Raw genomic sequence first — 115,343 nt, 5'->3', positions numbered from 1 at the left:
GAAGAATACAAAGCTAACGCCGATAGGGCAATTAAAGCTTACTTTAAAGGCAATCCCGTAATGTTGGGACTCTACAAACTGTTCCCCGATATGTTCTTGGAACAGTGCCGCCAAATGTCCTATTACGCCAACCTGGGTTTATTCTGGGAAGTCATGGCACCGGTATTTTTTGAAATGTCGGATATCTATGATGAAGGCGGCTTTAAAGGCGTTCCTGATGCCATGAACTTTTTGATCAATGGGATATTTGCGATCGCCGGTCGGCCGATTTACCATCATGTGTATATCCGTGGTGAATGTTACGAAATCATCCCCAAATCTAAAGGTTTCACTTGGCTATACGAAGCCGCATTACCCTACGTAGAGGCTGTATTTTACCGCACAGCCCCCTTTAGAGGCACAAAATCCTATAACGCCCAAGCTGGTCAAGTCCCCGATGACCAAAAGGATTTCCACTACGGTATTCTCTACGCTGACGTATTCCCCGTTGGTACAGCCGGAATTCCACCGACATTGTTAATGCAAGATATGTTGCATTTCTTACCCCAATATCTGGTTGATTATTACCAACAACATTGTCGGGGTGAGGAAGATATGCTGATTCAGTTGGGGATTAGTTTCCAGCGTTCCATGTACAATGTTACCTCTGCGGTAATTCAGGCATTGCGGACTGCTTTGTTATATCCCTTAGACGACCCCAACCCCAAGCACTTGCAAGCTAACCGCGAGTTTTTTGAAGCGCAACTCGGCCGCTTTACCCGTCCTGAATATGGTATGCGTGATGCGGCGCGTCTGCGAGACATCCAGCGTCAAGATTATCGTTAATTTACTTAGAGACGCGACGATTCGCGTCTCTACCCAAAAAGCCAAGATTCCACAACCAACGTTTCCACTTGCTGAATTCGCCGAAAATCATTATCTGTAGAAACCACAGTGAGATTATAGTGAATTGCTGTGGCGGCAATCCAGAGGTCATTATCCCCAAAACCGATGGTTTGCAGAGTAAAACTTCGTCGCTGGGCTTTTTCTTTAGGCCCGAAAGCATTCACCAACTTGCCTTTGAGATTGCCATAAACCTGAGAAATTGATAAATTGACGGGATAAATATCGATTGTGTCTAAAAACGCTCTGACCTGCTGAATATTGGTGGCACTGCGCTCAGATTTTGCTGCCATGTACAGGAGTTCTCCACATACCACGACGCTGGTAGCAATCCCTACTTCGCTATGAAGTTGTAGTTGTTGGATAAGATGAGAATCACCAAAGATGATGCGGCTACAGTGATTGGTATCAAGCAAGTACATTAGAACTCTGTTTGAGAACGGGTTTCATAAACAAGCTGAAGGCACTCCTCAAAGTCGTCTCCCTGCCATGTATTGGCAAACTTTAGTAAATCTTTGGCTTTTGAACCACGCAAAATCGGCTCTCCCTCTTTTTGAAGAACTTCTTGAGATAAGCTTTGAGGTTTCTGTTCTCTGGTTTTCAGGTATTCGAGATAATCAAGGGTTTGCTCTAAGATGGAGTCTGGTACTGTTTCGATCGCAGCCAAGAGTTTTGCTTTTATAGAGGTCATAGTTAGCTGGAGTGTCAGATTTCAGGGCTGATATTATCTTATATTTTGCCTTATTCTTAGTTGCCATATTATTAGCAGCTTTATATTTACACACCTCCGGCTTGAAAAATCTGTTCTGCGGTTAAATTCAATTCTTTTAATGTGGGTGAAATAATGCGTTCCCTCCCACGAAACTGATTAATCTGGTATTCACCATCAACCAATGAATAAACTGATATTGTCGGTTGTTTGGGATTGCCAATAAACCGCCTACCACCTAAAGCGGCATAATCAACAACCCAGTATTCAGGGATGCCCACTGTTTCATAAGCAGCTACTTTAGTAAGATAATCATCACGCCAGTTACTACTCACCACTTCAATCACCAATGGTATAGATTTAGCTAGGCTGACAGTAGAATCTTTTTTCCAGAGTGGTTCATTGACTAAATTGGGGCGATTTAATACCAGCACATCTGGCGAGTAAGCTGATTCACTTTCAAGCGGTTTAACTAATGCTGTTTTGGGAATGAAGTAGGGAAATTTTAGTCGCCCAATTTCTATAGATATATTCAGTGCCAAAAAACCAATAACCTCTTCATGTTCACCTGTAGGCTGGGACATCTCTATAACTACTCCATCATGCAGCTCATAGCGTTTTCCAGAGGTGTCTGGGTATTTGGCAACAAATTCATCGAATGTGACTAGTTTGCGTAAAGCTTGAGTCATAAATTTATTTCGGCGATGCCTGCGATCGCATTTGCTATTGTAAAATGTCGTCTGTGGAAATAACGCTAAATCACGACCGAATCTGAAATTATCCCCTTTGCTGAATTGATCTGCTTATCTCAGAAATTTTTGCGATCGCCTAATTTTTCCTGATGTTTACATGAGATAGGCTAAAATAACTTATCTTAACGCCACTTACGTTTAGTAACCTGCCACGCTATCCACCAAAAACAGGCGGTAGCTAGAAAACTCCACAACAAGGATGATACTAAGGGGTGAATTGGGTACTTGAAATTAATTGGTGCGAATGGTTTATCTATGTGTCCGGTAACAACACCAGAAACTATTGCACCGCCACCAAAGGCTATACCTAATACTTGGACTGTGCGTTCTAAAGAGCGATCGCTCTCTGCTTGTTGTGTTTCTACGATACCGCGAATTGTATCAACTAACTGCACAAATAATTCTTGACCTGGAATCAGATAATTAATATCTGTTTGGATTTGTTGTTGCCATTTCTGACAGTCTTTGTTGATGAAATCTTGCCAAAATTGAGGACTATTACTGTTATTAATACTTTGAATTTTTTCTAAACAGATTGTGTAATTATTAATGTTAGTAATGATTGCTGTGTGGTGCGTTTGTAAATCTTGCAAGCATCTGGCGTAATCAAAGCTTTTCTTGGGGATTGTTCCCATGAGGCTTTTTAAGGCAGATAATTGAGTTGGGTTTTTGGATATCAGCTTGTTAAATTCTTGAATGTTCTTTTCTAGTTCACTGTAAATTATTCTCGCTTCTCGGTAGCGTTGACGTGCTAGTTGATAAATGTAAAGGATTTTGTGGTAGCTACAAAGTAAATTGAGTAACCAATTATAGGCTGCTTCTGCAAGCGTTGCTGTTGCAGCTTGACTATTATTAATAAGTATTAAAATATGACATTGTTTCGCCGGATTCTCTGGTTCATTGGGGTCTGGTGCTTGGTATTCAAATAACAGACTACCAAATAGTTCGCCTTGTTGCGTGCGTACAGGATTTAAATTTGTCCCAGCTAATAAGGCTATGGCTAATTTTTCAGCTAGGACATCGCAGTTTTCATTTGGATCTACTTCTCCATAAATCCATAATGTTTGACCTAATGATGCTTGAATATGAGAGGGGAGTAGAGAACTTGGTTTAAAATGTTGCAGTTGTGGTATATCTATCGGAATGTTTGGTGATTCTGCAACAAGAGTTAAATCAACGGCGTAGGTATCGTTGAGCAAGAAAGGTTGAAGGTTGGCATTAATTTTAAAGCCTTCTGTTGTGGGGAGACTACCTAAATCTAAACTTCCCACATCAGTTAACCATTCTGTTTTTCTTCCTTGTTGCCGCTTGGGGTCGTATATATTATTTTGATAACAAATTAATTTTGAGCGTAAATCTTTCAACCCCACAAAAGTTAGCGAAGTTTCACCGACTTTCACCAGATTTTCCCACAAGAGTTTAGCATCTGCCACAACTTCACCGGGGAGTTCAGTGAAGGTGTGGCAAAGATGAAAAGCATAGAGGCTGAGGCTGAAATTCTTCACGGTTTTTGATTTGATTTTGTGTCGTCAGATAATGGAGAATTCCTTTTTATAGCATTGTCTGTAAGTTCCTTTGATGATTCGCTAGGTTGATTGGCTGGAGTCTGGGATTTACTATTAGCTATGCCGATGTTTATATCTATATCAATCGGAAATGCAGCACTGAGTAATTGCAGGTTTTGCTTATAAGTGGCTAAAAGTTGACTGCGAGATTCTAGTTGCAACCAATTTTCTATAATTTCTGAGATTTCTTCATCGTCTTCTGGTAAATGACTCCGTAGTTGCTCTAATTCCTTCCAGTCTGAAATTGAAATTAAGTTTGATTGCGAATCAAGCACTTGCTCAAAAGCTAAGGCACTATTTTTATAAATAGACATTTTCTAAACTCCTTTACCGATGTTACAAAAAGCTGCCCAATAAAAAGGTGATGCAAAGGGTTTGATTGAGGCATCTTCAAAACTATTCGCAAAGTCATGATTGAGTTTTTCCTGACACACGAAACTGACTGAGGAATTATTTAGCCAATCTTGAAAGCCTTTGACTGTTGTATCCCTTAACCAACGTTGGGCTGTATTTAAAGCTAATACAATATTATTTTGCTGCTGGAGTTCTTCGTAAAATTTAATCATTAATAAAGCTGTAGCTTTAGCACTGACTGTCCACAGGCTGCTGACTACATTAGTGCTACCAGCTAACAAGAAACCACTGGGTAAACCTATGTATTCGTCGCTGGTGCTGGTGAAGTCTGTTAAACCAGTTTCGCAAGCAGAGAGAGTGACTAAGCGACAGTTTTCTAGTTGGAAGTGAGTAATGATATCTGCTAAAGTTAGGCACTTGGTCAAGTCTACTGCTTTATCTTCAGAGACAAGTATATAACGTTTAGGGTTTTCTTTAGCTAACTCTGAAGGAACAAAGCAATCAGCTAATAATAATCCAGAATCTTTGGGAGAAGCAAAGTTAAAGTATCCGTGACAGAAGAAGAAAGCACAGTTAGCTTTCAGTAATTTTTCATGCAGTGTGACATGATGCGGATTGTCATTAACACTGAGAATTGCTGATTTTTTGGCTTGGTCTTGCTTCAAAATATGAGGATCACTAAACTGTTTCTTAATAACTGCAACTGCACCTAAATCTTTTTGGTAGCCTTGATATAAATCTTCTGTGGGGTTTTGGATGGCAAAGAAAGATTGAAAATCAGGACGTTGACGCAGTTGGACTTGTTGGAGAATTTGACAACTGGGTGCATAGCTTACGCCGTTGGGAAATAAGTCAATGACGTATGATTCATTGACAGGTAAAGCATGGAGAGGAAACAGATGTAAAAAGCGATGAGGAATCAAGATTAATCTGTGGCATTGTTGCGGTACTAAATCTAAGATTTCCGCAAGATGCAGAATGTCTGATAACTTGTTTAGGCGTTGTTCTAGCTGATTTTGCCATTGAATTTTATCTGGATCTTCCTGACTATTGTAGTAGTCTTTTAAATATTCCTTAGTCCAATCAATTAAAGCATCTAAATCTTGTTCGCTAGAATGCCAAATGGCTGGCTTGTGGTTTTCATCAGTGATGATGAAGGCGCGAAAACAATCACTGAAGATGTACCATTGAATGATTACAGTTTCGTGGTTTAGAAAGTTTTGAATTTCGCCAAACTGGATGCTGTGATTAACTAAAGGCAAATTTTCGGGACTTGTTGATGTTGCTTTAGTTAGCAATTCTACTAAATTGCGGGTTTTGCTACGTTCAATATATTCTATTGCCTGAGTGTCTCTTGCCAATGCTAGGCAAACTTCTACCATTCTTCTATAAAGTTGATTCCATTGTTCTGCTTGTTTGCGCTTGGCTTCTTCCCCAGAAACAATTTCACCCCGCAAGGCTTCCACAGTTTCTATTGCCGCAACAAAGGTATTGTAAGCTGACTCAAACTGTTTTTCGTCTTGGTGTAATCTGCCGAGATTTAACAACGTTTCTGCATGGTTTTGGGGAAAGGCACTCTTGGTTCTGACTTCCAGTGCGGCTGTATATGCAGCGATCGCTTTTTCCAGATTCTCGGCTTTGTCTCCTAATATTCTGTTACGGTAAGCATTCCCCAGATTATTTTGCGTCGTTGCCCATTGTACAGGCAAGGCACTCTTGGTTAATACTTCCAGTGCGGCTGTATATGCAGCGATCGCTTTTTCCAGATTCTCCGCTTTGTCTCCTAATATTCTGTTATTGTAAGCAGTCCCCAGATTATTTTGCGTCATTGCCCAATCTACAGGCAAGGCACTCTTGGTTAATACTTCCAGTGCGGCTGTATATGCAGCGATCGCTTTTTCCAGATTCTCCGCTTTGTCTCCTAATATTCTGTTATTGTAAGCAGTCCCCAGATTATTTTGCGTCATTGCCCAATCTACAGGCAAGGCACTCTTGGTTCTGACTTCCAGTGCGGCTGTATATGCAGTGATCGCTTTTTCCAGATTCTCCGCTTTGTCTCCTAATATTCTGTCAGAGTAAGCAGCCCCCAGATTATTTTGCGTCGTTGCCCATTGTACAGGCAAGGCACTCTTGGTTAATACTTCCAGTGCGGCTGTATATGCAGCGATCGCATTTTCCAGATTCTCCGCTTTGTCTCCTAATATTCTGTTACTGTAAGCATTCCCCAGATTATTTTGCGTCGTTGCCCATTGTACAGGCAAGGCACTCTTGGTTAATACTTCCAGTGCGGCTGTATATGCAGCGATCGCATTTTCCAGATTCTCCGCTTTGTCTCCTAATATTCTGTTATTGTAAGCAGTCCCCAGATTATTTTGCGTCATTGCCCATTGTACAGGCAAGGCACTCTTGGTATAAACTTCCAGTGCGGCTGTATATGCAGCGATCGCATTTTCCAGATTCTCCGCTTTGTCTCCTAATATTCTGTCAGAGTAAGCATTCCCCAGATTATTTTGCGTCGTTGCCCATTGTACAGGCAAGGCACTCTTGGTTAATACTTCCAGTGCGGCTGTATATGCAGCGATCGCATTTTCCAGATTCTCCGCTTTGTCTCCTAATATTCTGTTACTGTAAGCATTCCCCAGATTATTTTGCGTCGTTGCCCATTGTACAGGCAAGGCACTCTTGGTTCTGACTTCCAGTGCGGCTGTATATGCAGCGATCGCATTTTCCAGATTCTCCGCTTTGTCTCCTAATATTCTGTCAGAGTAAGCAGTCCCCAGATTATTTTGTAATGTTGCCCATTGTTGAGGAAAAACGCTGCGGGCGTAAACAGTAAGGATGATTTCGTACCCAGTGATAGCAATTTCCATGTTGTTGGCTTTGCTACCCAAGGGAAACTGCTGAATTAGATTGCTAAACTCACCAATTATTGCGGCGATGAATGTTGCTGCATCTGGTTTTACTTCTGCTAGGGTATTTGTTGCCCAATGGCGTAATAATTGAGCAAAAATATCATTGAGCTTATCAGTATTTGCTGCCAGCAATGGGTAAATTACTTCTGCATTGCTGTTGCTTTCTTCTGTTGCTTGCAGTATTTCTAATAAAAATTGCCCGTAAGCTTTTATATCTTCTTCGGTGATGGGGTTAGTTTTCTGTGTGAAATATGTTGCAAGGTTTCTCAACCAGTTTGCAGTATTTTCTTCTCCCTGCTGTGCATAATGTTCTGCTTCTGCTGCCAACACCTGCAAAAAACCAGCATCAAGCAATTCTGTATTTGCTGCTAATATCTCCGCTTCTTCTCCACTAGGACAACTAAGCAGGGTTTGAATTAAATTGAGATAGGCTTGCTGACGCTGTTCGTTCATAGGTAAGGGCGTGAGGCGCAACATAATTAAGAGAATGATTCAACGCCAACGCCCTCAATTCCAGAAAAGTGTAGAATTTCATCACAGGTGATGTGTTTCTGACGATGCAAGAATCTCATGAAAGAAAAAGTCTATGTAGAAACTTCAGTAATAAGTTATCTAACTTCTCGTCCTAGCCGGGATATTGTGATTGCAGGGCATCAACAAATTACTCAAGAATGGTGGCAAAATTATCGAGACAAATTTCTTCTAGTGGCTTCACAGCTAGTTATTCAAGAAGCCAGTGCTGGAGATCCTATCGCCTCTGAACAAAGACTAAAAATCTTAGAAACAATAGAATTATTAGAAATTAGAGAAGACGCACTAAGTTTAGCCCAAGCTTTTCTTGATTTTAAAATTATGCCACAAAAAGCGGCTGAAGATGCTTTACATATTGCTATTGCTGTAACTAATGGGATCAATTATTTACTAACATGGAATTGTAAACATATTGCTAATGCTATAATTCGGAGAGAAATTGAACGCATTTGTCGCTCTCAAGGCTATGAACCAGTAATAATTTGTACCCCAGAAGAACTGATAGAAAGGTAAAATTATGTGGGAAGATCCAATTATCGAAGAAGTTTATCAAGCTAGACAAGCTCATTCAAATCAATTTAATAATGACTTACAAGCAATTTATCAAGATTTAAAAGCACAAGAAAGAAAGAGCAAGAGAAAATTTGTTTCTTATCTTCCAAAGTTGTTGAAAGATGTTTCTTTGTTGCATAAAACTTAACAGACATAGGAGTGAAAATCAATGTAGAGACGTAGCAATGCTACGTCTCTACAAAGGTTTCGGGTAACGCAGAATTAATTTCTACCAGATGTCTAACGACTAACTCACAGCCTCAACTAACTTTTTACGACTAGGACGCTTACGCTCTGATTTCTTCTTGAATCCTACAGCTTGAGCCTGATTACTATCTGAGCCATACTGTCCCCGTACAACTTCCTTCATCGCTAACACCGCATTGTGAAATTCCCACTCCGCTAATCGAGCCGCATCAGACGCAGCACGGTATAAAGTTTGTTTCTCCACCTCGGCTTTTTGAGCATTTAACATTGCTTCGTAAGCTGCCGCTAATTTGCTTGTGGAAGCATCATCTCGACTGGTTTGATAATCAGTAATAGTTTGCAAACCGTGAAATGAATTAATATCTTGATCAATGTTAGAAGGCGTAAGACGGCGGTTTGTGTTTTGCATGGCTGTTAATATATCCGTAGTGGACTATATATTTAGCGTGTCAATTTAAACCTAAAATCGCTTGAGAAAATACACGGAATTAACGCAATGAGCAACTTAATTTTTGCCGCACCTTTCCCAAGACGCAAAACAGTCACTCTCCGAGTACCTCTTATACCATTGCACTAAAAATCTGATGCAGACGTAAATTGAGTTGATGCAAGGAAACCCAACACCAATATCTATGTTAAGTTAACGAGATTTTTGTAAGGCAATACATTGTCAATGCAAGACAATACATCGTGAATGTAAAGCAATACATTGTGAATGTGAGATAATATATTGTTAATGCAAGACGATACATTATTAATGTAGCCAATTACATTTTAGATAGAGCTATCGCAATTAAAAATCGCAACTGTAACAAAGCAATACCTACGGCTGGCTACACTTACACATTTGTTATTTTAGCGATCGCCAAATCGATCATTGAATTTTGGATGATTACACTGCTGTCTGTTCGTCGCAGTTTTCAATGTAACGACGTAAAACAGAGTTGATTAAGGCTTTATATTCTCCGCTTTGAGCTTGAAACCACTTTAGTATATCTGGTTCAATCTGTACCAATTGCAGTGCTTGAGGTGCGGGAATTCTGAGGGTAGCCTGCTCAAAAAATTCTTCTGTCAATGGTGGAATGTCAGAGTAGTCAATTTCTTCATCGTTCATTGACTCTAGTGCTGTCCAGTTAGTACGAGAGGTATTGCTCAAGTTTTTGTCGCTCATACCGATTTGCCCTTCGTGCTGAAATGATCCGAATCACATTATTTTTGCGTTCTGTCCAAACTACAACCGCTACACCGTTACCAAGGAAACCTATACCAAACCAACGGTCTTCACCATAATCAAGACGATCATCTAACTCAATCAGCATTGGACTTTCAAACATCTCAGGAACATCGGCGAAATCAATTTCATGTTTGCGAATATTCTCTAAATTTTTCGCCTCATCCCACTCAAACTGCATGAAAATTTAGACACGCTAATTGAACTGTCCCTACTATTTTACATTAAACCTGATTTGTGGTTGAGCGATCGCATTTGCTATTTCGGCGATCACTATATCTCCCAATCCTCAATCAACAAGCGATCGCTCTCATGTTATTGTGAATTTCGCTGCCAAAATTAGCCTAAAATTAAAAAAGCCGCTACTAAAGCGGCTTTGGGTGTATGGGCAGTACCAGACTCGAACTGATGACATCCTGCTTGTAAGGCAGGCGCTCTACCAACTGAGCTAACCGCCCGTTCGCGCTTTTCGTTTTGCGCTCACAATTAAATAATATAGCAAAATATTTTTGATTGCGCTAGTATTTTGAAGAAATTTTTTAAAATATTTTTTGAGAACCTGTAAATGCCTTCTGGTGGAACGCACGATCGCATTACTTTATGGGCGTTGCCAGTGGTGGCGGGTGTGACTTTCTGGCAGACTCGTAGTGGCAATGTCACTTTGTTGGTGGCTGGTGGGTTTATGTTTGGCGGTTTGATGTTCGGCCCCGACTTAGATATTTACTCTCGTCAATACCAACGCTGGGGTTTTCTGCGTTGGATTTGGCTACCTTACCAAAAGAGTCTCCGCCACCGTTCTTTTTTATCCCACGGGCCAATTATCGGCACTACTCTCAGGGTAGTTTATCTCAGCAGCATCATGGCAATCTTGGCAATGGTGATGGTGGCTATAGCTGAGAAATTATGGAATATCACAGTTTCTTGGCAAGATATAGAAGGGACTGTGGGGCGATCGCTATCTAGTTACGCGACAGAGTGTCTGGCTTTATTTTTGGGCTTAGAATTGGGTGCAATGAGCCATTCTCTCAGCGATTGGGGCGGTTCAGCTTACAAACGGTTTCGCAAGCAAGGACTCCAGGGAATACTTCCTAGTGGCAAAATTAAGAAACGTAAAGTTACGCGTCGCAGAGTCAGCAAGGGAGTAAAGGTCAATGACAAAGGACAAAGAACAAAATAATGTAGAAACTTTGGCGGCGTTGCAAGAGTTAATTGATGTGGTAGCGAAATTGCGATCGCCTGATGGGGGTTGTCCTTGGGATTTGGCGCAAACTCCTGAAACTCTCACACCCTACGTAATTGAAGAAGCCTACGAGGTTGTAGATGCTATTAAAAATGGTACAAAAGCAGAAATCACCGAAGAATTAGGGGATTTACTCTTACAGGTAGTCTTACAGGCGCAAATTGCTAGCGAATCTAGCCAATTTTCCCTACAAGATGTTGCTCAAAGTATTGCCCAAAAGTTGATTCGTCGTCATCCTCATGTATTCGGTGATGTGTCGGTGCAGAATGCAGAGGAAGTGCGACAAAATTGGGAACAAATCAAGGCAGAGGAGAAAGGAGAAGCCTCACCAGACAGCCAAAAGCTGAGTACCAAACTCAGTCGTTACAACCGGACTCTTCCTCCACTCAACGCCGCCATGAAGATTTCCCAAAAAGCGGCGGACGTTGGTTTTGAGTGGGAAAATATTGATGGAGTGTGGGCAAAGTTCCATGAAGAGTTACAGGAGTTTCAACAAGCCTTAGCCACAGAAACACCAGAACGCCAACAAGCCGAATTAGGTGATTTACTCTTTGCAGTCATTCAGTTAGCCCGTTGGTATAATCTCGATCCCAGTGCAGCCTTACAAGGCACAAATCAAAGATTTGTCCAACGTTTGCAAAAAATGGAAGCAGTAGTTAGCCGTCCCTTATCTGATTACAGTTTGGATGAGTTAGAAGCTTTATGGCAACAAGCTAAAGCCCAAATAGCCAAAGAGAGTCAGTAGGTCGGCGTAAATAATTATTGTTGGCATAAGGCATAAGGCAGGGGGCAGGCTTGCCCTGAACGCAGTCGAAGGGAGCAGGGAGCAGGCTTGCCCTGAGCGCAGTCGAGGGGGGAGAAAGAGTTTCGGACTTATTTACCTTTCTTCAGATAGTTGGTTTTTACTGTATTGACTTACTTAATCGGGAGTAGAGAATTTCTGTATTAACTGCAATTTAGCTCATAGCTGTGGTATTATCTAGCCACAAGCAACTCGGTTCTGGTGGGGAACAGCCATCAGAGGTAACGGGGAAAGCCCGGTGTAAATCCGGCACTGTCCCGCAGCTGTAATGAGGCGAACGCTTCAAAGTCAGAATGCCCGCCGAAATAATCACCAACTCCCATCTGCGAGGTACAGATGAATAACTCCACTCATTTTCTCTTCATTAAGAAGTGTAAATCACTCATAGTTGCACACCCAAGCCAGGCGATCGCAATAGCTATGAGATTATAGATTTTTTCCTACAAACATTAATACTGACACAAGGTTATAGATACAAGCCTGAAAACTCATTTGTATCCTCACCTTAGCCTTTGCATATTTACATTATCTACAGCCAGGTTTGCGCCTGTAATTCCCGCAAGCCTGGAGACTCTAGCGTGTTTCAAAATTAATGAACAACAAACAACATACTTTATTCGTCTGCACAACCTGCGCCAGTGTGTGGCAAGATGGCAAGCGGGTTGGTGAAAGTGGCGGACAGCAGCTATTGCAACAGCTGCAACAACTTGCACAAACTTGGGAACTGCACAATCAATTTTCCATTCAAGGCGTTGAATGTATGAGTGCTTGTAGTCATGCTTGCGTTGTGGCCTTCCAAGCAGAAGCGAAACTCATCTATCTTTTTGGTAATTTAGCAGTTGATGATAGTGCATCTGCTATTCTACAATGTGCCACTCTATACCACACAAACCCCAATGGTTTACTACCTTGGTCAGAACGTCCAGAAGGTTTAAAGAGAGGCATCTTAGCCAAAATCCCACCCCTTAGTAAATGGGCTAAATTACATCGTAATTGTTGTTAATCCAACATCAGTAATTAGTTAAGTTCGTAGTAAGGACTTTAGTCCTTAAAATTCTCAGCACTTTAGTGCTTACTACAAACTGAATCCTATTATTTTTACATTGCTCAATATAGTTGTTTTTTTCCAGTCTTTCTATCCCGCTTTTGTCACTCTCCGAAAACTTTTGCCATTTCTGAATTCTATAGCTTTTGTATAACAGGCGTTTGCGCGATTATTTTCTGACAATAAATACAAGACCAACTTTTTTCTAATAGTATAGCTTGTATTGATGCCCTCATAAGGTTTCTAGCGATTGCCCTCCCGGAAAGTGACAAAAGCGGGATATCTAAATTATGTATTAGATAATAATTTTTCCTTGGCTACTAACTCATCTTTGAAACCTACCAGCACAGCTTTACTATCTTTGACAAAAAGCGGACGCTTGAGTAACATTGCATCTTGAGTAAATGCTGTAATCCATTGTTCGTCAGTCCAGATTTTCTTTTCTTCACCTAAAGCGCGGTAAGATTGACCAGAGGTATTACGCATGGGTGCTGCACCTAGAGACTTTACCCAATTTGTAATCTGATCAGCAGTTGGTGGATGTTCTTTGGTATTAATAAACTCGTAGGTAATATTGTGGTTTTGTAGCCAAGTGAGAGCTTTTTTACAAGTACCACAGTTAGGAATTCCGTAAACTTGCAGTGACATAATAATTTTAAATATTGAGCTTACCTGAACTCATCATTTTACTATTTTCTGGTAACAACTGGACTGTAAAAACAGAACCCTCATCAACTTTGCTTTTCACACTAATTGAACCCCCACAATTCCATAACAATCGCTGCACAATTGTTAGTCCTAAACCTGCACCGTTGATTTCGTCGCTGACTCCTGAACGTACACGATAAAAGCAGTCAAAGATTTTGGGAATTTCACTTTCAGCAATTCCCACACCTGTATCACGCACTTCTAACTGCACATATTCACCTTGAACTCTGGCTTTCACCCAAACTTGACCACCATTATTAGTAAAATTAATGCTGTTGTTGAGTAAATGAATGACTATTTGCTTGAGTCCACCACTGACACACCAAACAGAGGGTAAATCGGTGGGTACGGTGTAGGCGAGCATGATACCTTTTTCTTGGGCTACGGGTTGATAGGTGCTAACTACTCCAGGAACAATATCTGCAAGTTTGACTAATTCTAAAGTGGTATTTTCTAATGTATGTTCTAGTTCGACAAGATCCAGTAGACTGGTGATTAAAATACTCTGGCGATCGCACTGGTTATTGAGCATCTGTAAATAACGTTGTCGTTGGTTGGGTTTAATATTTGGTGAATTCAACAACGACAAGGCTGTTTTGATTTGAGTTAATGGTGTCCGCAACTCTTGACAAACATTACTTAAATATTCATCTTTTAGTCGCTCTTTTTTATGTAAGGTCTGATTTTTCTCCTTTAATTTAGCAATCCGTTCCGTTCTAATTTGCCGGTTAATTTCATCTTGTCGCTGAATTTGCTTGGCTAACAGTTTACTAACTAATGTTGGTTCTAATACAGATGGCACAACAAAATCTGTGTGTGGAATTGTCTCTGCTTCTGATAAAATCTCTTGTTTTAATCCATCCAGCACTTTTTGAATAACTTGAGTATCAACACTAACTATAGTTGATAAAGGTTGACTTTTAGTTGTATTTGCGTGACTAATAATGTTACTTGTATCTCTTTTTGTCGGCTGATATGCTGCAATTAAACTAGCAAAATTTTGAGCTATAACTATAATAAAATATTCGCAACTAATATGACTATTTGGTATTGCTGACAAATTTATTGGGCGACAAAACAAAGAAGATGAAGAAGTTAAATCTGCTTCATCCTCTGATGCGGTTTTCTTCTCCTTAATTTGACAATCGTAAATAGCATTAGCCGTTTTCACTGATGACTGATACCTGATCAATTCGGCATACCAAATTTTCCCAGGGGGAAGTTTAAACCATATCGTTGCATTAATCTGCCCTTCAATCAGTAAATCAATTGTTGCTCTCACCAGTGATAGCAACGTCGCAGGATTAAGAGCAAATGCCTGGGAAGGGGATTCCACTCCTAAAGCCAGCTGATAAACTGAAAAATCCTTGTGCAGAGAGTCATTCATGGGCTAAACACGACAAATAAAAAGTCAAAGGGATAGAGGAATTCATCATCTCATTGATTTTCACTTATTTATATACTTTTTGACACCTAAAATACTTAAAAAGTATTAATTGGGGATTGGGGATTGGGGATTGGGGATTGGGGACTGGGTGACAAGGTAGACAAGGTAGATTTTTATTGCCATGCCCCATGCCCTATGCCCCATGCCCTATGCCCCATGCCCTATGCCCCATGCCCTATGCCCTATGCCCCAACTTTACTGACCTCTAGCTAGCAAAGCTTCACGGGCGTGTTCTCGGTCGTCAAAGTGGATTTTTTCTGTACCGAGGATTTGGTAATCTTCGTGACCTTTGCCTGCGAGTAATACGCCGTCTCCTGGTTGGGCTTGGAGGATGGCGGTACGGATGGCGGTAGCCCGATCGCAAATTACTATCGGCTGTACAGTGTCGGGTATGCCTGCCAAAATATCTTCTAAAATCTTTTCGGGGTCTTCGGTGCGGGGATTATCAGAGGTGACTACCGCCACATCTGCTAACTCGGCGGCGATTTTACCCATTTTGGGGCGTTTGGTGCGATCGCGATCGCCTCCACAGCCAAAGACACAAATCATTTTCCCTGGAATAAATGGTCTGGCGGCTTTGAGTAAGTTTTCTAAGCTGTCTGGGGTGTGGGCATAATCGACGATAACGCTAATTTCTTGGTGAGGACTAATCTGCACCCTTTCCATCCGTCCAGGAACACCAGGGAATTCGGGAATGGCGGCGGCGACTAGTTGCAAATCTAAGCCCAAATGTAAAACCGCACCTAAAGCTGCTAAAAGATTTTCTAAATTATATTGACCGACTAAAGGAGATTGAAAACTGACTTCGCCTACTGGTGTGTGTAAAGTGCCACTTACCCCATTGGGTTCATAGTTTAAATCACTCATCCACAAATCAGCACTAGCATCATTAACGCTGTAACTCCATACCTTCTCAGGGTTTAAAGCGGTAATTAAACGTTTACCGTAGGGGTCATCAGCATTAATGATTGCTCGTCCTTTGAGATATTCGGGGCTGAATAACAAAGCTTTCGCCCCGAAATAATCTTCCATATCGTGGTGATAGTCTAAATGGTCTTGGGTGAGGTTACTAAACACCCCCACCTCAAAGGGACAACCCAAAACACGCCCTTGGGCTAAAGCGTGGGAACTGACTTCCATCACCCCAAATTCACAGCCAGCTTTGACAGCTTGGGCTAGTTGTTGTTGTAGTTCCACCGCAAAGGGTGTGGTGTGGGCGGCAGTTTGCTCAAAACCAGCCCAACGGGTGTAGAGAGTCCCCATCAAAGCTGTCGGTAATTGGGCTTTGTTTAACAAAAATTCAATTAGGTGGGTGGTAGTAGTTTTACCATTAGTACCCGTCACACCCACTAGCTTGAGTTTCTGTCCTGGGTATCCGTAAAACGCCGCCGCAATTTGGGCGCAAGCTTTGGTCATGTCGTTAGCACTAATGACAACAGCCTCATCTGTCGGAGGATTTTTTTGTGCAGCTTGGGAAGAAACGATCGCCGCTACTGCACCAGATGCGATCGCACTTGGCCAAAACTCCCCACCATCTACTCTTGTTCCAGGCATCCCAATAAACAAATCCCCTGCACCGCAAGCATGGGAGTTTGTCTTTAATCCTTGGACTTCAGCATCCACAAAAGCAGGAGGTAGTTTTTCCACACCGTCAACTGTCGCTAGTAATTCCCGCAATTTCATTTTGTGAACCTCGGCACTCACTATTCTTGCGCTTATTCTGCATTATTTTTTTCCGTCTTGGCTAAATACTTACACAACATTTGCTCTAATTGCTGCACGCTAGCACGGGGAGAAGGGCGGGGTAAAGCTTGTGCTTTCTCTTCGTCAGACTGGATTAAATGCAAAACGGGAATCTCATACTGATAGGCATGAAACCAATCTTCACGGGTAGTAATGTCACGAATCTCTAACTCAAATGTCAAGTTTTGGATCTGTTCTAGCTTCTCTTGCAAGCCTTCACACAAATGACAACCAGGTTTACTGTACAAAATTAATCGCATTGACTTTAACTAATCGCGCCTGTGGCATCTTTTATGATATATGCAAAATAGAGTTATGAATTGAGAGTAGATGTATGACTCAACTTAAAGCTCAACTCACACTTGCCGAATTCCTCGCCTTACCAGAAGGCGATATCACCTACGAATTAGTTAATGGCGAATTAAAACCTAAAATGGCACCAAAAAGATTTCATTCCAGAGTAACAGGCACAATATATGCACTTTTAACACCTTGGGCGCAAAATCGAGGAGAGGTTGGTATTGAGTGGGCGATTACTCTCAAACGTCAGGGACGAGACTGGGTTCCTGTACCAGACTTATTATTTGTTTCCTTCTCACGGCTGCCGAATGATGTCGTTGAAGATGCACCTTGTCCCATACCCCCAGACTTAGTAATTGAAATTATCTCCCCTGGCCAAAGTTTCGGTGAGATGGCAGCTAAAGCCACAGATTATCTAGATGCGGGTGTGATGAGAGTTTGGGTGATAGATACCAAAGCTAAAACTGTAACTGTTTTTTATCCTGATACCAGACCCCAAACTAAAAGCGGTGAAGCTAGTTTAGCTGATGAATTACTGACAGATTTACAAATTACACCGCAGCAAATCTTTCAACTAGCAGGAATTCCTTAATATTTTCGTGCTAGTTGGAACTAAAGTATATTATGACCACAGTAGCCACATATTTTTGTTTCTTTTTCTATGTATTTGCCACAATTAGGACATTTTCTTAAAGCTGAAAGAAAGGGAATAATGAATAAACCGACTACAAAAAATCCACAGAGAAACCAAACTAGTGCGCGTCTGTTTTTGCCCTGTGCAATCAGAGCTGTGATCACACCAGTAAAGAGAAGTACGATGATATATTCCATATAGTTAATCTACTTAAACTCAAGACTTAAAGACCTATTTTCAGGCTCCATACTCTCACAGATTTATCTTGTCCACCGCTCACCAAAGTATACCCATCCAAGCTGCTGCGAACGGATAAAATTCGTCCAATATGTCCCTCTAAGCTGTTTTCTAATTGCCCTGTTACTAAACTCCATACTTTGAGTGTTTTATCATCACCACCACTAATTAATCTATTGCCATCAGCAGTAATTGCAACAGATGCAACATTCCCTATATGTTCTGTCAGATTTACTTTTAATTCTCCAGTCAGCGCATCCCAGATTTTGATATGTCCTTCTTCACCTGCACTAGCAATAGTTTTCCCATCAGGACTAATAGCAACAGAACGCACAAAACCTGTGTGTCCTTCAAGGGTTTTCAGCAATTGACGAGTGGCTAAGTTCCAGATTTTTACTGTTCTATCATTACTGCCGCTAGCTAGTAATTGACTATCATTACTAATCGCAATGGCACGAACAAAACCAGTGTGACCTTTCAAAGTATGAAATAAGTTGCCATTAGACGAATACAAAAGTCTGATAGTTTGATCCGCACTACCACTAGCAATAATCTTTCCATCTTTGCTAATCACGACTGTAGTCACCCAGTCTGAATGTCCGTTGAAAGTACGAATTAGCTTACCTGTGCTTAAATGCCAAAGTTTAAAAGTCCTATCAGCACTACCACTCACTAATAGTTGATTATCTGCACTTAAATCAATGGTGGTAACTATATCTGTATGTCCAGTTAAAGTTCTGAGTAATTCTCCAGATATTACTTCCCAAATATTAATTTTTTGCCCATCACTGTTGATTACAATTGTCCCTATAGAATTAGTAACTACAGCTTTAATATCACCTAAGTTTGCTGTTATAGCAATTTGAGATTGCCAATTTAGAGGTTTGTCGGTAGACAAATTTATTTGGTAATTTTTATATTTGGGTAAAGTAATCTGCTGCTTAATTAGCTCTACGTCTTGATCTGCAAGTCCTAAAGATTTTTGTGTTTTTTTCAAATTACTATTAGTCAATGCGCTGGGAGGATAATCAATCCTGAAAACAATCGCTAATTCCTGCTGATAACGTTGTAATTTTTCTTGATAAGATTTCTCTAAGGCTTCTTTGATTTGAGATATTCCTTTTTGGGCTATGTCAGTAACAATATTTTTATCTGAGGAAATACCCCATTGATCAGATACATTATTGGCAACTTTTATAACATTTTTGAGCAGATTTTTACTTTCAATATTGAGTTTATTGGCTAAATTCAAATTATTTGCTTCTGACTCTAATTCACTAGTTCCCTCGACTGTAGATTTTACGGGATTTGATTCTTTTACTTGATGATAATTTTGTGGTTTATTAATTGTGTTATGGGATAAAGGTTCAGCCGCACTAGCTTCTAATGGTTCTGGTACGTTAACTTGTAATTTTGTTTGATAATATTTAGATTCTGCCTGAGAACGAATAGGCAGTTCAATTCTTTTGGCATCTTCAGGTTTGATACCTAAATCTCTTTGCCTTAGTTCTAAATCCCTCTCAATTCTGCTATTGAGAGGGTATTCCGACTCAATTACCTTCTTAAAGGTTTCTTCGTATTTTCGCAGTTTCTGTTGATAAATTACATATGGCTCAAAAGCTCTTTGTTCAATATCTTTCGCTTGTTCATTGGTTAATCCTAGTTCTTCCCTTAGTTCATTGAGTGTATCTCTGGAAGGCAAAGAAATCGTGCCATCTACAGATAAAATTTCTTCAACCTTGGCTTTATAACGATTTATATTTCTGGCAATTTGCTGTTGCGCTAACTGCTGCTGACGTTGAATTATCAAGGTTTCCGCTACTCTACGAATACCCTGAGCGATGTTGTCGAAAGCTTCATCTCGAATTTGCCAACTAGTTACAGGTTGAGCATTTTTAGGGAGAAATTGCAGTTTGCCAAATGGTGCGCCTGTCCAATCGACTTTTCGCAAGATAACCGGTATAACACAGGCTTTGCCTTCATTATGACGTTTCATCGCTGTTTTAACTTCAACATCCCAGCAGTAGTCAGAAGCTATGAAATCTGCACTAATCAGCAACAAGATAATATCAGCTGCGAGTAAGTTTTCATGAATTTGACTATCCCATTCTGCTCCCGGCAGGACTTTTCTATCATGCCAACTTGAGATTACACCCTGCTGTTTTAAAATGCTCAGGTGATTTGCTAATTCGTCTCGTAGCTCTTCATCTTTATGCGAGTAGGAGAAAAAAAGCTTAACTGAGTTTTCTGCCATACCACTTTAAGAAATGCTTTTTATTAAAGACTAAGAAATAAAAGTAATTATTTATTTACGTAATTTAACGCTTTTTTAAATAATCTAGAGTATTTTATACCATAAATCTTTATTTTGCAATATATTTGGATATTGTCGATAAATTAGCAAGATGGTGTGACAACTATTTAATTAAAATGGATATACCGTAAATTTTGATTTGCGTTATTACCGATTATTTATCATTCGCGAAAGAAAAAACCTGATTTTTTAACCAAACTAAAAATATAGTCATCTAATTTGATTAACGCAGTTCTTTTAGATGTGGTAATTAGGGAACGGAGAACAAACAGGTAAAAGAAAATCATGAATAAATCACTCCTGATTTTTTTACAATCAAATATAAATCTTTCTCTAAGATTACTATAGCGATCGCTTAATTCATGATTGATGATATTTGTCTAAATGACGTAGAGATTTTTTCTCTTTTTTATTGCGTCATAACCCAATACAGTTCAGTTAAAAAAAAATAGTTTGTAGTGTACCCCTCCGGGGAAGCAAGCTACGCGCAGCGTCTTGTAGAGAGGACTTTAGTCCTCATCTAAGGACTGAAGTCCTTACTACGAACTTTTCATTACTTCACGAACCCCAGATTTTAGCCTTAACTGAACCCTATTGCGCCATAACTAAGATAGAGCAGCCTTTCTATATAAAAATTCTATCCTCGCTATAGATAATAGTTTTTAACAATATCCTAAAAAATATTACTAAAACTTTAACTTCCCTTGCGTGTATTAGTTTTTGGCAGACAATAGATGTATATACACAGCTAAAAAATATATACCTCACCCAACTATTGCATCGAGAGCCTAAGCTTGGAGGTCACTATGACACACGATTTTCCTTTATTTGACCCCACAACTTACCTAGTCGTCAAAATCAGCTTATTAATTATCTTATTGCTGGTATTTTTAGCCATTTATGCGGCACCAGTAGTATAGTTACTAGTTGATTAATCATCTCAGTTGTACAACTCTCCTCAATATTTGGAGATGTAATCATGCTGAGTTTAATTATTCCTGCACAAATATTTGTGCTATCCGCCGCTTTGTTAATAAATGGCTTTAATTGGCATCAATCTCATCAAAAACAAGATACCAAACCCCAAATTAACATTGCCAATTTAGCAAACGGTAACTATCAATTCTGCTCTCAACCCGATCCCCAAGACTGGCGAGTCGGTGCGGGAGTTTGCGCCAATTTTCAAAAAACTGCAAATCGATTTGAGGGATATTACGGCTATCCCCATTCAGACAACTTTATCTGTATCAGAGGTAATGTCAAAGGCAATCTCATTACAGGTGAAGCGTTCGCTATATTGTGGAGTGGTAATCAACAAAATCATCTACCCCAATCTAGATTTATCTGGGATGCTGAAGGGCGATTGACACTAAGTCAAAGTTATTTGATGGGTACTGCTAATCATCATGAGGATGCTATGCAGAGGATTTTTTATCGTCAAGCTTTGCTAAATCTTGAGGGATTCTATCAATACAACCGCCCTCGTATGACACCGCCATTGCAACTGTGCAAATGGAATTAGTAACAAGCAATTAACTAGCGTGTTCCCAATCACTTAATAATTCGGGTGCTTGGGTGATTTTTTTAGGTTTGCGTAAGGGTACTTGAGGCGAACCGATATCCACACTCGGAAAAGATTGCTGTCGTTTCTTAGGAGATTTTTTGTCAGGTTTAGTTGTCAGAGTCTGTGTTGTCATCATAATTAAAAAAACCTTAATAGAAAACTGCGCCTACAGTTTATAACATCAATTTCCCAATGGCAAATTTCTGATGAAGGATATGAAAAAGTTCCGCGATCGCACTGGTATATAATTCACATATCTTTCATCCCTATAAAAGTAGGTTTTTTCTATTATTCTCGGCTTTTTAGCGATTACCCGGTCAATGCAAATATTTGCTCTTGTCGATATTTACACTCTAAAATCTCACCATTGATAGAATTTGTCTAGTCATAATTACTAATGCCACAATAATCATGATTATCAATGTCATCCTTCCCCCTGGAACTAGCAATTGATGCACATGATCTTGCTTTTGGCGTTGCTTCCAAGTCATCAACGCAGGGATGATTCCTCCCAAAATGGAAATACTGAAAGTACCAGAAATATCTAAGGCTGTAATAAAAATATGGGGATTAACTGCCCCTAAACTCATCGGTGGTAACAAAATTAGAGAATAAAGTGGTAAACGCTGATCAAGTCCCCTTTGACGAATTAACGCTACATCTTGAAAGAAATCCACTAACCCATAAACAAAGCCAATAAAAGACGTAACAATTGCAAACTCAGAAAATATAGATACCAGCACACCCAACCATTCACCAGCACCCCCAGCGCGGAGAATTTGCAAAGGGTCAAAATGATGATATTTCTGCACTATTTCTGGATTTACACTGCCTAAAATTACCGCATTCCATGCCAAAAACATCACTAAAGGAATGGCAGAACCAATAACAATTGATTGGCGAACCTTGCGACTATCTCCTTCTAATTGAGTTACCACCACCGGCACAATATTGTGATAAAAAAGTGCTACTAACATCACAGACACAGCACTTCCCACTGCACCCCAATCTTGAAAGAGAAACTGCACACTTTTAACTTGTCCCGTTCCTAAAAGTAAGAGTCCCAAGAAGGAAGCAATGACGATAGCAACGAACGCACTATTAAGTTTTGCAATGAATCTTTCTCTTCCCCAATACATAATTCCACCAAACAGCATGGTGAAAGTCGTTGTTCCTAGCCACCCAGGTAAATGATTGGGGATACCCCCAACTTTAGTCAATGCAGAGATTAAAATTTCCCCACCTTGCGCCATATAAGCCACTAACAAAGCATAGTGCATGAATAAATATGCACCGCCTGCGATTTTCGCCGCCAATTTACCCAAAGTATTTTCCACCATTGCCAAAAAACCAACACTCAAGCGTCCTTCTAAACGCATTGAGTTTAAGTTCACTTCTGCAATCAATAATCCAGATACTAAGGTGTATAGCCAAACTAAAATTAGTAAAACTGTGGAAGGGAGAATACCAGAAGGTAGTGTCACCGCAGGTAAAGCCAAAATCCCTGCACCGACCGTTGTACCAGCAATTAATGCGGTACTGCTTAACACGCTACCTGGCTGATGAGTCAATTGACTTCCATTTAGTTCTAATCGGGAAAATAAACGCGTAGCTGGGTTTATAGATGTCATCTTTATTAAATGTTTCCACTGGAAAAACCCTAATTTTTCAGGAGATTAGGGTTTTATATTGCAAGCCTGAGCAAAAGTATTAAGTTATATAAACATTGTAGCAATATTTAGAATCTTGTGTAAATTCAAACATAAGTAATTACTGAGTCAGTAGTGCTGTTAGCGATAGCGAGGCGTTCAGCCGGTGCAATTATCTTAATTTCCTACTCAGCACTCAGCACTCTTTTGGTCAAAAGAAACAGCGATCGCTTTAAAAGGTTGTTTTAAAATCACTCAGCAACGCCGTAATTTTTAATCTTGTGGTGGTAACTTAATACTGCTTGTCCCATCGGGGTTAATTACTACCTGTCCACCTAACTTTTCAATAGCATCGATGGCTCTCTTACGCGTTTTCTCATCAACAGGATTAGTTAATATCATTCCCCAAGTCGCAATTTGTGCATATGTGCTATCGGGATTGCGGCTGAGGAATTCGGCCGTTTTTTGAGAAGTAAAAGCGACAAATTTACTTTCTTCATCTTCATATTGACTAGCCCAATTAGCTGCCATCAAAAAAGAGGATTGAGCCGCTTTAGCATCACCTAAAAACAGTAATTCATCAATCCCTTTATAACGCCAAATATAATAAGATTTATCAGGAACATGGGGAGATAAAGATTTTAAACTTTCTGCCATTAAGGCTATTGAACGTTCTGGCACACCAGCATAAAGAGATGCACTAGTAGAAAGAGCGATGTAAGCTTCTATAAATCTAGGGTCATGTTTTAAAATTATGTCAAAATATTCTGGACTTAAACTATATCCTGTACGTTCGCGAATTTCATCGTCACCAAAGTATTGTAAAAAATTGAGATATACCCAATTTGCCATTAAATTATCATAGCCAAAACTAGGTGTTTGCTTGAGTAAATCTAGTCTGACTTTTTCTTGCTGGAGTTCTTTTTCTAAAGTTGCTAAAGGGATATACTGCCGACTATTGAGTAATTCTTGCAGTCTAGGGAATTGCATCCGAGCAATGCCTAACATACACAAAACTACTACTAAAGGGGTGACGATACTTTGACGCGACATTAACATAGGTTTCTAATTTTCTGACGCATTTTGGCTCATTGTATATAGTATTATTCCCAGTGCCATACCTGAGTATTCACAGGATATGGAAAAACCTGCTCTACAGTTTGCTTCCTGTATGATACTTATTCACTACAACTTAAGCAGTTGGAACTCTTGCACCTAACCTAACTAGGGAACCTAAGTTAAGGGTGAGTTTTAATGTTTACAAACCAGTAATTACTCTGCTTAAATAAGTTTTTATTATACGTGTGGCAGCAATAAACATAAGGGATACACTGCTATGGATGGTGAGTTTGATTACTTTTATTAAGTAACCCTAGTCAAATTTACCACAGCTATTAAAATTGTATCTTGTCTACATTGAAACCTTTTACTGTTAATTAACTCATGGAAATTACTGGCACAGAAGAATCTATTAAAAATGGTCAACTGATCAAGGCGGAAAGCGGAAATTTTCAATCAATAATTCAGCAGATCAATGCTAATAACCTGGATAATAAGAGTATTATCGATGTCATGAAGGCAGCGATCGCAGAAGTTGTGCAGTTAGAAATTACTACTTGGGTTGAAGAACCGTCTACGCAACTGGATGGAGAATTACAACCTCTACCGACAACCGCTAAACCTGGTAACAGAATTTATACCAAGATTAATTTAATTGATGGCGACATTGAAAATGAAGTTGGTAGTCAATTTCTCAGTAGTGGCCCTTATGCAGAACTCCTCAGCTTTCATTTAGACCAAGTGAAGGAGAGTCGAGAAATTATGCAAAAGAATATAGAAAGTGTCCATAAGGTCTATAAAATCCTCAAGGAAATGGCTAGTTCTCGCACAAGTTTCTAAGTAATTACGAAAATATTAAGTAGTTTAATTAGTTAATTATCTCGTTTTACACCTACAGTAACTTAGCTGTAGGTTAGTTTACTTGTAATGATCAAAGTAAACAATTACAAGAGAAGATTTTGCCAAGATTAAAGAGGTAGTCACTGTGGTTGATAGGACTCAAACTCAAGCTAAAGACAGTTTAACTAATCAAAATAGAGATAATCTGACCTCAGCAAATAAAACTTCTAGTACCGATGGTATTCAATCTCAAGCTAGAGGCCTACTAAATAAATTCGTATCTTCCGTACAGGTTTTAATTGAGGATATTACTGCTTTAGAAGTCAACACAATGGTGGTGAATAGAATCAATGGTACGAAATTTAGTGCATGGGAAGCCTATCAAAGTATCTACTCTATAAGTGATAAAGATTACTTTGAAGAAATGGAAATTCCTGCGGATGCAGAATTGCGCGATCGCTATAGAAGTTTATTCTCACAATTAGAAAGAGAATACTTTCATATTCTAGTAGAAGAAGGGAACTATAAATCCAATAATTTGCAAAATGAAAAAGTCAAAACATATCATCAAAGACTAAATTTATTAAAGGAAATTAGAAGAGGTAATATCATTGAATCTGATCCTAGATATGTGGAGTTAGCTAGACCTATATTACCTGCGCCTGCACCGGTAATAGAAGATATTAATCAGGAAAATCAAACAGCTTGGCAAGAAGAATGGCAAAGAAATTGTGATGAAATCCAATCTCTTTTTCAGAATGATAAATTTATGCGAACTCTGCGTAAAGTGATTGAACTGAAGGCGGCTTTAGATGGTGGTGATGTTACAAGCACGAAAATTGATACAATTTATGCTCAAACAGTCATGCAGTTAGATGGCGATATTATTACTAGATATCACAGAGACTTATTCGACTTACCTGAAGATGCCAAAAATATCATCCTGCAAATTCATAATGAGGGAGTAGTTGCTGGGGAAAAACAGTGGCGGGGAATCTTAGATTTTATGATTAACTTGGTAAAAAGTTTGGCAAACATATCTTCCAATGGTCAACGATAAGACACAAAACAAAGTGCTTACTGATGTTAACCTGAATTTCTCCTTGCAAATACCTCAAGGACATGATGTAGAAATTAAATTCAATCAGTCTCAATGTAATTTCTATCTGAACCAGAAAGTTGTAGAGGAAATTCAAGCAGCTAAAAAACAAGGCATATCTTTAGAAGTACCTCCTACATTAATTATGTATCTTTGGTACTGTATTTGTTTACGCAGTAATTATGTTCCAGATATAAGACTGAAAAACAATAGTAGGAAAATTACTAAGACTTACTTTGGTTTTTTACTCAATATTCTCAAAATATTGCGGAGTAAATATTTACAAAAAAAGCTAAATTTACAGATTAGCTCTACATTTAATTCTTATTATAAAGAAGATAAATTAACTGTTGATGATGCTCATGAAAATGACTGTATTTTACAGAGTATTGTTCTGTTTAATGGGGATGTAGTACAGAAAGTTAAAGAGGATTTTCTTCTATATAATCCTCAATGTTCAATGGTGATTTCTGCCCATTATTGGTTAGTAGGACAATTACTCAATTCTTTAAGAAATCAGGTTAAATTACTACTATGGGAGTTATCTTCACTATTTCCTGCTGGTTTAGTAGTAAGTAAAATATCTTTGATTTATGGCATGAATTTAGTACAGAGAACGGTGTTATTTATTATTATTTGGTTAGCTGTAGCTGTATTAATTTTTGCTTGTCGCTATTTTCTATTTCGGATACTAAAAAGAAATATTGCCATCAAATATCAATATCTGAACTGGATAGCATGGGTTATGAGTTGTTTAATTCCAGCGATCGCCATAATTTACACTAAAAATTTTCAGGCAATTATTGATACAATCTTCTTAGTGATTTCAGTCTGTATACCTCTATTCCTCCAGCCGATTTTAAGTTTTATTTGGCCGAGACTAGGCAAAATAATTGTACGTCGTTTTTTGTGAATCAGCGACTCTTGACTAACTCCCAACATTGTTGAGCGATCGCCCAATCTTCTTGAGTATGAATCACTAACACCCGCACGGTAGAATCAGGAGTGGCGATATCTGCATCTACAGGTTGATTTTGGTTTTTCTCAGAGTCGATTTTTAAACCCAAAAACCCAAAACCTTCACAAACCGCTTGACGAATTGCAGCAGAGTTTTCCCCGATGCCAGCAGTAAAAATTAAAACATCTAAACCCGCCAAACTCGCTAACATAGCACCTATTTCCGCCTTGAGGCGATGTACGTAAATATCCCATGCTAGTTGAGCGCGTTTATTACCTTGATTTATCGCTGCTATGACTGCGGGTAAATCGCTGGAAACACCGGATATTCCCCTTAATCCTGAAGCTTTGTTTAAAACATAATCTAGGCTTTCAGCAGAATTATCATGTCGTAGTAAGTAAATTAAAATACCTGGGTCTATAGAACCGCAACGGCTACCCATCATTAAACCATCTAGAGGCGTGAATCCCATAGTGGTGTCGATACTATGTCCATTAGCTACAGCCGCTAAAGAAGCACCATTACCGAGATGACAACTAATCATTCGTAAAGAGGCTAAATCTTGACCAAGGATTTGTGCTGCACGGTGAGAACAGTATTGATGACTGATTCCGTGGAAACCGTAGCGGCGGATACCTTGCTCTACCCATTCATAGGGGCCGGGATAAATAGCGGCTGCATCTGGTAGGGTGGCGTGGAAACTAGTATCAAATACTGCCACCTGGGTAACATTTCCTAAGTTTTTCTCGATGGCATCAATCCCTGCTAAAGCTGCTGGGTTGTGTGCTGGAGCTAGATTGCAGAGGTCAGCGATCGCCTTTTTTACTTCCTCCGTAATAATCACACTATGGCGGTAACTTTGACCGCCATGTACTACTCGATGTCCCACCACATCAATTTCTGATAAATCACCAATGACTTGAGTTTTACCACTAGTGAGAGTCTGGAGTAGATAAGCAAATTGTGTCTGTCGAGAATCTCCAGCAATAGTTTCACGCAGTTTTTCACCCGTGGACTTCTCCACAACAATTTCTGCTCCACCTTGGTCTTGAGTCCAGTTAATTTTCCCCTCCCAAAGTGGTTGGGGTGCTTCCTGGAGAGACGCATCATCAGGAATTTTATACAAACAACTTTTTTGGCTACTAGAACCAGCATTCAAAACTAGAACTTTCATTACTTTTTCAGATTTGAGGTTTGTGAAGTACGAACTATATGCTTTCCCAATTTCAAGTATTTATTAAACTTATTACCGACAGTCAGGGAGAAGCAAAGACGTGAACCGTTTCCAGAAGCTATCTTCAATTGCGTTACTAGTATTAGCTTTTATCTATCCACCTGCAATAGTTGAAGCCAAAGAAAATACTCAAAATCATGTTTTCACAGAACAGAGTGTTGATGCAGAACCAAATTTAGTTGAAGGTAAAAGCGAAGAACTTTTGCTAGCTCACCGACCAAGATATAGAAGACATTATTATCGCCGTCGCTACAGACATCACCATTATTATCGAAGATCCCGTCATAGAAGACATTACTATCGCCGTCGCTACCGTCACGGACACTATTACGGCTACTATCGACATGGACAATGGCATCGTGTCCGCGATCATCATGGTAGATACCTGTATGACTGGTCAAGGTATTAGAAAATACGAAAAATCAGGCAAAATTGATCATTAAGCAGTTAGTGTTTGATGATTTTTCGTAGAAGTTCACACAAGTTTGCCTGTAGGGGTAGTAGTTTGTGGCTGCTACCTCTTTGTATTGGTACTCACAAAATCAAAATTTAAAATTAAAATATTTAAAATTCTTCTAACTGCTTGCCTCCAGAATGTTTTGGTACAACGGTAGTTTAATTGACTCTCCCACTCTGCAATTAGATATTAATGATCCAGGGTTATTATATGGGGCAACGGTTTTTACAACTTTACGGGTGTACGAGAATTCACTCGCTAGTAGTTTAACGAACTGGCAAGCACATTGCGATCGCCTACTTTTCTCCCTGCAAGCTTTCAATTGGGAACAACCAGACTGGAAACGCCTGCGCCAAGGTGCAGAGGCGATGTTAACTCATTTTCCTGTTCTCCGAATGACTATTTTCCCTGATGGTCGAGAATGGATAATTGGGAGATATTTACCGGAAAATCTTTCAGCAAAACAACAGCATGGGGTAACTTGTGCTGTGGCTACTTCCCAGTGGTCTCGCAGTCTTCCTACCCATAAAACAGGTAATTACTTGGGTGCGTGGTTAGCTAAAACTACTGTCTCAACCCATGCCCAAGAAGCTATTCTGGTAGATAATACTGGCAATTGGCTAGAAACCAGCACAGGGAATCTTTGGGGATGGGGTAACGGGAATTGGTGGACACCGCCCTTAGAAGTGGGTATATTACCAGGAATTAGTCGCCAGCAATTGATGAAATGGTTAACCCAGCAGCAACAGGTAGTGAGAGAAGTAACCTGGACACCAGAATTCGTTCAAAGCTTAGAAGCGATCGCCTACACTAATAGTGTGGTGGAAATTCTCCCCATTCATACCGTTCATCAGCCCACGGGGTCGCTACAATATGATCCCTACCATCTATGCTTTCAGCAACTCAGGAGGCTATTCTTAGCATGACAGAACTATGATTTTGTTATACCTTAAGATAAGTTAACATAATTCTAATAATGCCCTACGCCCAAAAATACGGGAGGATCAACCTCAGTGAATAAAAGATGGAGAAATGCGGGGCTGTACGCGCTGCTATTTATTGTTGTAATTGCACTTGGCACAGCTTTCTTTGATAAAAGACCCGAAAGTCGGGAAACATGGCGATATAGCCAGTTTATTCAAGAAGTAGAAAAAGGCAGAGTAGAAAGAGTTAGCCTCAGTGCAGACCGTTCCACAGCCTTAGTTACACCCAAATACGACCCTAATAAAAAACTTGTTACTTTAGTCAACGACCCAGAGTTAATCAATACCCTCAGTTCCAAAGGCGTTGATATATCCGTTTTACCTCCCACCGACGAAGGTTTTTGGCTCAAGGCTTTAAGTAGCTTATTCCTTCCAGTATTACTGCTGGTTGGCTTATTCTTCTTACTGCGTCGCGCCCAAAATGGCCCCGGTAGCCAAGCCATGAACTTTGGTAAGTCCAAAGCGCGGGTACAAATGGAGCCACAAACGCAAGTCACCTTTGGTGATGTTGCTGGTATTGACCAAGCCAAATTAGAACTAAACGAAGTTGTAGACTTTTTGAAAAATGCCGATCGCTTTACCGCCGTCGGTGCCAAAATTCCTAAAGGTGTACTATTAGTTGGGCCTCCAGGTACAGGTAAAACCCTCCTCGCGCGCGCCGTCGCTGGGGAAGCTGGTGTACCTTTCTTCTCCATCTCCGGTTCTGAGTTTGTAGAAATGTTTGTGGGTGTGGGTGCTTCCCGTGTCCGCGACTTATTTGAACAAGCTAAAACCAATGCTCCCTGTATCGTCTTCATCGATGAAATTGACGCGGTAGGTCGTCAACGGGGTGCAGGTTTAGGTGGTGGTAACGATGAACGGGAACAAACCCTCAACCAGTTACTCACCGAAATGGATGGTTTTGAAGGTAACACCGGTATCATCATTATCGCTGCTACCAACCGTCCCGACGTATTAGACGCAGCTTTATTACGTCCTGGTCGTTTTGACCGTCAAGTTGTCGTAGACCGTCCCGACTACTCTGGACGTAGCGAAATCCTCAAAGTCCATGCCCGTGGCAAGACCTTAGCCAAAGACGTAGACTTAGATAAAATCGCCCGTCGTACCCCTGGCTTTACCGGTGCAGATTTATCCAACCTGCTCAACGAAGCCGCCATTCTAGCAGCAAGACGCAACTTAACCGAAATTTCGATGGATGAAATCAATGATGCCATCGATCGCGTCCTCGCAGGGCCAGAGAAGAAAGACCGCGTTATGAGCGAAAAGCGCAAAACCTTAGTAGCTTATCACGAAGCTGGTCACGCCTTAGTTGGTGCTTTAATGCCCGACTATGACCCAGTACAAAAAATCAGCATCATTCCCCGTGGTCGCGCCGGTGGTTTAACTTGGTTCACCCCCAGCGAAGACCGTATGGAAACTGGCTTATACAGCCGTGCTTATCTGGAAAATCAGATGGCTGTGGCTTTAGGTGGTCGGTTAGCAGAAGAAATTATCTTCGGTGAAGAAGAAGTCACCACAGGTGCTTCCAACGACTTACAACAAGTAGCGCGTGTAGCACGCCAAATGATTACCCGCTTCGGGATGAGTGATAAACTCGGCCCCGTCGCTCTTGGTCGTCAGCAAGGTAATATGTTCCTCGGTCGCGATATCATGTCTGAGCGTGATTTCTCCGAAGAAACTGCGGCTGCTATTGACGAAGAAGTGCGGAAATTAGTAGATACAGCCTACAGCCGCGCTAAAGAGGTGTTGGTAAGTAACCGCCACATCTTAGACCAAATCGCGCAAATGCTGATTGATAAAGAAACAGTAGATGCGGATGAACTGCAAGAAATTTTGGCGAATAATGATGTGAGAACTGCTGCATTCGCTTAATTTCTCTTACTTGTAAATATTAAAATAGGGTAACTCTAAATTTTTCAGAGTTACCCTATTTTTATGATGATTTCGGTGTTAAGGGACTTACAAAAATTAAATTATCCCGAATTGACTGTTAGTAGGGTGCGTCAGTGTGAGAAACCTTCGCTATACCTAGATATTCTTTGTACTGACGCACCCTACAAATGGAATATTTTTTGAGTTATAAGTCAATACGGTTCAGTTAAGGCTAAAATCTGGGGTTTGTGAAGTAAGGAAAAGTTTGTAGTAAGGACTTCAGTCCTTAGATGAGGACTAAAGTCCTCACTACAAACTATTTTCTTAACTGAACTGTATTGAGTTAGAAGTCCCTAACGTGTCATCCTGATCAATTTTCTTCTTGTATTTGTAAGAAAAATGCTTTTACTTCTTGGATATTGATATCCGCCCACAAACCTGAAATCACTTTTTTGTCATTCACATAGATGCTATTATTGGCAACAACAATTTGGTCGGGAGTGTAAGAATATACTTTTACTGTCATTCCCAATAGATTCCGCATCTGAATCTCATTTTGAGTAATCACAGCTACAGTGCGAGTTAACATTAATAAACTGACCAGTAAAAGTATTAAACCTGTAATTGTATTTAGCGAAAATCCCACTAATAATGATGTATACAGCATCAAAATACTACAAACTCCTATAAAAATAGGATATATTTTCTTATATTTGACCTCTAACTCCGATGGCTGATTCATATATTTTAAGAGACATTTAAAATCTGGGGACTGGCGGCTAGATAGGAATTAATTAAATTCACTTATTTAATTAACGCTTTTTGATCACTACAGTACCGGCTATTAAATCATGTAAGGCTTGCTTTTTCTGATGTAGACCGATAATAATAAACCCGATAAATAACCCTATGGTGGAGATAGTTTTCAACCAATAACGGAGGTTGGCCTTAAAAAACGAAATATCATTACCATTGAGGTCAGTAACAGTAATACCTAACAGCATTTTGCCTATAGTTGCTTGTTGTTTAGAAAATGTTTCTAGAACTGTGAAGTAAAGCCAGCAGAGGATCACTGCTAACAATGTAGGAATGATATCTGGCCCACCTTCAGGTGAATAAGTAGTTAAAATTGCTGTTAATAAAAATAAAACTCCTAACCCACCAAATGTGCCACCAATACTGGTAAAAAGACCACTAATACCAGCGTTGGTAGCAGCAGCATTGGTGCTGTAGGTATAGGCTGAATGTGAGAAATTGGGAAATGTAAATCCAAAAATGTAGCCTATGGAAGCTCCTAAAATAGACAGTATTAATAAATCAATGCAATAAGCGACAAAACGCCGCCAAAATCCGACATAGTTTAGAGAAACTGGTGTTTGAGAAATCGGTGTTTGATAAACTGGTGTTTGTTGATAATTATTCTGAGAGTTAACAGGAACTTGAGCTGGTTTCTGGGAAAATTTAGGGTTAGAAGTACGATAGGTATTTTCTAATTGCGTAACAATGTTTAAAAGTTCTGCTGTGTCTTTTGGTCGATTCCCAGGAAATGGGGATACCAAATAATCAATTAAATCTGCTAAACTTGGGGAGATTTCTGTGGTAACATCTCGCCAAAGTAACTGCCCGGTGCGAGAATCTTCATGGAAACAATCAGGACTTTTACCTGTTAATAAATAAACAAAAGTCCGTCCCAAAGCAAAAAAATCTGACTGGGGAACGGCTTTCCCGTTCATTTGTTCTTGTGGTGTATATCCTGTAGAAATAATTCCTGTAACTTGCTGTCCTGATACTTTGTGAATGAAGGTTTGTGTTACCTCTCTTGCTGTCCCGAAGTCAATTAATACTAACTGACCATCGGGTCTTAGCATGATATTAGCTGGTTTAATATCACGATGAAAATATTGTTGTTGATGAACTTGATGGAGAATTTCTGCTAGTTGTTTCAACCAACGAATAGCCGCCCGTTCGCCAATGGGTTGAAAGTTCCTCCGTGTGAGATATTCTTCTAAATTCATCCCCTCAATTTTTTCCATCACCAAGCAATGGAGGGGGTGTTGACTATTTCTGGGAAAATAAATGAAGTAGCCGTCTGATTCAACTTGGGGAATACCTGGATGCTGTAACTGTTTTAAAACGTTGGCTTCCTGCTGAAATAGCTCCACCGCTTTTGGATGGTTGTTATGTAGCACCTTCAAAATTTTTTGCTGGCCATGATCTTCTACTTCGTAGATAGTACCGAAGCCACTGGGTTTATTGGGGTCACTGAGTAGACGAACTGCACGATAACACCCTTCCAAGAGTAGTTCTGAACCACAACTCTGGCAAAATAGGGCATCGTGCTTGTTTTCTGGTTTGAGGCAATTGGGGTTAATACAGTAGCTCATTGATAGCTACGGAAATGGGTATTTTATACCAATATACAATTCCTGTGGGCGATCGCTGCTACCTACCAGATAAATTTTTACGAGTATTAGGGGTATAGGGGTGTAAGGGTGTAGGGGTTTAACAATACTCAAACCCCTGAAAACCTGCTGTCCTGCTTGAATTTTGATTAAACTCTAGATGTTGGTTTTAAAAATAACCAAGCCACAAAGAAAGTAGCGGCTGTAAATAATTGTGTCAAATCCAATGCAGATAGATAGCCATCGGCAAAGGAAGCGATACTGCGGTCAGTTATACCAAACACCCAAGAGGAAAGGCCAAACAGCCAAATACCATTCTTGAGATTACCTAGAAATTCCTGAGAGTCTGACCGTGGCTGGTCTTTCATGCGCCTTTGCTCCTTTGTTAGAAAAATCACTGATTTCTGAACAATGTTTGCTACCTTGAATTGCTGGAAACTCCTGACACTCGATTTATACCTATATTAATAAATATTTCACTGACTTGACAGCACTGCCAAAAGGTACATATCTAAATCTTGACATTCTGTCTCTAGTTCTGTTTACTTCACAGTGGTGAATTCCCCAACAAAAAGAAGTCGCAATTTCACATCTACGCTCATGGTGGCTTATGGGACAATAGTTTCAACCTTAAACACTCTCTGCGCCTTTGCGCCTTTGCGTGAGAAAATCATAAGACTATGGCGATCGCAATCGATTTTGGTACAAGTAACACAGTCATTGCCCGTTGGAATCCAGTCACCCAACAGCCCGAAACCCTGACGCTACCGGGTTTATCCATCCAACAAAGCCTCAACCCCCCACTAATTCCCAGCCTAGTATATGTAGAAGATGCCAAGCAAGGTAAAGTCATAGTAGGGCAACAAGTGCGCGATCGCGGTCTTGACCTCAAAAGCGACACCAGATTTTTCCGCAGCTTCAAACGCGGAATTGGTTCAGATATTCAAGGTTTCCTCCCAGAACTCGACGGACAAACCATCACCTTTGAACAGGTAGGACAATGGTTTCTCACCCAAGTTATTGAACAACTCGCACCCCAAGAAGGCGGGTTAGATTCCCTCGTTTTAACTGTTCCCGTAGATAGCTTTGAAGCCTATCGCTATTGGCTAGGTAAAGTATGCCTTGCCTTACCCGTCGAACAGGTGCGGATGCTAGACGAACCGACAGCCGCCGCTTTAGGCTATGGTTTAGGGGAAGCAGAAAATTTGTTAGTGATTGATTTTGGTGGCGGGACTTTAGATTTATCCTTAGTGCAGTTGAATAAAAGTAGCCAAACCAACACTAAGCCCGTAGGTTTTCTCCTCAAGTGGGGGAATAAATCCTTAGCAGAAGACTCCAAACAAAAAGTCAAAACCGCCCGTGTGTTAGCCAAAGCCGGGCAGAATTTAGGCGGTACAGATATTGATAATTGGATAGTAGATTATTTTGCCAAAAACCAAGGTTTAGCTGTTAGTCCCTTAACCATCAGACTAGCAGAGAAAGTCAAAATTCAACTATCTAGCCAGAACCAAGCCAGCGAAGTTTATTTTGATGATGAAAACTTTGAAAGTTACGAACTAGAATTAAACCGCGACACCTTAGAAAATATTCTCAAGGAACAAGCCTTTTTTGAGCAATTAGATGAGTCAATGACCAATCTATTACAGCAAGCGCGCCGCCAAGGCATTGAATTAGCGGATATTAACGCCGTGTTGTTAGTAGGTGGTACTGTACAATTACCAGCAGTGCAGACATGGGTAAGGCAATATTTCCCGTCCGAAAAGATTCGTTGTGAACGTCCCTTTGAAGCGATCGCCCAAGGTGCATTGCAACTATCCCAAGGGGTAGAAATCAAAGACTTTCTCTATCATAGTTATGGTGTGCGGTATTGGGATCGCCGTAACCAACGCCATAATTGGCATCCGATTATTAAAGCCGGACAAGCCTACCCCATGACTCAGCCAGTGGAATTATATTTGGGTGCTTCCTTGGAAAATCAGCCCAGTATTGAGTTAATTATTGGTGAACTCGGTGCGGAAACAGGCGGGACAGAAGTATATTTTGATGGCGATCGCTTAATTACCCGTCGCTTAGATAGCGGTGTTACCAGTGTTAAACCCTTAAATGATCAAGAAGGTGCCAGAAGCATCGCCCAACTTACACCCCCAGGTTTTCCGGGGAGCGATCGTATTAAAATTTTATTTCAGGTTGATCAGCAAAGGTTTTTACGCATCACCGTTGAGGATTTATTAACCAGTGAAAGCCTCTTAGAAAATCAACTCGTCGCCCAGTTGAGTTAAAAAACACCACAGTACATCTCCAGACATTAGTTTTTCACCCAGTTAGCCTACACTGGAGGCAGATTCCTTTGCAGGGATGTTTTTTCAATTCCTGCATAATTTATACCAAACTGGAGCAGGCAGTATTGTTACAAGATTCTGAAATCTGTTCTGAATCTAGACTTTTAATCCAAAATCTAAAATCCAAAATTAATATTAGCTCCTGATATTGATGCCATCATTTCTCAGAAAAATTCTCTTAAGACTACTTGACACAACCAAGGGATAACCTGCTATATTAATAAAGTCGAAACGTTGGGGCGTCGCCAAGTGGTAAGGCAGCGGGTTTTGGTCCCGCCATCCCTAGGTTCGAATCCTAGCGCCCCAGTTTAATTTAACTTCCTTAAGTTGGCTATCGTACCTGTTCTTCATCTAGATATAGGTTTGGAACTGAATAGAGTACAGACCAAGTTTAAATTAAACTAATGTAGATGTCTCCGATCAGATTAACTCAAAAACAATAGCTCCAGACCTACATATTTAGATATAAAAAATTAGCTAACTACCTACTTTTATAACTTTAATGCGTGTTCAGGTATTTTGCGCCAGACCAAAAAAATTAAGTTTGAAATAAACGCAAAGACAAAAAATAGCCTTGGTAGCTGTAGCTATATTCTACATAGCAAACCAAGACTCTAAGTAATGCTAAAGTATGGATACCAAATTGGGAGAGGTAGTATTTTTTGAACTTCTGGGATAATCTATCAATCTCGTCTTTCAATCCAACATCCACAATCCAAAATTGGTATGATTTACTTTAATTTAGCCATCTTTCTTTAGGTTCAATTAATGTTGATAAACTTATAGCTATGGAACTTGATCATTAACTATATTGGAGTTTCCGTATAAAGGAATACTTTGTTCTATTACTTTATTACGTATTTGCTGGAGACGTTTTTCCAATCCAGGTTTACTGTTAATATCTTGCCAATAAAGAAAATCCATAAAGTCTAACACTTGTTTTTGTTTATCTTGTGTAAGAGATACCCACTTTTTTAATAGTTCCTGTTCTGAAATCATCAGCCGCATCCACATTATTCTTGAATTATTGCACCTTGATAAAAATTCTGTCACAATTTTCACTCTATTATTCAGAGCTTACTTGTAACAGATTTTTGGGAACTAGAGTCATTATCAGGTATTTTACCTGAAATTGGGGATCATATTAACACTATTTATAGCCAGCTAAAATTACGTCAATTTTAGTGGCACTATAGAAATATAAATCAATTTTCTTGGTAATTTTTACTTGGACGATATTAGCAATTTTATGATTGCATAAAACTGCATAAAATTTATTTGACTATTATATTAATGTGAATTATAAAATTATAACTTTTGTATCTCAACGTATATAAAAATGTGCCGATTATCTGTTACTTAAAAAGCATTACCATCGCATTCTAATGGAATGATCATGAATAGGATTTTATGATAAACACCCAACAGTCTAGCAATTAAAATATTTTCTAAAAGCGACTTTTATCGTACTTATCTTTAGCAATTACTTTAGTCAAACTCTCAACTTTAGCTCTATGACATAGTGCAAGCCGTTTGCGACAATAGCCAGATTGAGATATGCGTAATTTTCTGGCGGTTGTTAATTTAGGTTTCACAAATCTTGAAGCATCTGTAACTGTATGATGGTTATCACTAGTAGGACTGTGATTTGTGGAAACCGCATACATATTTTTAGTTGTTTCTTCTGATACTTGCAGTTCAACTTGATGCTTAGTTACATCGAAGCTTTTTGGTAAAGATTTTTGGTGTGGTGATTGCTGAGTTCTATGAACTGCTGCACCTAAGCCAAACATTCCTGCGCCGATCGCAAGCATAGTGTATCTGCCAAGGTATTGAACTGCCAAGTATCCACAACTTACCGCAGCGACTGTTAAAATAATACCTGCACAGGTATTTTTCCATATATATTTTTTCATGCGGCCTCCCCAAAACTTTGCGGATACATTGTTGGCTAACTCTGTTCAGAAATATTTTCTGCATTAATGGACATATAGATAACTTTCAACTCAATCATCTAAACTTTTATCAAGTATTGTGAAAATTGGTTGAGATTACTTTAGTTTATTACATACCACGAACAAAATTTCGCCAGCCTCTTTTATCCTACGATCTAATTCAGCCTCTGCACTAAAACCATTATCTACTTCCCCCCCGTTTTAGTGTTGAAAAGTAACTTTTCTCAATGAATCAACTCTCAAATAAAATGCTATTATTGCATGATTAATTTCCCTCACTGATTTAGTTAATTGTTAAGGTCTAATTTAGAGATTGAGGTAGTAGTAATAAAGCTTATTTTGCCACCTTTAATAGTCAAAAAATTGATTCATAACTATCTACCTCACTAACTTGCAAACTCTTCTAATTGCTTAGAAAATTATGCTATAATTGTCTCTAATGTTTCTTCTGTGTTTGTCTCATCTCTCACCTTGAAATAATAGTAAAGATTGGCAACAGTTAGATGAGATGCTTGTTGCAAATTTTTAGGAACTAATATTTTGTGACCTGTAACATGGGCTTGTTGGTTAATATAAACCTCATATTCTTGGCGTAAAACAGGCTTGAACATAAATATCAGTTGATCAAGCAAAGAATAAAAATGAGACTTTTCTGCTAAATCTTCATAGGCTATTTGTTCGGGGGGCAATGATTTATCAGTTGCAGATTGATTACTATTCCAGCATTCTGTAAACTCTGAACTGTTACTATTATTGCTAGCTAAAAGTTCCAATTCTTTAGCTGTCAATGAACGTATCCAATCAATTCGCGCCTGCCATATCTCCAAAATTGCTAAATCGTGTTTACAAATGCGACTTATTTCGGGAAAGAGAAAATTAAGCTCGTCGTATGATTCACAATTACTAATTACTGTACAGGTATGTTCTTTGATTTGATCCCGTAGATGAGACAGGCGATCGCTCACAGCTACCATCTCATTTTGCAATTGATATGTGATGACAATTGCTTGTTCAACTGCCCAAGCACATTCAAGTCTGCGGAGTTGACCTGGTGCAGAAGTTTGCTCTAATAGCTGAGGACTCATATAATAAGCTAAGACCTCAAGCAAAATTTCTCTAGCACTATCGATTTCAGCGTTTCTCTGATGACTATCTCGTAATTTTAATGCTGAGTGTAAAAGATTAAGTGCCTTGAGTAATAGTGTATATGCCTTTACTAGAACTAGACGATGCTTGTCAAATTCAATATTTTCGGCTACTTCTTTGACAATTTGCCGAACTTCTATTCCTTGATATTTGAAAGCTTGTTGCAAATCAATCAATCCGTCTTTAACTTCTAGTCGCACTTGCTCAACTTCTTGCTTGAGTTTAAGTATATGTTGCAAATTGACTGCTTCTAATGCCACATTTGATGTCTTACTCAACTCAATCATCGCTGTAGTTGTTTGCAAAACTTCTACATTTATTCGCAGTGACTGTAAACCAGTTTGTAAAAGAATATTCTGCTGATTTCTTGCATAGAAAGCTTGATGCTTTTGTACGATGTTTGCCCCTAAAATTGCTCCTGTCATGAGTAATTGAATTGGTACCGTCAATGGAGATAAGGGACAACTATCCACTAAAGCACCAATAGCAGGGGCAAACAAGCCTTCATCTGCGGTGTCACGTACTATGCCAATGGAAATTCCATTACTAAGTATTTCTACGTATTTACCAGCTTCAAGACTAGCTTTAATAGATGGTGTAAATTCAAACAGCATACTTTACTCTGTAAAAAGGTAGATATTGCACCTAAACGGACGAACCCTGAAGAAGCAAGCAGTATAAAACTACGACAATAGATTCATAAAATAGTCATTCAGCCAAATAAATACCTCCGTATTACTACTAGATTAACGTCATTTCTACTTAATATATAGAGGCTTCTGCCAATTTAATTTGAAATTATGTTTAATCTCAATTCACAATGAACTAACATTAGCTACATTGCTACAACCTTCCGAGAAGAGCGCAATTCGTAATTTTCTCTGCTTAAAGTCCAAAAAACTATTATTAAACGTAGATTTAGCTTGCTTTCCGTAGAATAATCAGATAAATTTGCACCTCAACAGACGAGAAACCGCTATATGTTTCAAGATTTTAGTAAATTGGTATTCAATGAGATGAAATGTGTTTTAAGAAATAGCGATAAGAATACTTATTCGTACTTAAAAATTAGCCGTTGTTTTGTATGTTTGTACAATTATTAAAATTCACTAAAATATGTAACAATAAGTATATGACTAGAAAACATGACAATTCTATGCACATAAAGTTGTCAGACTAGACAGTGCCATACTGAGGACATACTGAGGACTCAGTACATATTTTATTTCTGATTTCTTGTTACCTGTCTTTCTGTAACACTCCAGGGAAGCAACGCCAGTTAATCGTATTCTCTCTTAATAATTACTTTATTAATTACTTCTGAATTCCAAGTCGCAATATCTGTGCTGATTTTGTTGCTGATCTCCTCAAGTTCTTGACACTTGTTCATAATCCAAGATTTAGTGGCATAATGTTGTTCTAGCATTTCTTGATGCGATCGCTCTTGCTGTTCCAAAATTTTTTCATACACAGATATAGCTCCTTCAATCACTCGACTTACTGCTTCGACTTTAGTATCAAAAAATCTTTCAATATTTTCCTGTAGTTTTTCATATATCTTATCAATTGACTCATCAAACTTTTGAAATCCTATTTCTAAAACAGATGTTTTAATTTGACTATGCAATCTATCGCTGTCTAACATCCTAGAGCCAAAAGAACTGGCAATTACCGAAGTGATATTAGCTAAAGCAAATGGGATAAATCCAATTCCTGTAAATACTAGTACCTCTTCTTTTAATGCAGCACTGAAATCAATACTATCTAACTCAATTAATTGATCAGTAATATCATTAATAGAAAGTTTTAATTCTTCACTGAATGTGGTGTTACTTCTAATGTCTAATAAATTAAATTCTGATTGAATGGCTTCTAACTCATACTTGATGTTGATATTGAGGTTTTGTAAGTTCTCTTTGAGAACTACATTTTTCAGATGAGTATTCACCCATTCATCAACTTCATTCGATAAATCTCTGACAAAACACTGAATATAGTCACGAATTAACTTATCTTGATTCCAGAGCAGTCTATGTTCAGAATGCCAATGCTCACTTCTAAATACCATGCGTTCATCTAAACCCTCATACCACTCATTCCAAGAAACACTAGCTTTTTCCAGTGCTTGTTCTATGAGTTGAATTGTTAACAAACATATTTTGACATCCCGTCCACTAAACTCTCCAATTCTTTCTAGAATTTTATGTTTTTCATCTTCTACAATATTAATTTCCGACTCTAGATCATCTTTAAAGTGCAGGAGATGATCAGTGATTTCTTGAATGATTTTATTGAGTTTATCAGACAATTGATAAAGTTTTAGCCCTCCCCTCTCCAGCATTAAGAATCTTTCAATGGATTTAATAAAAATGTCAAAATTTTCTTGATATTCGTCTTCAGTGTTATTCAAAATTGCATTGAGTGCGGTTTGGGCTGAAAGGAAGTGAACACGGTTTTTTCCTGTAATTATGGGGTTATCACCTTCAACTAAATTCAAAATCCTCTTTTGAATCTGCTCACGACCTTTTTCTGTACGCACTAAATCCATAAAATTACCTACAATGAATAAGTTACTTGCAGGTTCTTTATCTTTACCCCCGTTGAGTTTGATTCGCAATTGATTCAACAACTCACGCTCACCTTGCGTTAGCGATCGCGAAGCATTAGTCACAAAAATAGCAGCATCAATATCGTGAAGTAACTTCTGAGTAATGGCTGTAAGTTCAGGATTTTCGTTCAAACCTGGTGAATCAATGATTTCTACACCACTATTACATAATGTCAAATTGGGATGTTCAACAATGATATCCTCAATAGTAGATTGTATTAATTCTTCGTTGAGCGAACCAATTGCAGCCTCTTCAGAAATACTGGCTTGCTGTCTATACTCCTCAAATGGTATTTCTTCTTCTCTTCCGTCTTTATAACGACAGACTACCCGTTTTCTCTCCCCGTACTTTAAGACAACTACTGTACCACTACAGGGAATCTCTCGCATCGGTTGAATTTCCTCACCCAATAAAGCATTGAGTAAAGTTGATTTTCCTTGGCTAAATTCACCAACAACTGCTAGTCTAAATTTGTGTGATCTAACTCTTTCTAAGACTTCCCTAGCTTTATCAACTAATTTATCTGAGTCATTAGATAAAAACCCCCGTTGATTACAAGTTTGAATTATCTGCAAAACTTGATGACAATAATTCTCTAAATGTTTACTAAATTCTTGGAAATTCTTCAAACCCTCATAATAGACATAAACACGAGGGTTACTTATTTGTGTGTGAGCATCGGCAGATAAATTGATTAAATCTTCAGAGGGTAATTGCAGAGATACTATAGGATTTAATGCTTGAAAATGTGATGGATTAAGTAAATCATCTACTTCATTTAAAACCTCTATATCAAAATTATCTGGTGGTTTAAATGCTGATGCTAACACTGCCAAATGTTGTGGTTTAACATCTAAATATTGAGCTACAATTTCCAAGTATCTCTGCTCACGCAACCCCATTCTGCCATTAATTGTAGACATTTCATAGCCAAAGCCAATTAACAATAATCTTTCTGCTTTTGATAGGGGATGAGTGATAGCTAATAATTCGTTAAACTTACGATAAAGCTGATATTTTCTAATTCCTTTAATCATTAAATGGGTTAATTTACGGATGTCACTTTCTGGTGTGCTAAAGCGATATAATAGCTCAACTAATCTTTGTTTTTCTTTCTCGGTAACAGAACCATCAATCAGGATTACTCCTAACAAGACAACAATCAAATTAGCTAAAAATAAAACTGGAGGAGTAACATCTTTTTGTGTCATTTTTTGTCCAGTAATATTTGACAAAAAATTAACCACCTGATTCCCAATCAATGATGTATCCATAAATAATTGTCAGCCACTACATTTATTGAATATTGTTTTCAATTTTAAGCTTAATAGCAGAAGAATTATCGCATAAAATGGGAGTTATTCTTCATAGCTATCTACTCATCATCGATTATTCTTTTTTGATGTGTTTTCTATGTTTAATTAAGTATGGTTTCATGTTTATAAAGTCAGTTTTATTTTTCGCAAGTATGACAACATCTAAATTTATAATACAGAAAATGACGGCTTAATACTTTTTTAAGGTCAAGTAATAGCACCATATAATAGTTAAATATAGATTTTTCTTATGTTAATTATCAACAAAACTTACTGTATTTCAGATGCAGACCAACGAAAAATCTCTTACTAATTTCGTTCGTTGCACATACTAGGTTAATATTTATTTTTCACTAACAAGAATATTAAGTAAGAATTCTTACCTAAAAAACTTGTGTGATCACAATATAGGAATACTAAAGAAGAGTATATCTACGTAGTGCTGAGAATGTAGCGATTTTCTGTAGAATTGGCAAGAGGGGTATGACCCCTCATTGAATTTCTGCACCCTCAAATGTTCTCTTCTTAAAACTTGCGTCCATAATGATATAGGTTTATGCACCTTGATTGTTGCGACAAAATCATATTTCAGATTATCTTGGCACTAGTCACAGACTGGAAAGTAGTGTAGTTAAAGTTTGACGTTTGAGTATAGTTAGTCAGCAGAGGTAATTTTCCCATGTAGTATATTGGCTCATTGGCTGTACATGGACAGATATTGCCAAGTTTTAGACCCTACTATGCCATCAACCTTTAAATTATGTTTTGCTTGAAAAGCTTTAACAGCACTCTCTGTTAATGCACCAAAATTGCCATCTACTCCCACATAATAGCCGTTAGCCATTAATAGGCGTTGTAATACTTTCACAGCTACACCCGAATGTCTAAAACGTAAATTAGGTAATGGGTAACGGCTGAAGCTTGCAGAATTGACAAAAGCCAGGTCATCTCCTCTGTTTTGCTGATTTGTTAACTTTCGTCTATTGAGTAAACTGGCTTTCGGCAATTTGTTGGGAATAAGTTTATCTCTGCGCTGTTGAACTATTAAGCTTTTGTTAGCAGGAACATTATCTTTGAGAGATTTAACGGCAGAGGATTTGGTGATTTGATTCAAGTTTTTGGGAAGTCTTTGCTTAACTCTGGTTAAGCGACTTTTTTGAGGTTTAGGCTTATGTGCTAATGAATTCCTTGGGACATGGCTACTGGGTGACACATATCTAGGCGCAATAGCTTGCGCTTGTGCAGTTAGTTGAAACGGTGGATTTGGTATCACTTCCTGCATATTTTGTTCCGACTGAATTATAGGCGGATTGATTACTTGAGCAGCCGATGGTTGCTTAGTCATTAATACGCCTGTCATCAGCATTGCAATATCACTCATTTTACTGATTACCTAAAGGTTGGCTATGAAGAAAAACACGAATTATACAAAATTACAAAAGCAATATATCTAGACATTCGATGCTAAATAGCTAATGCTTAAGTAATAGAGACATTATATGCGTAATTTTATGAGTGTAAATTAATTCACGATTTTATGGGTTGCAATTAAATATTTAAGTAAATCGGTGACAATAAATGCAACTATATTAACTAATGTAAAGTTAATTAAATCTATTTCGTAATTGCTTTATTGCCTTTCTTACCCTAGTGAAGTGCAAACCACAATAGCTAATACCAATTCGCAATGGACTTCTCTTCTTTACGAGAGGCTGCGCCAACGAGACGCTAACTGGTATAAATACAGATGTAGCTTGCTTCACAGTAGGAGTACCCGCAGGGTAAACAGATAAACGCGGATAAATCTGCACCTCAACAGACTAGGAAAAGCCATAAAGCTGACTAATACTTACTATTGATTAGCTAACATTCGTAGGCTCAACTTCTGGCTTTGGTGTTTCTACTTCAAAGAGAGTTAAATCAAACCAAAAAGTAGTACCCACACCAACTTCACTGACTAAATTTACTTTACTGCGGTGTCTTTCGATGATATTTCTCACAATGGAAAGACCCAAGCCGGTACCTTCTAAGGTGTGAACGCGGTTTTCCACACGGAAGAAACGGTCAAAAATAGCCTGTTGGTCTTCTGGGGCGATACCAATACCTGTATCAGATACTTCTACACGCACTTGGGGGGGTTGATTGGGTAGCAAAGCATAGGTATCTAATTGATAGGCATGAATAGTAACTTTACCGCCGGCAGGGGTAAACTTGAGTGCGTTGCCCACCAAATTAGCTAAAACTTGTAGTAATAAATCATAATTGCCCGTAACTAGGGGCAATTGGGGAGTCACTTCTTGTGATATTTCAATTCCTTTGTCTTTGGCGTTGAGTTGGTATGTCCGCAGAGTTTGTTCGATCGCTTGGGCTAAGTCTACACCATAGAAGTTATAAGTCTTACCAGATTCTAGCTTTGATAAATCCAAAACATCATTAACTAAGCGAGTTAAGCGATCGGTTTCATGGTTAACTGTTTGCAGGAATTCCCGTTTTTCTTCTGCACTTAAATCTTCACCGTAATCATGTAGAGTTTCAATAAAAGATTTGATATTAAATAAGGGCGTTCGCAGTTCGTGGGAAACGTTGCTAATAAATTGGCTTTTAGCTTCATTGAGTTCTACTTCACGGGTGATATCCTGCACAGTAATTGCAATACCTTTAATACTCTCCCGTTGCAAATTGAGAACCGTAGTTAGGAGAATGCGGATAGTGCGCTTAATGGGTTGATTTAAAGCCAAACGAAACTCCGCACTTTCACATTCACCTGTGGCCATTTGGTATAAAGGCTTAGTGATTTCCATTTGCACTGTTGGGGGCAAATGATGTAAGACATTATTGCCTACAACATCCTCGCTACCTTCCCAACCAAAGATACGACGTGCTGTGGGGTTGACTAAAATCACCTGCATATTATTGTCAATTAAGACAGCACCATCGGCGATAGTAGAGACGAGGGTTTCCAGTTTGGCTTTTTCGGCTGTTAGTTCCTCAATATTTTGTTCTTCGTAGCGTTCTAGCCGTTCCGCCATTTCATTAAAGTTAAAAATTAGCTCCCCTAATTCACCACCCAAAGGTAAATCAATGCGTTGTTTAAAGTTACCGGCGGCAATTTGTTTTACCCCCACCAATAGTTCTTTAATGGGTTTAGTGATAGTTAAAGCGTTGATCACTCCAGCTAAAATTACCATTACCCAAATCGTGATAAACACGGCAATGGTCACATCGCGGGTGAAATTAGTAGAGATAACGGCTATTTGATTGGGGTTGATACCAATTGCTAATACACCGTAATATTTTTTATTAACAATTAGCGGGATAAAGACATCGGTCACAACTCCGTCAGGAGTCATGTGTTGCCGCACCATTGGCTTATCGCTTTCCTCTGGGTAATCTTCTGGTAGTTCAATACGCCTTTCAATAGTTAGCGAATTTTCTACTTCAGGTTCCCAAAAGGGAATCCCAAAGTAAATCTTGCCAGTTTCATCCGCGTAGAGCATATAGCGGATGCTAGAGGTACTGCTATAGAAGCGTTGAGAAAATTTAGCCACCTCTGTGAGATTATGGTCAGCTACTAAAGGAGTGATGTTAGCAGCTAGTAGCAGTCCCAAATCCCGTCCAAAGCGGGTATCATTCATGCGAGCATCTTGCTGAATGGTATTTACCGCCCAGAAAGTGAGACCACTCATGACCAAAGAGACTACCAAAGTAGCCACAGCCAAAAGTTTAGTTTGAAGTGTGAACTCTGACCACCAATTGGCGATCGCTTCTCGGATTGTTTTTAACAGCGACAGCATTGCAAATAAAGTTGTTAGTAGTTTCGGTTATCAACCCCAACAACTAAAAAATTAACAGTTTATTCGACAAATATGCTAATTCGGGGATTGGGGACTGGGGATTGGGGACTGGGGATTGGGCATTGGGCATTGGGCATTGGGCATTGGGCATTGGGCATTGGGCATTGGGGACAAGGTAGACAAGGTAGAATTGATTTCCTAACTCTCAGCATTGGCTAAACACCGCGCTACCACTAAAAAAACTCATTACTCATTACTCAGCACTCATTACTCATTACTCATTACTCATTACTCATTACTCAGCACTCATTACTCATTACTCACCACTCACCACTCTATGACCAATATCTCTACGGTAATACATTCCGTCAAATTTAATTGATTCTAGACCTTCGTAGGCTTTGGCTAGGGCTTGCTGGAAGTTTTCGCCTGTAGCTGTCACGTTTAAGACTCGGCCGCCATCTGTGACGATTTGTTGTTGTTCGTTTAATTTTGTGCCGGCGTGAAAGACTGTGGCTGCTTTGGTTTCGGCTTCTGCAATTCCGGTTATGACTTTGCCTTTTTCATAGTCCCCTGGATAACCGCCGGAAGCGGCTACTACTGTGGCAGATGTGCCTTCATACCATGCTAAGGGGGGTAATTCGCTCAAACGTTGCTCGACGCAAGCTAAAATCAACTCTTCTAAGGGTGTGGCTAAGAGTGGCAGGATGACTTGGGTTTCAGGATCACCAAAGCGACAGTTAAATTCTAGAACCTTAAAGTTGCCATCGGGTGAAATCATCAAGCCGGCGTAGAGAATACCACGATAATCGATACCTTGGGATTTTAAAGCCGCGATCGCTTTTTCTAAAACTTCCGTTTGCACCCTAGCCATAATTTCTGGCGTAGCAATGGGTGCTGGGGCATACGCGCCCATGCCACCTGTATTTTCGCCTGTATCCCCCTCACCGATGCGTTTGTGGTCTTGGGCGGGCAATAAGGGGCGAATGGTGATGCCATCTGTCACGGCTAACACTGAAACTTCCTGCCCAATTAAACATTCTTCAATAACGATAAATTCCCCAGCACTGCCAAACTGCCCTTGAAAGATAGTGTCAATGGCGTTTTCTGCTTCTTCTACTGTAGTAGCAACAATTACACCCTTCCCGGCTGCCAAACCATCGGCTTTGACGACTATTGGCGCACCCTGGGCTTGGACGTAAGATTTAGCGGCTGTTGCCTCAGTAAATACCGCAGCCTTAGCAGTAGGAATGCCTGCTGCTTGCATCAGAGCTTTTGCCCAAGCTTTACTTGCTTCAATTTTGGCACCAGTTCTGGTAGGGCCAAATACCTTTAATCCTTTTGCTTGTAAGTAGTCAGTAATACCTTTAGCTAAGGGTACTTCCGGCCCTACCACCACCAGCGAAATCCCATTATCTAGGGCGTATTTACTGATACCCTCAAAATCATCCACTGCCAAGGGGATATTTTGACAACGTGCCATAGTGGCTGTACCACCATTACCTGGTACACATACTACCTGATCAACTTGGGGCGATCGCAACAATTTCCAAGCCAGCGCGTGTTCGCGTCCGCCATTCCCTACAACTAAAACTTTCACTGATTTCCTCTTGCGTCCCTTGAGAGTAAGAATGCCTGATGGCTGCGGATCAATTTTTCACCAATTCTTACTTTGATGCAAGTACCTTGTTAGGGGTGTAGGGGTATGAGGGTATGAGGGTGTAGGGGTATGAGGGTATGGGGGTGTGGGGGTATGAGAGAAAAACGAATAGAAATTATTATATTTTTTAAACCCCTACACCCTTAAACCCCTACACCCCTAAAAATAAAATTCCTATTCCTAAATAATGGCTATTCCAGGATTATCGAGATTAACCTATAAGTATTCTGAGTAAAAAATAACAATACAACATAGAGAACATGACTAAAGTTATTGTAACTGGAGCAGCAGGATTTATTGGCTCTCATCTAGCTGAAACTCTTCTAGAACAAGGAAAACAAGTAATTGGTATTGATGAACTTAACAATTATTACGACCCCATATTCAAACGTAAAAACCTTGCTCACTTACAAAGTTCGCCTAACTTTACTTTAATTGAGAACGATATTCAAAGCTTAGATTGGTCAAAATTGCTGCAAGATGTAGATGTAGTTTATCATCAAGCTGCCCAAGCAGGAGTTAGAGCCAGTTGGGGTCAAGGTTTTCGTGCGTACACAGAACGCAATATTAACGCTACACAAGTCATACTAGAAGCAGCTAAAGACGCTAAACAATTAACTAGATTTGTGTTTGCATCTACATCTAGCGTCTATGGGGATGCGGAAACCTTACCAACTCATGAAGGTATTCCTCCACAGCCAGTTTCGCCCTATGGAATTACTAAACTAGCTGCCGAGCGTTTGTGTGGACTATATCACAAAAATTTTGGTGTGCCTTTTGTGGCTCTGCGTTATTTCACTGTTTACGGCCCCAGACAACGCCCTGATATGGCATTTCACAAATTTTTCAAAGCTGTTTTACAAGATGAAGCAATTCCCATCTATGGTGATGGACAGCAAACACGAGACTTTACTTTTGTCAAGGATGCTGTAGCGGCAAATTTAGCAGCAGCTACCGTACCTGAAGCTGTGGGAGAGATTTTTAATATCGGTGGTGGTAGCAGAGTGGTTTTAACAGAAGTCCTCAACACAATGGAAAAAATCGTCAATAAACCCATCAAAAGAAACCACATCGAAAAAGCAATGGGGGATGCTAGACATACGGCGGCTGATGTTTCTAAGGCACGACAAATTTTAGGCTATCAGCCGCAAGTGTCTTTGCAAGAAGGTTTATTCCAGGAATGGCATTGGGTGAAGGCTTTGTATAGTTAAGTTATTCCCATGGGGTTTGTTGACTGTTAACCGTTCACAGTCAAGTAATTTTAAGATTTTGTATTTGTGGTGGCGGGTTTTATCATGTTGGAAAAACAGATATTTTTCAAATCCGCCCTTACTTTATATTCAATCCAAAATCCAAAATCCAAAATTCTTTACGGTTGCTTGACTTGGGGCTTAATCTTGGGACTGGGGGTAGCTGCATTAGCTGCGTTGGGTTGATTAGCTATAGTTAATTCTTCTTGGAGCATTTTTTGATAAATCTTGGGCAAAGATTTACTAATAGAATTGGTTTCGATGCCATAACCCAGACTTGTCCATGTGGGGGAGAGTCGCCGTAAAACGTCGTTGATTTTTCCTTGACGCAACTGTTGGGAAATATCAACTCCCCAGACACTAGAATCATTTAACCAGCGATAAACTACTATGTCTTGATATTCTGGCTCAAAACTATAGTTAGACCAAAACATCATGTTGGCTGGTTTGGGGTGATAGCGGGGAGCAATATGAAACCAAGTGGTATTAATAATTTGATATCTACCAGCAGCAGTAGAACAATTTCCTGTATTTGGCCCTACAGGGATAGTTACGCATATCTCAGGATGCTTACTTAAGTCAGTGATTTGCTGTCCACCATATAAGAGAGAATAGGGACGCTTGCTATTGGCTTCACTGGCTGAGATAGTACGCATTAAAGCGCGAACGTAAGGATCACCCCCTTGCATCACCAAAGGTGGTAAATTATTCCCGAAGATCGGATCAGAAGGCGATCGCAAATCCCCAAACACATACCATTGAAATAAGTACACAAAGGCAAGTAGTGCGGCTATGGGGCCGATAAACTTTTCCACCCCTTTGAGTTCAACGCTTTTCAGAGTTTTACTCCTTGCAAATTCACTCTCTTAAGTAACAACAGCAACAGACGTATATATTTCGGCAAAGTTCGGAAATAGTCATTAGTCATTAGTCATTAGTCATTAGTCATTAGTCAGTAGGGGCGGGTTCTGTGAGAGATTCGCATTTTGAAACAGATATTTTGGTTAAACCCGCCCGTACATTAGTCAGGGCTTTAAGTATTCTCTGGGTTTATAACAAGAAATCAGTATAAAGTCTTGAAAAAAAGAATGCTTTATCGTTTTTAGCTATGGACTGTTGACTATGGACTATGGACTATTGACCATTAACTAACATTGCTGAAACAATTCTCCAAAGCTTTTAGCACTGGCTTGTGGTTTGGCTACTATCTCGACGATTTTATTGTGTGCAGATGGCTCAAATAATGTTTCTACACAAACTTGGGCGACTTTTTGTCGAGGAATGCTACCGTCAAATAATGTATCAGCCCCCTGCATGACGATCGCATCCGTATTATCTTCATTTTTTAATCCGCCAGGACGGACTATTGTATAAATCAGACCGCTTTTTTGTAGGTACTCTTCTGCTTGTTTTTTCCATACCAAAATTAACCAAAATAAATTCAACGGATGGAAAAACTGGGAGACGCACAAGGAGGTTACTAAGATAAAATTCTCAATGCCCTTGGCTTTGGCTACATCCACTAAATTTTTAGTGCCTTCAAAATCTACCTTGTAAGGGCCAGTAAAATCAAAACTTGGTTTGGCACCAGTGGCACACAAAACAACTGTACTATCACCCAAGGCAGTAGTTAAGCTTTGTGGGTTTAATACATCACCCACCACTAATTCAGCATCAGCTGGCAAAATAGCTCTAGCTACCTCTATATCCCTGACTAAAGCACGCACAGGGATGTTACGTGCTAATAACTCTTGTACAATGCGGCGACCTGTTTCACCTGTTGCGCCGGCTACAAATGCTTTCATCGAAAACGCTACCCTGGGAAACTAGTGTGTGCTTGATCCGTTTTATATTTTAGTGATTTTATGAAGTTTATGACAAAATTATAAGCTTTCAGTCAAAATGGAAGTTTAGTGCTAACCGACCCATTCAACCTGGGAATCATAAACATAGACAAACGCCATGCTAGAGGGGAATGCTTCATGCTTTCGACAAACGGCGAATACCAATCTTTAGAAATTACAGAAAAAATTGTCCCCGTTGCTGCTAACATCCCAGATACAGAAGCCACGGGTACAGAAATCACTACAAATACTCAAACTAAATTTTATGGTCATTATGCCGACTGCATGGAAATGTACGCTCCAGCCAGCACAGTTGGTGAATATCTGAACACCCATGCTAGCTGGTTTTGTCGCTGTGCTGAACCTATGAAGGTACAGCCTCTCGGTGAAAATGGTTACGCTTTGACTATTGGTAAGTTTGGTGCGTTTGGTTATGAAGTCGAGCCGAAAATTGGCTTAGAGTTGTTACCCCCAGAAAACGGAGTTTATCGCATTCGCACTATTCCTATCCCTGACTATCAAGCACCCGGCTACGATGTAGACTATCAAGCGGCTTTACAGTTCAAAGAAGATGAAGGTGAAGTCACACGGGTAGAATGGGAATTAGATTTGGTCGTTTGCATACATTTCCCGCGATTTATCCAGCGTTTGCCCCAGTCTTTAATTCAGGCTACAGGCGATCGCCTACTTAACCAAATAGTCCGCCAAGTTTCTCGCCGACTCACCCGCAAAGTCCAAGAAGATTTTCACAATACTTTTGGTTTACCTTTTCCAAAACATTTGCTGAAAAAGTGGTGAGGTAGTCAATAGTCAATAGTCAATAGTTAAAGAATGGAGAGTTTTGCTTTTTGGTTTGTGTGTTTAACCAGCAACAAAAATAAAAAGAATAAAATCTCTAGACTACATAATATATTGCAATGTGCAACTTATTTTTAAAACCCCTCTCAAAACCTCTCACCTACAAGGAGAGAGGCTTTTATTTTTGCTCCCCTTCCCTACAAGGGAAGGGGTTGGGGTTAGGTTTCAGAGAAAGTTGCACACGGCGTTAATATAACTGTTGACTATTGACTAATGACTATTGACTACGCCTTAGAAAGTATTCTTTGGACGATTTCTACACCACTGATGGCTTGCCAGGTAAACAGTCCTAAAATCACGAAATTTAAGATAATGTGACTCACGCGCGCCCAATTAGCACCTTTTTGCATAAAAGGAGATAGGGCGGCTGAAAATGCTATTAAAGCCGTCATTCCTAACCCAGCTAATAGGTGCGGCCCCACAAACAATTTACCGTTGTTAATGTACGTGACAGCCATCCCGCCAATTGCACCAGCTACCATCAAAGCCAAAATTAATGAGCCTATTTGGTAGTGTTTAATGTTATATCTACCTTTAATTAATTCTTTCTTTTCTTCTCCTTGGGCGTTACGAGTACGCTGTACTTGCAAGCCTAAATAAGCAGCATAGAGTGAAAGTGCTAGTAACACCCACATAATTAACGGGTGAAAGAAATTTAGCCAATATTTAACCGAGGCAGACAGTTCCAAACTCATCGTGTTCTCACCCAATTCTTAAATCTTAATAAAAATTAGCACAATTTCATGGGTGATTGTTGAGTCAATGGTCAATAGTCATTAGTCAATAGTTATTAGGGAAAAGGGAACAGGGAACAGGGAACAGGGAACAGGAAACGGTTTTTCTCATCCTCTACCTTGTCTACCTTGTCTACCTTGTCTACCTTGTCCCCCCAATCCCCAATCCCCAGTCCCCAATCCCCAGTCCCCAGCGAAGCACTGAGCTTGTCGAAGTGTCCCCAGTCCCCAGTCCCCAACCTCCCACTTGCCAAAGTAGCAAAAGCATCTGAGACTAAATTCTGAGACTGAATAAATCAAATTTCCCAGTCGGAACTGATTCATGATTGACAACAATGATGCTTTGTTGCTGAAGGCTGCTAAAAGTGGTGATTTAAAGCGGTTGGATGCGCTGTTGGCTGCGGGTGCAAATGTAGATGTGTGCGATCGCGACGGAACTACAGCGTTAATGTTTGCTGCTAATCTAGGTTATACGGAAATTGTGCGATCGCTTTTAGATGCAGGGGCAAATATTAATTTAACTAGAAAACGCTACGGTTTAACGGCGTTAATGCTGGCTGCTAGTGCTAATCAATTAGATATTGTGCAGATGTTAATCTTTAGAGGGGCTGAGATTAACGCGACTAATGAAGATGGCAGTACGGCTTTAATGGTAGCGGCACTGAAAGGTCATAGCAATGTAGTACATACTTTGCTCAAGACTGGGGCTGATATCAATTTGTCAGATAAAGATGGTGATACGGCTTTGAAGCTAGCTGTCAAACATGGAAAAGCAGCTGTAGTACAGTTGATTTTACAACATGGCGCGGATGTTAACAGTCAAGACGAAGATGGGGAAACCTTGCTCATGATGACGGCTGACTTGGGAAATTTAGAGGTAGCCCAAGCATTGCTAGCGGGTGGAGCTGATGTCAATTTCAAAAATCAAGACGGTGGAACTGCACTTTTTGCAGCTGCGGCGGCTGGGCAGGGAGCGATCGCCACTATACTACTAGAGCAAGGGGCTTTAGTTAATCATCAAGATCAAGATGGCGAAACAGCTTTAAACCTTGCTGTCATCGAAGGATATCTAGATGTAGTGCAGATTCTACTCAATCGGGGTGCTGATCCTCAACTGAAAAATCATCTGGGTGATACACCCTTAATAGTAGCCGCATTACAAGGACACAGTGAGATAGTGCAAGCATTACTCAACTATGGCGCAAATGTACATGGGGATAATCAGGGTGAAACTCCTTTAATCTTAGCTGTCTCCCAAGGACATACACAGACAGTCAAGGTATTGTTAGATTATGGGGCGAATCCTCATGCTACAGCTAACGATGGCAAAACTGCGCTAATTAAGGCAGCAGAACGCAACTATCACCAGATAATTCAGTTACTGTTAGGCAATGGTGCAAATATTAATGCTCAAGATGCAGCTGGGGCTACAGCTTTGATGTGGGCTGCATCTGGAGGTTATGGTACAGCAGTCCAGACGTTAATAGCATCTGGGGCTGATATGAATTTAAAAAACCGTGGTGGTTATAGTGCTTTGATGCTAGCAGAATTTAATGGTTATAGAAGTATTGTGCAGATTTTGCAGCAAGCAGGAGCGCAAAATTAGATACAAAACACTCTACTAATTCGCAGTAGAGTTGTGTAGCAAAGGCTGGCAACTCAAAAATTTGTGGTTCTCTTGTACATCTTTATACAACTATTGGAAGTTATAAATTTTGAACAGTAATCAAGCAAGAATGATCAAAAATATCTGTTGTTTTGGCAACAAATTTTATCTAGAATCTTTTGATAAAAGCAGTTGTCTTAGACAACTTGACAACTAGTAAAAAACACGGTATTAAATTAAATACTGAATCAAAAAACTGTTACAGAAATGAGAAACAAAAATTCTCAGATTTAAGTCGTAGTTATATAAAGTGACTGCGGCTGATATGGGAAGAAATTGAAACACCGAAAGTAGACCAGGTAAAAAATCTTTTGCTTCACGGATGCCAAAGAAGCGAAATTAGAACAGTATATTTACTTTCTAGTTTTTACCTTGTCATCCCTCCGGCGTTTCCTACTGTGCTAGATATGCTTAATATAGAGTTTTTCATTTCTGATAACAGTATTCTAACTATCAGTTTTTCTGTATTTTAGTAAACGCCAAAAAGCTAGCATCTACTCATGTAATGGAAAACCGAGGTACGGAAAGTTATCGACTCTACCGACTAGAAATCTAAGATTGGATTTAAGATTGGAAAGTATTCCTCAAAAAAATCCATTAATTAAAAACTTGTGGCTGGGAATAGGCTGTAAATCAGGGATTTCTACTGAGTTATTATTAACAGCCGTTGATCAAGTTTGCCGTAATTATGAACTCAGGTTAGCAGCGATCGCTGGCATTGCTACTATTGATATTAAAGCTAGAGAAATCGGCTTAGTAGAGTTTTGTCGTAGTCGTGGCTTACCTTTAACGACTTTTCCCGCCGAGATGTTATCTCAAGTTGTGGTGCCGCATGGTGACATGGCGATCGCTAAAATAGTAGGAACACCAAGTGTAGCCGAAGCGGCAGCAATTTTAGCCGCCTCGCAGACAAATTTAGCAGTCAAGCTGATAGTTCCCAAACAAATTATCCGCCTACCAGAGCAACCAGGAGCAGTAACAATTGCCGTAGCTCAAACCCTGCTGACTAATGACCCTCCGAATTTTAGATTTTAAATTTTGGATTTTGGATTAATTTGAGTCAAAGCCCCAGCGTGGGTAGAACAAATCTAAAATAATCGTTGCGCTGCATCCCTGTATAGATGCAATAAATCTAAAATCTAAAATCCAAAATCTAAAATTGGTTGACTACTCCTCTACACCTCTTAAAATGTAGTTAATTACACTAGAAACTATAGATAATACAATTGACCCTAAAAAAGCAGCTAACGGGCCATCAATTACAAAATAGTCACGAGGCGTGAGAATGCTTGCTAACCAAAGTAAAAAAGCATTCAGCACTAATGTAAATAAACCAAAAGTTAATAGAGTAATAGGAAATGCCAAAAAACCTAAAATTGGTTTGACAAAAGCATTAACTAACCCAATAACGGCCACAGCAAGTAGCGCAGCCACAAAACTCTTTACTTCAAATCCTGGTACGATATGGGCGGTAATTAACAAAGCCACCGCAGTACCCAGCCAAGTCAACAGGAAGTTTTTCATATTTTGTCAAGAAAAATGAGCCTCACCAGAAAACATCCGAAAAAAAGCAATTGGTAATTGCTAATTGATTTTGTGAGTTAACAATTACCAACTATCACACAGCAGAGATAAGTGACTTTTTCTACCACAAATAATTTAACGCCGTTGAGAGGAACGTTGTAATAAAGCCTCCCAAGTAGCACCACCAACTACACCATCAGGATTAATCCCATAGCGTTTTTGTGCTGCTTTCACTGCCGTTTCAGTCATTACGCCGAAGTAACCATCTACACTACCCTTGAGAAAACCTAATTGACTCAATCTTGTTTGTAACTTACTAACCTCTGGGTTACTCATCCCCACGCGCAAAATTGGCCAGCCTTCGGTAGTGTACTGCACACCAGCAATGCGGTTAGCTGGCGGAGTCGGACTTAAACGAGTGGTATTACTTGGGTTTTGTCTGGAATTCGTAGTCCTAGAAACTGGCGTAGTTCTAACCACCTGATTATTTGGGGGTTTAGTCGGTGTCCGGTTGGGGGTAGGCTTAGTCCCAACAACTTGATTAGGAACAGCGCGGGGATTAGCTGGCCTGGGTTCAGGTCTATTGTTAATGACAGTAGCAGGTTGAGTAGGAACGGGAAAATTAGATGGGGAATTATTTGTTGCCGTTGATGCTGTCAAAGGTTGGTTGGGGAAGAGTTTTTGCCAAGTAGCTGCATCCACAATACCATCTGGACTCAAGCCCACCGTTTGTTTAAATTGAGAAACTGCATTGGCTGTTGCTTCATTATAGTTACCATCCACTGCACCGGAGTAAAAACCCAACAGTTTCAGAGCCGCCTGAAGTTCCGAGACACGTTCACCTTGACTACCAACCTTGAGAGTAGGACGACTGATCCCAACTTGTTGGGCTATTTGTTGGGGTGTAGTAACTGCGACTACAGCCGATAGGCCAAGGAACACAGACGAACAAGAAAACAACAGTAACCAATAAAACCGACTTGTGCTGCAACAGCGAAATGTCTTGAGTAAATTTAAGTAACTCACAATACTTGCTGTCAGGCTACCTTTCATGGAAATTGCTCCCAGAACTTCTGTTGCTAATATTACAACCGCGTGGGGTTATTTAGTAGTGGGGACTGGGGATTGGGGACTGGGGATTGGGGATTGGGAAAGCAGGGGAAGAAAAACTTCACTCAGCACTCAGCACTCACAACTCACAGATCAGCACTCAAAATCGCGCGGTTAATCGCTTCTTCTTGACCTACCAAGGAAATATAAGGTTTCTGGAAGTGGTGACGGGCTGTGATTAAAGCGTCTTGGGAAGTGACAGCAGCCATTAGTTCTTGAAATTTTTGGTCGTAGTCGATTCCTAAGCCTAAAATTTCGTACCAACCGTAGATTTGGGCAATTTGTCCGTTTGTTTGTTTACCTAAAGCATACTGTCCTAAAATTTTGTTTTTGGCAGTTTGCAGGCTAGTTTCAGACAATTCTGTGTTACAAAGTAACTCTACTTCTGTATGTAATCCTTCTAAGGCAATGGTGGTATTTTCTGGGGCTGTACCCATATAAACTAGAAATGAGCCTGGATATAGCTTAGTTGGGTAAAAAGCTGAAACTTCGTAAGCTAGACCTCGTTTTTCTCGTAATTCCACAAATAGGCGGCTAGATAAGCCATTACCTAAATAGGTAGAGAGCAATTTTAATGGCGCGTAATCAGGAGAATTGACGGCTGCACCTAAATAACCCAGCATGACGATAGATTGCTGTGTCTGTACAGGTTTGAGTTGGGATTGTGGTTCTACTGGAATTTCCGGTAAATTACTGGTTGGCGTTGCTTGTTCTGGAATTTGCCAATCTCCAAAGACTGACTCAACTAAAGTTATGGCTTCATGACTGGTGATGTGTCCAGCAATGCTAATAACTATATTGTCTGGGCGAAAATAAGTTTGGTGATACTCTACTAAGTCGGTTTGGGTGATATTGTTGACGCTGTTTTCATCGCCCATGACTGACATTGCATAAGGATGATTTTGGTAAATTACCCGCCGCATTTGTTCCATCGCCAAAGTGAAGGGCTGTTCTTTTTGGGAACGAATACTATTGATGGTTAAACGCCGTTCTAGTTCTACTTGGGTAGTGGGGAAAGTAGGCGATCGCAAAATCCGTCCCGCCAGTGATAATATCTGAGAAAAATCCTCTGTCACTGTCTTTAAGGACATTAAAAAATAATCAGTCGATGTGTCTGCACTCAAACTAGCTCCCACAGATTCGACTTCTTCCGCAATTTCCATACTAGAAAGGCCATCACATCCTTTAGTGATGACTGCTGCTAGTAAATGCGCTAAACCTGCTTTTTCTCGCGGTTCGCAGCAACTACCCGCACGGATAAAAATTCTCCCCGCAATAATATCCGCAGCCGGATTTTCTGCTACTAGCACGACAATACCGTTGTTTAATACAGTGCGATGAACAGGGGAATTGTTAGACAAAGAAGGATTCACAGTTTGAGTCATTGGTTATTAGTCATTAGTCATTAGTCATTAGTCAATAGTCATTAGTCATTAGTCATTCGTTTTTCTCCCTCTGCTTCCCCTGGCTCCCCCTGCTTCCCCTGCTCCCCCTGCTCCCCCTGCTCCCCCTGCTCCCTCTAAACTCTCTGTCAGAACCTAGCATGGTTTCATCACGGTTACAGCGTAATCTTGCACTGAAAGATACTGTTGGGCTAATGTTTGCAGTTCTTGGGATGTGAATGATTTAATTTGCTGGGGGTAGATAACGGATAATTCCGCTTGGGCGATGGTGTTGTAATATCCATACATTCCACTGATCTGATTTGGTGTTTCGGTGGAAAAGGCGTATTCATTACATAACAGCCTACGTGTACGAGCTAATTCTTGTTCGGTAACACCTTGGTTATGGATATCATGCAAATGCTCAAGAATTAATGTTTCTACTGTTTCTAAGTGTTCTGGTTCTACCCAAGCTGTGATTGTAAATAAGCTCGCCTCACGTTGTAGAGAGAAATTGCTGCAAATTCCTTGGACTAGTTGTAGTTCTTCTCGTAAATCACGCACTAAACGAGAAGTCCGGCCTTCTGCCAATAATACTGATAATAAATCTAAGCCATAGGCAGCACGCAGTTGTTCTACCCCTGGTACTAGCCACGCCATCAATAGCCGTGCTTGTTCGATGTTTGGTAGATACAATTCTTGACGGCTTACCCCATTAATCATGGGTTTAGTGACTGGTGTAACTGGGGGACATTCTCCACGTTTACCAAATTTACTAAATGATCTGTTAACTAAATCCCAAGCTAGCTGTTGACTAATTCCCCCCGTTACCACTACTGTCATATTTTCGGGTTGGTAGTGTGTACGGTGAAAACAGCGCATCGCCTCTGGTGAGTGCTGCATTAATTCTGCTTCGTTCCCCAAAATTGAACGTCCATAAGGATGATCTTGGTAAACACTTTGCAGCAAAGATTGAAAACCTACCCAATCAGGATCATCATAGCAAGCGCGGATTTCTTCTAAGACTACATCTCGTTCACGCTCAAATTCACTGTCTGGAATGGCGGCGTTAACTAGTAGTTCTCCTAAATGCGGCAGAGTATCTTCTATATAATTAGCCGCAGTCGTCAAGGAATAATTAGCATAATCATAACTTGTGGCAGCATTACTGACTCCACCTGTATTTTCGATATTGTGGTCGAACATTCCCGGATCTAGGGTGGCTGTACCTTTAAAAATCATGTGTTCCAAGAAGTGAGCCATTCCAAACCAAGGTTCTGGCTCATGTATAGTTCCAGCCTTTACCCATATATCAGCCACCACTACGGGTGTAGAGGGAATTTCTTGATGAATTAACGTTAGACCATTATCTAGCCGGGAAACCGAAGCTGGAAATACAGGATTTGTCAATGAGGATTTTAACAATTTTTCTATTCTTAACTAAAAATTAAGTTAGGTTTTAGTTATCGTAACTCTGATTTGTATCTCATTAAGCATCATATGATACAAATGGCGTTAAGCTTTTTGAAGTTGGGATTGGGGATTGGGCATTGGGGACTGGGGATTGGGCATTGGGCATTGGGCATTGAATTGGAAAAGTTTACCCCTACACCCTTACACCCTTACACCCTTACACCCCTAAAAAATTAAAGCTCCCAATTTCAATGAAAAATGGGAGCTAGAAATTTTGAGTTCACCGCAACGCCGTTTTACCTAAGTTTATGACCTGGTTAAACCAGGTGGGTACCGATTTTGCCCGTTTAAAGTTTCCGAGTACAAGCCCGGTCTACTGCCACGGGGAATATTTGGTTCCCTTTTTCTTAAAGACATAGATCAAAAAACTTGATGGCAGTCACCAACGTCGCAGTGCAACTCACTCATTATAGCTTCTCAAAGTGGATTGTGTGCAAGTTGGGCATGGGGAATTGGGAATTGGGAATTGGGAATTGGGAATGGGGAATTGGGAATGGGGAATAGAATCTACCTTGTCTACCTTGTCCCCCTTGTCTCCCTTCCCCACACGCTCAATTCTTCAACTTGAGTACCAGATAGATTCCACAGTCTGGGCAATTTCTGCGGCTATGGTTGGGTGATGATTTTCTAATAAGACGGTGACGTGTCCTAGTTTGCGGCCTGGGCGGGATTCGGTTTTGCCGTACCAGTGGACGTGGGCTTGGGGAATGTTGGCTAATTGTTGGCGTTTGTTTTGATAGTCGCTTTGAGAGGTTTCGTAACCTAATAAGTTGACCATGATGGCGGTTGCATATTGTAAGCTGGGATCGCCTAAAGGTATACCACACACAGCTCTGAGTTGTTGCTCAAATTGGGAGGTGGCGCACGCGTCTAGGGAAAAATGCCCGGAGTTGTGGGTGCGGGGGGCGATTTCGTTAACTAGGACTTTACCGTCGGTTGTGAGAAATAATTCGATGGCAAATACACCGACGAATTGGAGGCTGTCTAATAGTTTATGGGCGATCGCTTCTGCTGTGGCAACTTGTTCTGATGTAATATTCGCTGGGGCGATGACTCGCCGACATACTTGTTGTTCTTGCTGGGTTTCTACCACAGGATAGATGACAATTTCTCCATCAACCCCACGGGCTGCAATTACGGCTAATTCTCGTTCAAAGGGGATAAATTCTTCGATTAAAAATAGAGTTGGGTTGTTTTTGCTGAACTCTAATTTCTCTTGTAAGCTGGCTGCATCACGAATGATAAAGGTTCCTTGTCCGTCGTAACCGTGACGACGAGATTTTAAAACGACGGGAAAACCAAAGTCTGCAATTTTGGTTGTAATCTCTTCCTGTTGTTCAATAGCAAAAAATTGGGGAACGGGTAGCCCTAAGTCACGTAAATAACAACGTTGATGATATTTATCTAACAAGGGTGCTAGGGCTTCTAATCTAGGACGAAAGCAGACACCCTGATTTGCTAACTGTGATAATGCTGCTAAATCGACAAATTCGTTTTCAAAGGTGATGACATCGCATTTTGCTGCTAACTTTTTTGTGGCTTCAGCATCATCTATTGCTGCCAATATGGTATCGTGAGCGATCGCCACTGCTGGATCTTGGCTGCTAGGTGTCTGCACTATCAACTCTACCCCTAGCTTTTGCGCTGCACTTCCCATCATCCAGGCTAGCTGTCCGCCACCAATTACACCTACACGCTTCATGAACATCCTAAAGAATCACGAGTTTCTACACCTGTTTGCGAATTTACTCCGCTAGCTTTTGTACAAAGTTCTTTGATTTGTGCCTTGTCTAAAATTGCATCTGTAAAGTCTGCGCCTTCTATGTTCACATTATTAAAGATGGCACGGAGTAAAAGAGCTTCTTTAAAAACGGCATCGCTTAAATTAGCCCCTGTTAAGTTTACCTGATCTACCATTGCATTCGTTAAATCTGCTCTGTGGAGGTTGGCTTGTGTCATCACAGATGCACTTAATACTGCTCCCCTTAAGTCAGCACCAGTAAAGTTTGTCATTTCTAAGTTAGCGTTAGAGAATTCCGCCGCTTGTAAACTCTCACCGGAAAAATCATGGCGGGATAATTCTGCGTTGCTAAATGATAGGGGATGTGTCCAGTCTACTGCCCAAACGGGGAAAGGCAAGCAAAAAACCATGATCCCCAAGGCTAAGATCAATGCTTTGCACCAAAACATCTTTAGGTAATTAATTTGCTGCTTCATTTTGTACGTTCCTGATGATTAAGTGTTTTGGATTATTAACAGCTTAACATTTTGTTATAAATGCTTGGCAATGCCTACACCTTGAGGATTTGTATGACTTTTGGAGAGATAGATACAACTCTAGGTAGTAGAAAAATTATTTAATGATCAGATATATTTAGATTCAGTCAAATAAATTAAGTGTTTACTCTAGCAATAATTTACAATTCTTGACTTTAAATTGTGATTTTTAGGGTATAAATATTTTTAATTGAGATTATGCGATCGCGATGTAATTTACAATTCTTCAAGTTGATATTTCCAAGTAAAGTTTATTGTCAATTATGTTTTATAGCCGAGATTGACTGTTAGTCTTTTAATCATAAAGAGCATTAAGCTTATAAAGCATAATCTTCTGATGCTTAAAGAGCTTCTGCATGGGGAGTATTGACCAAGATTCATATTGACTGCTAAAACTCTGAATCAGTCTGCTGGACTGGGATTTATTGTTCCTCATTAGACAAATTCAACAAGCCTAATAAGTAACTGCAATTATGACACACTACTCTATTGAATGGATCGAAGCTTGGTGCGAAGAAAATGGCTGGACAGAACTATTTGTAGAGCGACGGAATCATTACTGGGCGTTTCCTCCAGGTTGTGTCATGCCTGAACCAATTCCTAGCCATGTCCTCAGAAGTATTAAATCTGAAAAAGGGCTGACATTTGAAGAAAAGATTTGGTCAACTTCAGCAGTTGTTAGTACGGTTTTAGCAGTTATTTCCACCTTCGTTTTGAGATGTCCTATGCCATTAGTTTTTGCTTTTGCTGTCAATGCAGTTACAGTGGCGCAACTTGAACCAGAGGATGTCTAAGTTATTTAATTTGAAATTTGGTTTTTACTCCTCTATACTGCCCTTGGTATCACTTCCGTCTAAGGGCAGTTTTTGATTTAATGTTTGCAGTTTCTTAACCATTCATCTGTCATTTGGGGAGATTTGAATTGTATGACTGATAGATGGGAATATTTTGGTTGTTGAAATAGCAGAAGATATTTTTTTCGGTTTTGGTGATGTGTTCTTAACATCCACAAAATAATAGAATCTTGACTGAAAAACGATAGTTTAAAATCTTCACGATTACCATTCCAAAGTTCTTCTTTCTGCCAAGAACGCCGCCATGTCCGCCGCAGCAGTCGCCCCATAACTAACCAAAAGTTATAATCGAGAAATAGAATTGTGTCGGCTTGACTCCAAATGATATCACGAACTTGACTATAGTTACCATCTACAACCCAGCGATCGCCACTCAAAGCCTGTGTAACTCGTTCTCGAAACACTTCATCCGCCGCCGGAGTCCAATTCTGTTCCCAATGCAGTGCGTCTAATTCGATGTGAAGAATTTGCAAGTGTTGAGCGACTTTTCGGGCTAAAGTTGTTTTTCCTGATCCTGTAGTCCCGACAATCGCAATTTTTTGACCACAATGCTGACAGCTTTCTTGCATAGATGATTTACTATATAGCTTTATAGAGGAATCCGCTTTGATTACTGAAATCATTTGCGTAGTAAGGGAATAGGGAACAGGTAAGAAAAAATAAGAAATAAAAGTGTACCTAGCTTCGCAGAAATCAAATATAGGAATCCGCTTTGATTCCTGAAATTATTTGCGTAAGGAGGGAACAGGGAACAGGGAACAGGAAAGAATCAAAGTGTACTGAGTTCTTTCCAAAAATCAAATAGGAATCCTATATGAGTCCTATGTATGGTAATCCGACTTGATTATTGAAATTACTTACGTAGGTAAGAAATAGGAAACAGAGATTTATTTTTTATCTTTACCTCCAATTAAATTAGACTTAAACTCATGACCTCAAGATTATCTCGTTTGTAGTGAGGGAAACTGAGATGAAATGGGGTTCAAGTTTATTGCTAACTGTCGCTAGTTTAACTTTAGGATTAGCCAGTATAGATGTAAAACCAACTACGGCGGCGATTGTTAATTATGCTTTTACAGTTGATAGTCCCACGAAAAAAGGTAATGGACTGTTTAGCTTTGATGATGCAACTTTTATTGATGGTGCAGCAAAAGTGCAGTCTCTAACTTTTAAGTTTGATGATGAATCTAATATTTACACTGAGCAAGATGATTTCGACTACCCAGACTATCCTATTGTTTTTCTCAACAATTTTTCTACGGGTAAAAATGTTTTTGCGCTAGACTATGCTTTTGGTGTTCAAAATAATCCTGCAAGTTCTATCGCTTATGAAATCGCTGGTGAAGATTTTACAATTTACTCCAGAGACCCTGCTAATACTGAGTTTATATCTGGTACTGTTACCTATGCAAAAGTCCCTGAACCTACTATATTAGGAGGGATTTTATTGGTGGGTACTGTTGCGTTGATGAAGCAAAAGAAAAACAAGGTTAACTAAAATAGCGAAACGAGATTTGTTGAGCTATTCCTAGTAACTAGCATTTATAAGCCAATACGGTTCAGTTAAGACTAAAGTCTGGGGTTTTTGAAGTAAGGAAAAGTTAGTAGTAAGGACTTCAGTCCTTAGATGAGGACTAAAGTCCTTATTACAAACTATTTTCTTAACTGTTTACCTGAATTTCCGTGAAATTCAGTAGTTGTTGTTTGTTGTCTGTTGTCGGGTTCAATCCAAAATCTAAAATCTAAAATCTAAAATCTAAAATTGCTCTCAACCCAAACCTAATTGCTTTTTCAAAGCTTGACGCATGACATCTACGGGTATGTCGTCTCGCTGTAACCAGATTTTTAATGCAGCCACTCCTTGTTGGACTAGCATTTCTAAGCCATCAATGATAATTGCACCTTGTTGGTGTGCATATTGCAGAAATTTTGTCGGCTGAGGAATATAAATCAAATCATAGGCGATCGCATCTGTTGGTAAATTCGCCATTTCGTCTATACTCACAGGAGAATCATCAACTTTGGGATACATCCCCATCGGGGTAGTGTTTACCAATAAGCCAGCTTGAGGAATCAGTTGTGTAAGCTTATCCCAACTATGCACTTGTAAATTCTCTGCGATGGGTGAATTTGCCCAACTTTGTTGAAATTCGCGCAATTTATCGAAATTACGCCCTACCACATGAATTTTAGCAAAACCTAGCTGATGACAACCTGCAACTACTGCCCTAGCTGCACCACCATTTCCTAAAATCACTGCAACTTTCTGCTTCCAATCCTGTTGATAGGTGGTTTGCAAAGGGTCAATAAATCCAATAATATCAGTATTTGTTCCTACCCATTTGTTATCTTTGCGGCTAACTGTATTAACTGCACCTATAGCTTGAGCTAGGGGTGTAATTTCCGCCATTAACGGCATAATTGCCTGCTTATGGGGAATAGTCACACTAAAACCCACAGTCCCCACCGCCGCCAAACCAGCGATCGCTACCTCTAAATCATGCGGATCAATAGGTAGCGGTAGATACGCATAGTCTAAACCCAAATGAGCGATCGCTGCATTGTGCATCACCGGTGAAAGAGAATGTCCCACCGGATACCCAATTACTCCTAGTAACTTAGTTTTGCCTGTAATCATGGTTGTTAGTCAATGGTCAATAGTCAATAGTCATTAGTCAATAGTCATTAGTCAATAGTCATTAGTCAACAGTCATTACTTCTACCTTGTCTCCCAGTCCCCAGTCCCCAGTCCCCAGTCCCCAATCCCCAATCCCCAATCCCCAATCCCCAAAATATCACACGTGTGCAAAGATAACTCCGCCCTTCTCCCCTACTTACCTTTATTTGCTGTAATACTATATTCGGCGCGTTTACTGTTAGGGAGTCTCTTATGGCGAAACATTTGGGTAAGAAAATTGCACCTATACCGATGTCAGCAGATATCAGTGTAGTAGATTTGATTGATAATTACTTCACTGCGTACAACTCGGCGCGGTTGCGGGAAGCTTGTCAGTTATTGGCGCGGGATATTTTAAAAGATGGTGTTACTGTGGGCGTTAGTCTTTCTGGTGCTATGACACCAGCCGGTTTTGGTGTGTCTGCATTAGCACCCCTGATTCGTAATGGTTTTATTGATTGGATGATTAGCACTGGTGCAAATCTTTACCATGATATGCACTATGGTTTGGGGTTTGAGTTGTTCGCAGGTAGCCCATTTTTAGATGATGTGAAACTGCGGGATGAAGGAACAATCAGAATTTATGACATCATCTTTGGGTATGATGTACTACTAGAAACAGACGCATTTATCCGTAAAATACTGCAAGCTGAACCTTTTCAAAAGCGCATGGGAACGGCTGAGTTTCATTACTTGCTGGGTAAGTATGTGCGAGAAGTCGAAAAGCAATTAGGTGTGCAGCATTCTTGTTTGTTAGCTACAGCTTATGAATGCGGTGTGCCTATCTATACCTCTTCACCTGGGGATAGTTCCATTGGGATGAACGTGGCGGCTTTAGCGTTGGAGGGTTCCCAGTTGGTATTAGACCCAGCTATTGACGTAAACGAAACGGCTGCGATCGCCTACAATGCCAGAGAAGGAGAAGGTAGCAGCGCAGCCGTCATTCTCGGTGGTGGTAGTCCGAAAAACTTCTTACTGCAAACCCAACCGCAGATTCACGAAGTCTTAGGTTTAGAAGAGAGGGGACATGATTTCTTTGTTCAGTTCACCGATGCTCGTCCTGATACCGGTGGCTTATCTGGTGCGACACCTTCCGAGGCTGTGAGTTGGGGTAAGATTGACCCAGAAGAATTACCCAGCACCATAGTTTGTTACACCGATAGCACCATCGCCATCCCCCTAGTGACATCCTATATTCTCAACCAATGCCCACCCCGTCCCCTCAAGCGGTTGTATGATCAACGTCCGGCCTTACTAGACAAACTCCGCACCGATTATTTAGCCGCCAAAGACCAACCAAAAGAAAAAGTCGCCACTGACACGGAAGTAGCCACTTATCCCTGTGGGACACCGATTCGGAAGTAGTTAGGGGAGGCAGGGGGGCAGGGGGCAGGGGGCAGGGGGGCAGGGGGCAGGGGGCAGGGGAGACAAGGAGTTTTAGATTTACTCCAATCCCCAGTCCCCAATCCCCAGTCCCCAATACTTCGACAAGCTCAGTACAAGTCCCCAGTCCCCAATCCCCAGTCCCCAATCCCCAGTCCCTAATTCCGAATATGCGCCGCCCAGTAGACTGTCTGACCGCCTGTAGGTACGCTGTAGCCGCGAATGCGGAGTTTCCATGTGCCTGGGGTGAGATTGCCTGCTACTTTGGCGCGCTCAAATACACTTAATGCGGAAAAACCTCTGGCTTTTTCTACGCCGGATGGGTCAATTAAGTGGACATCAATGTCATTATGTGCTTGTGCTGCTGATTCTGGCCACCATAAAGCCGCATCAAAATCTCGCTTATTAGAACTAACATTGATAGGAATATCGATAGTTGTACCATTGTTGACTACGACTTTACCCCAATGCGCCCAGCCGTTGGTCGCCATTTTTAACAACCCTGCACCAACAGTATTATTGTAGGGATAGGATTTCTGCCCATAGAGAATCATGAAGGCGTAGGTTTGACCATTATCGTATGTGCCGAATTGTCGCAACCAGTTATGGGCTAACATAGCAGCCGCAGAAGCGTAGGGAGTTGCACCACTAGTTCCGCTAAATACTTGCAATGCGGAGGTGGAAGCATTGCTGGCGGTTTCGCTATAGGTGGGTGCTTGGATATCTGGTTTGAAACGTCCATCGGTTGCGGGGCCGCGGCCTTGTCCGTTGTATTGGCTTTGGTCAGTGGTCATCACGCCACCAACACCGATAACTTTGTGGGCGATCGCAGGTGAACGAACTGTTCTATCATTAGGGCCATAGTTACCGTTCGCTGAGACGAAAATCACACCTGCATTGTAAGCGTTATCTGCGGCTGTGGCGATCGCGCCGGTTTCTGTCTCGTCGGCTTGTAATTCCCCTACCAATACCTTATCAAAGGCTGCTATTGCTGCTTGAATCGCCCGAATCGCCGCCGCCGAATCTAGACCGCCGCTAGGATAAATCTTCCAACTGTCTAATCTGACTCCCGTCACGCCGCGATAATCATTGCCTAGACGACCATTACCGCTAATAATGGCGGCGGAACTTGTGCCATGATTCCAGTCATTATCATCGGTGTTGTAACCAGGGTTAGCACTATTGTTACAATTTGCCCCACCGTTAACGCAATCTCTCAACCATGCCAAGTTACTGGGAGAATTAAATAAAACGTGTGTATTTCTCACCCCAGTATCTAAAAGACCAATCCAAGGTTGAGTTAATCCTAAATTAAAATAGGGGTCAGAAACAATAATTGCTCTGCCATCATCAACGTCATTATTAGTAATAGCATCTGGTGGTTTTTCTCCCCCTTGGACTGGTTGAATATAAGCCACAGCATCAAGTTGGGCTATTTCTTTAATTGCTCTGAATTGTGTTTTACCAGCAACAGCATTGACAATCCAAAAATGTTCTGTTGGTTTAAAGTAACTGGATATTTTGTATCTTTCTAGTAATGCTAATTGTGATTTGACTCTTTGAGCTTGTAATTGAGCGATCGCTTCTTGTCGGCGTTGAGATTTTTCCCGTTCTACTCCTGTTTCTAGTTCCGGTAATAGGGGAATTTGGGTGTCTTCTTGAAAGGTAATAATCACCTCAACACTATCGCTGGGGTTGCTATTAATGAGTAATTTTTCTAAAGTAGGGCTAATTTTTGACTTGGGAATATCGGGAATTGGTTCTGATTGTTTATCGAGAGGAAACTTAACTTGGTAAATATTTTCCCTCGAAAGATTGCCACGTTTAAAATCTGTAGATAAGCCAGTTTTGGGAATAAAAACTGAATTGATAGTATTAGTTTGGTCTACAGGTACTTGATAGGGATTATAAGGTTCACCACTCACTTGAGCATAAACCATCAATGGTGACATTAACACCAAAGATAAGCTGAATGAAAATAAAAGAAGCTTAGTTCTTGTTCGCATATTCACCCTTTAAAAACGTGCATGATTTACAGTCCAATTCATCAGAAAATCTGTAGAATGACTGAATTTCTCGGTATACGTTTTTATATATAGGGTTGGGTGAGAACAATTATGCAAGTGATGCAGGTTGCTTGATATTTCTTTACATATGGGAGCTACCTATCATCGCCGGCGATCGCGTTCTAAATCAAAAATCACTTTCTCCAAATACCAGTTATCTGACTTTCCTGGATTTTTGCGACGCTGTTGAGCTAACAAGCGTTTAGCGGCTGCGGTATCCCCTTTGAGTAAAATTAGCAAATCTCTTTGAAGATATCGATTTTTTGGGTCGCTACGATATGTGTGAGAAACTCTACCCCGTGGCTTGTTGATTTGCAAGTTGCGCCATTGAGATCGGAATTGTTCAGAATTCTGCACAATGGCGATAATTGCCACAATTATCAGGATGGTAATTAATATATTCATCACAATACGCTGGTAGATGCCTCTTTCCACCATGCGGTAGTGTTTCGCTTTCAAGCATCGCTAATCACCACACGCTATTTTGAAGATTTTGTAAAGCCCGTTTTTCCCCTTACGGAGAAGAGGTAGTTTTTAATACTAGAAAAAAAGCTAGCCGTTTTAGTCCCCTTGCGGGGAAGAGGTGGTGTTTAACGCACTTTTTCCAGTACAACTTACTGGCAAGATGTTGTAGGTGTTTCCGTCCCCTTGCGGGGAAGAGGTGGTGTTTAAAAATGCCGGAAAGTTCAATGGAATGACCCGGCGCGAGGCAGCCGCCGCGTTTCCGTCCCCTTGCGGGGAAGAGGTGGTGTTTAAGTTTGGTCGTGGAAAGATGCGTATGAAACTGTGGAAGTTGCGACAATGTTTCCGTCCCCTTGCGGGGAAGAGGTGGTGTTTAACCCTACCTTGTGGAAACTATTGATATATTTAGTTTTCAAGGTTCAGTTGCGCTGAGGTACGGAAATAGGTGTGTAACCTACAGACTCAGTACAAATTATCAAAAGCTTTTCCCGTTAAAAATTAGCTTTAAAGATAATTTAAACGAAAAACCTCCATGATTCAAGGCGAAAAAACAAATTTTTCTTTTATTAACACAACTTTACTCACCCTTACTTCCTATAAGTTTGCGCGACAAACTCGCGGCTAACCTTAAATTCCATTACAAATCGCCAAATATTAACAAAATCATCAACTCCAGTCAATAAACCCCCACCAAAAACCACACAGCAAACTTTACAAAATTAAATAATCTGGTGGTTCATAAGGCGGCTGACTGCCATAAACTCGTGTTTGTTGTTTTGCAGTTGCATCCAGAGGATAAACCCTCACACTATCCTCATTCAACTTCAAAATCGGTAGCCAACGTTTTTCTAATACACAAATTTTTGAGAGGTAAAGAGGCGATCTAGGGTGCGATCGCTTTTTTTCTTTCAGAAAATTCTCAACATAAGTGATTCTAATTACAGTCATTCACTATTTTTTGTCAAGCTCTATTGACGTTTTGTAACAATATTGTTAAATTAGTTTACATAAAGTAACAAATACAGGAAAACATTATGTATACCACCATTAACGAAGACGGAGTTCTCAACAACTATCCAACTGAACCCCAGATGTACTATGCTGAGTACCCCGCAATTTGGGAACAACGCAAATACGTTACACAGAGTGTGTTCGCTACCTTAATTGTCACTACTCTCGTTTTGGTTGCTTTTAGCGTTAGCTAATATTTTTAGACTTCGGTATCGCTGTATCTCATCGTCATTCGGACTTCTCCTATCAACCTCGGTACTTAAAGCCGGGGTTTTTTGCTGTTAATGGATGAGGTAGATGTGTAGGGACTTATCTTTAAACATTGCTCGTTACCAGCAGCAGACTACTTCCCCTGTGTGCAGTAGACAAACATATACTACAACTGTATTATTGAAAATAATCATAATTACAAATACTACAAACATTCAATGATCACCAGATTCTCTTCAAGCATGAGTAGCGCAGGGCATTGCCGAACCAACAAGGGTTTAGGCAGAGCGGATTCGTTCCGAGAAGCCGCAAGCGTCTACGCGCTATTTGCGTTTGAGGGAATTTATCTGTTCATTGGCAATAAATCTATAAACATTGGCATTTTTGGAGCGTTAGCCTATTGGCTGAATCCAGAGCAACTGAAGGAAAGCGGGAGGTGCAAATGTCTCATAGCACCCACATAGGGCAAAAAGTCTCAACTACCCAACCCCCGCTTCTTTTCACCCAGAGGCGGGGGTTATTTTTTGAGAGCGATGTCTGACGACAAGCCCCTACGCATCTACGCCTGCCCTCTCACCTCTAAAAAAAGTTTGTAGTACACCCTTGACACTTGTGTAGCATTTATGTAGCATAAATGTAGTGAAGCAATCAAGCCTCCCAAAAAGGCACAGAGCAAACACTATCAGAACCATGAAAACTAAATAATTGCCACCTAACGTGGGGGTGTAACTCAGTGGTTAAGAGTGCCTGTCTGTCGAACAGGAAGCCGTGGGTACTGCTTCGCAGAAGCAAGCTACAAATCCCATCATCCCCGTGTAGCCTTGTGGACGACTAGATAAGTCGCTTTGATTCTCAGTCAAAGAGAAGCGGGTGCAACTCCCGTCAAGGCTTCCAAACATTGCAGTGTAACTTAACGGCAAAGCCCCAAGCTCATAACTTGGTAAATGTGGGTACCCTTCGGGATGCCTACGGCTACAACTCCCACCACTGCGACCAAATGCAGGGATGGTGTAATGGCAACACCACAGTCTCCAAAACTGTTGTTCTGGGTTCAAGTCCTAGTCCTTGCGTTGATGGTGCAGAAGCGAAGTGGTCGAGCGGCAAGTCTTTCAAGCTTGTAATTAGCGGGTACCCTTCGGGAAGCAAGCTACGATTCCCCTTCACTCCATCCCTTGTAGATGTATTTCTATCAAGTGGACATTGATTTGGGTCGGTATCCAAGTCCGGTTGAAGGAAGCCGTCTGTAAAACGGATGCCTATGTGCTTCGTAGGTTCAAATCCTACCCGGCCCATCATGGAGAGATTGCTATTGGCAGGGCAAGCTGTTTGCTAAACAGTCGTGGATGTAAGTCCACTGTGGGTTCAACTCCCTCTCTCTCCGCCTTATGAGGACGTGGTGTAACTGGATAACATCTCAGATTACGAACCTGAAGAGTGAGGATTCAAGTCCCTCCGTTCTCGCCTTATCTCCTGGTAGCTCAGTTGGTAGTAGCGTCTGTTTGAAAAACAGAAGGTCGTCAGTTCGATTCTGACCTGGGGGACTGGCACATTGCCCCATAGCTTAATGGCAGAGCAAGCGGCTGTTAACCGCGAGGTTGTAGGTACCCTTCGGGAACGCTTACGCGAACGAGTCCTACTGGGGCAGCCATTTATTGCAGGATAGACGATTGGCAAGTCACCTTGACTCTGAATCAAGGAGAGGTTGGTTCGACCCCAACTCCTGCATCCAAATCTCAACGGGAAGTAGGCAAACAAGCAAAGCCGGCGCACTTTGAACGCGAAGTTTGAAGGTACCGCGTCGCCGAAGCAAGTTACGATTCCTTCCCTGCTTATACTCCCGTAGCCCAACTGGAAGAGGCGGCTGTCTCAAAAACAGTCTGTGTGTGGGTTCGACTCCCACCGGGAGTACCAACGGGATGTGGCGCAACTTGGTAGCGCGGCAGCTTTGGGAGTTGAAGGTTGCAGGTACTGCTCCGCAGAAGCAAGCTACAAATCCTACCATTCCGATCATTTGCCCTTGTGACGAAACTGGCAAACGTGCTGGTCTTAGAAACCAGATTTTGTGGGTTCAAATCCCACCAAGGGTACTGATGCTCCTGTGGCGAAATTGGTGAACGCTTCCGTTTGAGGGACGGAATTGTTACAGGTACCGCTTCGCGGAAGCAAGCTACGATTCCTGTCGGGAGTACCAAACTGGGTCGTTAGCTCAATGGCTAGAGTTCCCGCCTTTTAAGCGGAGTGATCAGAGTACCCTTCGGGAAGCAAGCTACGAGTCTCTGGCGACCCACCTTGGGCTGTTAGCTCAGTTGGCAGAGCAACTGCCTCTTAAGCAGAAGTGCGTAGGTTCAAGCCCTACACAGCCCACCTTGCCCCTGTGATGCAATTGGCAGACATGACCTGCTTAAAACGGGTTTTCTACAGGTTCAAATCCTGTCAGGGGTATCAACTTATGGGAGTGTCGCTTAATGGATGGGCATCGATCTTCTAAATCGACCGATGTAGGTTCAAGTCCTACCACTCCTGCCAAATATGGGTCTGTAGCTTAATTGGGAAAGCGTCTGCCTTGCAAGCAGAAAGATGTCGGTTCAAGTCCGACCAGTATCCACTGATAGTGTCTGTTGACGTAGCCGCTCCTATGGAGCTAGCCAAAGCGGTTGCGGCATTGGTTTGTGAAACCAGTCATAACGGGTACAACTTCGCCCAAGCAAGCTACAAGTCCCGTCAAACACCCCTTTAAGGAAGATGCTGCTAAATGGTCGGCAATCGGTCTTGAAAACCGGGGTACAGGCAACTGTAGGGGTACCGCTTCGCCCAAGCAAGCTACGATTCCTCCATCTTCCGCTTACCACCAGAGGCTAAAAAGTGAAGCACCGTGCTGATAACGCGGCAACAGGAGGGGCAGTACCTCTAAGAGTGGATTTAAGTTAAGTCACAAAGCAAGTGTTATTCTCTAAAATCAGGCAACAGATAGAGCCTCAAGAATGTGCTTTCGTCCGGCAAAGTCGCAAACACCCGCACCAATACCCCAAATCAGCAACGTATTCACAGTTTCAAGTGATTGACGACGATTCCGTCCGTTAAAATTCCACTGAGTAGGAAATCATGATTGGGGATTGGGTATTGGGGACAAGGGAGAAAAACTAATGAGTATTGACTATTGACTCCATTTTGCACGGAGTTGGAAGACCCCTCTTCCAAGGGGGTGTATAATCAGTTCATCCTTAATTAACGAGACGGGGTAAAGATTGTGTCTACTTCTGCCGCAAAAAAACTGATCCGAGATCGTAGTTGGATTTTGGCGGTAGTCAATGCAGCAATTACTTGGGTGATTTTGATTATCGCGCCTTTGGGCTTATTTGCCGTGATTAGTTGTACTGTGACGGTATTTTTAGCTATTTTACTCGTCGGGGAGATTCTTAACAGGCTCAGACTTCATTTTTGCGTCAATTCCAACGCGATTTTATGGAAGCCAGACGCGACACCGATAACCTAGATGTCGGACTTTCCCCCTATCTCGACTTACCCGCACAGCAAAATCAAGCCGAAAATAAATAAACCCATAAAATATGTGTTTAAGCAAAGATGAGATTCATCAAATTTTGTAATAACAGATGTCATTCATAGAATTAACTGCTAATAATATCTATGATCAGGTTAATAACTGCGACACTGATTCTCAGGTATTTTTACGGCGATGAAATCAGTTCATCAGAGTCGGCGTGATTGTGAAATGCTTCGTATTGCTTGGATAAATATTTCCGTAAGTGCTGTTTGTAAATTTGATTTCAGCAATTAATTGTGTTGCTTCGTGTAAATATTGCTTCAGTTAACTACATATTCAAATTGCAAATTATATGACAGATTCTCAACAAAACATCGCCATAGCAATTAGCTGGTGTTTAGCCTGGGGTAATGAACGGGAACCAGCATTTGATTTATATCCTCAGCAAATACGTGATGCTGTAATTAACAAACAAGCATTACCAGAAAATCTACAACATCTAGTGAGACAAGTAGAGACACTCCAAAGTATAGACAAAAACGATTTTCCACCCACTCTTGAGGAATTACAAGCCAAATACCCTGATTTGTGGAATCAAAATACTCGCATTGGTTTAGTTTATGGTGGTGCAACGAAGATTAAGCAATATGTATTTGAGTCAGCCAAAATTCAAGAAATTCGCGGTGCATCTGGTTTATTAGATAGAATAAACATCATTGATTTACCTGCTTTTTTTAATCAGAAAAATCCTCAAGAGATTGCAGAAGAAGATAGAAACCGCTACAATATACAATTTAATAAAATTAGAACTTGGTTAAACGATAACTTTCCAGCAAAATCCGAATCAGAAAAGTACAAATTATCTGATGCGCTAATTCCAGAGTTAATTATTTATTCTACAGGTGGTAATATCCTGGCTTTTTGTCCTGCTGCTTATGTCGATGAGTTAGCTAATGCAATTGAAAAACGCTACACCGAAGAAACTTTAACAGCTAATTCTTGCGCGGTAGGTGATAAATTTAGATTGTTGGAACTGCGGTTTGGTTTGTTGCGTGAGCCAATTGAAAACACACTATGGTTAGATTGGTATCATCGGGAATTTAACAAGCAATTAGTTCAAGCTTATTTCGGGTATCCTAGTAATGAATCAGAGAGAATAGAAGCATTTAAAAGACGCAAAAGTTTTAATGAATTAACCACGAAATTAAATATTTTGTTTAATCAGCGTCGTAGTGGGAATGATACAGCTAATCGTCCTAGTCGCCGCTATCCGCCGATGTTTGAAACCCATCCTTACCTGATGCGTGATGGTAGCGATCGCCGTTCTGCTATCATGCGAGTAGATCAACTACCGAGGGAAACCAATTTTTCAGAAGCATCGGTACGTAAGTATTTAGTAGGCGACAGAGCAAAAGATGGTCGTCTAGAAGAGCCAAAATGGTATCTTGATACGAAACTACAATGGCGTAGAAATAGAGTTGAAAGTTGGGTAGATAGATTTAAATTGTTTTTAAACCAAAATCAGAGCTTAAAAGCGAAATACTACGGCCAGTATTCCAGAGGATTCACTAGAAATTCCTGAAACTTTAACTCAAGTATCTAACGCGAGTAAAGGTTATATCGCTTATATTTACGCCGATGGTAATAATATGGGTGGTTATGTCCAAAAAATTCAGACACCAAAAGAATATCAAGAATTTAGTCAAGATGTAGCTTTAGCCACCGAATATGCAGTTTACCAAGCCTTAGCTGAAAACTTACATCCTCATAAACTACGTAACTTAAATGATGACGAATCAAAATTAGAGAATGGTGATTTTATTCATCCTTTTGAAATACTTACCATTGGTGGTGATGATATTTTATTGATTGTTCCTGCAAATAAAGCTTTAGAAATATCTCAGATGATAGGCGAGAGATTTGAAAAAATTCTACTGCAAGAAATTCAAATTAATGAGATTAAAGCTGACGATGGAGAAACTAAAAAAATTACTGGTAATTATCGCCTGCATCACACTAAACCATTTGAACCGAACAAATATCAACGTTATAAACCCTTAACAGCAAAACATTCTGACTGTGAACTAAGTACGTCAATTGGTGTATTAATTACGGCTGTAAACACACCTATATACTACGCCAGAAATTTAGTAGAGCAATTATTGAAATCAGCAAAAGAACGCGCTAAGAAATTACAAAAAGCTGGATATCGTGGGGGAACAGTTGATTTCTTAACTCTCAAATCAGTTACGATGATTTCATCGAATGTTAAAGATTTTCGTCAAGAAGCATTAACTAAAAATCTTCCCCCAAAGTTAAAATTCTACGCTGCACCATACACTTTACATGAGTTAGGAGGATTAATCACCTCTATTTCAGCTTTGAAAAAGGCTAAATTTCCCAAGTCACAACTTTATCAAGTCCGCAGTTTATTAGAACGGGGCAAACATACAGCTATTCTTAACTATCGCTATTTTCGAGTGAGACTAAAACAAGGTAAAGAAGCATTACTCAGAGATTTTGAAAATGCTTGGTGTTTACCTAAAGATCAAGAAAATAACGGTAATTTAGCCCCTTGGATGTATGATAACGGCAGACTTGATCCTGAACATCCTGAAGATCCATTTTATGAAACAATTTGGCGAGACATGGTAGATGTCTACGATTTTGTAGAAGTTCCAGAAAATGAAATATCAGAAGTTGTATCTTTGGGGGTTGAGTCATGATTAAACTACAAGAATTATCCAACTCATTGCAAACTTATCCCATTACAGCAGTCATTGATACGGCTTTATGTATTGGTGCTGGTGGTTCTTCCAGTTCTCTTGCAGATAAACCAATTGTTCGCAACGCTGAAGATAATTTACTAATTCCAGGTTCTCAAATTAAAGGACGCTTGCGCCATGAGTGCGAAAAAATTGCTAGGGGTTTAAAGTGGCCTATTTGCTATTCTCCCAATCCTCAAACTATGTGTCCCCAAAGAGCAGGTTTAACAGAAGATTTTACTAGAACAGAATATAAAATATCAGAATCAGAAGAAGATAAACATCATCATTGTTTGATTTGTCAAATTTTTGGCAATCCCGTTTTACCTTCCCGTATCATTTTAGATGACCTCATTTGTGAAGAAGAACCAGATACTTTACCAGAAGTTATACGTCCTGGTGTAACTATCAACCGCCGTCGCCGGACTGCTGAAGAAGACAAACTTTATTTTTTAGAAACATCACCAGCAAATATTCAACTAAAGTTTACAGGAAACATTTATTTATCTAATGCGCCAATTTATGCAGCACCATTAATTTTAGCAGGATTGCTCCATATTAATGCTTTAGGTGGTAGTAAATCAGCAGGTTTAGGCTGGCTACATTGGGAATTACCTACTTTACCCGTAGAACAAGCCGCATGGGATTTTCTGGCTAAAGGATTTGAAAACAATGAAGAAAATTAATCTGGAAATTAAAGCACTGTCTCCTTTAGTAATTGGTAGACAAAAACCAGGTGGAAATGTGAGTGAAGTTGAACAATATATTCCTGGTTCTGTAATTCGCGGTGCAGTTGCTAGTCAAATACTAAAGCGAACTAATCAATCAATTAGTGATGATGATGATTTTCATCAATTATTTCTAGGAGATAATCCAGCAATTTTTCAAAATGCCTACCCAGGAATTATTACTATTGATAGTGATTGTGTTTTTAAACCTAATGTGCAAGTATTACCAGCGACTGTACTAAGTTCTAAGAGTAAATCTGGATTTCAAACAGGCGAGTCCGAAAAAAATGGTGTTTTTGATACTTTAATAGACCGTTTTTGCGCTGAAAAGTATGCTCAAATATATGATCCAAATTGCCCAACAGAACATTCAACTTATGGAGAAAGAGTTGATCATTTTAGTGGTTTTTATAGTGAACATGATGATGATTACTACACCCCTGCTGCAAATGATCGTCTATTAACTAGAGTAGGTATTAATCGCCGCCGTGCAACTTCTGAAGAAAGGGTACTATATAGTATTGCAGTTTTAAATGAATCTCAAGAAAATAAAAAAAGACCTGTCACATATACAGGTGTAGTTTTAATAAATGATGATTTAGCTGTGCCTTTACAACAGTTTATTCAAAATCATCAAGATGATTTACGTTTAGGTGGTGCAGGTTCACGAGGCTTAGGCAAGGTAAAAATTACAGCTAAAGCACCTACTGATATTAAATCAACAGTTATTCACCGAATAGACGAATTTAATCAGAAATTACGTCAACGCTGGAGTGAATGGGGCAAAATATTTGGCAATCCTTTAGAGATATTGCCAGAAAATCGTACTTATTTCACTGTGGATTTACAAGCAGATGCAATATTAACTGAACAATGGCAGCGTACAACGGTAATTTCTCCAGCAATGCTACAGCAGTATACTGGTGTCAGTGATTTATCTTTACATATTCACGCTGCTTATAGTAGTTATGATTATCGCTCAGGCTGGAATACAGCTTGGGGTTTGATGAAAGACGTTGAGTTAGTTACAAATAAAGGAAGTGTCTATTTATTCAGCACAGAAAATAAAAATCTCTGGCTACAAGCTTGGGAAGATTTAGAGGTTTATGGAATAGGCGATCGCACCTGCGAAGGCTTCGGACAAGTCCAAATTTGCAATGAATTTCATTTGATCTTCAGAGAGGAGGCTGTTTAGTCATGGCGGAAGTGGATAATTTATTAAAAGAACAACTGGCTTTAAGAGTTGAGAAATGTATCAGTAATCAAATGGATGAAGTTATCGAGAAAATTAAAGATTTATCAGATAAATTCGCCATAGCAAATAAAGATAAAAAATCTCCTTTCAGAAATGTCTTGGCTGTTGCTGTGGATTCGAGTTCTTCAATTGAAATTATTAAAAATTACATTCGGTACCAAGTAGGAAGGAGTGGTTCAAGCCCCATTTGGACAACATCACATGGTAAAGATATATTTGCTAAATCTCTAGTAAATGCACTAGATGATCTAGAAAAAAATGCACAATCTATCTTAATAGAATTGAGGAGAAATATTCCTAAAGGTCATGGTTTGGAAGCACATTTAAATGACATTGATAATCAAACTCAACTACGCAAAAATGTTCATATTAAACTTGTGCAACTGTTTTTAGGATATTTAGCTAGAGAACATACAGCCTCAGTCGGTGAAATGAATTTACCAAAATAAAACATTTATCAAATTTTTAGGAGTGTTTAAAGATGTACCGCTTTGTTGTATCAACGGTTGGCACAAGTTTACTCTCTAACCAAATTCGCCCTAAAGATCCAAAAAGTTGGAAGGGACTACTTGATAAAACGGCTAACTGGACAGAGGAGAGAATTAAACAACATGAGCCGGAAGTTATTAATATTATTCTAGACCTAAAAAACAGGGCTGAAGAAAAGTTAAAGAGCGGTAATATTTTAGAAATTAAAGACGCTAGTGCTGAACTAAATGGTATCTATAGCTTATATAAAGATAACGTTGATAATGGTAAGCTAGATACTCACTGGTTGATTACAACTGAAACATATCAAGGACAAACAACAGCAAAAATAATTAAAGATTTTTTACACAAGCAAGTCAATCTTATTGAAATATATACCCCTGATCAGCTTTCTACAGAAAATACAGCAAACTTTAAACAAGGAATAGACGACTTAATTGATTGGCTTTCTAAAAGATATGAAGAGTCTCAGAAAGATGGTTATTCTATCTACTTTAATTTAGTTGGCGGGTTTAAGGCAATTCAAGGATATATGAATACTATTGGTATGTTCTATGCCGATAAAATTATATATGTGTTTGAAGGTGAATCATCTAAGTTAATTACTATTCCACGTTTACCGATTACTCTAGATTATGAGCGAGTTAAAAAGCATAAAGTTACCTTAGCATTATTAAATGCTGGAGCTAGTTTTTCCCCTAAACAAATTGAAGATGAGAATATTGAAGAATCATTATTCACTGAAATTGATGGAAAAGTAACTATTTCTAATTGGGGGCTATTGATTTGGAATCAGTGCAAAATCAATTTACTCTCAGAAGATTTATTGATTTTTCCAAAACTTCATTATGAAGACAGTTTTAAAAGTGATTATAAGCGAATAAGAGATAAAAAAGAAAAATTACAACTCCAAGAAGACCTTGCGAAAGTGTCAAATTTACTCAGCCAATCAAATGGTAATACCAGTGTATTAAAAGAACATCCAGGTTTTAGATATGATAAATATACAAATAGGAATGATGATGTTGCACATTTCCGAGTTACTCAAGGCTTACGAATAAGTTGTATTTCGATTAATGGAATACTAAAACTTCGCCGTTACGGAAAAGAACCCGAAGTAAATAAAAATCCCTAAAAATACAAATCCTAAAGTAATCAGCTATGTTTGACACATTCAAAAATCGCCTAGAAATTACAGGCGTACTGACAACAAAAACAGCCTTAAGAATTAGCGCAGGTCGTTCTAGTGAACCCATAGGCTCAGATTTACCTGTAATTAAAGATAGCTTGGGTAATCCATTAATACCAGGTTCTAGCTTTAAAGGTGCAATGCGATCGCGCCTAGAAAGTTTCCTCCGAGGTATTGTAGGTAATAATCGCAAATTAGTAGCCAACCCCGCTATTGAAGAAGAATGGTCGATTACTTCTCAGGAAATAAAGCAGTTAAAAGATAGTTGCGAAGATGATGAGACTTTAACTAAGGAACTCATCAAGCAAACAGATATAACCTCTCGGCTATTTGGTTCACCTTGGATAGCTAGCAAATTCCAAGTCAGGGATTTAACCGTAGTCCCTGATACTTGGTTTGGACAATATCAAGAAAGAGACGGTGTAGCTATCGACAGAGACACCGAAACCGCCGCAGACGGGAAACTCTACGACTTTCAAGTAGTTCCAGCAGGGACGCAGTTTCAATTTAAAGCGGTGGTAGAAAACGCCAAGGAATATGAACTGGGACTGTTGATGATTGGGTTACACCAGTTTGAGACGGAACAAATACCACTCGGAGGGGGGCGATCGCGTGGCTTGGGTGTCGTTAAACTAGATATTGAGAAAATGTATTGGCTTGATGTTGAAAATGACCCAGAGAAATTATTAACTTACTTACAAGAATTAGTAAATAGTAATCTAGGTGAGAAACTACCAATCTATCAAAATGTGAACGAGTCGAAAAAGCAAGAGTGGACGCAATCACTAATCAATCATTTACGAGAAAATAAAGCTAATACTCTCACTACCGAAGTAACCCAAAATTCTTGAAGAGGTAAATATGGCTTTTAGTAATTTCAAAACCATTGGTGAAGTTCTCAAAGCATTTCAAGTCACTTACACCGAAGCAAATTTTATTAGTGAACTGGCTTTTACGATTTCTGACTATTTCCGCGAAGATTTAGAACTGATGATGCGGGATGCTGTTGTTGATAACTCAGAATTTGCTATTTGTGAGAATCTCATTTATCCAGTTATCAAAGAAGTTTGGAAAACCTACCGCCATCATTTTGTTCTCTGGAGTCATCAATCACTAAATTATGATGAAAAGCTATCAGGATTTCCTGAATATATTTTAGCTAAACGTTCTCCATTAGGAAAAGTTGTCTTTGATAAACCATATTTTATCTTAGTTGAAGCTAAACAAGACAACTTTGAGACAGGTTGGGCGCAATGTCTAGCAGAAATGATTGCGGCTCAACGATTAAACGGAGAATATCAAGTAGTAATTTATGGCATTGTTTCTAATGGCGATCGCTGGCAGTTTGGCAAATTAGAAGGAGAAATTTTTACTAGAAACATTACCTATTATACCATTCAAGAACTAGGAAAATTATTTGCTGCTGTTAATTTCATATTCCAACAGTGTGAAGTACAGCTAAATAATTTATTAGCAGCTTAATTTTTATCATCAAATAAATCCAGTCATGCACAAAAGATTTGTTAATCACTGCACAATTGATTTAAGCATCATACCTGATGGGCCGATTTTAATTAAGTCAGGAAAAGAAGGAGCAGACCCCACAAAACCTGATATGGAATTTGTCGAAACCTATCACGCTGGGGGACGTTCAATTTATTTACCAGGAAGCAGCTTAAAAGGAGCAATTCGCGCTCATGCAGAACGCATAGTGAGGACTGTAGGGAGAGATAAACGTGATACTAATTCTAGCTTACCTTGGGCGAATGACCCTTTAAATGATAAATATGACTATCTCAAGAATGTGACTTCAACCAGCGATATTTACAAGCTTTCTTGTTTTACTGATCAAATATTTGGTAATACTTCCATTGCTAGTCGTGTCAGAATTGAAGATGCTCACCCAGATAGTTCACAGCCTCTGAGAATTGAGGAACGTAATGGAGTAGCAATTGATAGAGTATTTGGTTCTGTTGCAGTCGGGCCGTTTAATTATCAAGTCTGCACGGCTGGGGAATTTAAAACTAAAATCCACCTCAAGAATTTTACATTAGCGCAACTAGGTTTAATTGGTTTAGTCTTGCGCGATTTAAATGATGGTTGGTTTGGTTTAGGTTTTGCCAAATCTCGCGGTTTAGGTACTGTGGAAGTGAAATTAAATCAAGCAGTTTTACAGTATCCTGGTTGCCAAGTGAGAGACGGAAGCATATACGGATTGGGTATTAATAAAGAAGCTTGGAGTATAAATTCTTTATTAGGTGTAGGAGAATTTTTAGAACCTACAGAAGCAGAAAAATATGGCTTTCCATCAAAAGATATTCAATACAGCGAATCTGTTACAGCAGAGGCTATGGATTTTAATTTTGGTGTGAAATTAACATGGTTAGGTAACAGTAAGGATGGTGTACCTGAATTGTTTACACAAGCAGTTAACTCTTGGAAGGATTTACTATAGGATTCACAATGCAACCATTTGTTGGTGTTACAGAAAAAGCTTTAGAAGTTTCTGAATTACTAGATTTAATCAAAAAACTAAAATATGAAGAGAGTTACTACTTTTTGCGTTGGACTCACAAAGTTAGCGGAATTCAAGACCACCCACCAACTAAAGACGATTTTGAGTCTCCTATGACTGAAGGTCAAATGTTTAATCATCAGTTTGAATTACGGTGGAAGCGAAAAACTAAAGGTAGGTATGAAGTTTTGCTGTTAACCATAGCAGGTAAACATAAAGATTTTATTCCACTAAAAGAAAGAGATAAAGAAAAACAAGCATCATGGCGAATAGAACCGAATAATCCAGAAAAATTCCCATCTTACGCCTATCCTGCTTATGGCTATCGTCCTGATGAAACTCGTTTTCCTAAAGGGTTCGATTATCCCAAAACTTTAGATATTCGACTGCATGAAGACAACAAAAAACAACCAAAATTAGCGCAACGTTACTTTATTGACGCTGAAACATCCGCCGTACAATTTGTAGCTTTAACTCTAGAGGTAGACTAACATGACAAGAACTCCTCCCCCACCACCCAGAAGACCGACTCCCAGAGATTCATCTAACCCAGAGTTACCACCAAAGCCTTATGATTTCGTTTCTTTCCCCTCAGAACGTCCTAACTTACAGCGTCCGATGGGACATCATAAATATTTGAGCGATCGCCTACATGGTACACTCTACCTTACCCTGAAAGTCCAAACATCTCTGCACATATCAACAGGGATAGTTGCGATGGGTAGCGACATCGGAAACAACCGCATCCCCCTAATTAAAACAATGGTGCAGGGTGTTGACCAAAAACTATCAATTCAAGGTAGTTCCCTCAAAGGCTGCATTCGGTCTGTATATGAAGCGATTACCAATAGTACATTAGCTGTTATTACTTCCAGATATAGAGATAAAATTCCTACAGAACGCTTACCTTGTCGTAACAAAGAACAACTGTGTCCAGCTAGTCGGGTATTTGGTGCATTAGATTGGCAAGGTCTGCTAGATTTTAATGATGCCAAGTGTGAAAGCATCGGCTTTACTACTGGATTTATGCCATCCTTATATCGTCCCAGACCAGACCAACGCAGTGCATACTTTATTAAAGGTAAAGCCGCAGGACGTAAGTTTTATTACCATACCATCAAAGCCATTGATAAAGGACAGAATTCCGGTATTCCCGTCCAACAAGCGGGGAGAGAATATACTTTTAAAACGCAATTACATTTCAAGAACTTACTCCCAGAAGAATTAGGGACTTTATTAATTGTATTAGGACAAGATTCTAAATATCCCTTAGCTTTAAAAGTCGGTGGTGGTAAGCCTATTGGCATGGGTACAATGACAGTAACTATCGATAAAATCAAACAGCCGCAAAGTTTAAAACAGCGTTATTCATCCTATGAAATTAGCGAAGGTGATGAACTCACGGGAGAGAAATTAGCACAATTTAAACAGAAACATATACAAACTGCACACTCGCGTTTAGTTCAAAAACAACAACTAGAAGAACTAACAACCGTGCTACGTTACCCCACTGACCGCGAACCACCATCAGGGATGTATTAATCATGACTATATCAGATGCACAGTGGGAAATTGCCCATGCGATCGCTCTTACTTTAGTAAAAGATAATACTGATGTCAACGAAGTAGGAAAAGCCGTTGCTTATCTGCGTGGTTACATTCATCAACCAGATGCAACTTCCAGGTTTTTCAAGTATCTCAAAACCTTGGTAAGCAATGGTAGACAAATAGGACACAGTGGAAAAACTACAGATTACTATCGTAGTATTGATAAAGCCTGTAGTGATTATCTCAAAAGTATTAGCGATGCTCACACCATCCTGCAAATTTTAGGATGGGTATCTCGCCTCATGCGTTATTACAAAGATGCTGGCGTTCCCATTGGTGAAATGTCAGCTTCAAAACTACCACCTGTAAACTCCACACATCCAGCACTAAATTCTCAAAACAGCAATAATTATAATTTTACAGTTGGTCAGATTGTGGATGCTAAAGTAGTCAATTTTGACAAACAAGAACTACAGGATGGAAAAAAAACAAAACAGAGAATCATAATCACTTACGAAATTCAAGGTTCTGATTGTCCATCAAAAGAGGAAGTCAATAAGCAAGACATTAATCTTTCTTTAGGGGATATAGTCAAAGTCAAAATTGAAAAGGTTCAAGGTGCAAATATTAGAAAAGTCAAGAGAGTTGTATAGATAATAGCTAACTTACCTGACTAAGAAATTAGTCTAGCATATTTGTAGGGTGCGTCAGATATCAAAAATCAGGCTATTAACAGTATTTAAAGTTCGATTAATTGACAATTATATAGAATAGGGGAATGTAGCTGCTAAGTTTACATTTGACGTGAACTTTGCGATCGCCTCTATATTATTCTATCCTCACGATGATGTTCAAATACAATCCATTAGACTGCTTACCTTCATCGGCAGAATTACCAGATTCAGACGATACACCAGTGGATAACGAACTGCAAATATTAATTCCCAATTTGTTGTTAGCCATCTTAGCGGCAATCTGGCAAAACCGTGATGATTGGTTTTTCGGTATCAATATGGGTATATATCATACGCCAAATGAAGGCGTGATCGTTCCAGATGGATTTTTGAGTCTGGGTGTAGAACGTTTCGTGGGTGAAAATGGTCGTTATAGCTATGTTTTGTGGGAAGAAGAGGGTATTTCGCCAATTTTAGCTTTAGAAGTAGTTTCGCAAACTTACAACGGTGAATATGAACAGAAAAAAATCGATTATGCCGAATTAGGTATTTTGTATTATGTGATTTACGCACCGACGCGCCTACGGCGTAAGCGTCAACGTTTAGAAGTTTATCGCTTAGTGGAAGGTAAGTATATTTTAATGTCAGGTGATAAAATCTGGATGCCTGAAATTGGCTTAGGTATTGGACGCGAACGGGGAACTTATCAAGGTATGACACGGGAATGGCTGTTTTGGTATGATGAAGCAGGCTAGAGATATCTAACACCAGAAGAAGCAAACTTTCAACAACACCAACAATTAGAACAAACTCAGCAACAACTCCAAGAACTTTTAACTAAATTACAACAAAGAGGAATTGACCCCAACACACTTTAACAGTAATCAGTCAAATAGTTGGGTGTTCACAAAAGCCATCATTTTAGCGTCCTTCTTCGCGCCTTTGCGCCTCTGCGCGCAACACATCACTCAACCTTCAAAGCACGGCGCGCCAACTTCGCGTAAGTCTTCACCGTTTCATAAGGCATTTGTAAATCATTCGCCACCACTTGCAAAGACTCGCCCATTTCCCGGCGTGCTAAGATAGTAGCCCACTTTGATGCTACCTCAGAAGCGCGATCGCCCCCTGTCCTTTTGCGTTGAGATGTGAATATCTCCGTTAACTCTGCAATTCTACTCGCTAGCAAACTTTCCACCTCTGGGACATCTGTAACCACTTGTGATGACCAACCCAAGCGGGTTTGACCCAAGCCAAATGTTGTTTTATGACCAGTTCCGCAATAGGGTGCTAACTTACCCAAAGCATAAAACAAGCGATAAAATTCTGTGTTCTGTGCAGCTTGTTTCACTAAACTAAATTCTACTGACCCTGTAAAACCTGTTACCGCACCTTTTTTTCCTGCCAGTATTTTCATCGAAGCGATTTGGTGACGAGTAATCAAAGTAGACTCATCTATCCAATCTAAAAAAGTTTCTTGGTCTACTGGAATACCAGAAAAATCATTCCATCGCCGTAGGTAGCTGTGGAAAACATTCATTGGTAAGGGTAAGGGTAAATGATGACCTTTGCGACGAAAGCTAGTAGGACTGATAAATCTTAAACTCAGATTTTCTCCATGTTCAGCATCTAGCAATTGCGCGTAAGTTGTAGGTGGATGAAGCACATTACACCCTAGAATTTGTAAAGGCGCGTTCCGCAAACTCACCTCAGCAGGGAGATTTTTCAACCACTCTGCCAACCACTGCACTACTCTACCTGATAACGCCGTCACATACCAACGATAGGTTTGATTCGCCAAAATTTTCAACTGCTTACCACTACTGACCAATTCCCCATCCAACGCAGAGATAGTAAAAGGCTTTTCTGACTCGCCATCATGGAGATAAGCCGAAAGTTCTGGGTTAGTGGAACGTACTTGGTCAAGAAACCAAGCGTGTAGTCCAATGGTGTACTGCGGATATAAAGAAACATCTACTTTTGTAGCTAACTCAAATTCCAATCCCACTATTTCCGTCTCTAGAGGCCAGTCAGAGTCAGAACTTGGGGGATTGATTTTGTTCTTGGGACGACGCACCATTATGCAGTAAGTTAATAGATTGACACTCCCCCGTTTTTTAAACGGGGGATTCTTGCTTCATCGGGAGCTCCAAGATACCCAAAGGACGAATCCATACAGCAACATCCCAGATTACTTTACCCTCCGCAAGCATACACCGGCAGCCCGACGGCGAAACAATATTTTGCCACCCATTACGAGACAGGTTCCTCCCTTGCGGCGAGACTCTGCCTGTGTTGTGGACAATTTCGATTGTATCATTTTTCGCGAACAAATAAATGTGTCCCATTCGCGGCAGTTGAGTGTAGTCGAAACTTATATCCCCCACTTAAAAGACGCACAAGACACAAAACTTTTTTGGTTTTGTACCTTGTGCTTGGGGGCTTTACGCATCACGACTCGTAAGTGGAAAGTTGAAAGTTACATCAGTTATCAGCTATCAGTTATCAGGCGGGTGATTTAGACCCCACGATTTCACTGTTCACTGTTCAAGCTAGCTTTATCAAGCAATTAGCCCAGCCCAATTATACAAAATTAATCCATCTCCGTAATTTTTCTGTTGTGTAGAAGAAAATGGTCATAATTATTCATCAAATATAAAGTACATTTACTAATTTACAATGAAAAAATAATGTAGCTTTGAATAAACTGATTGATAGCCCTGTGCGTAAAGGTTAAGCTAAGAACAATAAAATTCACAATCTCAAGGGTCTTGAGTAATTGCATGACCGCTAACACTTTACTCAGTAATCTACTGGATCAAAAGATTATTAGATTAAGTTCTCAAGAAATAAATCTACCGATTTTACAGGATAAGATTTACAGTTTCTTTATGGAAGCAGTAAATCTCTATCCTCCAGAAAATGTTTTACATGAATTTAAAAGGCTATTTGTTGGTTGTTTGCTAGTAGATAATTTAAATCACATTCCCATCATCAAAAAACTCTTATTGCTGACTGATGAGCAAGAATTTCACAATACAATTAAACGCTGTTGTTACATTTTAATTAATAATTGGGCAACTAAAAGAAAATACCAATATATTCGCGAATTAATTGATTTATTTTCGCAATTACCTGAGAGTAGTGACAATATTTCTAAAAATACTCTGTTATATAGACAAAGATTGAATAATTTTGTTGAAAGTCAAGATTATCAAGAACTAAAAATATTTAACTATAAAAATGAGTATAACAACCAAGGTCATTGGAGCGATCGCTATGCTGCTTACTTATTAGTTGCTCAATCTTTAGACACTAGTAAACCCAAAGAACAACAAGAAGCAGCAATCAAAATTTACAGACAGATGAAAGACAAATACAAGTTTGATTTAGCTATGTATATTGCTCGTTCACAGTCTGAAGCATCTACTAACACACGCTATAATAATCCTAGTATTTTGGGTGATAATGTTTTACACCTCATCAAAAAAATTGTTGCTAAAAGGGGTAAATTTAGTCACGAGAATTTAGCTAATATATTCCTGAAACAAACTGACAATCAAACCCTGTATAACTTTAAAGTCAGTTTACAGAAATATCTATTTCTATCAGTTGGTAGCCAAGAATTAGTGGTAGTTTTAAGGAAATCATTAAGGGAAAAACTAGATGTTTGGAAAACCGAGATAGATACAGAAAGAATCAACAAAAACTTATTACTGCGAATATGCAACAAATTAATTGATTATTTGACTATAGAAAATAGGCATGAACCATCAGAATTATTTAATTTATTAGTCTCTCAAGGTCATCCGCTAACTTTAGTCATTATTCTGTTGAAGGTCATTTTAATTTCTCCATATTCTCGGAGTCATTTAGAAACTCGAATCGCGGCTTTAATCAATTATTATCAGCATCAATCCGAAGAGGAATGTAAATGGATTATTTATTTTATTGAAGTGTTTAATATCACCTTTGCCATTTATGCAGAAAATGTGGATTATAATCTGCTAAAAATGACAGCCGAGGAGTTGGATAATCAGGGTGGAAATAATATAAATAGCTATCGTGTCTTTTCGCAAATCAAGCAATAGAAGCTGACTGAGATGACCTTATGAAATTAACGTGATTCTAATTGAGAAACTCGCGTCTCTAATTTAGTCACTTGTTGCTTTAATTCAACTACTAAAGTCGCTAAATTATCAAACATTTTCTCGCGTTCTGACTGTGATAAATTTCTTCTAGAACCAGGAGGTACGGTAATTGTCGTCCTCGGAGATGCAGCAGGACGACCTTGATTTAATCTTGACTCGATTTGACTTAACCTTGACTCCACACGATTTAAATCTGCTTGTAAATTATTTATCCGAGATTCAACTTGCTGTGATCTGGCTGGGTTTGATAGTAATCCCAGCCAGATAATTACCACCAATAATACAGCGAGTAACAATCTGCGAAACATCTTATTAACTCCTGAAAATAATTATTAAATAGGGCATCATGTTATTAGCATAACGCATAAATTAATCATGAATAATTCATGTAAAATCTGTCCAAATTATCGATTTCTTGAGGAATAAAGTTGCAAATAAGGACTAAAGTCCTGACTACAAACTGAATCTTCCTGTTACCTTTTAAATTAAATATTGTAAAGATATCGGTATAATTATAATTCACGCACATCTACTGAGGTACAGATGGATAATACTACTGCTCATAGTTTATTTGTTTGCACAACTTGTGCTAGCGTTTGGCAAGATGGGAAACGCATAGGTGAAAGCGGTGGTCAAAAACTTCTGCATCAATTACAGGAATTAGCACAAGATTGGGAATTACAAGAAGAATTCCCTATCCAAGCAGTGGAATGTATGAGTGCTTGTAACCGTTCCTGCGTCGTCGCTTTTGCGGCTGAAGGTAAAATGACCTATTTATTCGGAGACTTAGCAGTTGATGACAGTATATCTGCTGTCTTGGAATGTGCTACTAAATACTATAAAAAACCAGATGGGTTGTTACCTTGGTCGGAACGTCCAGAACCATTAAAAAAAGGAATATTAGCCAAAATTCCGTCTTTATCCTTGAAACAGTAGGTAGAGAGAAGACTTGAAACGGGTTTTAATTCTAGGTGGAACTGGAGATGCGACAGAGTTAACTGCTAAAATTGCTACTATCCCAGGAATAGAAGCGATCGCATCTTTAGCCGGTCGCACTCGTGAACCATCACTACCCGATGGAAACGTGCGGATTGGCGGCTTTGGCGGTGCGGCGGGATTAGCCGATTATTTACGTCAGATGCAAATTGATCTACTCATTGATGCTACCCATCCCTTCGCCAATCAGATTTCCTGGAATGCAGCAACAGCAGCAAATCAAATCAATATACCCAGATTAATGTTAACTCGCCCGGCTTGGGAAAAAGTAGCAGGCGATCGCTGGCTAGAAGTAGATAATCATCAAGCTGCGGCTCAAATTTTGGCAAAACAAGCCAAAAGAGTCTTTCTAACAGTCGGGAGACAAGAATTAGCCGCCTTTGCTCATTTACAGCATATTTGGTTTTTGATGCGAATGATTGACCCCCCCAGCGATGGGACTTTCATACCACCAGGGGAAATATTATGCGATCGCGGCCCCTTTACGCTAGAAGACGAGCGAAAAATTCTCACTCAATACAAAATTGACACCATAGTCAGCAAAAATAGTGGAGGTAAAGCCACCTACCCCAAAATCATCGCCGCCAGAGAACAAGGAATACCAGTTGTCATAGTCAACCGTCCCCCCATCCCACCAGGAGAACAAGTAGCCAAAGTTGAAGACGCAATCACATGGCTACTACAGAAAATCGAGACTAAGTGCTGAGTGCTGAGTGCTGAGTAATGAGTAATGACTAATGACTAATGACTAATGACTAATGACTAAATAAAAAAAAGTGGGAGAAAGCATATCAATCGCTTTCATCTCCCACTCTGCCATTTGCTGCTGTAGCGTTCAGGTATCCTGACAGATATTGCCATTAATTTAGGGGGCTGATGTATGATTCAATGGCAAAACCTGTACAAATTAGATGTTCCCGTCGCAGCAAATGCCAAGCCTAATTATTTATATTTTTTGTTTAAGCCAGTACAACTGGATACACCCTGATAACCACATCTGAAAAGTCGTTTATCTTCTATGTAATTTAACTTCCTTAAATTCGATTAGGTTGCCATTTTGGCAGGTTTTCTCATTCTCCTCAGCAATATATCCCCATCCCTTTACCCACGCTGAAGAATGGAGATATATTGCAGAATTCAACTAAACTACTTGGCGTATTCCAGGAATACCGTTATCAACTACAAAGGAAGCTCGATTGCTAATTGTCCCGAAAGGAGTTGTGACACCAGACACCACAAGATAATCCGATCGCCAACTAGTAGGAGTCACAGTACAACGCACATATCCCCGTTGCCCATTGTAGAACTTAATGTGGGGATTATCTGGTAAATAAGCTTGTACTGCGGGAGTAATATCAGCACCATCACCACCAGAACTAATGGAACTACAAACAAACTCACTACCCAATGTAGCTGAAGCAGGGTCATCAAAACTCGCTTTGAGATCCATCGCCCAATGAGAATGCACATCACCCGCTAAGGAAACAGGGTTGGATGGTTGACGCTGGGAGATAAAATTCATTAAGCGATTACGGGAAGCTACATACCCATCCCATTTATCCATACTGAAAGATTGACCCTCGCCGGGGGTGAAATCTCTCTGAGCAATGGGAACTTGCTGCGCTAAGATATTCCACCTCGCTGAAGATTTATCCAGTCCATCAAATAGCCATTCTTCTTGTGCTTGGCCTGTAATTGTAGCTTGGGGACTGAGTGCATCTAGACAACCTGTTCTCGTACCGTCGCCACAAGGTTGGTCTGTGCGATACTGGCGAGTATCTAAGACATGGAATGTAGCCAAATTGCCAAAGTTTAACCGCCGGTAAAGCTGCATGTCCGGGCCGACTGGTCGGGAGAAGGGACGCAGGGGCATATGTTCATAGTAAGCTTGATAAGCGATCGCCCGCCGTTGAGCAAAGATGACTGGATCTTGGTCTGGTTCTGTATCGATTTCTGAAATCAAATTAGCGTAGTTGTTTTCTACTTCGTGGTCATCCCAAGTGACAATCCAAGGAAAAGCAGCGTGAGTGGCTTGCAGATTGGCATCTGTTTTATAGAGGGCGTGACGGTTGCGATAATCTTCTAAGGTGAAAATTTCTGTACTATTGTGCTGTCTGGGTCGGGTCAGATTGATCCCACCTTCATAGATATAATCACCAACGTGGACTACTAAGTCTAAATCATCCTCTGCCATGTATTTATAAGCAGTGTAATAGCCTTGCTCATAGTGTTGACAGGAGGCTAAAGCAAACTTCAGTTGGTTAGAGAAACTACCAGCCGCAGGTGCAGTGCGAGTCCGACCGATGGGACTAGCTTCACTATTCACATGAAAGCGATACCAATACCAAGTATGGGGTAAAAGTCCTTCCACTATTACCCGAACAGAGTGAGCCAGTTCTGGAGTTGCAAGTACAGTTCCTCTAGAAACAATGCGTCTCATGCTGGGGTCAGTAGCGACTTCCCAGCGAATCGGTACATTGACATTTGGCATTCCACCGCCATTTAACGGTTCGGGAGCTAAACGAGTCCAAATAACAACACTAGTGTCATAGGGTTCGCCTGATGCTACACCCAATTTGAAAGGATAATCGGAAAATCTGCCTTTGGCGATCGCTCTTTGTTGGGGAAATTGGCTAGCAATAGCTAAACCAGTAAATGCGCCTGCGCCGATAATTAAATTGCGTCGCTTCACCCGACTTTGCAGGAACTGTTGAACATTACGGTAATCTACCATTCTCTACTCCTGATTCACAAACTAATTTGCCGCATTGACGCAACTAACACAAATCAGACAGGTGAATTTGCATACCAATTACACATTTAATCATCCAGCAATTTAGATATAAAAATTGCCATTATCTACTTACTTTTGGGTGATTATTGGTATTTATTACTTGCCTAAATTAAGTTTCGTTTTCCTGTTGTTATGACTGGATTTAACGTGTTAGCTGTTGGATTTGCACGTCAAAAGTTAGCCGGTGAAGATTAATTCCTGACCAAGCGATGGTTAATATCAACTTAATCTTTTTATTGAAGATTTTATGTTTAATTTTATATTAACCTGAAGTTACTAACTGAATTACACCCCATTGCCCATTAGTTTGCCAATTCGGGTCAGATTGGGCAATTTCCTCGACGACTTCAGCTTTTAACCCGACAGCCACTTCCGATTTTAGGGTACGCAAGGCAACCATTGGTGCTGGTAAATAGCAGACTATATCTGCAATTGCTGTGGTCATATGCCAATGGCGATCGCCTAATAATCGTCGATAATTCGCATCCCCTTTAACTACAATTAAATTAGTCTTAGCTAATTCACTTCTAAGAGAGTTAGGTATTTCCCAAAATGCTAGAGGTGATGTCCAGAAAAAATCTTCAGATAAGACTAAGTTTCCTGATGCAATATGTTTTTGTAACCTATTAGCTACAGATTTTACTTGGGGATGATTAGTGGCGGCTAAAAAATTTGTCGTCTCATGCACATCCTTAATCATGGCATCAGAAACAAAAGTAGGATGAGGTTTTAAATGGAGGTAAACTTGATTAGCTAAATTACTACTTAATAAAAAATCTACTAAACACAAATCACAAATTAACTCAAACCCCGCATTATCTAAAATAATATCAATACGACCACCTGGATGATTAGTTACTAATTCACTAACTTGAGACGCATCATTAACTAGAATATGTGCCAGTTGATTTTGAATATCAAATCGGCTTCTATCTTCAGCAAAGGCTGACCATAAACTTAAATCAACTCGATTTCCCCATAAAGCAAAATATAGTAGTGCCGTCAGGGCAGTTTGTTCTGATTTCTCCCCATTATTGGCATCATCTAACCATTGATTCACCTGATGACATAAAAGAATTGTTGACTCAAGTGAAGTTTCTAAACCTTGATTTTTTTGTAATTGAAATGGGTCAATATTTTGCCAAATACTAGGGCGAAAGTAATGAGTAATCTCTAAAATTAACCGATAAAAATAAGTTTCTGCTAAGAACCAGGGAACGTCTAACCAACGTTGACCCTCGTAGGGATTGAGATATTCCTTCCAAGCCGCAAAATCTTTACCAGTATCATCAACAAGAGGTGGTAAATGTCCTATTGATAGTTCTGTCGCCAGACTTTCTAATCTGGTATTAATTGTAGATGAGAAATTATTTTCTGCAATCACTCGGCGAGCGATCGCAGGCATTCTTTGAGTAATTGTCAACTCAGTAAAAGAACCAACTTCTGCACCTATCAGTGATGGCGGTAGAGGTAATTTTGGCATGGACGTTATTTTGATTTACGACGTGATTTAGGTGGTGTGCGATGTGCGCCAAAATACTTTTCACTGCGATAACGTAACCACACCCGCAAAACTTCTGGGATTTGCTGTTTTTGTTCTTTAGTGAGTGTATTGTACAAAGCCAAAGCGCGATCGCGCTCACCCCTACAAGCAGCGTTGTTATGTGCATCCCAATAACTACGGGCGACTCGAATGCGCCGACAAACTTCTTTAATCAGTGCATCCCCCGTGAGGGGAGTGTCTTGGTTAGTCATAGTTTTAAAGGTAATGTCTAGAAGTCTACCAAGGATTTATCCCAATTTTGGATTATAAGCCTAGATTCATAAGTTCGTAGTCATCAAAAATCAACACCGCATCTCTAAATATTTTATCTTTATTTTTTATACATAATCCTTCAGTATATTTGATGTTAAACTGCCATTGGTTTTGAGTTGGGCTGTAGCTGAACTCAATCGGAAATATATGTGCGCCATCATACTATGAAAAATCTAGCTCTACTATCTGTCACAACCCTAGCTGCAACATCAGGATTAACTTTTGGAACTATCAATGCTGCCTCTGCTTTAACTTGGAAATGGAATTATTCTGGTGCTGGAATTACGGCGAGTGGTAATTTCATCACTAATGAAACTGCTGACAATTTGGGTTTTTACCAAATTTTGGGAATCACAGGTACACGCAACGGCGAAACCATCACGGGTTTACAACCAACAGGGACTCCAATACCAGGAAATGAGCCTTTTGAAGTAGATAATTTAATTAGCCTCAATCTTCAACAGTTAACAGGTGATGGTTTTGGCTATTCCACATCAGGGGGTAATTACTCTAGTCCGTTTTTCGCTAGTTTTCTGCCTATACCTGGCTATTTAGAGGTTTTTTCTGCACCACCTCTAACACCAGGTTCTGAAAATTTGGGGATAGAAGATAGTGAATTACCCATTAGCTTTTCTGCAAGTATCATCACTGTTCCTGAACCTACCTCCATCCTCAGCCTATTTGCCCTCGCTACCCTTGGTGCATCTTCAAAAATCAAAGTTAAGAAAAAACTGCAATTGTCTCAAAAGTAGTTAAAAAAAACTTTCCTAAAATCCTCAATAAAAAATTATCAATGCTCCTTCATTCACTGTTTTGAAGGAGTTAATTTTTCCTGACAAACTAACTAAATATATCTCATTTCGTAAAATATCATATTCAAAATGTATCTAACATCAGTCCCAACATTTGTCATAGCAGCATATGTATAACTATAACCAGTCTCCTTTTTCTTCCCCAGGATCTAACCCTGGTGCATGGGAAATCCGGCGTGGACAATATTTTAATTATGTAGTGCCTAACGGTTGGCGAGTAGTGGAAGATGGTCAATTTGCGGTTGTTCTCTCTTCACCAGACAATACCGCTTTGACAATTATGGTGGGCAATTCTGGATTGCCGATTAATTATCATCCTGGGCAATTTGTCTATGAGAAACTTTTGGCGATGCAGCCCTATGACTTACGGATGAGTCAACCCCGCCCAGCAAAACCGATGGCTGGATGTGCGATCGCTCACGAATGGGATTACACATCCTATTTCAATGGTATCCTTTACCGAGGGGTAGCTAAGTGCAGCATCGTACAAAGCTATAACATTTGTACAATGGTGATGACTTGTGCTGCTGCTTACGAATCACAGTGGTTTAACTATGCTTCATGGTTGCCACAAGTAGCAGAGCAAATTACGGCTACCAATGGGGCTGCTTTTGGTGTTCAGGGGATCATGGCGCAGAACATAGAAATCTCGCAAACAGAAGGGCAAAAATTCAGAGAATATCGTGAATGGTCAGAACGAACTTGGAATGAGGTAAACCATCAACGTCATGAATCGATAAATCGGCAAAATTTCCAATTTCGTGAGAATCTGGGCAATGTCAATACTTGGACAAACCCCTACGGATATCCTGATGTTGAGCTACCGACAAGCTACAACTACTTTTGGATGAATCGGCAAGGACAAATTTATGGTACTAATAACCCCAGTGAAAATCCGAACGTCGGCTCAACTCAAGATTGGACAAGAATGAATCGGTATCAGCCCTAAATGATATGAATTTATTACCTACATCTACCCCAAAAACATTTAGCCTGTTAAGTATTGGTCAACGAGGAGTAGGCAAAACGGTTTTTCTTGCAGGTAGCTACACAGAATTACATCCTGATAGCAACACAGACAATCCCCAACAGTTATGGTTCGATTGTCAAGATAGTGAAGTCCAAACCAATCTCGAAAAAATTAAGAATCTTGTAGCTCGTAGTGGTTCATATCCACCCCCTACAATTAAAATTACTAACTTTAACTTTAGTTTGCAGCGTCAAACCCAGTCAGGACAGGAAACTGTCTGTCATTTTCTCTGGTGGGATATCCCCGGCGAATTATGTAATATTCATAATCCCGAATTTCAGGAAATGATCCTGACTTCTAACGGTTGCTGTGTATTTATTAATGCGTATGCTTTAATACACGACAAAGATTATCCCAAAATCATCGAGGATATTTACAACCAAGTAGCGGCGATCGCCTCCGTAGTTTATAAGTACAATATCCCCTATGCTTTTGCACTGATTTTAACTAAGTGTGACTTGCTAGAACTCAACCCAGCAACTCAGCAACAGATAGAATCAAACCTACAACCCCTGACTATCTACCTCGATACTGTGAAAGCCAGCCACCAAATTTTCTATTCTGCAATACCAATTGTGTCTGTAGACGGTGTTTCGCGCCTCAAACCCCAAGGTGCAGCTAACCCTCTGCTGTGGCTACTATCACAGATAAATCAGTCAGGTAACAGCGCATCACCAGCCAATTTAGCCAGTGAAGTAACCCAGACTCCATCCCCTACGGAGAAAACACCAGCCAACAATCCCAAGTCAATTTTAATTTTGTATGCAGTCAGTGTAATTTTAGTAGGAGCGATCGCTGCACTATTTTTTGCCTTCAATGGATTAAAACCCTCACCCCAACCCAACACCCCCAACCAACAATCACTCAATCAGACTCTCAAGTTTGGGCATGGGGCATAGGGCATGGGGCATGGGGCATTGGGAATTGGGCATTGGGTTACAATCTTTACCTACACCTTTAATGAACCTTTTAATTGCGAATTGCGAATTGCGAATTGCGAATTGAAAATTCCCCCTCCAAATCTCTCTTGCTAACCTAACTCATTTCTCCAAATCAGTATGGTATCTTTGCGGCTAGGTCAACTTATACATACCAGTTTCCCAGTCGTGGGATTTAGAACTGTCGTGAGTGGAGGGATTACACAGGAAATTCAGCAAGCCTTTCTAGAACAGATAGTTTATCAATATTGGGATTCCTATGAACCACCAAGCCCAGGATATAGAGCCGCTTATCTACATCAGCTAAACTCAGAACAAAGTTTGTTTGGGTGGTTATATAACGATGGGTTAGATGACTTTGGGCGCAATGATGTTCCTTTTTTTATTTGTTATTATTTAGCAGGTAAATTACAGCCCATACAACTAGAAAATATTTTTATTTGTCTGTGTACAGGGCCTGTCAGGCTCATCAACAGAAATAATTTTCCAGAATGTATAGATAGCTTAGTCATACCTGATTTATGGAGTTACCAACCCGCTAGAATTGGGGTGAAGATTCCGCAAGCAATGACTGACAAAAGTCGGGTGTCTTTAGAAGATGGTGAATTAATTAAGTTATTTGTCTTTACTGTTGAGGAAAAAATCCAAGACAGTGCCATTTCTGATGAGCATTTATTGGCGGTCAGCGTCAATCAAAAGTCAGATAGTTTATTTTGTGTTCATGATTCCTTTCATAACGCTATTAGTCCACCTGAAACAATCAATACATCCTTAAAAGACCTGTCTATATCCTTACCATCAGCAGAAGAATATCAGCAAATACTTTTATCCAAAACACGTTTAAAAGATATTCCAAAACCTATTGTTATTTCACCTTTAAAATCAAATTTTATGCTGGGGATTATACTCAGCAATCTTTTAATTCTCACTTTAATCCTGCTTGGTTACTATATTTGGAAAGCCGCACCAGCAAATCATCCCATTCCACAAAATCGAGATGCTTTTTTACATTTTAATCAGAGTTCAAATACTCAAAATCAGATAGCAGTCAAAACTTTAAATGGTCATGCAGATGCAGTTTGGTCTGTGGTTCTGACTAAAAATGGACAGACTTTAGTGAGTGCGAGTGCAGATCAAACGATCAAAGTCTGGAATCTCAACACGGGCAAGGTTGTACGCACCTTATCAGGACATAGTAACATTGTCAGGGCGATCGCTCTGAGTAGAGATGAAAAAACCCTAGTCAGTGCTGGGGGAGACAGTACAATCAAAGTTTGGAATTTTCAAACCTTAGAGTTGATGCGGACAATCACTCTCGATCCCGTCCCAGTTTGGTCACTAGCAATCAGCAATGATGGACAGATTCTTGTTAGTGGTAACGGCGACGGTACAATTAAAGCCTGGAATCTCTACACAGGTAAACTACTGCACACATTTTTGGGACATCGAGGTCGAGTTTTTTCTGTAGCGATGAGTCCTGATGGCAAAACTTTTGCGACTGGGGGAATTGACAAAACATTGAAGATTTGGGATTTGCAGACGGGTAAACTGGTAAAAGAAATCACCCAACATGAAGATGCAGTGAGAGCCGTAATTTTTAGCCGTGATGGTCAAACATTAGCTAGTGCTAGTTGGGATCAAACCATTCGGCTTTGGAATGTGCAGACAGGCGAACTACTCCACACCCTAACGGGACATGATGCCAGGGTAGTAACTCTAGCTTTAGGATTTGATCACCAAACCTTAGTTAGTGGTAGCCTAGACAACACCGTCAAGATTTGGGATATGTCAACAGGTAAATTATTGCATACTCTTTCTGGCCATTCTGATTGGATTTTAGCGATCGCCACTAACCCAGCCAAACAAATTATCGCCAGCAGCAGTAGAGACAAAACTATCCGCATTTGGCAACTAGATACCCAGAATCATCACTAATTTTTAAAGTGGAAGCTGAATCAAAAACTCAGTACCTTGACCAAGGATAGAATGACAACTCAACTGGCCACCGTGGCTTTCTTCAATAATTTGTTTAGCTATAGCCAAGCCTAAACCTGTACCTTTACCGACAGCTTTAGTAGTAAATAAATGGTCAAAAATTCTTGCTTTAACTTCTTCACTCATACCCTTGCCATTATCATGAATTGAGATTTTTACATAGTTATTTTCAATTAATGTTTGCACAATAATTCTATGTGAATTAGATTGTATTTCCTGATAACTATAACCTTCAGTTGATTCATCTAATGCGTCGATGGCATTCGCCAAAATATTCATAAATACTTGATTTAGCTGACCGGGGAAACATTCTACTTCCGGTAAATCACTGTATTTTGTAATAACTTCAATCGCTGGGCGTTGTTCGTTGGCATTGAGACGGTGTTTGAGAATTAAAAGAGTGCTATCAAGACCTTCATGGATGTTAAAATATAGTTTCTGGTCGCTATCCGCACGCGAAAAAGTCCGCAGACTTTTACTGATAGATGTAATGCGATCGCCTCCATCTCTCATGGCGCGAATGAGTTGCGGTAAATCTTCTCGAACATAGTCAAGATCAATTGCGGCTAATTCATTGTCAATTTCCGCACCGGGTTGAGGTAATTTCTCTTGATAGAGGTCGATGATGTGTAATAAATCCCGGATATAATCTTGGATAGCACCGACATTGCCGACAATAGCACCGATGGGGTTATTAATTTCATGGGCAACCCCAGCCACTAATTGACCTAATGCTGAAAGTTTCTCTTTTTGTACTAGTTGTACTTGAGCCTGTTGTAAAGCTTGGGTACGTTCGGCAACTTGGTATCCTAAATTATCTGTCAACTGTTTGAGTCGCCAGTGAATTTTGACCCGTGCTAAAACTTCTGTTTCTGCAAAGGGTTTGGTGATATAGTCAACTGCACCGAGTGATAAACCTTTGACTTTATTTTCCGTATCGGCTAAAGCCGTCATAAAAATGACGGGAATGCTTTCTGTTGCTGGGTTTGCCTGGAGACGACGACAAGTTTCAAAACCATCCATGTTTGGCATTTCTACATCAAGTAAAATTAATTCTGGATGGTTGCGTTCTACTTGGGCAAGGGCATCTTCCCCATCAACGGCCATACGGACTTTATAGCCAGCACTTTTTAAAGATTGAGACAACACAGATAAGTTAGTAGGGTTGTCATCCACAATTAAGATAAACGGTTGGTTTGTAGATAGCATAGGTTTTGGTTTCCAATGTAAGAATGTTAAGAAAGGTATTTTTGAATAAATGCTCGTAGCTGTTTGATTTGGCAACCCTCAACCATACGGATAATTTCTTGGCTAAATGCAGTAGTATTTTCACCCTGGAGTTGCTGGACGACTTCGATGATGCCGTCTAGTTCTCCGTCTTGGGCTAGTTCCCAGAGTTGCTGCAAGATAGCGGTTTCCGGTGGCTGGATTTCACTAATGACAATTTCTGGTTGCGGTGGTGCGGTGGAATTTTCATATATCCAATTTAATTGCAGATATTTTTCCAGAAGTGAGAATAAAGTTTCTGCTTGTACTGGTTTAGGTAAAAAATCGTTACCCCCAGAAGTGAGGCTTTTGTGGCGATCAATATCAAAGATACTGGCAGAGGAAACCAAAACTATGAGGTTTTGCAACTGGGAATGGGAACGCAATTTTTGCAAAAACTCAAATCCATCCATTACAGGCATTGCTAAGTCAGTAATAATTAAATCTGGTGATTGTTGCAAGGTTAACTCAATTGCTTCTAGTCCGTTGCTGGCTTCGATGATTTCAAAGCCGATGGGTTCGAGGAGATTCAACAAGACCGAACGATTTTCCCAACGGTCATCAATTACTAAAATTTTACGTTTTGCACCGACATAACCCTTAATTACACCTTGGGAAACTACTCTAGAAGCCGCAGCCCAATCTTTAATTGCTTCTAGTTCCACTTCAAACCAAAAGCTACTACCCACACCGGGAGTGCTTTGCACATGAATCTCACTCTGCATCAGCGAGATAATTTGTTGAGTAATTGCTAACCCTAACCCTGTTCCCTCGGTTTGCTTTTTCGTATCGCCCACTTGCTCAAAGGGGAGGAAAATTTTAGCAATTTCTTCTGGAGTCATACCAGCCCCAGTATCTTCTATGTGAAAGCGAATTTTCTGGTTGTTTGAGGTAACTTTAAGGGTGACACTACCGCGATCGGTAAATTTAATCGCATTTCCCAATAAATTGATCAAAACTTGCCGCAGACGTTTTTCATCCGCAGCAATTCCTACTGGTAATTGAGTATCTGTGTGGAAGTTGAAAGCAATACCTTTTTGTTCCGCCCGAATGCGATTAATTTCCACCACACTTTCTAGAAAGGAAGGAAAATGAAAGGGGACGGGATGGAGTTCGAGTTTCCGAGCTTCGATTTTGGCGAGGTCGAGGACATCATTAATCAAACTCAAAAGATGACTACCACATTGATAAATGATGTCAATTCCATTACGGGCTTTGGGTGTCAGGGATTCATTGCGCTGTAATATTTGGGCATAACCCAGAATGCCATTGAGTGGGGTACGTAATTCATGGCTCATATTGGCGAGAAATTCGCTTTTCGCTTGGTTGGCGGTGTCGGCTAACAGCTTGGCCTCTTGGAGTTCTGCTGTGCGATCGGCTACTCGTTGCTCTAAATTAGCAAACACCGCCTGAAGTTGATTCGACATTTCTAAAAATCTGTTAGCCAATGTGGTAATTTCACTAGCTCCAGAATGTTGCTCAGTAGACAACAATAATTCTGGATCACTCCATTCCCCTTTCGCCAGTTTTTCGGCAGCAGCAGTTAATCGCGTCATGGGGGTGGAGATATTACTTGACACTCGTATTGCCCAAATAATTACACCCCCGGCGGTGATCAATCCCAATAGCAACAGGTTAAAGGTATGTTGATTTACAGGTTTGAGGAACAACCCTTGCGGACGCACGAACGCAACTAGCCAAGGCTGAGTTTTCATCCGTCCGACAACCCCGGCATAAAGGGTTTTGTTGCGAGTTGTCAGATAGGCGGTGAAGTAGGGTGCGGCGGTATCTATTTGAGAAACTCCCTTCTCAAAGTCTGGCAAGTTGGTTACGTGATCTATGGGTTGGCGGGGTAAACGATTCTGAGACTGTAATTGAGCCAGGCGATTAGAAGTTAAAGGAACAAGTGGATGAAACAAGTGTTTTGTCGGTGCTTCTTGATCTACGTGGTCAGCTTGTGCCAAGCGAAGATGGTTTTCATCGAGCAAAATAGGAAAAGAAAAATCTCCAGCTAGTTGGTTGTTTTGCAGTATCAACTGTTGCAAAATAGCCGCACTATATTGACTACGCAATACGCCGATCACTTTGCCAGTATCAGGATTGCGGATCGATTGACTGAAATAAAAATATGGTTTGTTATCCACAGAGGAGAACTCAACTGCCGAGACAAAGGGTTCTCCGGTTTCCAGTGCGGTTTGAAAATATTGATAGTTCGCCTCAGACTTTCCTTGCAACTGGGGATTTGTATCTAAGATGTTCTGCCCTTGCAAATTCAAGATGGCGTAGGAGGTAATAAAAATACGGTCTTTGTTTTGTAAGGTGTTGAGGATTTTTAAAGTAGCTTGATGTTGTGCGGCTGTTGGGGGATTGTTTGGCGATCGCTCCAGATAATTCACTAAATCCGGTAGTTGTTTTTCCGTGGCGATTACCTTCAAATTCGCCTGCATAAAGGCATCAATCTGAGCCGCAGTTTGAGAAGCCGCAGATTCTAATGATTGGTTTGCTGTCTCTAGGAGTGCTTTACGGGTAGTTTGTTGATTCCATAGTGCTAATGCTCCCATTGGCACTAAAGCAATCAATAGAAATGCTGAGAGCAACTGATAGCGTAAACTTTTTTGGGTGAGGGATTGAGTCTGTGTGTGGGTCATAAAACTTTCTCAGTTGGGCTAATGGTGAGGAGAATCAAAAAGCAGGGGGGCAGGGAGCAAGGGAGCAGGGGGAAAATCAAAAAGCAGGGGAGCAGGTATTAGCGAAGCGGAACATAGTTCGGTTTGTACCTTTAGTTATCCCTGTCCCCTGCCTCTTATCAACGGTTTTTTTGAATGACATCAAGCTGATTTAGCGGCGGCGGCTAGTTTAGCCATCTGCTCGACTGTTGTTTTTACCGTTTGTTGTTGAGTGACCATTTTGCCCAGTTCTATGGGAAAGTCGCCATTTGCTAGTTGCGCCCAGTTGGGTAAATGGGGTTCTGTACCCATCCGATTAAGAATGGCATCAAGCACTACCTCCATGTGTCGTCGCGTTGTTGTTGAGGTGATTTGTCCCTGTTGTTGAGTTTTTGGGTACTCATAGGTACTTCTGCGGATGCCACTTGAGCCTGCTTCGAGACTGGCTAACAGACTAATTTCTGGACTCGTAATCCATTGCAGAAACACCCAAGCTGCATCTATATCTTTGCTGTAGCGAGAGAGCATTAAACAGCTACCACCTTGGTGACTAATACCAGGGACTTCCCCAAAACCGCATTCTGATGGCGATCGCAATGCGACTTCTCTAGGACAGGGTGCGGCTTCTGCTAAACCAACAATCTTGGAGATTTTAGGATCATCAAACCCAGGAAAAAATTCCCCCCAGGAAATGTAAATCCCGGCTCGTCCCTGGATGAAAGCATTGGCCTGTCCATACCAATCAGATACACGGGATGGGGGAGCCATATATTGCCCTAGTTCCATCATGTATTCCAAGCCGGCGATCGCTTTGTCATCATTAATCGCAGGTTGTTCATCAGCACCAAACACCGAGCCGCCAAATGCCCATAGCCAAGAAGTCATGTCGCAGTTCAAAGCATAGGAACCCGGTAGCCATTGCCCAGTTGTCCCAGCCATTTGGGGCGATTTTGCTTGATGAATGGCTTTCACCACTTCTAAATATTCCGACATGGTGGTGGGTACTTTTAACCCCAACTCCTGCAACACATCCCGGCGATACATCATGATAAAGATGGGAACATCAATGGGAATCCCGCCCAATTGCCCTTTGTAGGAAGCAACGTTATCTAACAGGGGTTTGAGGATGTCGTCAAAATTGTAGCCGGGATAGGCAAAATCTTTTTTATCTAACAGGCTTTTGGGGTTAACACTGTCATTAATAAACCGTCCAATCCAGGCTTGATCAACGTAGAAAATATCATGCACCCCGGCTTGTCGGGCTGTATCTTGGGTGATGCGGGCGAGGACGCGATCGAGTGGTAGCAAACTCCATTCCACTTCGATTCCCGTCAACGGAGTAAACTGTTGTTTGGTAATCCTTGAGATTGCCTGACAGGATGCCATATCTTCTGTGACAATCCGCAGGGTTTTACCCTTGAGAGATTTGCCAATTTCTTTGAGAAACTGTTTTTGCTCCAAGGTGAGCAGATCGGCTAGTTGCAATGCAGTGGTTTGAGGCGATCGCTTGTTTACAGTCTGACTGCAACCACTCAAAAACCGGGTGCTACTAAAACCAAAGCCAGCCAATCCTAAAAATTTCAGGAACTCACGACGGTTAAGTCTGCCCTGATGAAATTGTTTAACTGCTTTGGCTACAGCTAAACGCTGTTGATAATCTGCGTCATTCATGAAAATACATCTGAGCGAAATTTTTAAAAGTATTATTTAAATCAAGTAATACCAATTTAAGAAAAGAATGCGACAGAGAGAAATCAGGAAAGTCTTACTGGAGCTAGATTTCTTAATTGCGAATTGCGAATTGGTATGAGGTAAAACTATTGTCAAAACCCCAGTATTGAGTATTCCCAGATACGCTCAGAAATTTCAAAATACTGGAATTTCCACCACAAACTCAGTACCTTTACCCACAACAGAATGACAAGTTAACTTACCACCGTGAGTATCTTCAACGATTTGTTTAGCTATAGCCAAGCCTAAACCTGTACCTTTACCCACTGCTTTAGTAGTAAATAAATGGTCAAATATCTTTTGTTGTATCTCTGCACTCATCCCTTTACCGTTATCAGTAATGGAGATTTTTGCATATTTATCAGCCATTGATGTGGTAATCGTAATGGAGTTAGGATGAGCTTGAATTTCTGCAAAACTCCGGGCGTGACTTGATTCATCTAAAGCATCAATGGCATTAGCTAAAATATTCATAAATACCTGATTCAATTGCCCAGGAAAACATTCTACTTGGGGTAAATCACCGTAGTTAGTGATTACCTCAATTGCGGGACGTTGTTCGTTGGTTTTGAGACGATGTTTGAGGATTAAGATTGTGCTATCAATACCTTCGTGAAGATTAAATGGTACTTTGTAATCTCTATCAGCACGAGAAAAAGTGCGGAGGGAAGTGCTGATATTTTTTAATCTATCGCACGCCATTGCCATAGAATCCAGCATTTTAGGCAAGTCTTCTATGGTATATTCCAAATCAATTTCTGACTCATGGTCAAGGATTTCTTCAGTTTTATTGGGGAAACTATCTTGATAGAGTTTTAAGTGTGCAAAAATATCAGCAAAAGTGGGTTTAGCTTGTTTGAGACTAGCAGCAATAAAGCCCAAAGGATTATTCATTTCGTGGGCGACACCAGCCACTAAATTACCTAAAGCAGACATTTTTTCACTTTGGACGATTTGTAATTGTGCCTGTTGCAAAGCTAGTTCCGCTTGTTTGCGTTCACTAATATCCAGTAACAAGCCATCCCAAACTAACGTGCCATCCACCAGTCTTTCGATGCGTGCTTCACCGTGAATCCACTTAATAATTCCAGAAGGTGTAATAATTCGCCCCTCCCACAGCCAAGGAGTTAAGGTTTGAGCTGAATTTGCAACCGACTGATGATAAGATTCAACATCTTCTGGATGTCCCATATCCAGAATGATCTGTACATTGGCGATCGCTTGTTCGGCAGTGATTTCATAGAGATCATAACAGTCGCTACTCATATACGGCATTGACACTGAACCATCAGAGGCCATGATGAATTGATACACTACACCAGGAACGTTATCCACAAGATTATGGAAGCGGGATTGAGCAATGCTTAACTCATGGAGCGATCGCTCTAGCTGTTGGCTGTATTCCTGAGAACGTTCATAAAGTCGGGCATTTTCTAGAGAAATTGCTGCTTGAGCGCAAAGTAAATTCAACAGTTCGACGCGATCGCTGGTAAACGCTCCCTTGGCTAAGTTATTTTCTAGATATAAAATTCCCAGCAACTTACCTTGATGCAAAATCGGGCTACACAAAATACTCTGAGGTTGCTGACGGATAATATAGGGGTCATTGGCTAAGGTGGTATCTGCGGTTGCATCCAATAAGACTACGGTGTACTGACTATGCTTGACTTTGTAAATGAGTTTGTGGGGAATGTCTTGACTGTCTACAATGGGAAGATTTTGTAAAACAATCGGTTGCGTTCCTTGGGTAATTGCACCTTGAATGAATAGATGATTGTCTTGCAGCAGCATTAATACGCACTTATCAGCCCCAGCACTTTCAATCACGATGGAAAGTAACGATGACAGTAGTTTGTCTAGTTCGATTTTCCCAGAGATAGTTTGAGATGCTTTGAGAATTGCTTTTAAATCTAACGTATCTAAGACATTGCTGCTAGAACTTGAAGAACTGGTAGATGTCACATTCCCCAAGCTGATGATAGTTTCGTTAGTAGAAACCACACAACGACTTTGCTTTAATATCGGGGCGAGTAATTGGGGATAGCGTTTTTCTAGGTCTATGACTTTGGCTTTTGCTCCCCAACGAGCATAACAATAGTAAGCTTCAATCATGTATTCTTGTGCTAAACGCTGTTTGCCCCAATTTAGGTATAATTTAGCGGACAGTTCATTAGCTAGTGCTTCTTCTTGGATATATTCATTGGCTTTCGCTAAAGATATTGCCCGATCGTACAGTTCGCTGGCTGCGGCTTTATGTCCGAAAATGCGACATTTTTCCGCCTCTACTAAATCAAACTTATGCTGATGATTCATGGGTGCATGGTGCGCCCATAGTTGTAATTGAGCTTGGTTTTTTTCTACCCTTTCTAAGAGGCTTGATTTTTCACCGGAGGCTTGACTTAATTGTGCTAAGGCAATTAACGAATCATAAAAATAAACAGTAGGTTCACCAATTGTCCCCACGCCTCCCATGAAATAGTTTTTACACTCAAAGGCATAATTGTTAGCTTGCTCAATATCCTCAAATAAAAAGCAAAGGGTCAATTTATAAGAGTAGAAAAGAAATAATCCATAGAAATCATTTGCAGACATTAGCAAGGGAAGAAATTCTGTTTCTTTGAGAGCGGAGCCAGATAAAATAGTAGAATGCTCTGCAAAACCTAGTAAATTTAAAATTACTTGCCAATAAATTACACAATAATTAGCTGTTCCCAACTGCTTCAATTGCACTAAAGCATTGTAGTAGGTGTGGATTTCTCGTTCTAAGGTAGCAAGGGATTGACCGCACCAAAAAGAATATCCGCAGAAAGTATGACCACTATATGCAGTGTATTCCAGGTTGCCAACTTCTAGCCCCGTGGTGTAACTTTCACTCAAGAGGGGTAGTGTTTCTTTGAGGTGAGATTTGCGGTGAAAAATATAACTGCTCAACAGAAATAATACTTCAGGTTTGGTGGTTTTATCATCAAAATTTGATGCTACATCCAATGATAATTGTCCAAATTGTACCGCCAAATCTATATTTTGCTGCATATTACAAAGAACTAAACTATAGCAAGCATAGTTAGTTGCAGAAATAGATGTATTGCCATACTCAATGAATAATTTGACTAATAAGGTAGCTAGTAATGGATACAAAGGAGATCCACAGGTGTAAGCTGCTGACATGATGCTGCTAGTAATCTGGGCAATGGCAATTTTGTTTGCATCTGTCATCACCGGGAGATTGACAAAATCTGTAACTGGGCGATCGCCAATCAGGTTACTAATTTCTTGCATTGACTGTTGAATATCTTCTGGTGTGGGCGATTCATTGATTGTTACGCCCAACTTTTGCAGAAGTTCTATCCCAATTTTCAACACTTCAATTAGTTGACGCTGGGAGGTTTTTGATTGAATTATCAAACGATAAACATTGACCTGTTCCAGTAAAGAATGTGCCTGTTTAATGACAGTCTCAATTAAATCTTCCATCTCCTCAAACTCACCACTCAGCATGGCAACTTCTGCCGCTAGTTCATGGAAGGCAAGACTCATTTCATACTGCTGTTGCCAAGCATTTTCTCCTAACAAATATAATCCCACAGTGGCATATTCACGGGCTGCTTTATAGGCGGTAGAATTTTTGGCTTTGCGACAGGCGGTGAGGTTAAGTCGGGCTAGTTCTGTGCGTTGTGTTTGTTCACTAATTAAAGAAGTTCCATAATTTAATTGATTGACTATTTCAAAAATGCGTTCAACTCTTGCATCAGGAGAAATTTGTTTTAGAAGTAGTTGACCAATTTGATAGTGAGTTGCTTGTTTTTGGACATGAGGAATCAAAGAATAGGCCGCTTGCTGGACGCGATCGTGTATAAATCTATAGGCAATAGTTTGTTGATTTGTCGATATGTCTATAATCTTTTCTTGACCGACATAAAACTTATAAACATCACCAATTGGTACAATTAAACTTTCTTGTAGTGCTTTCCATAAGCAAGCTGCTGCTTCAGTTTGAGATTGTTCCGCCACAATTGCTAAAGTTGCTAAATCAAAAGAATTACCAATACAAGCTGCCAGTTGGATGATTTCTTGTGTTGATGGTGGGAGTTTATGCAATTGCAAAGTCATAAAACTCACAACATCATCTGTAATTGCTTGTGCTTTTAATTGGGAAATATCACATTGCCAACATCCTAAATCAAAATCAAATTGAATCAGTGCCTCTTGATGTAATGCTTTGAGAAAACGTGTAGCAAAAAATGGGTTGCCTTGAGTTTTCTGATAGATTAATACAGAAAGATTCCATCCTAAATCTTCTGGACATTTAAGTGTATCAGCCACTAATTTATTTACTTGTACTTGACTCAGTGGTGCTAAAGTAATCGTGTTAATTGTGGCTTGTGTTTTGTGGATTTCACTCAAGGTCATTAATAATGGATGTCCGAGACCGACTTCGTTATCACGGTAGGCACCAATAATGAAAAGATACCTGGTATTAGTCATTAATAGCTGCATTAACTTAAGTGATGCGGAATCAGCCCATTGTAAATCGTCTAAAAACATCACTAAGGGATGTTCTTGAGCTGTAAAGACTTGGGTGAATTTTTGAAATAATAAGTTAAAGCGATTTTGGGCGGCTGTTCCTGATAATTCTGATGTTGCTGGTTGTTGCCCAATAATGTTTCCTAATTCGGGAATGACTTCAATTATTACTTGTCCATTTTCGCCTACAGCCTCTAATATTTTATTTCTCCACTGCTGAATTTGGACATCGCTTTCGGTCAATAATTGCCCCATTAAATCACGGAAGGCTTGCACAAATGCCGAAAAGGGAATATTCCGTTGAAATTGGTCATATTTACCTTTAACAAAATAGCCCCGTTGTCTGACAATGGGTTTATGCACTTCGTTGACAACCGCAGTCTTCCCAATTCCAGAGAACCCAGCTACCAGCATCATTTCTGTTGCACCAAGGCTAACTCTATCGAAGGCTTCTAGTAGGGTATTGACTTCAGCTTCTCGTCCATAAAGTTTATCAGGGATGATAAAGCGATCGCACAAATCCTGACTCGCAATTTCAAAGTCTTCTATCCCTCCACTTTCTCTTAGCTGAATCAGACATTTTTTTAAATCAAATTTTAACCCTAATGCACTCTGATATCTATCTTCAGCATTCTTCGCCATCAATTTATTGACGATTTCCGAGATGACTGAGGGAATATCTGAATTAATTTTATGTATGAGTGGCGGAATTTTCGCAATATGAGAATGCACCAATTCCATTGGATCATTTGTTGTAAATGGTAATTTGCCAGTGAGTAATTCATAAAAAGTTACACCCAGAGAATAAAAATCTGTGCGATAGTCAATTCCTCGATTCATCCTCCCTGTCTGTTCGGGAGAGATATAAGCCAGTGTTCCTTCTAAAACATTGGGGTTAACAAGGGTTTGAGTTTCTCTAGGTAATAATGATGCAATACTAAAGTCGATTAACTTAACTTGTTTAGTGTCGGGATTAATTAAGATATTGCTGGGTTTAATATCTTTATGAATAATTCGCTCATGATAGAGTAAGTCTAGGATGTCGCACAGGGCGATCGCGATCGCTAAAAATTCCTCTAAAGAGTCAACGTGCCGATGTTTGCTGAAATAATCCTTGAGAGAAATTCCGCCAAAGTCTTCCATAACTAACATATAGCCATTACGTAAGGGTTCAAGGCTATAGGTGTGAATAATCACAGGTGAGTTGAGATTTTTGCCGATGGTGTATTGATTGCGAAATAACAACAGTTCGCTAAAACTGGGATAAGGATTTTTCAGGAGTTTGATCACTACTGGTAGTGAGTCGCTGTCTCTGACTGCACGATAAACCAGTGTTCTCGAACCGTTGTAGAGTTCTTCACTAATGCGATATCCGGGAATTTCCAAAATAGTGTCAATCATCATACCTAAATCTAGAAAATGTCTTGATTTAGTATTCCCAAACGCTCAACACTACTATGTAATGACGTAAAAATTTACACTGGTAGTTGGATGATAAATTCTGTCCCTTCACCTAGAACAGAATTGACTGTGATTTTACCGCCGTGTTTTTCTGCGACAATTTGTTTAGCTATAGCCAAGCCTAAGCCTGTACCTTTACCGACAGATTTAGTAGTAAATAAATGGTCAAATATTTTGTGTTTTACTTCTTCGCTGATGCCTTTACCATTATCCAAAATGGAAATTTTGACAAATTTATCGACTATTGATGTGGTAATTGTAATGGTGTTAGGATGAGCTTGAATTGCTTCAAAACTCCTACCGTGATTTAATTCATCTAAGGCATCAATGGCATTGGCTAAAATGTTCATAAATACCTGATTTAATTGCCCAGGAAAACATTCTATTTGGGGTAAATCGCCGTAGTTAGTGATTACCTCAATTGCAGGACGTTGTTCGTTGGCTTTGAGACGGTGTTTGAGAATTAAGATGGTACTATCAATACCTTCATGAAGATTAAATGGCACTTTGTAATCTCTATCAGCACGGGAGAAAGTGCGGAGGGAAGTGCTGATATTTTTTAATCTATCACACGCTATTGTCATAGAATCGAGCATTTTGGGAAAGTCTTCTATGGTATATTCCAAGTCGATTTCTGACTCATGATCGAGGATTTCTTCAGTCTTGTCGCTGAAGGTTTCTTGATAGATTTTCAAATGTTCAAGAATATCGGCAAAGGTGGGTTTAGCTTGTTTGAGACTAGCAGCAATAAAGCCCAAAGGATTATTCATTTCGTGGGCGACACCAGCCACTAAATTACCCAAAGCAGACATTTTTTCACTTTGAATGATTTGTAATTGTGCCTGTTGTAAAGCCAGTTCCGCTTGTTTGCGTTCACTGATATCTAACATGATGCAATCCCACACATGACTACCATCCACAAGTTTGCGGATGTAGCCTTCCGCATGAACCCACTTAACAATTCCAGAAGGTGTTAAAATTCTACCTGACCATTGCCCAGAAGTCAGAGTCGTAATTGCGCTTCCTAGTGCCTGTTGGAAATTTGTAATATCTTCTGGGTGAACTATATCCATGAGAGCCTGAACATTAGCATTCATTTGCTGGGCTGGGATTTCCCATAATTGATAACAGCCTGCACTGATATAAGGTAAAGATTGTTCCCCATTAGTAGACAAATGAACTTGATAAACAACCCCAGGAAGATTATCTACCAAGTTATGAAAGCGAGAATTGCTTGCGCTCAATTCATCAAGCGATCGCTGTAATTGTTGGGCGGATTCCTGAGCAAGTTGATAAAGTCGGGCATTTTCTAGGGAGATTGCAGCTTGCGCGCAGATGAGGTTGAGTAGTTCGATGCGATCGCTCTTAAACGCTCCCTTTACTAAATTATTTTCTAGATATAAAATCCCCAGTAATTTGCCTTGATTCAAAATCGGGCTGCACAAAATACTCTGAGGCTGCTGACGGATAATATAGGGATCATTGCTTAAGGTAATATCTGCGTTTGCATCTAGTATCACTACAGTTTGTTGGTTGTTTTTAACTTTGTAAATCAGCTTCTGGGGAATATCTTGACTGTCAGCAATGGCAAGACTTTGCAACACAATGGGTTGTGTTCCTTGAGTAATTGCGCCTTGAATTAATAGATGATCGTCTTGCAGCAGTATTAATACACATTTGTCAGCCCCAGCATTTTCAATCACAATAGAAAGTAAGGATGAAAGCAGTTTTTCTAGTTCGATTTCCCCGGAGATAGTCTGAGATGCTTTGAAAATTGCTGTTAAATCGAGGGTATGTGAGACACTGCTGCTAGAAGCCGAAGAACTACTTTTTGTGACAGTCCCCACGGTGAAGATAGTTTCATTAGTGGAAACAACAGCACGGCTTTGCTGTAAGATGGAAGCGAGTAATTGGGGATAGCGTTTTTCTAAGTCGGCAATTTTGGCTTTTGCTCCCCATCGGGCATAACAATAATATGCTTCCTGCATATAACCTACGGCGACTTTCTCCTTCCCCGAAGCAAGATAAAATTTTGCAGCTAATTCGTTAGCTAAAGCTTCTTCTTGGATATAGCCATTGGCTTTAGCACCTGCGATCGCGCGATCGTAGTAATCCATTGCTGCATATATCTTCCCTAATACCCGATATTGCTCGGCTTCCACCAAGTAAAACTTGTGTAAATAGTTGACGGGTGCATGGTGTGACCATTTTTTCAGCTTATTCTGGTTGTCAATGACTTGCTGTAGGTTTGAGTCTTGATTGTTGGGTAATGTAGCCAGATGAGTCAAGGAATCGTAGAAGTGAAATACAGGTACCGTAAAACAACCAGATACTCCACGTAAATATTTTTTAGCCTGAGTGGCAAATTCAATAGCTGATTCCCACTCATGAAACAAGTAACAAAGGATTAATTTATTAACATAGAGTGTTCCCATTGCGTAAAGATCGTTCGCTTTCTCATGCAAGGGCAACATAATTTTTTCGTCATAAATTGCGCCTTGAATTTCCCAAGGATGTTGATTAGGAGCGAGTAAATTGGTAACGCATTGGTAAAGAATTCTCAGATAGTTATAAGCAACTTCCTGTTTAAGTTGCTCCAGTGCTTGGTGATAAAGTTGT

At 40.1% G+C, this 115,343-nt stretch carries 102 protein-coding genes, 21 tRNA genes, 1 other RNA gene, 1 pseudogene and 1 riboswitch (1 of these 126 running past the window's edge); of the genes and pseudogenes, 69 read left to right on the top strand and 56 right to left on the bottom strand.

The window, feature by feature from the left end; genetic code table 11:
• Positions 1 to 825 carry the 3' portion of a CO2 hydration protein gene (locus tag CV014_RS01420; protein WP_236140382.1) on the top strand. The gene continues 498 nt to the left of window position 1, outside the view, so 825 of the gene's 1,323 nt are visible here — the last part of the coding sequence; its start codon lies off the left edge, out of view; it ends in the stop codon at positions 823 to 825.
• A 29-nt stretch (positions 826 to 854) separates the two neighbouring features.
• On the opposite strand, the gene CV014_RS01415 is transcribed toward CV014_RS01420, so the two are convergent.
• The 6 genes from CV014_RS01415 to CV014_RS01390 form a co-directional block, all read right to left on the bottom strand.
• Complete coding sequence (locus CV014_RS01415) at positions 855 to 1,304, bottom strand: type II toxin-antitoxin system VapC family toxin (RefSeq protein WP_236140381.1); 450 nt, start codon at positions 1,302 to 1,304, stop codon at positions 855 to 857.
• On the bottom strand, positions 1,304 to 1,573 hold the full coding sequence (locus tag CV014_RS01410) for a hypothetical protein (RefSeq protein WP_236140380.1): 270 nt from the start codon (positions 1,571 to 1,573) through the stop codon (positions 1,304 to 1,306). Before CV014_RS01410 ends, CV014_RS01415 begins: the two co-directional genes overlap by 1 nt.
• 86 nt (positions 1,574 to 1,659) lie before the next feature.
• Positions 1,660 to 2,280 (bottom strand): Uma2 family endonuclease, encoded by a 621-nt coding sequence (locus CV014_RS01405; RefSeq protein WP_236140379.1) that lies wholly within the window; start codon positions 2,278 to 2,280, stop codon positions 1,660 to 1,662.
• Between the two features lie 185 nt (positions 2,281 to 2,465).
• Complete coding sequence (locus tag CV014_RS01400) at positions 2,466 to 3,848, bottom strand: hypothetical protein (protein ID WP_236140378.1); 1,383 nt, start codon at positions 3,846 to 3,848, stop codon at positions 2,466 to 2,468.
• Entirely contained in the window at positions 3,845 to 4,222 is a 378-nt protein-coding gene (locus CV014_RS01395) for a hypothetical protein (RefSeq protein WP_236140377.1), read from the bottom strand. Before CV014_RS01395 ends, CV014_RS01400 begins: the two co-directional genes overlap by 4 nt.
• 3 nt (positions 4,223 to 4,225) lie before the next feature.
• Positions 4,226 to 7,627 (bottom strand): CHAT domain-containing protein, encoded by a 3,402-nt coding sequence (locus tag CV014_RS01390; protein WP_236140376.1) that lies wholly within the window; start codon positions 7,625 to 7,627, stop codon positions 4,226 to 4,228.
• A gap of 117 nt (positions 7,628 to 7,744) precedes the next feature.
• Between CV014_RS01390 and CV014_RS01385 the strand changes: the two genes are divergently transcribed.
• The gene (locus CV014_RS01385; protein ID WP_236140375.1) at positions 7,745 to 8,218 is read left to right on the top strand and encodes a type II toxin-antitoxin system VapC family toxin; all 474 of its coding nucleotides are present in this window, start codon (positions 7,745 to 7,747) and stop codon (positions 8,216 to 8,218) included.
• 4 nt (positions 8,219 to 8,222) lie between these two features.
• A complete protein-coding gene (locus tag CV014_RS01380; RefSeq protein ID WP_236140374.1) occupies positions 8,223 to 8,405 on the top strand; it encodes a hypothetical protein in 183 nt (60 codons plus the stop codon).
• Between the two features lie 99 nt (positions 8,406 to 8,504).
• Here CV014_RS01380 and CV014_RS01375 read toward each other — a convergent pair whose 3' ends face one another.
• The 4 genes from CV014_RS01375 to CV014_RS01360 form a co-directional block, all read right to left on the bottom strand.
• Positions 8,505 to 8,873: a hypothetical protein gene (locus CV014_RS01375; protein ID WP_236140373.1), complete on the bottom strand. Its 369-nt coding sequence runs from the start codon at positions 8,871 to 8,873 to the stop codon at positions 8,505 to 8,507.
• A 483-nt stretch (positions 8,874 to 9,356) separates the two neighbouring features.
• Positions 9,357 to 9,578, bottom strand: coding sequence for a BrnA antitoxin family protein (locus CV014_RS01370; RefSeq protein ID WP_236140372.1), 222 nt, complete (start codon positions 9,576 to 9,578; stop codon positions 9,357 to 9,359).
• A gap of 19 nt (positions 9,579 to 9,597) precedes the next feature.
• Complete coding sequence (locus tag CV014_RS01365) at positions 9,598 to 9,876, bottom strand: BrnT family toxin (RefSeq protein WP_236140371.1); 279 nt, start codon at positions 9,874 to 9,876, stop codon at positions 9,598 to 9,600.
• A gap of 204 nt (positions 9,877 to 10,080) precedes the next feature.
• Positions 10,081 to 10,153 (bottom strand) — tRNA-Val (locus tag CV014_RS01360).
• Between the two features lie 107 nt (positions 10,154 to 10,260).
• Between CV014_RS01360 and CV014_RS01355 the strand changes: the two genes are divergently transcribed.
• The 3 genes from CV014_RS01355 to CV014_RS01345 all read left to right on the top strand — a co-directional run bounded on the left by CV014_RS01355 (position 10,261) and on the right by CV014_RS01345 (position 12,740).
• Complete coding sequence (locus CV014_RS01355; RefSeq protein WP_103135859.1) at positions 10,261 to 10,872, top strand: metal-binding protein; 612 nt, start codon at positions 10,261 to 10,263, stop codon at positions 10,870 to 10,872.
• On the top strand, positions 10,847 to 11,680 hold the full coding sequence (gene mazG / locus CV014_RS01350) for a nucleoside triphosphate pyrophosphohydrolase (protein WP_236140370.1): 834 nt from the start codon (positions 10,847 to 10,849) through the stop codon (positions 11,678 to 11,680). The genes CV014_RS01355 and mazG overlap by 26 nt, the downstream gene beginning before the upstream one ends.
• Positions 11,681 to 11,913: 233 nt before the next feature.
• Positions 11,914 to 12,056, top strand: a riboswitch (cobalamin riboswitch).
• 273 nt (positions 12,057 to 12,329) lie between these two features.
• Positions 12,330 to 12,740, top strand: a complete 411-nt coding sequence (locus CV014_RS01345) for a DUF1636 family protein (RefSeq protein ID WP_236140369.1) — start codon at positions 12,330 to 12,332, stop codon at positions 12,738 to 12,740.
• A gap of 330 nt (positions 12,741 to 13,070) precedes the next feature.
• Here the strand turns inward: CV014_RS01345 and CV014_RS01340 are convergent, their stop codons facing one another.
• The gene (locus tag CV014_RS01340) at positions 13,071 to 13,430 is read right to left on the bottom strand and encodes a Spx/MgsR family RNA polymerase-binding regulatory protein (protein WP_236140368.1); all 360 of its coding nucleotides are present in this window, start codon (positions 13,428 to 13,430) and stop codon (positions 13,071 to 13,073) included.
• Positions 13,431 to 13,437: 7 nt separating this feature from the next.
• Complete coding sequence (locus CV014_RS01335; protein ID WP_236140367.1) at positions 13,438 to 14,877, bottom strand: DICT sensory domain-containing protein; 1,440 nt, start codon at positions 14,875 to 14,877, stop codon at positions 13,438 to 13,440.
• Positions 14,878 to 15,000: 123 nt separating this feature from the next.
• On the opposite strand from CV014_RS01335, the gene CV014_RS01330 reads away from it, so the two are divergent.
• Positions 15,001 to 15,150 (top strand): histidine kinase, encoded by a 150-nt coding sequence (locus tag CV014_RS01330; RefSeq protein ID WP_236140366.1) that lies wholly within the window; start codon positions 15,001 to 15,003, stop codon positions 15,148 to 15,150.
• Here CV014_RS01330 and CV014_RS01325 read toward each other — a convergent pair.
• Both CV014_RS01325 and CV014_RS01320 read right to left on the bottom strand, forming a co-directional pair.
• Positions 15,133 to 16,620, bottom strand: coding sequence for a UDP-N-acetylmuramoyl-L-alanyl-D-glutamate--2,6-diaminopimelate ligase (locus CV014_RS01325; RefSeq protein WP_236140365.1), 1,488 nt, complete (start codon positions 16,618 to 16,620; stop codon positions 15,133 to 15,135). The genes CV014_RS01330 and CV014_RS01325 overlap by 18 nt on opposite strands.
• A gap of 32 nt (positions 16,621 to 16,652) precedes the next feature.
• A complete protein-coding gene (locus CV014_RS01320; protein ID WP_236140364.1) occupies positions 16,653 to 16,940 on the bottom strand; it encodes a glutaredoxin family protein in 288 nt (95 codons plus the stop codon).
• Positions 16,941 to 17,014: 74 nt separating this feature from the next.
• On the opposite strand from CV014_RS01320, the gene CV014_RS01315 reads away from it, so the two are divergent.
• Positions 17,015 to 17,572 (top strand): Uma2 family endonuclease, encoded by a 558-nt coding sequence (locus CV014_RS01315; RefSeq protein WP_236140363.1) that lies wholly within the window; start codon positions 17,015 to 17,017, stop codon positions 17,570 to 17,572.
• 20 nt (positions 17,573 to 17,592) lie between these two features.
• Here the strand turns inward: CV014_RS01315 and CV014_RS30555 are convergent, their stop codons facing one another.
• Together CV014_RS30555 and CV014_RS01310 are read right to left on the bottom strand one after the other, a co-directional pair.
• Positions 17,593 to 17,811 carry a zinc ribbon domain-containing protein gene (locus tag CV014_RS30555; protein WP_442946876.1) on the bottom strand — a complete coding sequence of 73 codons (219 nt, stop codon included), beginning with the start codon at positions 17,809 to 17,811 and terminating at the stop codon, positions 17,593 to 17,595.
• A 26-nt stretch (positions 17,812 to 17,837) separates the two neighbouring features.
• Positions 17,838 to 20,105, bottom strand: coding sequence for a toll/interleukin-1 receptor domain-containing protein (locus CV014_RS01310; RefSeq protein WP_236140362.1), 2,268 nt, complete (start codon positions 20,103 to 20,105; stop codon positions 17,838 to 17,840).
• A 1,039-nt stretch (positions 20,106 to 21,144) separates the two neighbouring features.
• Here CV014_RS01310 and CV014_RS01305 point away from each other — a divergent pair.
• Entirely contained in the window at positions 21,145 to 21,687 is a 543-nt protein-coding gene (locus CV014_RS01305) for a hypothetical protein (protein WP_236140361.1), read from the top strand.
• A gap of 10 nt (positions 21,688 to 21,697) precedes the next feature.
• Here the strand turns inward: CV014_RS01305 and CV014_RS01300 are convergent, their stop codons facing one another.
• From CV014_RS01300 to CV014_RS01290, 3 genes are all read right to left on the bottom strand, one after another.
• The gene (locus CV014_RS01300) at positions 21,698 to 21,865 is read right to left on the bottom strand and encodes a hypothetical protein (RefSeq protein WP_192881670.1); all 168 of its coding nucleotides are present in this window, start codon (positions 21,863 to 21,865) and stop codon (positions 21,698 to 21,700) included.
• Positions 21,866 to 22,082: 217 nt separating this feature from the next.
• Positions 22,083 to 23,360, bottom strand: coding sequence for an amino acid permease (locus CV014_RS01295; protein WP_236140360.1), 1,278 nt, complete (start codon positions 23,358 to 23,360; stop codon positions 22,083 to 22,085).
• A 291-nt stretch (positions 23,361 to 23,651) separates the two neighbouring features.
• Positions 23,652 to 24,437, bottom strand: a complete 786-nt coding sequence (locus tag CV014_RS01290; RefSeq protein WP_236140359.1) for a hypothetical protein — start codon at positions 24,435 to 24,437, stop codon at positions 23,652 to 23,654.
• A gap of 384 nt (positions 24,438 to 24,821) precedes the next feature.
• On the opposite strand from CV014_RS01290, the gene CV014_RS01285 reads away from it, so the two are divergent.
• The 3 genes from CV014_RS01285 (at position 24,822) to CV014_RS01275 (ending at position 27,289) form a co-directional block, all read left to right on the top strand.
• Complete coding sequence (locus CV014_RS01285; RefSeq protein WP_236140358.1) at positions 24,822 to 25,277, top strand: hypothetical protein; 456 nt, start codon at positions 24,822 to 24,824, stop codon at positions 25,275 to 25,277.
• A gap of 145 nt (positions 25,278 to 25,422) precedes the next feature.
• A complete protein-coding gene (locus CV014_RS01280; protein ID WP_236140357.1) occupies positions 25,423 to 26,337 on the top strand; it encodes a hypothetical protein in 915 nt (304 codons plus the stop codon).
• A complete protein-coding gene (locus CV014_RS01275; RefSeq protein WP_236140356.1) occupies positions 26,324 to 27,289 on the top strand; it encodes a hypothetical protein in 966 nt (321 codons plus the stop codon). Before CV014_RS01280 ends, CV014_RS01275 begins: the two co-directional genes overlap by 14 nt.
• 1 nt (position 27,290) lies before the next feature.
• Here CV014_RS01275 and CV014_RS01270 read toward each other — a convergent pair whose 3' ends face one another.
• A complete protein-coding gene (locus tag CV014_RS01270; protein ID WP_236140355.1) occupies positions 27,291 to 28,508 on the bottom strand; it encodes an acetate kinase in 1,218 nt (405 codons plus the stop codon).
• Between the two features lie 100 nt (positions 28,509 to 28,608).
• Between CV014_RS01270 and CV014_RS01265 the strand changes: the two genes are divergently transcribed.
• The 3 genes from CV014_RS01265 (at position 28,609) to ftsH3 (ending at position 31,880) form a co-directional block, all read left to right on the top strand.
• Positions 28,609 to 28,977, top strand: a complete 369-nt coding sequence (locus CV014_RS01265) for a hypothetical protein (protein WP_157943183.1) — start codon at positions 28,609 to 28,611, stop codon at positions 28,975 to 28,977.
• Between the two features lie 185 nt (positions 28,978 to 29,162).
• Complete coding sequence (locus CV014_RS01260; protein ID WP_236140354.1) at positions 29,163 to 29,951, top strand: aminotransferase class IV; 789 nt, start codon at positions 29,163 to 29,165, stop codon at positions 29,949 to 29,951.
• A gap of 87 nt (positions 29,952 to 30,038) precedes the next feature.
• Positions 30,039 to 31,880, top strand: coding sequence for an ATP-dependent zinc metalloprotease FtsH3 (gene ftsH3, locus CV014_RS01255; RefSeq protein WP_103135874.1), 1,842 nt, complete (start codon positions 30,039 to 30,041; stop codon positions 31,878 to 31,880).
• Positions 31,881 to 32,250: 370 nt separating this feature from the next.
• Here the strand turns inward: ftsH3 and CV014_RS01250 are convergent, their stop codons facing one another.
• The 3 genes from CV014_RS01250 to CV014_RS01240 all read right to left on the bottom strand — a co-directional run bounded on the left by CV014_RS01250 (position 32,251) and on the right by CV014_RS01240 (position 34,650).
• Positions 32,251 to 32,622 (bottom strand): hypothetical protein, encoded by a 372-nt coding sequence (locus CV014_RS01250; protein WP_236140353.1) that lies wholly within the window; start codon positions 32,620 to 32,622, stop codon positions 32,251 to 32,253.
• A gap of 70 nt (positions 32,623 to 32,692) precedes the next feature.
• A complete protein-coding gene (locus CV014_RS01245) occupies positions 32,693 to 34,264 on the bottom strand; it encodes a protein kinase domain-containing protein (RefSeq protein ID WP_236140352.1) in 1,572 nt (523 codons plus the stop codon).
• 167 nt (positions 34,265 to 34,431) lie between these two features.
• Positions 34,432 to 34,650, bottom strand: coding sequence for a hypothetical protein (locus CV014_RS01240; RefSeq protein WP_236140351.1), 219 nt, complete (start codon positions 34,648 to 34,650; stop codon positions 34,432 to 34,434).
• Between the two features lie 312 nt (positions 34,651 to 34,962).
• On the opposite strand from CV014_RS01240, the gene CV014_RS01235 reads away from it, so the two are divergent.
• Both CV014_RS01235 and CV014_RS01230 read left to right on the top strand, forming a co-directional pair.
• A complete protein-coding gene (locus CV014_RS01235) occupies positions 34,963 to 36,561 on the top strand; it encodes an Hsp70 family protein (protein ID WP_236140350.1) in 1,599 nt (532 codons plus the stop codon).
• A 295-nt stretch (positions 36,562 to 36,856) separates the two neighbouring features.
• Positions 36,857 to 36,928: transfer RNA gene (locus CV014_RS01230), tRNA-Gln, on the top strand.
• 479 nt (positions 36,929 to 37,407) lie between these two features.
• Here CV014_RS01230 and CV014_RS01225 read toward each other — a convergent pair.
• The 6 genes from CV014_RS01225 to nblS form a co-directional block, all read right to left on the bottom strand.
• Positions 37,408 to 37,629 (bottom strand): hypothetical protein, encoded by a 222-nt coding sequence (locus CV014_RS01225; protein WP_236140349.1) that lies wholly within the window; start codon positions 37,627 to 37,629, stop codon positions 37,408 to 37,410.
• Positions 37,630 to 38,069: 440 nt separating this feature from the next.
• The gene (locus tag CV014_RS01220; protein WP_236140348.1) at positions 38,070 to 38,537 is read right to left on the bottom strand and encodes a hypothetical protein; all 468 of its coding nucleotides are present in this window, start codon (positions 38,535 to 38,537) and stop codon (positions 38,070 to 38,072) included.
• Positions 38,538 to 38,995: 458 nt separating this feature from the next.
• Complete coding sequence (locus CV014_RS01215; RefSeq protein ID WP_236140347.1) at positions 38,996 to 40,336, bottom strand: hypothetical protein; 1,341 nt, start codon at positions 40,334 to 40,336, stop codon at positions 38,996 to 38,998.
• A gap of 665 nt (positions 40,337 to 41,001) precedes the next feature.
• The gene (locus tag CV014_RS01210) at positions 41,002 to 43,605 is read right to left on the bottom strand and encodes a dynamin family protein (protein ID WP_236140346.1); all 2,604 of its coding nucleotides are present in this window, start codon (positions 43,603 to 43,605) and stop codon (positions 41,002 to 41,004) included.
• 736 nt (positions 43,606 to 44,341) lie between these two features.
• Positions 44,342 to 45,028, bottom strand: a complete 687-nt coding sequence (locus CV014_RS01205; RefSeq protein ID WP_236140345.1) for a peptidoglycan-binding domain-containing protein — start codon at positions 45,026 to 45,028, stop codon at positions 44,342 to 44,344.
• Positions 45,029 to 45,506: 478 nt separating this feature from the next.
• Positions 45,507 to 47,441: a two-component system sensor histidine kinase NblS gene (nblS, locus tag CV014_RS01200; RefSeq protein WP_236140344.1), complete on the bottom strand. Its 1,935-nt coding sequence runs from the start codon at positions 47,439 to 47,441 to the stop codon at positions 45,507 to 45,509.
• Positions 47,442 to 47,513: 72 nt separating this feature from the next.
• Here nblS and CV014_RS01195 point away from each other — a divergent pair, with 72 nt between their 5' ends.
• Positions 47,514 to 47,660: a hypothetical protein gene (locus tag CV014_RS01195; protein ID WP_236140343.1), complete on the top strand. Its 147-nt coding sequence runs from the start codon at positions 47,514 to 47,516 to the stop codon at positions 47,658 to 47,660.
• A 97-nt stretch (positions 47,661 to 47,757) separates the two neighbouring features.
• On the opposite strand, the gene purD is transcribed toward CV014_RS01195, so the two are convergent.
• On the bottom strand, positions 47,758 to 49,041 hold the full coding sequence (gene purD / locus CV014_RS01190) for a phosphoribosylamine--glycine ligase (RefSeq protein WP_236140342.1): 1,284 nt from the start codon (positions 49,039 to 49,041) through the stop codon (positions 47,758 to 47,760).
• Positions 49,042 to 49,361: 320 nt separating this feature from the next.
• Between purD and CV014_RS01185 the strand changes: the two genes are divergently transcribed.
• A complete protein-coding gene (locus CV014_RS01185; RefSeq protein WP_236140341.1) occupies positions 49,362 to 50,312 on the top strand; it encodes an NAD-dependent epimerase/dehydratase family protein in 951 nt (316 codons plus the stop codon).
• Between the two features lie 158 nt (positions 50,313 to 50,470).
• On the opposite strand, the gene CV014_RS01180 is transcribed toward CV014_RS01185, so the two are convergent.
• Positions 50,471 to 51,124: a glycoside hydrolase family 24 protein gene (locus tag CV014_RS01180; RefSeq protein ID WP_236140437.1), complete on the bottom strand. Its 654-nt coding sequence runs from the start codon at positions 51,122 to 51,124 to the stop codon at positions 50,471 to 50,473.
• 375 nt (positions 51,125 to 51,499) lie between these two features.
• Entirely contained in the window at positions 51,500 to 52,156 is a 657-nt protein-coding gene (locus CV014_RS01175; protein ID WP_236140340.1) for an NAD(P)H-binding protein, read from the bottom strand.
• 177 nt (positions 52,157 to 52,333) lie between these two features.
• On the opposite strand from CV014_RS01175, the gene CV014_RS01170 reads away from it, so the two are divergent.
• Complete coding sequence (locus CV014_RS01170; RefSeq protein WP_236140339.1) at positions 52,334 to 52,993, top strand: DUF1997 domain-containing protein; 660 nt, start codon at positions 52,334 to 52,336, stop codon at positions 52,991 to 52,993.
• Positions 52,994 to 53,277: 284 nt separating this feature from the next.
• Here the strand turns inward: CV014_RS01170 and CV014_RS01165 are convergent, their stop codons facing one another.
• Complete coding sequence (locus CV014_RS01165; RefSeq protein WP_236140338.1) at positions 53,278 to 53,748, bottom strand: DUF4079 domain-containing protein; 471 nt, start codon at positions 53,746 to 53,748, stop codon at positions 53,278 to 53,280.
• Positions 53,749 to 53,843: 95 nt separating this feature from the next.
• Positions 53,844 to 54,026 (bottom strand): hypothetical protein, encoded by a 183-nt coding sequence (locus CV014_RS01160; RefSeq protein WP_236140337.1) that lies wholly within the window; start codon positions 54,024 to 54,026, stop codon positions 53,844 to 53,846.
• 83 nt (positions 54,027 to 54,109) lie between these two features.
• Between CV014_RS01160 and CV014_RS01155 the strand changes: the two genes are divergently transcribed.
• Positions 54,110 to 55,393: an ankyrin repeat domain-containing protein gene (locus CV014_RS01155; RefSeq protein WP_236140336.1), complete on the top strand. Its 1,284-nt coding sequence runs from the start codon at positions 54,110 to 54,112 to the stop codon at positions 55,391 to 55,393.
• 618 nt (positions 55,394 to 56,011) lie between these two features.
• Positions 56,012 to 56,488, top strand: a complete 477-nt coding sequence (locus CV014_RS01150; RefSeq protein ID WP_236140335.1) for a cobalamin biosynthesis protein — start codon at positions 56,012 to 56,014, stop codon at positions 56,486 to 56,488.
• 132 nt (positions 56,489 to 56,620) lie between these two features.
• Here CV014_RS01150 and CV014_RS01145 read toward each other — a convergent pair whose 3' ends face one another.
• Both CV014_RS01145 and CV014_RS01140 read right to left on the bottom strand, forming a co-directional pair.
• Positions 56,621 to 56,977, bottom strand: a complete 357-nt coding sequence (locus tag CV014_RS01145; protein ID WP_236140334.1) for a phage holin family protein — start codon at positions 56,975 to 56,977, stop codon at positions 56,621 to 56,623.
• Between the two features lie 135 nt (positions 56,978 to 57,112).
• Positions 57,113 to 58,030, bottom strand: coding sequence for a peptidoglycan-binding domain-containing protein (locus tag CV014_RS01140; RefSeq protein ID WP_236140333.1), 918 nt, complete (start codon positions 58,028 to 58,030; stop codon positions 57,113 to 57,115).
• On the opposite strand from CV014_RS01140, the gene CV014_RS01135 reads away from it, so the two are divergent.
• Positions 58,029 to 58,205, top strand: coding sequence for a hypothetical protein (locus CV014_RS01135; RefSeq protein WP_236140332.1), 177 nt, complete (start codon positions 58,029 to 58,031; stop codon positions 58,203 to 58,205). The genes CV014_RS01140 and CV014_RS01135 overlap by 2 nt on opposite strands.
• Here the strand turns inward: CV014_RS01135 and CV014_RS01130 are convergent.
• Both CV014_RS01130 and CV014_RS01125 read right to left on the bottom strand, forming a co-directional pair.
• A complete protein-coding gene (locus CV014_RS01130; RefSeq protein WP_236140331.1) occupies positions 58,174 to 59,472 on the bottom strand; it encodes a M16 family metallopeptidase in 1,299 nt (432 codons plus the stop codon). The genes CV014_RS01135 and CV014_RS01130 overlap by 32 nt on opposite strands.
• A 153-nt stretch (positions 59,473 to 59,625) precedes the next feature.
• The gene (locus tag CV014_RS01125) at positions 59,626 to 60,894 is read right to left on the bottom strand and encodes a M16 family metallopeptidase (protein WP_236140330.1); all 1,269 of its coding nucleotides are present in this window, start codon (positions 60,892 to 60,894) and stop codon (positions 59,626 to 59,628) included.
• A gap of 84 nt (positions 60,895 to 60,978) precedes the next feature.
• Here CV014_RS01125 and CV014_RS01120 point away from each other — a divergent pair, with 84 nt between their 5' ends.
• Entirely contained in the window at positions 60,979 to 61,119 is a 141-nt protein-coding gene (locus tag CV014_RS01120; RefSeq protein WP_236140329.1) for a hypothetical protein, read from the top strand.
• Positions 61,120 to 61,158: 39 nt separating this feature from the next.
• Here the strand turns inward: CV014_RS01120 and ssrS are convergent.
• The 3 genes from ssrS to CV014_RS01105 all read right to left on the bottom strand — a co-directional run bounded on the left by ssrS (position 61,159) and on the right by CV014_RS01105 (position 63,132).
• A non-coding RNA gene (gene ssrS / locus CV014_RS01115) (6S RNA) lies at positions 61,159 to 61,342 on the bottom strand.
• Between the two features lie 159 nt (positions 61,343 to 61,501).
• Positions 61,502 to 62,644, bottom strand: coding sequence for a 5-(carboxyamino)imidazole ribonucleotide synthase (locus CV014_RS01110; protein WP_236140328.1), 1,143 nt, complete (start codon positions 62,642 to 62,644; stop codon positions 61,502 to 61,504).
• The gene (locus CV014_RS01105) at positions 62,641 to 63,132 is read right to left on the bottom strand and encodes a pentapeptide repeat-containing protein (protein ID WP_236140436.1); all 492 of its coding nucleotides are present in this window, start codon (positions 63,130 to 63,132) and stop codon (positions 62,641 to 62,643) included. Before CV014_RS01105 ends, CV014_RS01110 begins: the two co-directional genes overlap by 4 nt.
• Positions 63,133 to 63,692: 560 nt before the next feature.
• On the opposite strand from CV014_RS01105, the gene CV014_RS01100 reads away from it, so the two are divergent.
• Positions 63,693 to 64,013: a hypothetical protein gene (locus CV014_RS01100; protein ID WP_236140327.1), complete on the top strand. Its 321-nt coding sequence runs from the start codon at positions 63,693 to 63,695 to the stop codon at positions 64,011 to 64,013.
• 77 nt (positions 64,014 to 64,090) lie between these two features.
• On the opposite strand, the gene CV014_RS01095 is transcribed toward CV014_RS01100, so the two are convergent.
• Positions 64,091 to 64,642: an AAA family ATPase gene (locus tag CV014_RS01095; protein ID WP_236140326.1), complete on the bottom strand. Its 552-nt coding sequence runs from the start codon at positions 64,640 to 64,642 to the stop codon at positions 64,091 to 64,093.
• Positions 64,643 to 65,043: 401 nt separating this feature from the next.
• Here CV014_RS01095 and CV014_RS01090 point away from each other — a divergent pair, with 401 nt between their 5' ends.
• Positions 65,044 to 65,571 (top strand): PEP-CTERM sorting domain-containing protein, encoded by a 528-nt coding sequence (locus tag CV014_RS01090; protein WP_236140325.1) that lies wholly within the window; start codon positions 65,044 to 65,046, stop codon positions 65,569 to 65,571.
• A gap of 270 nt (positions 65,572 to 65,841) precedes the next feature.
• On the opposite strand, the gene CV014_RS01085 is transcribed toward CV014_RS01090, so the two are convergent.
• Entirely contained in the window at positions 65,842 to 66,711 is an 870-nt protein-coding gene (locus CV014_RS01085) for a shikimate dehydrogenase (RefSeq protein ID WP_236140324.1), read from the bottom strand.
• Positions 66,712 to 66,963: 252 nt separating this feature from the next.
• Between CV014_RS01085 and CV014_RS01080 the strand changes: the two genes are divergently transcribed.
• Positions 66,964 to 68,115 (top strand): homospermidine biosynthesis protein, encoded by a 1,152-nt coding sequence (locus CV014_RS01080; protein ID WP_236140323.1) that lies wholly within the window; start codon positions 66,964 to 66,966, stop codon positions 68,113 to 68,115.
• Between the two features lie 176 nt (positions 68,116 to 68,291).
• On the opposite strand, the gene CV014_RS01075 is transcribed toward CV014_RS01080, so the two are convergent.
• The 3 genes from CV014_RS01075 to CV014_RS01065 all read right to left on the bottom strand — a co-directional run bounded on the left by CV014_RS01075 (position 68,292) and on the right by CV014_RS01065 (position 71,609).
• A complete protein-coding gene (locus tag CV014_RS01075; RefSeq protein WP_236140322.1) occupies positions 68,292 to 70,139 on the bottom strand; it encodes a S8 family peptidase in 1,848 nt (615 codons plus the stop codon).
• 162 nt (positions 70,140 to 70,301) lie between these two features.
• Positions 70,302 to 70,658, bottom strand: coding sequence for a hypothetical protein (locus CV014_RS01070; protein ID WP_236140321.1), 357 nt, complete (start codon positions 70,656 to 70,658; stop codon positions 70,302 to 70,304).
• Between the two features lie 714 nt (positions 70,659 to 71,372).
• Positions 71,373 to 71,609, bottom strand: a complete 237-nt coding sequence (locus CV014_RS01065) for a hypothetical protein (protein ID WP_236140320.1) — start codon at positions 71,607 to 71,609, stop codon at positions 71,373 to 71,375.
• Between the two features lie 86 nt (positions 71,610 to 71,695).
• Between CV014_RS01065 and psb34 the strand changes: the two genes are divergently transcribed.
• From psb34 to CV014_RS00895, 34 genes and pseudogenes are all read left to right on the top strand, one after another.
• Positions 71,696 to 71,866: a photosystem II assembly protein Psb34 gene (gene psb34 / locus CV014_RS01060; RefSeq protein WP_236140319.1), complete on the top strand. Its 171-nt coding sequence runs from the start codon at positions 71,696 to 71,698 to the stop codon at positions 71,864 to 71,866.
• A gap of 735 nt (positions 71,867 to 72,601) precedes the next feature.
• Positions 72,602 to 72,696, top strand: a tRNA-Asp gene (locus tag CV014_RS01055).
• Positions 72,697 to 72,781: 85 nt separating this feature from the next.
• A tRNA-Met gene (locus CV014_RS01050) sits at positions 72,782 to 72,878 on the top strand.
• A 3-nt stretch (positions 72,879 to 72,881) separates the two neighbouring features.
• Positions 72,882 to 72,952, top strand: a tRNA-Trp gene (locus CV014_RS01045).
• Between the two features lie 137 nt (positions 72,953 to 73,089).
• Positions 73,090 to 73,174 (top strand) — tRNA-Tyr (locus CV014_RS01040).
• Between the two features lie 4 nt (positions 73,175 to 73,178).
• Positions 73,179 to 73,263, top strand: a tRNA-Ser gene (locus CV014_RS01035).
• Between the two features lie 6 nt (positions 73,264 to 73,269).
• Positions 73,270 to 73,343: transfer RNA gene (locus tag CV014_RS01030), tRNA-Arg, on the top strand.
• 6 nt (positions 73,344 to 73,349) lie between these two features.
• Positions 73,350 to 73,423 (top strand) — tRNA-Phe (locus CV014_RS01025).
• Positions 73,424 to 73,432: 9 nt separating this feature from the next.
• Positions 73,433 to 73,530 (top strand) — tRNA-Asn (locus tag CV014_RS01020).
• A 5-nt stretch (positions 73,531 to 73,535) separates the two neighbouring features.
• Positions 73,536 to 73,611 (top strand) — tRNA-Gln (locus CV014_RS01015).
• A 104-nt stretch (positions 73,612 to 73,715) separates the two neighbouring features.
• Positions 73,716 to 73,793, top strand: a tRNA-Leu gene (locus CV014_RS01010).
• A gap of 1 nt (position 73,794) precedes the next feature.
• Positions 73,795 to 73,889: transfer RNA gene (locus tag CV014_RS01005), tRNA-Pro, on the top strand.
• Positions 73,890 to 73,895: 6 nt separating this feature from the next.
• A tRNA-Leu gene (locus CV014_RS01000) sits at positions 73,896 to 73,969 on the top strand.
• 5 nt (positions 73,970 to 73,974) lie between these two features.
• Positions 73,975 to 74,073: transfer RNA gene (locus CV014_RS00995), tRNA-Leu, on the top strand.
• Positions 74,074 to 74,077: 4 nt separating this feature from the next.
• A tRNA-Lys gene (locus tag CV014_RS00990) sits at positions 74,078 to 74,169 on the top strand.
• A gap of 4 nt (positions 74,170 to 74,173) precedes the next feature.
• A tRNA-Lys gene (locus CV014_RS00985) sits at positions 74,174 to 74,246 on the top strand.
• A gap of 4 nt (positions 74,247 to 74,250) precedes the next feature.
• Positions 74,251 to 74,324: transfer RNA gene (locus CV014_RS00980), tRNA-Leu, on the top strand.
• 9 nt (positions 74,325 to 74,333) lie between these two features.
• Positions 74,334 to 74,408, top strand: a tRNA-Arg gene (locus CV014_RS00975).
• A 5-nt stretch (positions 74,409 to 74,413) separates the two neighbouring features.
• Positions 74,414 to 74,487: transfer RNA gene (locus CV014_RS00970), tRNA-Ala, on the top strand.
• 132 nt (positions 74,488 to 74,619) lie between these two features.
• Positions 74,620 to 74,723: transfer RNA gene (locus CV014_RS00965), tRNA-Ser, on the top strand.
• A 406-nt stretch (positions 74,724 to 75,129) separates the two neighbouring features.
• Positions 75,130 to 75,375, top strand: coding sequence for a CRISPR-associated protein Csx18 (gene csx18 / locus CV014_RS00960; protein WP_236140318.1), 246 nt, complete (start codon positions 75,130 to 75,132; stop codon positions 75,373 to 75,375).
• A 361-nt stretch (positions 75,376 to 75,736) separates the two neighbouring features.
• Complete coding sequence (locus CV014_RS00955) at positions 75,737 to 76,966, top strand: hypothetical protein (RefSeq protein ID WP_236140317.1); 1,230 nt, start codon at positions 75,737 to 75,739, stop codon at positions 76,964 to 76,966.
• A 67-nt stretch (positions 76,967 to 77,033) separates the two neighbouring features.
• Positions 77,034 to 78,110 (top strand): hypothetical protein, encoded by a 1,077-nt coding sequence (locus tag CV014_RS00950; protein WP_236140316.1) that lies wholly within the window; start codon positions 77,034 to 77,036, stop codon positions 78,108 to 78,110.
• Positions 78,107 to 78,835, top strand: a complete 729-nt coding sequence (locus CV014_RS00945) for an RAMP superfamily CRISPR-associated protein (protein ID WP_236140315.1) — start codon at positions 78,107 to 78,109, stop codon at positions 78,833 to 78,835. Before CV014_RS00950 ends, CV014_RS00945 begins: the two co-directional genes overlap by 4 nt.
• Complete coding sequence (gene csx10 / locus CV014_RS00940) at positions 78,822 to 80,072, top strand: type III-D CRISPR-associated RAMP protein Csx10 (protein WP_236140314.1); 1,251 nt, start codon at positions 78,822 to 78,824, stop codon at positions 80,070 to 80,072. The genes CV014_RS00945 and csx10 overlap by 14 nt, the downstream gene beginning before the upstream one ends.
• 2 nt (positions 80,073 to 80,074) lie before the next feature.
• Positions 80,075 to 80,581, top strand: coding sequence for a hypothetical protein (locus tag CV014_RS00935; RefSeq protein WP_236140313.1), 507 nt, complete (start codon positions 80,075 to 80,077; stop codon positions 80,579 to 80,581).
• Positions 80,582 to 80,613: 32 nt separating this feature from the next.
• On the top strand, positions 80,614 to 81,756 hold the full coding sequence (locus CV014_RS00930) for a putative CRISPR-associated protein (protein WP_236140312.1): 1,143 nt from the start codon (positions 80,614 to 80,616) through the stop codon (positions 81,754 to 81,756).
• Positions 81,757 to 81,782: 26 nt separating this feature from the next.
• Positions 81,783 to 82,661, top strand: coding sequence for a type III CRISPR-associated RAMP protein Csx7 (gene csx7 / locus CV014_RS00925; RefSeq protein WP_236140311.1), 879 nt, complete (start codon positions 81,783 to 81,785; stop codon positions 82,659 to 82,661).
• Positions 82,662 to 82,671: 10 nt separating this feature from the next.
• On the top strand, positions 82,672 to 83,292 hold the full coding sequence (locus CV014_RS00920) for a hypothetical protein (protein WP_236140310.1): 621 nt from the start codon (positions 82,672 to 82,674) through the stop codon (positions 83,290 to 83,292).
• A gap of 25 nt (positions 83,293 to 83,317) precedes the next feature.
• A complete protein-coding gene (locus tag CV014_RS00915) occupies positions 83,318 to 84,265 on the top strand; it encodes an RAMP superfamily CRISPR-associated protein (RefSeq protein WP_236140309.1) in 948 nt (315 codons plus the stop codon).
• Positions 84,266 to 84,273: 8 nt separating this feature from the next.
• The gene (locus CV014_RS00910; protein WP_236140308.1) at positions 84,274 to 84,816 is read left to right on the top strand and encodes a hypothetical protein; all 543 of its coding nucleotides are present in this window, start codon (positions 84,274 to 84,276) and stop codon (positions 84,814 to 84,816) included.
• A gap of 1 nt (position 84,817) precedes the next feature.
• Complete coding sequence (locus CV014_RS00905; protein ID WP_236140307.1) at positions 84,818 to 85,867, top strand: RAMP superfamily CRISPR-associated protein; 1,050 nt, start codon at positions 84,818 to 84,820, stop codon at positions 85,865 to 85,867.
• Positions 85,868 to 85,869: 2 nt separating this feature from the next.
• A complete protein-coding gene (locus tag CV014_RS00900) occupies positions 85,870 to 86,526 on the top strand; it encodes a hypothetical protein (RefSeq protein ID WP_236140306.1) in 657 nt (218 codons plus the stop codon).
• Between the two features lie 194 nt (positions 86,527 to 86,720).
• Positions 86,721 to 87,425 (top strand): annotated as a pseudogene (locus CV014_RS00895) (Uma2 family endonuclease).
• Between the two features lie 86 nt (positions 87,426 to 87,511).
• Here the strand turns inward: CV014_RS00895 and cas6 are convergent.
• Positions 87,512 to 88,624 (bottom strand): CRISPR-associated endoribonuclease Cas6, encoded by a 1,113-nt coding sequence (cas6, locus tag CV014_RS00890; RefSeq protein WP_236140305.1) that lies wholly within the window; start codon positions 88,622 to 88,624, stop codon positions 87,512 to 87,514.
• Positions 88,625 to 88,676: 52 nt separating this feature from the next.
• Between cas6 and CV014_RS00885 the strand changes: the two genes are divergently transcribed.
• Positions 88,677 to 89,066 carry a hypothetical protein gene (locus CV014_RS00885; RefSeq protein ID WP_236140304.1) on the top strand — a complete coding sequence of 130 codons (390 nt, stop codon included), beginning with the start codon at positions 88,677 to 88,679 and terminating at the stop codon, positions 89,064 to 89,066.
• Positions 89,067 to 89,327: 261 nt separating this feature from the next.
• Entirely contained in the window at positions 89,328 to 90,635 is a 1,308-nt protein-coding gene (locus CV014_RS00880) for a hypothetical protein (protein ID WP_236140303.1), read from the top strand.
• 26 nt (positions 90,636 to 90,661) lie between these two features.
• On the opposite strand, the gene CV014_RS00875 is transcribed toward CV014_RS00880, so the two are convergent.
• The gene (locus CV014_RS00875) at positions 90,662 to 91,003 is read right to left on the bottom strand and encodes a hypothetical protein (RefSeq protein ID WP_236140302.1); all 342 of its coding nucleotides are present in this window, start codon (positions 91,001 to 91,003) and stop codon (positions 90,662 to 90,664) included.
• A gap of 235 nt (positions 91,004 to 91,238) precedes the next feature.
• Here CV014_RS00875 and CV014_RS00870 point away from each other — a divergent pair, with 235 nt between their 5' ends.
• Both CV014_RS00870 and CV014_RS00865 read left to right on the top strand, forming a co-directional pair.
• The gene (locus CV014_RS00870; protein WP_236140301.1) at positions 91,239 to 91,631 is read left to right on the top strand and encodes a DUF1636 domain-containing protein; all 393 of its coding nucleotides are present in this window, start codon (positions 91,239 to 91,241) and stop codon (positions 91,629 to 91,631) included.
• Between the two features lie 13 nt (positions 91,632 to 91,644).
• Positions 91,645 to 92,397: a cobalt-precorrin-6A reductase gene (locus CV014_RS00865; protein ID WP_236140300.1), complete on the top strand. Its 753-nt coding sequence runs from the start codon at positions 91,645 to 91,647 to the stop codon at positions 92,395 to 92,397.
• A gap of 435 nt (positions 92,398 to 92,832) precedes the next feature.
• Here CV014_RS00865 and CV014_RS00860 read toward each other — a convergent pair whose 3' ends face one another.
• From CV014_RS00860 to CV014_RS00850, 3 genes are all read right to left on the bottom strand, one after another.
• Entirely contained in the window at positions 92,833 to 94,425 is a 1,593-nt protein-coding gene (locus CV014_RS00860; RefSeq protein WP_236140299.1) for an alkaline phosphatase D family protein, read from the bottom strand.
• Positions 94,426 to 94,747: 322 nt separating this feature from the next.
• Positions 94,748 to 95,968 carry a damage-control phosphatase ARMT1 family protein gene (locus CV014_RS00855; protein ID WP_236140298.1) on the bottom strand — a complete coding sequence of 407 codons (1,221 nt, stop codon included), beginning with the start codon at positions 95,966 to 95,968 and terminating at the stop codon, positions 94,748 to 94,750.
• 5 nt (positions 95,969 to 95,973) lie between these two features.
• Positions 95,974 to 96,240, bottom strand: coding sequence for a Precorrin-3B methylase (locus tag CV014_RS00850; protein ID WP_236140297.1), 267 nt, complete (start codon positions 96,238 to 96,240; stop codon positions 95,974 to 95,976).
• A gap of 225 nt (positions 96,241 to 96,465) precedes the next feature.
• Between CV014_RS00850 and CV014_RS00845 the strand changes: the two genes are divergently transcribed.
• From CV014_RS00845 to CV014_RS00830, 4 genes are all read left to right on the top strand, one after another.
• Positions 96,466 to 97,053, top strand: coding sequence for a PEP-CTERM sorting domain-containing protein (locus CV014_RS00845; protein ID WP_236140296.1), 588 nt, complete (start codon positions 96,466 to 96,468; stop codon positions 97,051 to 97,053).
• Between the two features lie 169 nt (positions 97,054 to 97,222).
• Positions 97,223 to 98,062, top strand: a complete 840-nt coding sequence (locus CV014_RS00840; protein ID WP_236140295.1) for a hypothetical protein — start codon at positions 97,223 to 97,225, stop codon at positions 98,060 to 98,062.
• 5 nt (positions 98,063 to 98,067) lie between these two features.
• Positions 98,068 to 99,042, top strand: coding sequence for a hypothetical protein (locus CV014_RS00835; protein ID WP_236140294.1), 975 nt, complete (start codon positions 98,068 to 98,070; stop codon positions 99,040 to 99,042).
• A 225-nt stretch (positions 99,043 to 99,267) separates the two neighbouring features.
• Positions 99,268 to 101,016: a WD40 repeat domain-containing protein gene (locus CV014_RS00830; RefSeq protein WP_236140293.1), complete on the top strand. Its 1,749-nt coding sequence runs from the start codon at positions 99,268 to 99,270 to the stop codon at positions 101,014 to 101,016.
• A 3-nt stretch (positions 101,017 to 101,019) separates the two neighbouring features.
• On the opposite strand, the gene CV014_RS00825 is transcribed toward CV014_RS00830, so the two are convergent.
• From CV014_RS00825 to CV014_RS00805, 5 genes are all read right to left on the bottom strand, one after another.
• Positions 101,020 to 102,285 carry a hybrid sensor histidine kinase/response regulator gene (locus CV014_RS00825; protein ID WP_236140292.1) on the bottom strand — a complete coding sequence of 422 codons (1,266 nt, stop codon included), beginning with the start codon at positions 102,283 to 102,285 and terminating at the stop codon, positions 101,020 to 101,022.
• A 26-nt stretch (positions 102,286 to 102,311) separates the two neighbouring features.
• Positions 102,312 to 104,990 carry a hybrid sensor histidine kinase/response regulator gene (locus CV014_RS00820; protein ID WP_236140291.1) on the bottom strand — a complete coding sequence of 893 codons (2,679 nt, stop codon included), beginning with the start codon at positions 104,988 to 104,990 and terminating at the stop codon, positions 102,312 to 102,314.
• A 180-nt stretch (positions 104,991 to 105,170) separates the two neighbouring features.
• Positions 105,171 to 106,679: an ABC transporter substrate-binding protein gene (locus CV014_RS00815; RefSeq protein ID WP_236140290.1), complete on the bottom strand. Its 1,509-nt coding sequence runs from the start codon at positions 106,677 to 106,679 to the stop codon at positions 105,171 to 105,173.
• Between the two features lie 195 nt (positions 106,680 to 106,874).
• A complete protein-coding gene (locus tag CV014_RS00810; RefSeq protein WP_236140435.1) occupies positions 106,875 to 112,664 on the bottom strand; it encodes a trifunctional serine/threonine-protein kinase/ATP-binding protein/sensor histidine kinase in 5,790 nt (1,929 codons plus the stop codon).
• Between the two features lie 74 nt (positions 112,665 to 112,738).
• The coding region (locus CV014_RS00805) for a GAF domain-containing sensor histidine kinase (protein WP_236140289.1) at positions 112,739 to 115,343 on the bottom strand (2,605 nt) is incomplete at its 5' end.

The organism is Nostoc sp. CMAA1605, from assembly GCF_021596505.1.
GTDB lineage: Bacteria > Cyanobacteriota > Cyanobacteriia > Cyanobacteriales > Nostocaceae > Trichormus.
The sequence above is the reverse complement of the archived record's forward strand: the minus strand, read 5'-3'. Positions and strand labels throughout refer to the sequence as shown.

Bases quoted from the DNA above. Each gene is read 5' to 3' on its own strand.
- CV014_RS00880 (WP_236140303.1), top strand. From the start codon at position 89,328: ATGACCGCTAACACTTTACTCAGTAATCTACTGGATCAAAAGATTATT.
- CV014_RS00935 (WP_236140313.1), top strand. From the start codon at position 80,075: ATGGCGGAAGTGGATAATTTATTAAAAGAACAACTGGCTTTAAGAGTT.
- CV014_RS01275 (WP_236140356.1), top strand. From the start codon at position 26,324: ATGGTCAACGATAAGACACAAAACAAAGTGCTTACTGATGTTAACCTG.
- CV014_RS00825 (WP_236140292.1), bottom strand. From the start codon at position 102,285: ATGCTATCTACAAACCAACCGTTTATCTTAATTGTGGATGACAACCCT.
- CV014_RS00810 (WP_236140435.1), bottom strand. From the start codon at position 112,664: ATGATTGACACTATTTTGGAAATTCCCGGATATCGCATTAGTGAAGAA.
- CV014_RS01155 (WP_236140336.1), top strand. From the start codon at position 54,110: ATGATTGACAACAATGATGCTTTGTTGCTGAAGGCTGCTAAAAGTGGT.
- CV014_RS01340 (WP_236140368.1), bottom strand. From the start codon at position 13,430: ATGTCACTGCAAGTTTACGGAATTCCTAACTGTGGTACTTGTAAAAAA.
- CV014_RS01290 (WP_236140359.1), bottom strand. From the start codon at position 24,437: ATGTTAATGTCGCGTCAAAGTATCGTCACCCCTTTAGTAGTAGTTTTG.
- CV014_RS01395 (WP_236140377.1), bottom strand. From the start codon at position 4,222: ATGTCTATTTATAAAAATAGTGCCTTAGCTTTTGAGCAAGTGCTTGAT.
- CV014_RS00850 (WP_236140297.1), bottom strand. From the start codon at position 96,240: ATGACTAACCAAGACACTCCCCTCACGGGGGATGCACTGATTAAAGAA.
- psb34 (WP_236140319.1), top strand. From the start codon at position 71,696: ATGTATACCACCATTAACGAAGACGGAGTTCTCAACAACTATCCAACT.
- CV014_RS00855 (WP_236140298.1), bottom strand. From the start codon at position 95,968: ATGCCAAAATTACCTCTACCGCCATCACTGATAGGTGCAGAAGTTGGT.
- CV014_RS01390 (WP_236140376.1), bottom strand. From the start codon at position 7,627: ATGAACGAACAGCGTCAGCAAGCCTATCTCAATTTAATTCAAACCCTG.
- CV014_RS00870 (WP_236140301.1), top strand. From the start codon at position 91,239: ATGGATAATACTACTGCTCATAGTTTATTTGTTTGCACAACTTGTGCT.
- CV014_RS01260 (WP_236140354.1), top strand. From the start codon at position 29,163: ATGTTTTGGTACAACGGTAGTTTAATTGACTCTCCCACTCTGCAATTA.
- CV014_RS01370 (WP_236140372.1), bottom strand. From the start codon at position 9,578: ATGAACGATGAAGAAATTGACTACTCTGACATTCCACCATTGACAGAA.
- CV014_RS01210 (WP_236140346.1), bottom strand. From the start codon at position 43,605: ATGGATACATCATTGATTGGGAATCAGGTGGTTAATTTTTTGTCAAAT.
- CV014_RS00900 (WP_236140306.1), top strand. From the start codon at position 85,870: ATGACTATATCAGATGCACAGTGGGAAATTGCCCATGCGATCGCTCTT.
- CV014_RS01235 (WP_236140350.1), top strand. From the start codon at position 34,963: ATGGCGATCGCAATCGATTTTGGTACAAGTAACACAGTCATTGCCCGT.
- CV014_RS01405 (WP_236140379.1), bottom strand. From the start codon at position 2,280: ATGACTCAAGCTTTACGCAAACTAGTCACATTCGATGAATTTGTTGCC.
- CV014_RS01285 (WP_236140358.1), top strand. From the start codon at position 24,822: ATGGAAATTACTGGCACAGAAGAATCTATTAAAAATGGTCAACTGATC.
- CV014_RS01110 (WP_236140328.1), bottom strand. From the start codon at position 62,644: ATGAAGCGTGTAGGTGTAATTGGTGGCGGACAGCTAGCCTGGATGATG.
- CV014_RS01295 (WP_236140360.1), bottom strand. From the start codon at position 23,360: ATGACATCTATAAACCCAGCTACGCGTTTATTTTCCCGATTAGAACTA.
- CV014_RS01165 (WP_236140338.1), bottom strand. From the start codon at position 53,748: ATGAGTTTGGAACTGTCTGCCTCGGTTAAATATTGGCTAAATTTCTTT.
- CV014_RS01090 (WP_236140325.1), top strand. From the start codon at position 65,044: ATGAAATGGGGTTCAAGTTTATTGCTAACTGTCGCTAGTTTAACTTTA.
- CV014_RS01195 (WP_236140343.1), top strand. From the start codon at position 47,514: ATGCTAATTCGGGGATTGGGGACTGGGGATTGGGGACTGGGGATTGGG.
- CV014_RS30555 (WP_442946876.1), bottom strand. From the start codon at position 17,811: ATGGAATATATCATCGTACTTCTCTTTACTGGTGTGATCACAGCTCTG.
- csx10 (WP_236140314.1), top strand. From the start codon at position 78,822: ATGAAGAAAATTAATCTGGAAATTAAAGCACTGTCTCCTTTAGTAATT.
- CV014_RS01345 (WP_236140369.1), top strand. From the start codon at position 12,330: ATGAACAACAAACAACATACTTTATTCGTCTGCACAACCTGCGCCAGT.
- CV014_RS01240 (WP_236140351.1), bottom strand. From the start codon at position 34,650: ATGAAAGACCAGCCACGGTCAGACTCTCAGGAATTTCTAGGTAATCTC.
- CV014_RS01085 (WP_236140324.1), bottom strand. From the start codon at position 66,711: ATGATTACAGGCAAAACTAAGTTACTAGGAGTAATTGGGTATCCGGTG.
- CV014_RS00955 (WP_236140317.1), top strand. From the start codon at position 75,737: ATGACAGATTCTCAACAAAACATCGCCATAGCAATTAGCTGGTGTTTA.
- CV014_RS00840 (WP_236140295.1), top strand. From the start codon at position 97,223: ATGTATAACTATAACCAGTCTCCTTTTTCTTCCCCAGGATCTAACCCT.
- CV014_RS01170 (WP_236140339.1), top strand. From the start codon at position 52,334: ATGCTTTCGACAAACGGCGAATACCAATCTTTAGAAATTACAGAAAAA.
- CV014_RS01100 (WP_236140327.1), top strand. From the start codon at position 63,693: ATGACACACTACTCTATTGAATGGATCGAAGCTTGGTGCGAAGAAAAT.
- CV014_RS01300 (WP_192881670.1), bottom strand. From the start codon at position 21,865: ATGATGACAACACAGACTCTGACAACTAAACCTGACAAAAAATCTCCT.
- CV014_RS00920 (WP_236140310.1), top strand. From the start codon at position 82,672: ATGGCTTTTAGTAATTTCAAAACCATTGGTGAAGTTCTCAAAGCATTT.
- CV014_RS00905 (WP_236140307.1), top strand. From the start codon at position 84,818: ATGACAAGAACTCCTCCCCCACCACCCAGAAGACCGACTCCCAGAGAT.
- CV014_RS00930 (WP_236140312.1), top strand. From the start codon at position 80,614: ATGTACCGCTTTGTTGTATCAACGGTTGGCACAAGTTTACTCTCTAAC.
- CV014_RS01220 (WP_236140348.1), bottom strand. From the start codon at position 38,537: ATGAAAAAATATATATGGAAAAATACCTGTGCAGGTATTATTTTAACA.
- CV014_RS01245 (WP_236140352.1), bottom strand. From the start codon at position 34,264: ATGAGCTACTGTATTAACCCCAATTGCCTCAAACCAGAAAACAAGCAC.
- csx7 (WP_236140311.1), top strand. From the start codon at position 81,783: ATGTTTGACACATTCAAAAATCGCCTAGAAATTACAGGCGTACTGACA.
- CV014_RS01315 (WP_236140363.1), top strand. From the start codon at position 17,015: ATGACTCAACTTAAAGCTCAACTCACACTTGCCGAATTCCTCGCCTTA.
- CV014_RS01385 (WP_236140375.1), top strand. From the start codon at position 7,745: ATGAAAGAAAAAGTCTATGTAGAAACTTCAGTAATAAGTTATCTAACT.
- CV014_RS01120 (WP_236140329.1), top strand. From the start codon at position 60,979: ATGGCGTTAAGCTTTTTGAAGTTGGGATTGGGGATTGGGCATTGGGGA.
- CV014_RS01365 (WP_236140371.1), bottom strand. From the start codon at position 9,876: ATGCAGTTTGAGTGGGATGAGGCGAAAAATTTAGAGAATATTCGCAAA.
- CV014_RS01065 (WP_236140320.1), bottom strand. From the start codon at position 71,609: ATGACTGTAATTAGAATCACTTATGTTGAGAATTTTCTGAAAGAAAAA.
- CV014_RS01355 (WP_103135859.1), top strand. From the start codon at position 10,261: ATGCCTTCTGGTGGAACGCACGATCGCATTACTTTATGGGCGTTGCCA.
- nblS (WP_236140344.1), bottom strand. From the start codon at position 47,441: ATGCTGTCGCTGTTAAAAACAATCCGAGAAGCGATCGCCAATTGGTGG.
- CV014_RS00835 (WP_236140294.1), top strand. From the start codon at position 98,068: ATGAATTTATTACCTACATCTACCCCAAAAACATTTAGCCTGTTAAGT.
- CV014_RS00945 (WP_236140315.1), top strand. From the start codon at position 78,107: ATGATTAAACTACAAGAATTATCCAACTCATTGCAAACTTATCCCATT.
- CV014_RS00910 (WP_236140308.1), top strand. From the start codon at position 84,274: ATGCAACCATTTGTTGGTGTTACAGAAAAAGCTTTAGAAGTTTCTGAA.
- CV014_RS01415 (WP_236140381.1), bottom strand. From the start codon at position 1,304: ATGTACTTGCTTGATACCAATCACTGTAGCCGCATCATCTTTGGTGAT.
- CV014_RS01095 (WP_236140326.1), bottom strand. From the start codon at position 64,642: ATGCAAGAAAGCTGTCAGCATTGTGGTCAAAAAATTGCGATTGTCGGG.
- CV014_RS01375 (WP_236140373.1), bottom strand. From the start codon at position 8,873: ATGCAAAACACAAACCGCCGTCTTACGCCTTCTAACATTGATCAAGAT.
- CV014_RS01130 (WP_236140331.1), bottom strand. From the start codon at position 59,472: ATGACTCAAACTGTGAATCCTTCTTTGTCTAACAATTCCCCTGTTCAT.
- CV014_RS01215 (WP_236140347.1), bottom strand. From the start codon at position 40,336: ATGCTGTTTGAATTTACACCATCTATTAAAGCTAGTCTTGAAGCTGGT.
- cas6 (WP_236140305.1), bottom strand. From the start codon at position 88,624: ATGGTGCGTCGTCCCAAGAACAAAATCAATCCCCCAAGTTCTGACTCT.
- mazG (WP_236140370.1), top strand. From the start codon at position 10,847: ATGACAAAGGACAAAGAACAAAATAATGTAGAAACTTTGGCGGCGTTG.
- CV014_RS01185 (WP_236140341.1), top strand. From the start codon at position 49,362: ATGACTAAAGTTATTGTAACTGGAGCAGCAGGATTTATTGGCTCTCAT.
- CV014_RS01205 (WP_236140345.1), bottom strand. From the start codon at position 45,028: ATGAGTGATATTGCAATGCTGATGACAGGCGTATTAATGACTAAGCAA.
- CV014_RS01225 (WP_236140349.1), bottom strand. From the start codon at position 37,629: ATGCGGCTGATGATTTCAGAACAGGAACTATTAAAAAAGTGGGTATCT.
- CV014_RS01410 (WP_236140380.1), bottom strand. From the start codon at position 1,573: ATGACCTCTATAAAAGCAAAACTCTTGGCTGCGATCGAAACAGTACCA.
- CV014_RS01175 (WP_236140340.1), bottom strand. From the start codon at position 52,156: ATGAAAGCATTTGTAGCCGGCGCAACAGGTGAAACAGGTCGCCGCATT.
- CV014_RS01250 (WP_236140353.1), bottom strand. From the start codon at position 32,622: ATGAATCAGCCATCGGAGTTAGAGGTCAAATATAAGAAAATATATCCT.
- CV014_RS01310 (WP_236140362.1), bottom strand. From the start codon at position 20,105: ATGGCAGAAAACTCAGTTAAGCTTTTTTTCTCCTACTCGCATAAAGAT.
- CV014_RS00820 (WP_236140291.1), bottom strand. From the start codon at position 104,990: ATGACCCACACACAGACTCAATCCCTCACCCAAAAAAGTTTACGCTAT.
- CV014_RS00815 (WP_236140290.1), bottom strand. From the start codon at position 106,679: ATGAATGACGCAGATTATCAACAGCGTTTAGCTGTAGCCAAAGCAGTT.
- CV014_RS01075 (WP_236140322.1), bottom strand. From the start codon at position 70,139: ATGCGAACAAGAACTAAGCTTCTTTTATTTTCATTCAGCTTATCTTTG.
- CV014_RS00950 (WP_236140316.1), top strand. From the start codon at position 77,034: ATGGGTGGTTATGTCCAAAAAATTCAGACACCAAAAGAATATCAAGAA.
- CV014_RS01105 (WP_236140436.1), bottom strand. From the start codon at position 63,132: ATGTTTTGGTGCAAAGCATTGATCTTAGCCTTGGGGATCATGGTTTTT.
- CV014_RS00875 (WP_236140302.1), bottom strand. From the start codon at position 91,003: ATGTTTCGCAGATTGTTACTCGCTGTATTATTGGTGGTAATTATCTGG.
- CV014_RS01080 (WP_236140323.1), top strand. From the start codon at position 66,964: ATGGCGAAACATTTGGGTAAGAAAATTGCACCTATACCGATGTCAGCA.
- CV014_RS01320 (WP_236140364.1), bottom strand. From the start codon at position 16,940: ATGCGATTAATTTTGTACAGTAAACCTGGTTGTCATTTGTGTGAAGGC.
- CV014_RS01135 (WP_236140332.1), top strand. From the start codon at position 58,029: ATGGAAATTGCTCCCAGAACTTCTGTTGCTAATATTACAACCGCGTGG.
- CV014_RS00915 (WP_236140309.1), top strand. From the start codon at position 83,318: ATGCACAAAAGATTTGTTAATCACTGCACAATTGATTTAAGCATCATA.
- CV014_RS01140 (WP_236140333.1), bottom strand. From the start codon at position 58,030: ATGAAAGGTAGCCTGACAGCAAGTATTGTGAGTTACTTAAATTTACTC.
- CV014_RS01270 (WP_236140355.1), bottom strand. From the start codon at position 28,508: ATGAAAGTTCTAGTTTTGAATGCTGGTTCTAGTAGCCAAAAAAGTTGT.
- CV014_RS01335 (WP_236140367.1), bottom strand. From the start codon at position 14,877: ATGAATGACTCTCTGCACAAGGATTTTTCAGTTTATCAGCTGGCTTTA.
- CV014_RS00845 (WP_236140296.1), top strand. From the start codon at position 96,466: ATGAAAAATCTAGCTCTACTATCTGTCACAACCCTAGCTGCAACATCA.
- CV014_RS01325 (WP_236140365.1), bottom strand. From the start codon at position 16,620: ATGAAATTGCGGGAATTACTAGCGACAGTTGACGGTGTGGAAAAACTA.
- CV014_RS01145 (WP_236140334.1), bottom strand. From the start codon at position 56,977: ATGAAAAACTTCCTGTTGACTTGGCTGGGTACTGCGGTGGCTTTGTTA.
- CV014_RS01305 (WP_236140361.1), top strand. From the start codon at position 21,145: ATGCTGAGTTTAATTATTCCTGCACAAATATTTGTGCTATCCGCCGCT.
- CV014_RS00860 (WP_236140299.1), bottom strand. From the start codon at position 94,425: ATGGTAGATTACCGTAATGTTCAACAGTTCCTGCAAAGTCGGGTGAAG.
- CV014_RS01380 (WP_236140374.1), top strand. From the start codon at position 8,223: ATGTGGGAAGATCCAATTATCGAAGAAGTTTATCAAGCTAGACAAGCT.